We start from the raw sequence: 100,968 nt of genomic DNA, 5'->3' as shown, positions 1-100,968 counted from the left end.
GAGAACGTCGCCTACGGCTACCGCACCGCCGCCCAGGTCGTCAACGGCTGGATGAAGAGCCCGGGCCACCGCACCAACATCCTCAACTGCAAGTCGAAGACCGTCGGCGTCGGCGCCGTCTACTCCGCCAACGGCACCCCGTACTACACCCAGGACTTCGGCTACTGACGTTTATTGGCCCCCTGCAAGACCCGCGATGCCCCAGCCGATCCCCCTGCGGCTGGGGCATCGCTGCGTCCCCACCCCCAAGCCACGCCCTGCGCCCCGCGCCGACCTTGGCAAGCCCCACCCACATGGGGCAGCCACAACTTGCCAAGATCGCGGAAGGCCAATCACGCGGAACGCCAGCCACCCGCAAACGCGAGCCACCCGCAGCGGAGATCGGGCCGTGTACCGTCTGGCCGTGATCGATCTCGATCGGCCGGTTCGGCGGCAGGTCAAGCCGCCCCGCCGCCGCGCCCCTCTCGCCGTGGTCGCCGCCCTGGTGCTGGCCGGTCTCGCGGGTGAGCCCGCCCCCGTTCACACCCCGCCGACGACCGACGAGCTCTGCCGCCACCTCGAGGCGGCCGAGGTGAACGGCGGTATGGCTCTCATCGAACCCACCACCGGCGACACCCTCGTGATCATCAGCTGCCCGCCCCACTAACCACACATAACGGTCATGTACTGACCGCAATCCCGGGCACGCTGACGACCATGACTCTTGACCGTTCGGGTTCCCGGATCGACCACCTCAACGTCGCCGTGCCTGATCTCGCCGCCGCCGTGGCCTTCTACGAGCCCGTGCTGGCCAGCATCGGCATCACGAAGATGCTGGAGATCCCGCCGAACGCGACGCCGAACCAGCCGACGGCCATGACCGGGTTCGGGCTGGCGCAGGTCAAGCCGTACTTCTGGCTGATCGACGGCGGCACCGTCGGCACGAACATGCACGTGGCGTTCACCGTCGACACCCGCGAGGAGGTGGCCGCCTTCCACACTGCCGCGCTGAAGGCCGGCGCCACCGAACTGCTCGCGCCGGCCGTCCACCCCGAGTACCACGACGACTACTACGGTGGCTTCGTCCTGGACCCGCACGGGATCAACCTCGAAGCCGTCTGCCACCGAGATTAAATCGCTTTGCCCGGGTTCAGGATGCCCAGCGGATCGAAGACCGCCTTGATCTGGCGCTGTAGATCATGCTGGGCCTCACCCAACTCCTGCGCCAGCCATGTCCGTTTCAGCACACCCACCCCGTGCTCCCCGGTCACCGTGCCGCCCAGCGCGAGCGCCAACCCGAAGATCTCGTCAGCCGCACGATGCGCCGCCACCGGGATCGGCGAGCCATAGGAACCGGCCACGATGATCGGGTGCAGGTTGCCGTCGCCGGCGTGAGCGAGCGTGCAGATCGGCACGTCGTGGCGCCGCGCGATGTCCGCGATCGATCGCACCGCCTCGGCCAGCACCGACCGCGGAACCGCGATGTCCTCGATCAGCGGACGCCCCAGCCGTTCGATAGCGGGCAACGCCTGCCGCCGGGCGGCCAGCAACGACGCCGGGTCACCGTCGCTCCGTACCGACGTGGCACCGCGTTTCAGCACGTCAAGCGCCCGCGCGGCCTCGTCGGCCCCGCCGTCGAGCTGCACGATCAGCAACGCCCCGCCGGACTGCGGCATACCGAAATCAGCCAGCGCTGCGAGTGTCGCGGCGTCGAGCAGCTCGGCCAGAACCGGCTGGATGCGCGCCTCGGCCAGCGCCACGGACGCCGCAGCGGCAGCAGCCACGTCCGGATAAGCCGCCGCGATCGTCGCCGTTGCCGCAGGCAGGGTGCGCAGACGCAGGGTCGCCCCGACGACCACACCGAGCGTCCCCTCCGAGCCGACAAAGAGGCCCGTCAGGTCGTACCCGGCAACACCCTTCAACGTCGCGCGACCGGTATTGATCAGGGTTCCGTCGGCCAGCACGACGTCCAGGCCAAGGACCGAGTCGCGGGTCACGCCGTATTTGGCGCACCGCAGCCCGCCCGCGTTCGTGGCGATGTTGCCGCCGATCGTGGAGATCTCCAGGCTGGCCGGGTCGGGTGCGTAGCGCAGCCCGTGTTCGGCCGCTGCCCGATCCAGATCAGCGGTGATCACGCCCGGTTCGGCGACGGCTACGCCGTCGGCCGCCCGGATCTCCACGATCCGGTCCATCCGGGAGAGATCCAACACCACGGTGCCGGCTCCGGCGGCGCTCCCACCCGTGAGCGCGGTGCCGGCTCCGCGAGCGACCACTGGGGTACGCGTAACCGACGCGCCCCGCAACACTCCTTGCACCTGCTCGACCGTCCGGGGGAACACGACGGCGAGGGGCCGGCCGTCAGGTTCCCATCCGGAACGGTCGAGCCGCTTCTCCCCCAGAATCTGAGGATCCGCTGTCCACTCGGCACCGGTCTCAGCAAGCCATCCGAGCGGCGAAGCGTCCACCGGCGAAACCGGCACGGGCGAGACAGGCGCGGGCGAAACCGGCACCGGCGAGTCCACTCCGGGTGGAACCGTCACGGCTGTGCGCCGGTGGCGGCCGGGCGTTCCGGGTCGGACGACCAGGCCGACCACGAACCCGGATACAGCGCCGCCTCGACCCCGATACTCGCCAGCGCGGCGATCTGGTGTGCCGCGGTAACGCCGGATCCGCAGTAGACCCCGACCGGCCCGGTCACGCCCTCGAAGCGGTCGCGCAACTGGTCGGCGGCCTTGAAGTACGGCACACCCTCCTGCAGGTTCTCGCCGGTGGGCTTGCTGATCGCGCCGGGGATGTGGCCGGCACGCGGGTCGATCGGCTCGACCTCACCGCGGTACCGCTCGCCGGCCCGGGCATCGAGCAACGTGCCGGTCGACGGCAGCGCGGCGGCCTCGTCGGCGGTGAGGGTGGGCAGGTGACCGGGGGTCAGCACGACATCGCCGGCGCGGCGGGGTGACGCCGATCCGGTGGCTTCGGTGTACCCGGCGGCACGCCAGGCGCCGAGCCCGCCGTCGAGGATGCGGACGTCGGAGACGCCGGCCCAGCGCAGCAGCCACCAGGCGCGACCGGCGGCGAGGCCCCCGCTGTTGTCGTAGACGACGACGCTGCTGTCCGTGTTGATGCCCCAGCGGCGGGCGACGCTCTGCAGCGCGGCGATCGACGGCAGCGGGTGGCGGCCGGCGCCGGACTCGTGCGGCCCGGCCAGTTCGGTGTCCAGGTCGACGTAGACCGCGCCGGGCAGGTGGCCGGCCTTGTAGTGCTCGGCACCGTTCGGGTCGCCGAGCGCCCAGCGCACGTCGAGCAGAACCGGCGAGTTGGGCTCGGCGGCGGCACGCCGCACCTCGTCCACACCGACCAGCACCGACGCACGGGCCGCGGCAAGATCCTCAGAAGAAGAGTTCACCCGCGAATTGTCCACCGGAGACGAAGCAGAAGCCGAGGACGACGCGGCCGAAGACGCAGCGGCAGCGGAGACAGCAGCGGCCACCGCCGGCAACGTCGCCGCCAGGTCCTCCTCGCCGAGCGACCCCGCGGCAGTCCCGTCGATGACCGCCCGGTGCACCCGCTCCTGGATGGCCTCGTTCAGCGGCGCCGCCACCCCGTGCAACCGGGCCAGCAGGACGATCTCCCCGTCCAGATAGTCGGTCTCCGGCACCGCCGACCGCGCCAGGCTCTGCCGCGTCGAGTTGCCGACCCGCTCCCGCCCCGGAATCTCGGCGACGCCGAACCCGCTGGTCTCCGGCTTGGCCGGCACGATTCCCGCGGCCGCGTAGACAGCCCGGGCCTCGGCACGCAGAGCGTCGACCGCGGCATCACGCAGCGGACCCGGCTCATAGAGCGCGTCCAGACTGTTGAACAGGTTCCCGATCAGCTTCGCTGCCTTGTGCGCGGTGATGTCCTCGACCTCGTTGACCGCGAACCCACCCCGGCGCAGATCGGCCGCGATCGCCGCGGACACCGCGTCGACGCCGGACGGATAACGCCCCAGCCACAGGATCGCCGGCACCGGGTGAGCGTGATTCACAACCTCCCCGGGTACGACGAACGTGGCCGGAATCCACACCACGATGCCGTGCACACTGGCGAACGAGCGCAGTGCGATCCGCTCGGTCTCCAGTCCGTTCTGCAGAGTAACCAGCGGCAACGAGGTGGCGGCGACTCCGGCGGCGCCGTCGGCCCGCTTCACCGGACGCCACGCCCAGTCCTGGACCGCGGCGGCGCTGTCGGTGCTCTTGGTCGCGAGGATCAGGACGTCGTCCTCGGTCAGGTCGAGCTCGTCAGCGCCCGCGACCACGGGAATGGACAGCTGGTGGGCGCCGTCCGGGCGTACATAAGTGAGGCCTTTGGTGCGCAGGGCGGTGAGTTGCGCGCCGCGCGCGACCAGAACGGTGTCGATGCCGGCGCGGTGCAGTTCGGCGGCGACGGAGGCGCCGACCGCGCCCGCTCCGATGACGATGTAGCGGCTCATGCGGCCACCTCCGAGGCGATCACGGGGAGGTCGGCGCCGAGCTTGAGCCGCTCCAGGAACAGGATGATCGTAGCGGCGGCGGTCCGGTGCGTGACGTCGTTGAGGACGTCGTGGCGGCCGCCGGTGATGCTGACGAGCCGGCCAGGGTACGAATCCCGGGCCGTTTCCAGAGGGCTGACCGTGTCGGCGTCGCCGTGCAGGCCGAGGGTGGGAATAGTCACATCACCCGCATCGCCGATGAGTTCAGTAGGAATTTGGGCCGAAAAAAGAGCGCCCTGAGTCGCCGCGCCGGCCGAGAGCACACCGCGGTGGGTGGGGCAGCCGGTACGCGCCTCGAGCTCCTCGTCCCACCCAATGAGGTTGACACTGGTCGATGCCGAGACCGGGATTCCGGCGAGCACGACAGCGTCGAGACCGGGAGCCGAACGGCGGGCCAGCGACAGCGCGAACAGCGCGCCGGTGTCCGATCCGACGATCACCTTAGGACCCGGCAGACCGTCGTCGACCAGGAGTTTCTCGGCTTCGGCAAGGCTGGCGGCGACATCGGTGGTGATGTCCGGCAGCAGCCGTACCTTGTAGCCGTCGGCAGCGATGCGCTTGCCGAAACGCTGATAGGCGTCGATGGTCTCGCCGCGCCCGGCGGCGACCAGCACGGTCCCCCGGGGAGCGATCCCGGCAGGCTCGTCAAAGGCGTCAGTCATGATTCTTCCCTGCCATGAGCGTCAGAGGTGGTTGCCGGTCAGCATCACCTGATCGCCGGTCGCGTGTCCAACACCGATCCTCGATCAGAAACGAACACGAGTTCTTATCAATTGCTCGGTAGCGTCCGGGACATGGCACAGGTTCTGGACATCCTCGCGCTGCGCAGCCTCGTCGCGGTGGCCGACTGCGGCGGCTTCCACCGGGCCGCCGCCACGCTGCGGGTCAGCCAGTCGGCGGTGAGCCAGCACGTGCGGCGATTGGAAAAGGTGATCGGTCGCCCGATCGTCGAGCGGCAGGGCCGCGGGACCACGTTCACCCCGGACGGCCAGGCACTTCTCGGCGAGGCCCGGCGGATCCTCACGGCGCACGACGACGCGCTGCGCCGGCTGGTCGGCCCGGAGCGCCCGACCGTCACGATCGGCACGACCGAGCACGCCGCCGATCTGATCCTGCCGGCGGTGACCGCGGCGCTGCCGGACCATCAGGTGCGGTTCCGCATCGATCGCACCCGGCGATTGGACGCGGCCGTCGACCGGGGCACGATCGACCTGGCCGTGCACCTGACCGAGGCGTCGTCGGCGGAGGGCACGCCGGTCGGCTCACTGCCGCTGACCTGGTACTCCGCGAAGACCTGGCAGGCGCCGACCGGCCGGGACTGGCCGGTTGTGGCGATCGAGGAGCCGTGCGTACTGCGCCGCCGGGCCCTGACCGCCCTGGCCTCACGGGGGTTCGATCCCTATGTGGTCTGCGACAGCGGTTACGTGGCCGGGGTGCTCGATGCGGTCCGCACCGGACTGGGCGTTGCTCTGCTCGCCAGCGCGGTGACCACTCCGGACGGACTGACCGAGCGGGACGACCTGCCGAGCGTGCCCCCGGCCACGATGAGCCTGCGGGCCAGGTCAGGGGCCGATCCTCGCGTCGCCGAAGCGGTCACCGCGGGTCTGCGTACCGTCTTGGGCCCTGCTCCGAGCTGAGCCACGCACCCGGAGTGAGTAAAGGCAAGGAGCGCGACCGATAAGCGATCGTGATCACGTTGATCGCGGATCGTCGTTGGACACCCTTCCCAAAGACCTATTACGTTGGTAGGAGTTATAGGGATCCTGCGGTTACCGAACCGCTGCTTGAGGGGTGGTTCCGCGTGGCCGTCGAATTCATCAGTGCCGTCAACGTCAATCCGAGCAACGAGCTCAACCGGCTCGGCAGACCCGACGTCGACCTGCCGTTCTTCACCCGGTACGTCAACGCCCTCGAGGACGCGGGCTTCGATTACACGCTCTGCGCCTACGCCTCGGCCTTCCAGGACCAGTTCGCGATCGCCAACCAGATCGTGGCGCGCAGCGAGCGGGTCGCGCCGATCGTGGCGCTGCGGCCGAACACGATCTATCCGACCGTCGCGGCCAAGGCCCTCGCCACACTCGACCAGTTCGGCGGCGGGCGGGCGGTGGTCCACTTCATCTCCGGCGGCAACGACGCCGAGCAGGCCCGCGAGGGCGACTACCTGACCAAAGAGCAACGGTACGCACGAACGGCCGAATACATCGACATCGTCCGCAAGGTGTGGACGAGCACCGAGCCGTTCAGCCACGAGGGCGAGTTCTACAAGTTCGACGACTTCGTCAGCGTGGTCCGGCCGACCAACGGCACCATCCCGGTGTCGGTGGGCGGGTCGTCCGCTGAGGCGTACCGGGTCGGTGGTTCGCGCGGTGACATCTTCGGGCTCTGGGGTGAGCCGCTGAAGGACACCCGCGACCAAATCGACGCGGTGAACGCGCAGGCCGCAGCCGCTGGACGGACCGACAAGCCGCGGATCTGGGTGACGTTCCGGCCGATCATCGCGGCCACCGAGGAACTCGCCTGGGAGAAGGCGCACAAGATCCACGGTGTCCTCGCCGAGGGCAACAAGGCGAACTGGTTCCGGTCCAGCCTCGGTGGCAGCCAGCCGCAGAACGTCGGCTCCCAGCGCCTTCTGGAGATCGCCGGCCGGCAGGACGTGCACGACCGGGCTCTCTGGACACCGACCGCGAGCGCGACCGGCGCGGCCGGCGCCTCGACCGCCCTGGTCGGTACGCCGGAGACGGTCGCCGCCGCGATCCTCGACTACGTCGACCTCGGTGCCGAGCTGATCTCGATCCGCGGTTACGACAACCTCAACGACCTCATCGATTACGGACGCTTCATCCTCCCGCTGGTCCGCCAGGAGCTGGCCCACCGGGAAGCCACCGGGCAACACGGCACCCTGCAGGCCGACAACCCGGGAGCACTCGCAGAGAGGACCGCCGCATGAGCACCTTCGACCCCGCCATTCCGACGACCGCTTCGCCCGAGGTCGAGTTCATCAGCCTCTCGCACCTGAACCCGTCGACCGAGCTCAACCCGGTGCCGTCGCGGGGCATCGACCTCGCGTACTTCCGCAAGTACGTGCGCTCGCTGGAGGAGGGCGGCTACGACTACACGCTGCTCCCCTACGGCTCCGGCACCGCCGACTCGTTCGTGACCGCGAGCGCCGTGGGGCAGCTGACCGAGCGGATCAAGCCGATCGTGGCGCTGCGTCCGAACACGACACCGCCGACGGTGGCCGCGCAGAAACTCGCGACGCTGGACCAGCTGACCGAGGGCCGGGCCGTCGTCCACCTGATCTCCGGCGGCAGCGACGCCGAGCAGGCCCGCCAGGGTGACTATCTGCCGAAGAACCGCCGGTATGCGCGCACGTCGGAGTACATCGACATCCTGCGGGAGTCGTGGACCTCTCCTCAGGCGTTCAGCCGCGATGGTGAGTTCTACAAGTTCGACGAGTTCGGCCCGGGCTTCGCCCCGTACAACGGCTCGATCCCGATCTCGATCGGCGGCCAGTCCGACGAGGCGTTCGCGGTCGGCGGTGCCAAGGCGGACATCTTCAGCTTCTGGGGCGAGCCGCTGAGCGACCTGCGCAGCGAGATCGACCGGGTCAACGGGATCGCTCTTGAAGCGGGACGGCCGAAGCCGCGGATCTGGGTGACGTTCCGGCCGATCATCGCACAGACCGATGAATTGGCCTGGAAGAAGGCGCATTCATACGTCGCCAAGATCGCTGACACCTTCAGCAAGAGCGCGTACGCCCAGCAACGGCACCGCCAGGCATCCCCGCAGAACGTCGGTTCCCAGCGTGCTCTGGCGCAGGCCGCACAGTCCGAGCTCTACGACCGCGCCTTGTGGACCCGGACCGCTGCCGTGACCAACGCGGCCGGCGCCTCCACCGCACTGGTCGGCTCCCCGGAGACGGTCGCCGCGGCGATCCTCGACTACGTCGACCAGGGCGCCTCGCTCGTCTCGATCCGCGGGTACGACACCCTGGCCGACGCGGTCGACTACGGCCGGTACATCCTGCCGCTGGTCCGCCAGGAGATCGCCCACCGCACGGCGACCGGCCAGCGCGGCACCTTGCAGGCCGACCACCTGGGCAACCACGCGCCCGAGTACGGCCGGTTCGCGACGGCGGGTCAGCAATGAGCGGCCTGGACCTCTCTCCTGACGCCCTCGCGAAGGTCACCGCGGAGATCGCGGCGACCGCCGGCGAGTACGACCGCACCGGCGATCTGCCCTGGGCCGGCATCGAGGTCGCGCACCGGGCCGGGCTGCTCACCGCCACGGTCGGCACCCAGTACGGCGGCCCCGGCGCCGGTCCCCGCGACACCGCCCGGATCCTCACCGCGATCGGCGAGGGCGACGCGTCGGTCGGCCTCCTCGCGGCGAACTCGCTGAACACGCACGCCGCGCAGGCCGCGTTCGGCACCTGGCCCGCGCACTACTACGAGGATCTGCTGCGCCGCTCGCAGGACGGCCCGGCGCTGGTCAACGCGATCCGCGCCGAGCCGGAACTGGGTGCTCCGGCTCGCGGTGGCATCCCTAAGACGACCGCTGTACGCACTGACGACGGATGGGTGCTCAACGGCCGCAAGGCCTACGCGACCGGCGGCACCGGCCTCGCCTACCACGTGGTCTGGGCCGTCGAACCGGAGACGCAGCGCGTCGGGCACCTGATCGTTCCCGGTGACCTGCCCGGCATCACCTGGATCGAGACCTGGGACCACCTCGGTCTGCGGGCGTCGAACACCCACGACGTGGTCTATTCCGACGTGCGGCTGCCGGCCGACGCGTTCCGGGAGATCCCGCGTCAGCCCGACGGCTCCTACCGCGACCCCGCCGCCGCGGCCGGACCGGGCAGTTTCGGTCATCCGGCGCTCTACATCGGGGTGGCCCGGGCCGCGCGCACCGCGTTCGCCGCGTTCGCCCGGGAGCGGATTCCGGCCGCTCTCGGCAAGCCGATCGCGCAGACCGAGCGGATCCAGTCGGTCGCCGGCGAGATCGACCTGCAGATCGTGCAGGCCGAGACGCTGCTGCACGGGGCGTTGCTGCGCCTCGAAGCGGGCGACACCACGATCCTGCCCGAGCTCTCCGCGATCAAGGTGGCGATCGGACGCTCCGTGATCGCGGCGACCCAGACCGCGGTGGCCGCGCTCGGCAACCCCGGCCTGTCCCGGCACCACTCGCTCGAACGTCATTTGCGCGACGCCCTGTGCATCCGGGTGCATCCGCCGCAGGAGGACGCCGTTCTGATCGCCTCGGGCCGGCGGGTGCTCGGCGTTTAGGCGTACCCACGGACCTTGAACTTGATCTTTGCCTTCCCCCACCCTTAGAAGGACCGAAATAATGCCTATTTCTCGATATCTCAGACCTATTGCCGTCGCGCTCACCGCCTCGCTCGCCCTTGCCGCCTGCGGCGGCGGCGCGGAAGAAGCCAACACCGCCTCGGGTACGCCCAAATCGGGCGGGACGTTGAAGGTCAGTTTCTGGCCGGACAACCCGAACTTCTCCTGCATCGACCCGTTCCAGGTGTACTGGATCGAGCACCGGTCGATCATCCGGAACTTCGCGGACTCGCTGACCGACCAGGACCCGGAAACCGGCAAGATCGTCCCCTGGCTCGCCGAGAAGTGGGAGATCAGCACCGACGGCCTGGCCTACACGTTCACGCTGCGTGACGGCGTGACGTTCAGCAACGGCAAGAAGGTGGACGCGCAGGCGGTCGCCGACAACGTCACCGGCTGGATCGACACCGTCAAGACCACCAACGGAGCCGCTTACGGCGCCTCCTACATCCAGGGTCTGACCGGCGCGACCGTTGTCGACCCGCTGACCGTGAAGCTGACGCTGAGCAAGCCGAACTCGTCGTTCCTCCAGGCCACGTCCACGACGAACCTGGCGATCACCGACCCGTCGGAGTTCGCGCTCGCCCCGGCGGACCGCTGCACCGGCAAGGGAGTGATCGGTTCCGGTCTGTTCGTGCTGGACCACTACACGCCCAAGACCGAGACGGTGCTGACCAAGCGGGCCGGGTACACCTGGGGTTCCTCGTTGAGCGAGAACACCGGTGAGGCCCGCCTGGACAAGGTGATCTTCAACTACGTCGCCGAGGACAGCGTCCGCACCGGCAACCTGACCAGCGGCGCCATCGACGTCGCCTGGCCGCGGAACCCGTTCTCGCCGCAGGACCAGACGCTGATCGAGAAGACCGGCAAGAAGATCGAGGAGCGGTCGCTGCCGGGTGTCTCCTACACCCTGTTCGCCAACACGACCGCCGGTCGTCCGCTCGCCGACAAGCAGGTCCGGCTGGCCCTGTCCAAGGCGATCGACCGCCAGACCTACGCCACCACGATCTACGGCGCCGGATATCCGGTGGTCAAGGGCGCGTTCAACTCGACGACCCCGTACTTCAAGTCCGAGGAGAGCAAGCTCGCGTACGACCCGGACGGTGCCGGCAAGCTGCTCGACGCGGCCGGCTGGACGCTCGGCGCGGACGGGATCCGGGTCAAGGACGGCGAGCAGCTGACCATCGATTACCCGCTGACCTCGTTCGTCTCCAGCGCGGAGTTGCTGCAGGCGCAGGCCAAGAAGGTCGGCATCAACATCGCGCTGCGCCAGCTCACCCCGGCGCAGCAGGCCACCTACCTGGCCGAGGGCTCGTATGACCTGACCTCGACGTACTTCACCCGGGCCGACCCCGGCGCGCTGCAGTTCATCCTGAACCCGGACGTGGCGAACTCGAAGGCGCTGGCCCGTCAGGCGTCCACCCCGGACGCGGTCGCCAAGGTCCAGGAACTGTTCGCCAAGGCGCTGGAGACCACCGACGAGAAGCAGTCCGAGGCTGCGTACGGCGAGCTGCAGGACTACCTGATCGACGAGGGCATCACGCTTCCGCTCAACGAGCGGGTGCAGAAGGCCGGCCTCAGCGAGAAGGTGCACGGATTCGCGTTCACGTCGGAGAGCTTCATCAAGCTCAACGACGTCTGGAAGGACTGACGTCTCTCGGACCGGGCCGTGTTCACACGGCCCGGTCTTTTGAAAGGTTTCCCTATGACCCGGTATGTCATTGGTCGAGTCCTCCAGGCCGTCGTCGTCCTCTGGGCCGCTTACACCCTGACCTTCGCGATCCTCTACCTGCTGCCCAGCGACCCGATGGAGCTGCAACTCGCCGCCGCCGGGCTCCAGCTCGACTCGCTCACCCCTGAGCAGGTCGAGGCCGGCAAGGCCCAGTTCGGGCTCGACCAGTCGATCGGGGCGCAGTACTGGCATCATCTCTGGGCCGCCGTGCAGGGTGACTTCGGCATCTCGCTGACCCAGCAGGTGCCGGTCACCGATCTGATCGGGCAGCGGATCGGACAGACGTTGCTGCTCAGCGCCTCCGCCGCCGCGGTGGCGCTGGTCGCCGGTTCGACGCTCGCGTACGTCGCGACGTTCGCGCGCTGGAACCCGCTGCGCACGTTCCTGACCCGGCTGCCGGCGCTGGGCGCGTCGTTCCCGCAGTTCTTCATCGCGCTGTTCCTGATCCAGTTCTTCTCGTTCCAGCTCGGCTGGTTCCCGGCCACCGGCACCGAGGGCGCGTCGTCGCTGGTCATGCCGGTGCTGACGATTTCGGTACTCAACTCGTCGATCCTCGCCCAGGTGCTGATCAAGAGCTTTGACGAGACGTTGTCGCAGGCGTACATCACCACCGCCCGCGCGAAGGGGCTGTCCCGCTCGGCGGTGCATCTGCGGCACGCGTTCCGCAACGCCGTCCTGCCGGCCATGACGATCCTCGGCGTGATCGTCGGGCTGACCGTGACCAGCGCGATCGTCGTCGAGACCGTCTTCACCCGTGAAGGGGTCGGCAAGCTCGCCCAAGAGGCGGTGCTGTCCCAGGACGTGCCGGTCGTGCTCGCCGTGGTCACCATCGCGGCGGCGCTGTTCGTCGTGGTGAACCTGATCGTCGATCTGCTGTATCCGCTGCTCGACCCGCGCATTTCACACACCCGCGACAAGGTGACCCCTCCGGAGGTGGTGGCGGTATGACCACCGTGACTGTTCCTGACCTGGTTGACGCTCGTGCTTTTGAGCGCATCGGCGGGCGGCGGGCCGAGCTGCGATCGGCGCTGGTGCAGCTGGTCCGTAAACCGGCCTTCCTGATCGCCGTCTTCTACGTGCTCTTCGTGATCGTCTCGGCGTTCGCGCCGACGCTGTTCACCTCCTGGGGGCCGTACGACACGTACCCCGAGCAGGCCATGCGGGCGCCCGGCGCCGAGCACCTGTTCGGCACCGACGTCTACGGCCGTGACCTGTGGACCCGCGTCCTTTACGGCTCCCCGCTGACGATCAAGGCGACCCTGCTGGCGCTGACCATCGCGGCGGTGGCCGGCCTGTCGATTGGCATCGTCTCCGGCTTCTTCGGCGGCCGTCTCGACGCGATCCTGATGCGCATCGTCGACGTGCTGCTCGCCATCCCCGGCCTGCTGCTCGCCCTGTCGATCGTCACCGCCCTCGGGTACGGCACCCTGCCGGTGGCGATCGCCGTCGGCATCGGCATCGTCCCCGGTTTCGCCCGCACCACCCGCGCCGAAGTCCTGCGGGTCAAAACCCTGCCGTACGTGGAGGCCGCCCGCGCCGGCGGCGCCTCCTGGACCCGGGTGCTGCTGCGCCACATCCTGCCGAACTCGTGGGGCCCGGTCGCGGTCCTCACCGTCCTCGACGCGGGCGTGGCGATCCTGGCGATCGCTTCGCTGAGCTTCCTCGGTTTCGGCGCGGCCCCGCCGGCCGCCGAGTGGGGAACGCTGATCTCCGACGGCCGCAACTACCTGGTCACCTCGTGGTGGCTGAGCCTGCTGCCCGGCCTGTTCGTAGCGGTCCTGGTGCTGAGCCTCAACCACATCTCCAAGACGCTGCAGGAGCTGACGAGATGAGCCTCTTCCCGACCTTCGTGCTGGAGCGACTCCGATGAGCCTTGTCGAGATCAAAGGGCTCGATGTTGGATATGTCAGGCATCGTGCTGTCACCCCCGCTGTCATCGGGCTCGATCTGAGCGTCGGCGAGTCCGAGGTGGTCGCCATCGTCGGCGAGTCCGGCTCCGGCAAGACCAGCACCGCCAACGCGATCATCGGCCTGCTCCCGGCGAACGGCCGGATCACCGCCGGCTCCGCGATCGTCGACGGCATCGAGACCGCCGGCGCCCGCGAACGCACCTTGCGCAAACTCCGCGGCTCGGTCGTCGGCCTGATCCCGCAGGACCCGATGGTCGGCCTCAACCCCACCAAGCGGATCGGCGCCCAGGTCACCGAAGCGATCAAACTACGCGGCGGCACCGACTCGGCCCTCGACTTCCTGTCCCAGGCCGGCGTCCCGGACCCCGAGCTGCGGGCACATCAATACCCGCACGAGCTCTCCGGCGGCCTGCGCCAGCGCGCCCTGATCGCCATCGCCCTGGCCGGCCGTCCGAAACTGATCATCGCGGACGAACCGACCAGCGCCCTCGACGTCACCGTGCAGAAACGAATCCTCGACCACCTCAGCGGCCTCGTCCGCGAGCAGGGCATCTCCCTGCTGATCATCACGCATGACCTGGCCGTCGCCGCCGACCGCGCCGACCGGGTCATCGTGATGCAGGGCGGCCGCAAGATCGAAGAAGGCGATCCGGCGACGATCCTGCGCAACCCGCAGGATCAATACACCCGGCAGCTGATCGCTGCCGCGCCCCGGCTCGCTCACGCCGGGCGGGTGGTTCCGCGCTTTGACGTACGCGGGGAGGACGTCCCCGATTCCGTCCTGACCCTGACCGACGTCAGCAAGACGTTCTCGATCAGCGACCAGCGGCGTGGCCGGCGGGGTTTCAACGCCCTCGACAAGGTCAGCGTCCGGGTACCCCGCGGACGCACGCACGCCCTGGTCGGCGAGTCCGGCTGCGGCAAGACCACCACGCTGCGGATCGCCCTCGGCCTCGAATCGGCCACCAGCGGATCGGTGGTCCTGGACGGCACCGAGATCAGCAACCTGTCGTGGAACCAGGTCCGCCCGCTGCGCCGCAAGGCCCAGCTCGTGCACCAGGATCCGTTCGCCACCCTGGACCCGAAGTTCACCATCGGCCAGTCGATCACCGAACCCCTCGTCTCCTTCAAAATCGGCAACCGGAAGTCCCGGCAGGCCCGTGCGCTGGAGCTGCTGGACCAGGTGGCACTGCCGGCGTCGTACCTGGACCGGCTGCCCAGCGAACTCTCCGGCGGCCAGCGGCAGCGGGTCGCCATCGCCCGGGCGCTCGCGCTGGAGCCCGAGTTGCTGATGCTCGACGAGCCGGTGTCCGCGCTGGACGTACTGGTCCAGGAGCAGATCCTGCAGCTGCTCGCCGACCTGCAGAAGAACCTCGGCCTCTCGTACCTCTTCGTCTCGCACGACCTGGCCGTGGTCGCCGAGATCTCGCACACGGTGTCGGTGATGAGCGAGGGCAAGGTGGTCGAGGAAGGCCCGGTAGCCGAGGTCTTCACCAACCCGCAGAGCGAGTACACCCAGGAGCTGATCGACGCGATCCCGGGGCGCCGTGTCGACGCCTCCTGAATCCCGGGGGCGTTCGACGCTGCCGGACACCCGGCGGGGGTCGGCGCTTCTCGCGCAGCTGGCCGGGGCGCGGGCCAATCCGGGACCGGCGGCGGTCGCGACGGTCACCGGGCTGATCAACGGGGCGACCATGGTGGCCGGCGCCTCCGCGATCGGCTGGTCCACCGACCATCTGGTGGTGCCCGCGCTCGCCGGCGACGCCGTACCGGCGAGCATCTGGTGGACCAGCGCCGGCCTGGTGCTGGGCATCTCGGCGGCCCGATGGAGCACGATCTTCGTCCGGGGGCTGTCCACCGGCCGCGTGCAGTACCGGGCGCAGGCCGAGACCCGCCGGGCCGTGATCCGCCGGTACCTGTCTCTCGACCCGGCCTGGCACCGGCGGCACTCCCCCGGCCGGCTGCTCGCCCACGCGATCTCGGACGTGGACGCGCTCTGGTCGCCGATGCAGTTCGCGTACTTCGCGGTCGGCATGGTGTTCATGCTGCTCCTCGCCCTCACCGAGCTGTTCTTCCGTGCGCCCGTGCTCGGGCTCGTCGGCCTCGTGCTGGTCTTGCTGGTCCTGGCGCTCAACATCACCTATCAGCGGCTGCTCGCCCCGCGTGCCCGCGACACCCAGGCCGCCCGCGGCGTTGTCGGCGGTGTCGCCCTGGAGTCGATCGAAGGCGGCCCGGTCGTCCGCAGCCTCGGCCTCACCGACGCCGAGGACGCCCGGTTCGCCCCCGGTGTGCAGCGGCTGCGCGCCGCCGACCTGCGGATGGCCTCGATCAGCTCGATCTTCGACCCGCTGCTCGAACTGCTGCCCACCGCTGCTGTCCTCGTCGTGCTCGCCGTCGCCGCGCCCCGGGTGCAGCAGGGCAGCCTCAGCGTCGGCGACCTGGTCGGCGTGGTGTACCTGCTGATCACCGTGGCGATCCCGCTCAACGTGATCAGCCGTTTCCTGTCGATGCTCCCGATGTCCGGCGCCGGCCGCGAACGTGTCCAGGCCGTCCTCGACTCCGACGAGGTCCTCCGGCACGGCTCCCGCCACCTCGAACAGCCCAGCCCACTGCGCGTCGACCTGCGGTCCACCGGCGTCACTCGCCGGCACCGGCAGATCCTGCGCGACGCCGACCTCACCCTGGAACCCGGAACCGTCACCGTCGTCGTCGGCGCCGTCGGTTCCGGCAAGACCACGCTGCTCGACGTGGCCGGCGGGCAGATCCACCCGACCACCGGCACGGTCGCCTTCGACGGCGTCGACGTCCGCGAACTGACCGCCGGTGTCGTCCCGGACGCGGTGGCCGTGGTGTCGCAGAGCCCGTTCCTGTTCGCCGAATCCCTGCGCGACAACCTCGCCCTCGACCGTTCCCTGCCCGACGCGGACCTGTGGGAGGCGCTGCGGGCCGCCGCGGCCGACGACATCGTCCGTGAACTGCCCGACGGCCTCGACACCGTGGTCGGCGAACGCGGGGCCACCCTGTCCGGCGGCCAGCGCCAGCGGATCTGCCTGGCCCGGGCGCTGGTCCGCAAACCCCGGCTGCTGGTCCTGGACGACGCCACGTCGGCGCTGGACTCCCGTGTCGAACAGCAGGTCCTGGCGTCGCTGGCGGACCTGGTGGCCGACGGCGGCCCCACCGTCCTGATCAGCACGAACCGCCCCGGCGCGGTCGCGATCGCCGATCGGGTGGTCCTCGTCCGCGCAGGACGCATCGTCGCCACCGGCACACCGTCGTCCCTGCTCGACGTGGAGGAGTACCGCCGGATCGTGACCGCCTACCGGCCTGCTGACCGTGACGAGGAGGCTGCCGGCGATGCGCGTACCCATGTCTCTTGACCGGCCGGAAGCGGCTGCTCCTGGTTTGAGCTCGATCTCTGGTCGCTCGTTCCTCACGACTGCCCTCCGTTTCTCGCCGCAGCTGCGGCAGGGATTGCTCGTTACCGGGCTGCTCGCCCTGCTGGCCGGCGGCGGCCGGATCGTGGCGCCGCTGACCATCCAGCAGGCGATCGATTCCGGTCTCGCGCCGCACACCGTCGCCCCGGCCGTCACCGTCGGCGCGATCGCGGTGCTCGTCGCTGGAGCCTCGTCGTTGCTGCTCAACCGGCGTCTCCAGGAAAAGGTGGAGAGTGCCCTGGCCGGGCTACGCCGTGACGGTCTGCGCCGGGTTCACGACATGGCCGCGTCGACCGCCGACCGGGTACCGAGCGCCGATCTGGTCTCCCGGCTGACCAGCGACGTCGACCAGGTGACCACGTTCCTGCAGGGCGGTGGCATCCAGTTCGTCACCAACGCCGCCCAGTTGCTGATCGCCGGCGTGATCATGTCGGTGTTCAGCTGGCAGCTCGCGGTACCCGTGCTGCTGCTCTCCGCCCTGCTGATCAGCACGATGATGCTGATGCAGCGGGTGATCGCCCGCCGTTACGCCCAGGCCCGCCGTGACCTGTCCCGGCTGCAGAGCGTGGTCGCCGAGTCGGTGGCCGGCGCTCCGGTGATCCGCTCCACCGGAACGGCCGCCCGCACCGCCCGCAAGCTCGACGACGCCGTCGACCAGGCCCGCGACAGCCTGCTGCGCACACTCGTCCCCTTGCACGGCAACACCGCGCTCGGCGAGGTCACCATCGGCGTGATGACAGTGACCGTGCTGCTCGGCGGCGTCTGGTTCTCCCTCGCCGGCGATCCCGCACAGCCCCGGCTCAGCTCGGGCGAGGTCGTCGCCATGATCTTCCTGGTCACGTTCTTCGTCAGACCCCTCCAATTCCTCGTGCAGAGCCTCGGCGAGGCGCAGAACGCCCTGACCGGCTGGCGCCGATCCCTCGAACTGGTCGCCACCCCCAGCGAGGCGGTGACCGACGGCTCCGCGCTCCCACCAGGCCCGCTCGGCGTACGCGTAACCCAGGTGTCCGCGCGTTACGGCTCAGGCCCCCTGGTCCTGCACGCCCTGTCGGTCGAGATCGAGCCGGGCGAGCACGTGGCAGTGGTAGGCCGGACCGGCTCCGGCAAGTCCACGTTCGCGAAGCTGCTGACCCGCCGCGTCGTCCCGTCCGCCGGAACGATCTGCGTCGGCGGGGTGGCCCTCGACCGGATCGCATCCCTGGCCGGGCGGGTGGTGATCGTCCCCCAGGACCCCTTCCTCTTCGACGGCACCATCGCCGACAACATCAACCTCGGCACGCCGCACACCGCTGTGTCGCAGGGGAACGCAGCCGGCGCCTCCCCCAGTGGTTCCTCGCGCGACGGTGTCGAACGGATCGTGGACGAGCTCGGCCTCAGCGACTGGCTCGCCGGTCTGCCCGACGGCCTGGACACCCAGGTCGGGCTCCGCGGCGAACGTCTCTCCGTCGGCGAACGCCAGCTCGTGGCCCTCGCCCGCACCGCCCTCGCCGACCCTGACCTGGTCATCTTCGACGAGGCCACGTCCGGGGTGGACCCGGCCACCGACGTAGCCGTCCAGAAAGCCCTGGCCGTGCTCACCCGCGGCCGCACCACGATCGCCATCGCCCACCGCATGATCACCGCTGAGACCGCCGACCGGGTGCTCGTCTTCGACGGCGGCCGCATCGTGCAGTCCGGCCACCACTCGGCCCTCGCCGCCCGCCCCGGCCGATATGCCGCCCTCATCGACGCCTGGAGAAACCAGTGACTTGGAGAAAACAGTGACCCGACTCGGTTTCAACACCCGGGTGTCGTTCCCCACCGGGGAGGCGGCCCGCGGCCTGCGCGACGGCATCTCCCTGTTCCAGGCCGCCGAGGCCCTCGGATATCAGTCCGGATGGGCGTACCAGCGGCACTTCGACAACTACCTGTCATCGCCGATGCCCTTCTTCGCCGCGGCCGGTCAGCACACCAGCCGCATCCTGCTGGGCAGCGCGGTGATCCCGGCCCGTTTCCAGGAGCCGATCCTGCTGGCCGAGTCCGCCGGTACCGCGGATCTGCTCATCGACGGCCGCCTGCAGATCGCGTTCTCCAGCGGCACCGACCAGTGGGACGCGATCTTCGGATCCGTGCCCCACTCCCCGCGTGAGGAGGGCCAGCGCCGCCTGGCCCGTTTCCTGTCCGCCGTCGCCGGCGAGACCATCCACACCGTCACCGAGAAGAAGGGTGTGGGCGGGCCCCCGATCGGCACCGAACTGAAGGTGACCCCACACAGCCCCGGTCTGCGCGACCGCATCTGGTACGGCTCCGGCAGCACCGCCTCGGCCGTCACCGCCGCCCGGCAGGGCCTGCGGCTGATCACCGGGACGATCCTGCACGACGTCTCCGCCGGTGTCTCCTTCCCGCAGCATCAGGCTGACCTGATCGCCGCATACCGCTCGGAGTGGACGTCGGCCCACGGCACCGAGGCCCCGCCGGTGGCGGTGGCCGCCTCGATTTTGCCCGGCACCACTGGTGAGCTGCGTGATCGTTACGCCGCATACGACCTGGAGCGGCGCACCAGCGGCCCGCACGCGTCCCGCCCCCAGGGCGCGCTGACGCCCACGCTCACCGCCGCACTCCCGACCGGAATGCTGATGAGCCCGGTCTATCACGGCACCCCCGAAGAGGTGACCGAGTCGGTCCTGGCCGACCCGGGCCTGACGGCGGCCGACGAGATCGTGCTGTTCCTGCCGCCGGCATTCGAACTGCCCGACAACGTCAGGCTCCTCACCGACCTGGCCGAGACGGTGGCCCCCGCCCTCGGCTGGAAACCATCCTGACCCCCGGCGGCGGCCGAGCCGACCACCGTCACTTCTCCTCGCATTGATCACGCGCCACCCCCGTAGCTCGAACCGGCCCCTCGGAAACCACGCTAGGCCGGCCGGCCTAACACCGGCATAACGCAAGATCAAAGGGATTCCGTCACCGACCGCCGTGCAGCATGATGACTCGATGATCATGCGTACGGCGGCGGCGTTCGCCCTCCCCGCAGCCTTCCTCACCGCCTGCGCCACCACCGACGCCGCGCCGGAGCCGAACCCGACGACGACATCGGCCGCCACCCTCACGCCCGTCGCTCCCGGCTGCGAGCCCACCGCCGGAATCCGCTGGTCGAAGCCATCCACCGACGCCGAACTGATCAAGGTGACCCTGTTCGGCGAACAGATCACCGAATCCGACAGCACGGTGGTCCTCGACAAACCCTTCACCACGTCGATCACCCAGGTAGCAGCCCCACAGGCATGGACGGCCGCGCTGGCCGCCTCGCTCGGCAAGGAGATCGGCCGCACCGTCAAGACCGGCACCGCGGCTACCGGCACCAGCCGCCACCTGCTGCTCTCCGAAGGCCAGGACGACCCGGCCATCCCGGAGCTGCTGCTCTACGAGACCGCGGAGACGATCACCGCCACGTTCACGGTCGGCTGCGCCACCCCGGTGACCGGAACCCTCACGGCCTGGACGTCGGCCACCGCCGGCAGCGTCACCTGCGGCTCCCGCCGGGAACCCGCCGAAGCTCTCGGCCGCCTCGCCCGCGCGCACTGCCCCCGAACCGCCGCACCCGACGGTTCGGCCCGCCCGGACATCCGGTTGCCGGACGACATGGTCGGGGCCTCCGCGCGTACGATTGAAGGGTCTTGAATTGGCCCTCAGGCCACCGGGCCCCACTCCATCTTGACGGTAAAGTTGGCCTCGCTGGTCGCTCGGGCGACCACCACTCCGGCCTCGGCCGTGACCTTCACTCCGAACTCGACACTGACCCGGTCCGGCGGCTCAGCCAGCGAGCGCACGCTGTCGCGGATCGCCTCGGCGGCCGGGCGGATCTGGGCCAGTGCCTGCTCCAGCGTCTCCGAGGCCTTACCGATGATCTCGGTGGTCCGTCCGACGTTCTCCAGGCTGCCAGGTGCTGCGCTGACCTCGACGAACACGGTTCCGCCACCGTCCAAGGGCATCGCTACGACGTCAGTCATGTGATCACTCTATCGACCCCTGTCATCCGCACGGCGGGTCGGCCGGTGCGTTGTCGCGGCGGATGATCGTGGCCTCCTCATCGGTGAACGGCCGGGCGCTGAGCGCGCACAACCGCTCGAACCAGGCCTGCGGATCGAGGCGCACGACACGGCCTGCGTCCCGAGCCGGGCTGGCCAGGACGTCGCCGGTCAGCGTCCACGGACTCTTCGTGTCGGGTGCGACCACCACGCCGACGCTCTGCCCGAGACCGACGTCCCAGATCTGCACGGTGTTGACCGAGCCGAGGAGCTGCACCACGAGCAGCCCATCGCCGATGAAACCGAGCGGGATGCTCAGCTCGCCGGTCGGCACAGGCCGCCGTTCGCCGGTGGTGAGGTTCGCGACGACGATCCCGTCGGAAGTGTGCACGGCCAGCTGACTGCCGCTCGCGTCGTAGGCCGTGCCGCGGTCGTTCATCGAAGCGCCGATGTCGAGCGGCGGGCCGACGGCATGCCGCTCGCTCAGGCTCCAGATCTCGACGGTTCCGTCCTGCCGGGTCACCGCGACCTGGTCGGGATGACCCGGCCTGTCGCCGGAGATCATCGATTCCCCGTACAGCGCCTGCGAGTACGTCTCGCCGGGGCTGATCGGCAGCGGCGTGCCCACCGCCGTCCCGGTGGCGATCTCCCACCAGGTGAGGATGCCCTGATGCAGCACGATGATCCGGTCCGCCCCGCTGGGCCGCAGGGTGATCCTGGCGGCGCTGTCGCCCCCGAGGTCCCACTCGCGCCGGGGCAACGTCATGCGGTGCATGAGGGTCAGACCGGGCAACGCGTACGTCGCGAGCGACCCCGGCTCGGCGACCACCAGGTACCGGCTGTCCGCGCTGATCAATGTGGTCACGCCGGAGTTGTGGGCCCGGCCCTTCACCTGGGTGACGACCCGGCCGTCGGTAGTGTCAGAGAGCAGGATCGTCCCGTCGTTTCTGGCCGTCACCGCGTGCCGGCCGTCCGGCGTGACCACCCAGGTGCCGTCCTGTGGTTCGGGCGCCGCAGCCGGAACGAGGCGGATCCGGTACAGCGTGTTCTGCCGCACCCCGAGCAGCACGAGTCCGCCGCTGCCGTCGGCCACGGCCATCTTCGTGGACGGGGCGCCGATCGCGGCCCCGGCATCGAACGGGAGCAGCCCCCGGTAGACCGTGGCGGTCCCGGTGTGCACCATCGTGACACCACGGTGGAGCTCGGATCCACCGGTGTCGTAGACCGTGCGCATCGCCGCGTCGGCGTCCAGCGAGCCGCACCACCCGGCGTCGACGCTGTGCCGTAGCCGCCCGGTCGCGGTCTCCTGGATTCGCATGATCGGGGCGTCTTTCCCGCAGGAGACCAGCACTGCCCCGTTCTCGGCGACCGTGTACGACGTTCCGGAGAACCGCCGCAGGACCCGGCCGGTGGCCAGATCGCGCAGGGTGGCCGAGTCGATGCCGTAGTCGAGCATGGTGCCCGGATCCGCGCCGAAGTAGACGCGCGACGTGTTCTGGAAACTGGGCCGGACCGCGGTACGCACACCCGCACCGCTACCGGTGTCCCACACCCGCAGGTCGGTGTCGGAGGTGTCCAGCGCGAACCGATGCACCAGCAGCCGCTCACCGCCCGCGGAGAACGCCATGAATCCGGGGCCGTACACGTCCGCTTCACCGGCCGGGGCGATGGTCCGGGGTGCGTCCGGCCGGGCCAGGTCCCACAGGATCACCCGGCCGTTCGCACTGGCCGCGGCGACCATCCGCCCGGTCGGGTCGAGGGTGAACTCGTCCTGGCGATCCGCACCGGTCAGCGCAGTCCGCGTGACGTCGTCGCCGGTCAGGCCGGTGAGCACGACCGGCTCATCGGTCCCGGTGACGATCGCGGTGCTGCCGTCGCCGCTGGCGTGGATCTGAGTCGCCTCACCGGACCACAGCCGCTCGTAGACCCGGTCGACCGGGTCGAGCAGGCCGTACTGGCTGAGCAGGGCCCCGTACGCCTCGGAGGTCTCCGCCGTGCGCCACGCCGCCTGGGCGAACTGCAGCGACGCCGCCGGATCGGTGGCGCGGAACCGTTGTGCGTGCGCGGCGAGCTGCCGGGAGGCGGTGGCCCGCAGCTGGGCGGAGACCTGGGAGCTGCGCTGCACGGCGACCACGGCGAAGGTGCCGGCGATCAGGGCGAGCACCGAGACGACCGCGGCGAAACCGCGCAGCAGACGCAGCCGGCGGCGCTCGCTGTGCCCGCTGGCGGTGACGAACTCCGCTTCGGCGTCGCTGAGCCGCTCCGGCCGGGTGTACGCCCAGTGCCGGGCGGTGTTCAGGGCATTGCCGCGCAGCAGGACGCCCTGGTCGCGGCCCTCGCCGATCCAGCGTCGCCGGTCGGCGTCCAGCTGGAGATGCCAGGCCAGGAACTCCCGGTCCTCGGCGAGCCAGCCGGCCAGCTCCGGCCAGCTCTCCAGCAGGGCCTGGTGTGCGGGTTCGGCATATTCCGGCCGGCCCTCGGCGCCGGCGATGACGACGAGACGGCGGGCCGCGAGGTACTCGACGACCGCCCTCTGTGCCGCGTCCATCCCGGTCAGATCCAGCCTGCGCCGGCGGAACCCGGTGCCGTCCTCCGACGGGCTGGCCATGCTGGTCAGCACCTGCCGGGCGCGTTCACGCCCGGCCGGGTCCATCCGCTGGAGAACCTGTCCCGCGTGCCGGCCGAGGGCGCCGGAGACCCGGCCCAGTTCCTGGTACGCCGCCAGGGTGAGCGTGTTGCGGTCGCGCCGCAGCCAGAGCTGTTCCAGCGCGAACTCCACCAGCGGGAGCCGGCCGGGCTCGTCGGCCGCGTCGGCGACGATCCGCTCCGGCAGGCCCGATTCGAACGCCACATCGCCGGCGGTGACGGCGGCGCGTAGTTCGTCGTCGCTCATCGGCGGGACGAGTTCGATGGCGGCGTCGCGCACCACGTCGGCGACCTCGGCGTTCGTCACCTGCTCGAGGGTCGCGGCGCGCAGCGTGACGGCGGCCATCACCCGGGCGGTGCCGTCGGCGCGGCGGCGGGCGGCCCGGACCAGCCCGCCGAGTTTCACGAGGGTCTCCTGGACGGCGGCCGGGTCGGCCTCCTCCAGCTGATCCACGATGAGCAGGATGCGGCCGTCGCCGGCCGCGTCATCGAGCCCGGCGCGGCCCCCGTCACTCGGCAGGAACGGCGCGACCAGGCGGTCCAGCAGGTCGTCGACCGGCTCGCCGGGCTCCAGCCGGGCCGTCGCGGCGCGGGTCCCCTCGGCGCGCAGTGCCGGCACCACACCGGCGCGCAGCACTGATGACTTGCCGCTTCCGGACGGGCCCAGCAGCAGGAGCAGGCCACGGTCGCGGATCTGGGTGGTCAGCCGCGCGGTCAGCGCCTCACGGCCGCGGAAATGCGCGGCGTGGTCCTCGCCGAACGGCTCCAGACCGCGGTACGGCGACACCTCGGCCGGGTCCGGTACGCCCAGCCGAGGAAAGTCCCGGAACAGGTTGTCGACCGGCACCGCGTTGACCGTCCGGGTACCGGTGATGACCGAGACCACCATGCCGACCACAGCGCCGGAGGCCTTGCTCCAGACCGGCGAGCCACTGAACCCGGCCTCGACCGGTGGGTCGCCGTCGTCCACCCGCAACTGCAGCCAGCCCGAGCCGCGGGTGTTGACGACCACGCCGGCCACGCTGTCGCCGAGGGCTTCGGGGCGGCGTAGCGCGTACCCGAAAATGCGCATCGGCTCGTCCCAGACCGCGGCCGCGGGTCGCAGGCGCGCAGCCGTCAGCGACGCCGGCGGCGCGGCGGTGAGCTGCAGTAACGCGGTGTCGCCGCGGCCGGGCGTGCCCGGCGCGGTCCAGGCGAGAACCCGGGCCCGCAGACGCTCGTCGCCGCCGGGTACCGGGAAGTCCAGGTCGATCAGGTCGTCGGGCGGCTCGTCGGTGAAGGTGGTCCGCATCGCCGCGAGCAGGACGTGTGTGCAGGTCAGCACCAGGTCCGGCGCGACCAGGAAGCCGCTGCCGGCCAGCCGTCCGGCGGCGTCGCGGATGCGTGCCACCGCCATCGGTTCGGTGCTGCCGGTCACGGCCACCCCCGTCGTCCGCCGAACTGACGATCACCAATGTAGAGGGTGACGGGTCCTACAGCGGCGGCAAGGGTCGCTGCGCGACCCGCCGGGCGTCGCCCTCAACCAGGCCGAACATCCGCAGCACCGCGACCGCGGCACCCTCCGCCGAGCCCGGCGAGGAAAGTGGATCAGAATCGGACTTCAGACCGAGACGGATCACCCCGAGAACAGCTCCGCCGGCACATGCCAGCGCCACCTCGGCGTCGTCAAAACAGAGCCGCCCCACCGCGTGCCCGTGCCGCAGGAATTCCAGCGCACCCGGTGCCACGAAGCTCAGATAGCCCAGACCGGCGCGATCGATGACTTTCGCCAGGCCGGGATGCGTCGACGGGAACCGGGCGGTGAGCCGGATCGCCACCGCCAGCGCCTCGGCAGGATCGGTCAGCCCTTTCACCGCCGCCCGCACCAACTCCTGATGTTCAGCGGCGACCTCAGCGATTGCCTGGTCAAAAAGGGTCTGCTTCGACGCGAAGTGGTTATAGAAGCTTCCGAACCCGACATCCGCGGCGTCGGTGATCTCCTGGATGGACACCTCGGCGGGCGCCCGGAAGACCAGCAGCTCACGGGCCGCTCCGAGCAACGCGGCGCGGGTGCGGGCGCGACGCCGGTCGAGGCGGTTCTCGGTCACACTCACATCGTAACTGTTGAGGATTTCATCAGAACTGATAGCGTCGCCCAGCATGAAGAAGATCCTGCAGGCCGCTCTCGGCGCAACTCTCGCCTTCGCCGGCACCACGCACCTGACCGTCGCCCGCGAGGAGTTCCAGGCGCAGGTGCCGTCCTGGTTCCCGATCGACAGTGACTTCGTGGTGCTCGCCTCCGGGGCGGCCGAAATCGGTCTCGGCGTGGCCCTGCTGTCCGTGTGGAAACAGCCGTACCGCGGCATCGTCGGCGCGGCCGCCGGCGCATTCTTTGTGGTGATCTTCCCGGGCAACGTGGCACAGTGGCTGGAGCACAAGGACGGCTTCGGTTTGGACACCGACACCAAACGCTTCGTGCGCCTGTTCTTCCAGCCCCTCCTGGTCGCATGGGCCCTCGGCGCCACCGACGCCGTCAAGACGATCCGCGAGCTGCGTGGACGCCGCTGACTACGCTGCCGCCCATGATCAAAGGGTGTCGCACATCTTCCCGCAGGACCGCACCCCGCCGGCCACCTGGGGCACCGGCCTCGCTGCCGCGGCTCACGCCGCGTTGCTGCCCACATTCCAAGCCCATGGGGTACGCACACCGCGCCTGCACGTCTTCGCCGCCAACCACCGAGCCCGCCGCTTCTACGAAAAGCTGGGCTGGCAGCCGACCGGCCGATCCCGCCAGACGTCCTTCCCACCCAACCCGGTCCTGCTGGAATACCGTCTGGCCCTCTGACCGTCCGGCCCCGTCAGCGCTTGCGCGGAACTTTGCGCAGCGCCCGGTCGATGCGGTCGTTGAAGCCGAACACCCCGTACTTCACGATCCCGGCGAAGAACATCCGCAGGCCGGAGCTGGAGTGGTACTCCCGGGTCGGCTCGACGAGTTCGGTAGCCAGCTGTGACCAGCGAAGATAGTCCCAGGCCTGGAACTCGTAGTCCTGGCGCGGACGGCCCCCGATGATCGAGTCGAGTTCCTCCCGGTCGACCGCCAGGTGCACCAGCGTGGCGAGACCGGTGTTGAGCCGGTGCCCTTCGAGGAAGACCGCGAGCGCCCGCGCCTGGCTCTGCCGGGCCTCGTCCGCCGACAGTCCGAGCTCCTCGACCAGCGCGCGCTGGACCCAGCGGTCCAGCACATCGGTGTCGGCAGCATCCAGGTCGGACTTGCTCAGCTGTTCTTCGAGAGAGCACGACCAGGTACCCGGCTCGTAGGCCACCTTGTGGCTGCGGTGGGTGACCAGCACCCAGTCGTCCGCGGTCACCACCGTGGCCTGAAGCACGAAGATGTGCGGGTAGCTGATCCGTCCGTTCAGCGTCTCGCCGATCAGGCGGGTTCGTTCGCCGCCGTCGTGCGACAGGTGCCGATTCACATAGACGGCCTCGGCGTACGTGGTCTCCTGCACCCGCAGCCGCAGACCTGGATCGTCCACGAACGAATCCGGATTCTCCATGATCCGGTACTTCGCGCCGCGGGCGATCCGCTCGTCGTCGGTGCCTGCCATCCACTGCTCGAACGCCGCGGCTTCGTCCGCCCGCCGGAAACGGAAGACCGTCGGATCCAGCGTGATCCGTACCTCGTCGGACCGCCAGCCTTCGGTGATCTTCGGGCAGCTCTGCAGGACGATGTGTTCTCCCCAGGCGATCCGGCCCGGGCTGAACTGCCGCAGCCCCGGGTCGACATAGGCCGGCAGCCGCCTCGACAACCGCACCGCCTGGGAGGTGTTGCCGGTGACGGCCCGCAGGCTCACGTAGAGCACCGGCACCAGGACCAGCAGCGCGGTCGTGACGATGTTGACCCAGACGACAGGGCCACGGTCAAGGCCGTACAGACCCTGGAACACCTCGGTGAAGCTTCGCGAGTCCGAGACCTCGTTGACGAAGAGACCCAGCAGGAACGCCGTGGCGAGCGGCACGGCCGTGATCAGGCGGCCGGTGGCCCTGGTGAGGCTTTCGAAGACACGGAAGATGATCGGGCGTTCATAGACGCGGGACCACCCCATCCGTCCCCCTTCATCTCAGTCGGTCGATCTCAGCACAGTGTCGCCCACCCGTGCCACCCGTCCCGCGCTCAGAAGTGCTCCTTGAGCCAGCTCCGCCACCGCGCCACCGGATCCCGGCCGCCGGTGCCCGGCAGCGCGTGCAGGATCTCCTCGTCCGTCGGGTGCCGGGCCGCCAGCACCGCCGTCCGCAGCACCGCCCGGTCCACCGCGTCACCACCGGTGAGCTGCAGGTTCGTTTCGCCGCGCGGCATCAGGTATCCGGACTGCTCCTCCACCGCCCCGGACCCGGTGCCGTGGCGATAGACCAGGCCATCCGGCTCGTTCTCACAGCGCATCCCCGCGCAGAACGCCTCGGCCGACATCGCGTCCTGCATCATGATCAGCACGGACTCCGGGCCGCCGCGGCCGGCCAGTGGCTTGAGCTGCACCCCGTCCGCCAGAACCGGATCGAGGCGGAAACCGGGCAGGTCGGCGACGAAGAGGCCCTTCTCCCCGGTCCGGTGCAGAGCCTCCAGATCGGCCGCGACAGCCGGTCGGACCGTGCGAGCACCCTGGCGCAGCACATCCCGGTCCACGGCCGGCGGTGCTGAGACGATCACGGTGAGGTCGTGGCTGCGTACCTCGTAGCCGTGGGTGTCGGCGCCGTGCCGGTAGACCAGTCCCCCGGGCTCGTTCTCACACGGCAGGTAGTCCAGGCGCGTCCCGCTCGTCACGTCCCGGCAGAGGGGCCGATCAAAAGCGGCCACGTTCGCGTGCAGCAGTGGTGGAATCGTCGCGTGGTCCTCGGGCATGAACGCGCGGGAGCCGAGCCGGTTCGCGTACTCATCTCCGGCAGGCAGATAACCCGGAACCGAGACCACGAAGAGTGACCCGCGCTCCTCGCCCGCCGCCGTCAGGCGGAGGTCGACCTCGTCGGGGCCGGTGGCCCGCAGCGCGATCGACGCTCCGGCGAAGGCGACCGGCAGCACCAGCCAGGCGGCGACCCGCGTCCAGCCGCGCTGCAGCATGCCGGCCACGACGGCGTAGGGCGCGCCGGCCAGCAACAGGTGTCCATGATCGGGCGTGACCAGCGCGGCAAGCACCACCCAGCCCGGCGCAAGCAGGACCGTGCCGGCGCCCATGACCGAAAAGGCCCACACCGAGCCACTGAGCGACACGGCGGAGCCGGTGGCGGCGGCGATCGCGCGGAAGGCCAGCCAACCGGCGATCAGCACGACGATCAGGACGGGCACCGCCACGCCGCCGGCGAAGAGGGTCAGGAGCAGACCGTAGTAGGTCGCGGCCACCAGCCCGGAGCCGGCGATCCCGGCGAGGATCAGCTGCCCGATCCCGGGATACCGCGGCGGATCATCCATGTCCGAGCAGTCTGCCCAACGCGGGCAACACTGCCGGGCGCGCCAACTGATCCCGCAGCCACAGATATTGACTCTCATCCGGCCTGAGGCTCGAAACTTGAGCGGTGAACGGTGATGATCTGATCAATATCGGCGCGGTCGCCGCGGCGACCGGCCTGACCGTCCCCGCCTTGCGCTACTACGACGAGATCGGTCTGCTCAAGCCCGCTCAGGTCGATCCCGGCAGCGGTTACCGGCGTTACCGCCAGGACCAGATCGCCGATGCCCGCCTGGTCTGCGGCCTGCGCGCCGTGGGCGTGCCGATCGACGACGTTCGTGCGCTGGTGGGCCGGCCGGCCGATCAGGTGCGGACAGCACTGGGCGCGCACCGCGAACGGTTGGTCGCTCAACTCCGCGAGATGTCGCAGCGGATCGTCGCCGTCGACGAATTCATCGAGAAGGGAACCCCCATGCCCGCATTGCGAACCGCTCGTCCGGTGCAGATCCGCGTCACGGTCGCCGACGTCCCGAAGGCGGCTGCGTTCTACACGGCCGCGTTCGACGTCGTGTTCAACGAAGCCATCTCGTCGGTGCAGTTCGGCACGTACCGCAGCGACCAGTTCTTCCTGATCACGCTGGAGGAGCATGACCGAGAGGGATCACGGCAGGACGGCACCCGGTTCGGACTGCTCGTCGATGACGTCGATGACGCTCATCGTCGTGCGCTCGAGGCCGGCGGCACCGAGGTTCATCCTCCTGCCGACTTCGCCTGGAAGCCGCGCACGTCGTGCGTGCGTGACCTGGACGGGAACGTCATCGACCTCAGTGCGGGATGAGCGAACTCCGGGACCTGGTGGTGGCCGACCACCTGGCCAGCAGCATCACCGTGATCACCTCGGCAAGGCCGAGCAGCCGCTCCACACCGCCGAGCGGAATCGCACGCCACCAGCGCACCCCGGTCCACGGTTCGGCCAGCACCGCCGCGAGGATCGGCGTGAAGCAGAGCAGCGCGATCACCGCAGCCGCCACCACCAGCCGCGCGCCGCGCTCGGCACGCCGGGGAAGCGCCGCGAGCAGCGCACCCACCGGCAGGCTCAGGAACGCCACGACGCTGGCCACCCGGTGAATGTCACCGTTGATCGACGGCCCGACCGCCCAGTTGTGTTTCTCGAACCAGACCACCCCGACCAGCCCGGCGATCCACAGCAGGATGCCGGTCACCGCGCCACGCCCCGCCAGCCCGGCGCGCAGCAGCGCGACAAGAATCGCACCCGACCCGGCCGCCAGCAACAGAACCGCGGTGTCAAATGCCCAGCCGTTCTCCATCAGCGCGTACTGACTGATCGTCCGCCGGCTCCAGTCCAGGTCGGCGGTGGGCGGCACCACGTGCAGCCCACCGAAGAGCACCAGCGCCGCGAGCACGCAGACGCCTCCGGCCGCGGCGAAGATCCGATCACTCATCACCCCAAGACTGCCACGCACGCTTCAACCCTCTTTGGGTACGCACGAAGCAGGCTCCTAAGCAGCCGCCCGGCGCTTGTCGTGCTTGTGCTCGTACATACGGTGGTCCGCCACCCGCAGAAGGTCGGCAAGAGTGGCGTCGTCGCCCGGCGGGCGGGAGGCGACACCGACGCTCACGCCGACGCGGGCGATGCCGCCGCCGACGTCCACCGGTTCCGCGACCGCCCGTACCCAGGTCTCGACCGCCGGCGTGGCATCCTCGGCCGCCACGCCGGGCAGGACGACGGCGAACTCGTCGCCGCCCAGCCGGACCAGCAGATCATCGGCACGCATCCGGGCGCGCAGACGCTCGGCGACAGTCGTGAGCAGCAGGTCACCGGCATGATGGCCGTACACGTCGTTGACCTGTTTGAAGCCGTCCAGGTCGAGCAGCACCACGGTCAGCCGGCCGGGTTCTGCCGCTGCTTCGTACTCCTGCAACGCCGCCCGGTTCGCCAGCCCGGTCAGCGGATCGGTGCGGGCCTGACGGGTCATGGCGAGCCGGGCGGCGTGCAGTTCGGTCACGTACCGGTCCAGGCTGTTCGCCTGCACACCGGCCGTCGCCGCGGTGACCAGGAGAACGACGACGGCCAGCACCACTCCCGCCCCGTGCGGCGAGTTCGGGCCCCCGTCGCCGAGGACGATCCCGGCGACGAGGGCGGCCGACACCACAACCCAGGAGATCAGGACACCGGTCAACGTGTGCCGGGTCGCCGCGGAGAGCAGGGCGAGCACCGCGGTGGGCCAGACCGGCACTCCGGCGACGCTCTCGATCACCAGCATCGGGCTGGCCACGGCGAGGACGTCCAGCACGGTCTGCGCCGTCGCGACCCACCGATATCGGCCGCTGTCGGCGTGGCGCAGCCGGAAGACCGCCAGGGCCATGGCCACCGTCAGCTGCAGGGCGATCACGGTCGACACCTGCCACAGCGCCGGCTGCCAGGTGGTGGTCCAGCGGACGTCGCCGGGTGCTCCCAGGACGACGGCTCCGACCATCACCATGACGCAGACCCGGGTCCACAGGGCGACCCGTTCCAGGGCGTGACGGTGCGTCAGGTCGTGGTGGGCCGCTGTCCCGCCGCTCATCAAACGCCCTCCGCAGTGCCGACGTCGCTCTCTGATCGGCCGGCTCGGGCAGAAGTTGATGTATTGCGGAGAAGTAGCTCAGAGCGCGGTGCCTCCTGAAGCGTCGATGACCTGGCCGGTCACCCAGCGCCCCTCGTGGGAGGCGAGGAAGGCGATGATGCTGACCACGTCGTCCGCCTCGCCGAGCCGGCCGAGGGCGACCCGCGCCACCTGCTGCGCCGCGAGCTCCGCGTTGTCCCGCAGGTATTGGCTGTTCCTGGTCATGACGATGCCGGGTGACACGGCGTTGACGGTGATCCCTCGCGGGCCGAGGTCCAGCGCCAGGTCAAGGGTGAACGTATTCAGCGCCGCTTTGCTGACGCCGTACGCGATCAGGTCCGGACTTCCCACGGTGGCCGCGAGGCTGGAGATGTTGATGATCCGGCCGCCGTCGCGCAGTCGCGGCAACGCGAGCTTCGTGATGAAGAACGGCGCCTTCACATTCACCGCGATCACCTGGTCGAACTCCTCCTCGGAGAGGTCGGCCAGCCGGGCGAAGCTCCCCTTGGCGGCGTTGTGGACGAGGATGTCGAGCTTGCCGTCGGGCACGTACTCCTGGCCCGCTTCGTCGAAGGCGTCCCAGAAGCGGACCGCGTCCCCGGACGTGCCCAGCTCCGTGTGCACGGCGAAGGCCCGCCCGCCGTCCTTGCGGATGCGCTCCACCGTGTCGCGGGCCGCCGCCTCGTCGTGGCCGTACCCGACGCCGACGACCGCCCCCTCGCGGGCGAATCGTTCGACGGTCGCCCGGCCGATGCCGTGGCTGCCGCCGGTGACGAGGGCAACTTTGTCCCGCAGTGCTCCTGACATGACCGCTCCTTTGTTGAATGATCGCTCAAGAGGAACCGTAGCCCTTTCTTGAGTGATCGTCCAACAAATTGGCGGTCAGCTTTTGAGTGATCGCTCTAGAATGAGGACATGGGCACACCGGAAGCACGCCGAGGCCGGCCACCGACCTTCGACCGGGCGGCGGCGCTGGCCGCGGCGACCCGCCTGTTCTGGGAGAACGGATACGAGGGGACGTCGATCAACGACCTGACCCGGGAGATGAACATCCGGCCGGGCAGCCTCTACGCGGCGTTCGGGGACAAGAGGTCGCTGTTCAACGAAGTCGTCGAGGCGTACGGCCGCTCCCCTGCCGGAGAGTTCATCTGGGCCGCCATGTCCAGGGAACCCACGGCCTTCGCCGCTTTTCACCGCATCCTGCTCGACGCCGCGGCGATGTACACCGACCCCGAGACACCGGCCGGAAACCTGCTCTGCAGCGCCGCCGCGGCCGACACCGACGTGGCCACCTACATGCGTGACCTGCGCAACGCCAATGTCGGCACCTTCGAGACGCGCCTGACGACCGCCCGGCACCAGGGCGAGATTCCGGCGACAGCCGACCCCCGGAAACTGGCCGCGTATTTCACGGCCGTCATCCACGGCATGTCCCAGCGCGCACGAGACGGCGCCACAGCGGCGGAACTCTCCGACACCGCGGAACTGGCCATGGCCGCCTGGCCGGCGCCTTCCCCAGCAGTGCCCGACTGACCGGGGTGCGGTAATGCCCGAGTCGGCCCGCTCACCACCCCTTTGGCATCCTAGGACTCTAGGACACGACCCCCGGCTTCAGGACGACCTTGATGCAGCCGTCCTGCTTCTTCTTGAAAATCTCGTAGGCATGCGGCGCCTGCTCCAGCGGCAACCGGTGCGTGACCAGGTCATCCACGCCGAGCGGGTCGTCATCCCCGGTAAGCAGCGGCAGGATCTCGTCCACCCAGCGCTTCACGTGCGCCTGCCCCATCCGCAGCGTCACACCCTTGTCGAACAGATCCATCATCGGGATCGGGTCGGCATTGCCCCCGTAAACCCCGATGATCGAGACCGTTCCGGCCCGCCGGACCGCGGCGAAGGCCGTGTTCAACGCGGCCATCCGGTCGATGCCGACCGTCTCCACGGCCTTGCGGGCCAGCACATCAGGCAGCAGCCCGGTCGCCTTGACCGCCGCGGACTGGATCGGCGACCCGTGCGCCTCCATCCCGACCGATTCGATCACGCTGTCCGCACCCCGGCCCGACGTCAGATCGAGCACCGCCGCCGGCACGTCGACATCGCCGGTGTTCAGCGTCTCGATGCCGTGCCGCTGAGCCATCGCCAGCCGCTCCGGGACGTTGTCGGAAGCGATCACCCGACCCGCGCCGAGGTGCCGGGCGATCCGGGCACTCATCTGCCCGATCGGCCCGAGACCGGTCACGAACACCGTGTCACCAGGCTGGATGTCGGCGTACTTGGCGGCCTGCCACGAGGTGGTCAGCACGTCGGAGAGGAAGAGGAACCGCTCGTCCGGGTGGTGTGACGGCACCTTGATCGGGCCGAACTGCGCCTGCGGCACCCGCAGGTACTCGGCCTGGCCGCCGGGCACCTGCCCGTACAGCTTGGTGTACCCGAACAGCGAGGCGCCCTTGCCCTCGCTGGTCACCTGGGTGGTCTCGCACTGGGCGAAGTTGCCGCGCGTACACATCCAGCAGTGCCCGCAGGAGATGTTGAACGGGATCACCACCCGGTCGCCCGGTTTGATGTGGGTGACCTCCGGCCCGACCTCCTCGACGATGCCCATCGGCTCGTGCCCGAGGACGTCGCCCTTGTCGAGGTACATGCCGAGCACGTCGTACAGATGCAGGTCGGATCCGCAGATCGCGGTCGAGGTGATCCGCACGATCGCGTCGGTCGGTTCCTGAATCTTGGGGTCGGGCACGGTCTCCACCGACACCTTGGACGTTCCCTGCCATGTCAAAGCTCGCATGCCACCGTGGTTGCCCTTGAAATGACCGCTGAACCAAAAGAGGAGTACGTCTCAACCCGGTCCACTCCGATGTGAGTCCCGCTTACGCTGCAGGACGCGGAAAGAGCACCAAAGGGGGACGCCATGACGGACGGGCACGACGTGCTGCGAGTGATCGCCGACCGGGTCGCCACCGGCAGCCGTCCAGGTCAGCGCGATGACGGCCACCGGGTCGCCCTGGCGATCGAGGGCGGCGGCATGCGCGGCACGGTCTCCGCCGGCATGGCCCTGGCGCTGCACGAGGCCGGTGTGACCCAGTCCTTCGACGCCGTCTACGGCGCCTCGGCCGGGGCGATCACCGGCGCCTGGCTGCTCACCAGCACCCCGGAGAAGCTGACCGGCTGGGCCGACCCCACCTATGCCAACGCGATGATCCGGCTGTCGAACATCTGGCGCGGCAAGCCGATGGTCGACGTGCACCACCTGGTCGAGCACTACTACGCCGTGGTCGACCAGATGGACTTCCCCGCCATCCTCGGCAACAGCATCGAGTACCACCCCCTCGCGACCGACTGCGCGACCGGTGAGTCGACCGACCTGCGTCCGCTTCTGACCGATCCGGCCGACATCCGGCTGGCGCTGCGGGCGAGCGCCGCCCTCCCGTTGCTGGCGGGTCCGCCGGTCGCGCTGGGCGGGCGGCTCTTCTACGACGCGGGGCTGGCCGAGTCCGTCCCGTACCGCACCGCTCTCGCCCAGAACGCCACCCACGTGCTGGTTCTGCGCTCACGGCCGCTGCCGGCGAAGATGTCCGTGAGGACGGATCCGTCCTGGTCGGCCCGGCTGATCGCCCGGGCCGCTCTGCGCGGCCACACGCCCGATCTGCACCGCAGCTATCTCGCGCGGGCCGTGCGGCTCTCCGAGGACGAGGCCACGCTGGCCGAATACGATCGCTCCGGAGCAGCGGTGCTGTCGATCCGCCCGCCGGCGACCGGTCCGATGGTGGGCCGGTTGACCAAGGACGGCAAAGTCCTGCTCGCCGCCCTCGAAGCGGGTCGTGCCGCGGCCGCCGCGGTCTTCCGCCCAATCCCGGCCTGAAATCCGCGAACCTTTCCGGCGCCGGCAACGACTGTCAGGGTGTGAGAACCCCCAGACATCGGGAGCCGGAGTGGATCGAGTCGCACGTGATGCCCGCCTGGTGGTGCGGGCGCAGCTCGGTGACCGCCGCGCCCTCGCCGAGCTCGTCAGCCACTGGCACGAACCATTGTGGCGCTACGTCCGCCGCATGACCGGCAACCCCGACGACGTCACCCAGCAGGCCTGGGCGGCCGCGCTCGGCTCTCTGCCTCGCCTGCGCGAGCCCGAGCGCTTCGCGCCCTGGCTCTTCACCATCGCGCGCCGCGCTCTCACAGATCAACTGCGTCTTGGGTACGCGTTACCGGAGCCGCTGGAGTCCGACATCCCCGACGACCGTGACGCGGTCGACGACGTGCTCGACCGTGCCCAGGTCACCGAGGGTCTCGGCGGCCTGCCCCCGCCGGACCGTGAGGTGATCGAGCTGTTCCACCTTCAGGACCTGAGCCTGCACGAGTGCGCGGAGGTCCTCGCCGTCCCGGTCGGCACCGTCAAGTCCCGCCTGCACCGCGCCCGCCGCCTGCTGCGGGACCACCTCATCGCGAAGGGATACGAGTCGTGACCGATCGACCGGGTTTCACCCCGGAGACCGTGCTGCGCGGCATGTCGCTGCGCCGGCGCATCTCTCTCGTTCTCGTCGGGCTGGCCGGCGGCTGCGGCGCCGGCCTGCTGCTCCTGCTCTGGCTGACCGAGCCCGACCCACTCCCCCTGCGGACCCGGCTGGCGTTCGGCGCGCTGGTCGTCGTGGGCGCGAGCTGGTCGGCCTACGCGATCGTCACCCTGGCCCGGCTGCCGATGTTCGCTGCCGACCGGGTGATCGCCGGCTGGCTGGCGCTGACCTTCACCACCGCGACCACGGCCGTGTCGGTGGCCGTCACCGTCGCCCGGCCCGGGCCTCTGCCCCTCGCTGCCACCCTGTCAGCCCTGTCCACCGTCGTCGTCGCCGCCCTGCTCCTGCGCCGCGCCCGCGCACACCGAAAACGCCTGCAGGCGCGAGCGGATTTCCTGTCCGAGCCATCCCAGTGGCCACACCGTCAGGGTGACGACGCGGGCGGCCTCGAAGACCACCCGCGTCCGGAAGAGGTCAGACCGACTTCTGGTAAGAGCGGAACGTCCCCACCGACAACACCAGCATGAGGACCGCCGCCCCGAGCAGCCACGACCCGCGAACCAGGACCATCCCCCAGTCCGGTGTCTCGTTCATCGCGGCGCGGGCCGCGTCCAGAGCCCAGTTCACCGGATTGAACGACGCGATCGTGCTCATCCACGACGGCATCAACGACTCCGCCATGAACGCCGACGACAGGAACGTCAGAGGAAGGAGCAGCATCGTGTTGATCCCGATGATCGTCTCGCGCTGGCGGACGAGCATCCCGACCGTGTTGGAGAACGCACTGAAGATCGTCCCGAGCAGCACCGCCGCGACGGTCATCACGGCCAGTCCGAGGAGCCCGCCCGGATAATCCGCTCCGGCGATCTGACCGAGAAGGATGATCGCCAGCACCTGCACGGTGGTGCTGAGCGCCTGCTCCAGCACGGCCGCGTTCATGATCGCGCCCCGGGCGACCGGGGTCGTGAGCAGACGGTTCATGGTGCCGCGCTCGATCTCTTCGAGCATGCCCATGCCGGCCCACATGTTCGACGAGACGGCCGTCATCACGACGACGCCGGGGATCAGATAGTCGAGATAGGAGGTCGTCCCGAAACCGGGCAGCTCCACCACCCGGCGAAACAGATTGCCGAACAGGAACAGCCAGATCGCCGGCTGAATCAGCAGGATCACCACGAAAGCCGGCTGCTTCACCAGCACTTTCAGCCGACGGTTCGTCATCCACCAGGTGTGCGAGACCAGTGTCGTCATGCCGCGAACCGCCTTCCCGCGTGGCGCAGATACACGTCGTCGAGCGACGGCCGCGCCACGGTCACGGTTGCCACGCCCACGCCGGCGGTCTCCAGCGCAGCGAGCGCGGCCGGGACCGCTGCCGCCCCGTCGTCCGCCCGAGCACTCAGGAGCCGCCCGTCGAACGAAACCTCCCGCAAGCGAGCCACCGTCCCGATCGCCTGCCGCGCCTGCGGCTCGTCAGCGGGTCGCTCCAGCTCCAGATGTACGGCATCACCCTGCAACTCGCCCTTGAGCTGCGCCGGAGTGCCCTCGGCGACGATCCGCCCGCCGTCGACGATGGCGAGCCGGGCCGCCAGCCGATCCGCCTCGTCCAGATAGTGCGTGGTCAACAGGATGGCCATCGACTCATCGGCGGCGAGCCGCGCGATCTCGGACCACATCGCCGTGCGCACCTCCGGGTCGAGTCCGGTGGTGGGTTCGTCGAGGAAGAGCACCTCGGGGCGGTGCACCAGAGCCAGGGCGACGTCGAGGCGGCGCTGCATGCCACCGGACCAGCCGCGGACATTGCGGCCGGCGGCGCCGGCCAGGTCGAAACGGTCGAGCAGTTCGTCGACTCTGCTGGTGAGCGCGTGTCCGCGTACCCCGAAAAGCCTGCCCTGCAGGGTGAGGTTGTCCCTGCCGGAGGCCATCGGATCCAGGCCGGAGCGCTGGGCGACGACGCCGATGGCGCGGCGTACCCGGGCCGGGTGACGCAGCACGTCGTGGCCGGCGACCGTGGCGGAGCCGGAGTCCGGCCGTGCGAGGGTCGTGAGGATCTTGACGGTGGTGGACTTGCCGGCGCCGTTCGGGCCGAGCAGGCCGAACACCTCGCCGGCGCGGACCGTGAGGGTGAGCCCGTCGAGAGCGGTGACGTGTCCTGGATAGGACTTGGTGAGTTCGTGTGCCGTGACGGCAGACGTCATGGTGATCTCCATGCGGTCGCCGCGGTCCCGGCCGGTCTATCCTCGAAGTCGCTACAACGCCTCGGACGTGCCGGACCGTTCCCGCGGAATGGTGAACGAGGTGACGTCCCTGGCCCGGGTGTTCCCGCACCCCGGCCGGGGACGTCGTTTCTCACGGCGGCGCCGTGAAATCGGTGAAGTCCGGCGTCTCGCCGGTCTCGTGGTAATGACGCCAGAGCTCGATACCGCCCAGCGAACCGTCCTGGATCTCCTTGATCAGCGCGGCGACGAACGCGACCTCGGACTCCCGCTGCGCCAGCTGGAACTCCGACTCGATAAGGAAAATCCGCGGCACCTCATGGGCGGCACCCCGCAGGCTGGCCCGCTGCGCCTCGTTCTCGACCTCGAGGATGGCGCGGCGCTGTTCCAGCAGGTCGACAGCCTCGTCGGGCGGCAGCACGCCGATGACCGAGAGGGCGGTCTGCAGGCGCGGAAACTCGGGTTGCGGGTGGCCGACCAGCTCCCGCATCCAGTCGGTCATCTCGGCCCGGCCGGCGTCGGTGATCCGGTACACCGTGCGCTCGGGACGACGGCCTTCCCGGACCGTCTCCGCCGCTTCGATGAAGCCGTGTTTCTCCAGGTTCTGCACCACGGTGTAGAGCGAACCCCACTGAATCTTGAGGTCCTGCTCCTTGCCACGGGCGCGCATCTGGGCGGCTATCTCGTACGGATGCAAGGGCATGATCGAGAGCGTGGCCATGACGTGCAGGCCGAGGAGGTTGTTGACCTTCCTCCGCTGAGCCATCGTCGTCCTCGCTTGTCCGGGTACGTATATCCGGCTACGAGTATTACGCACACGAGCAACCAAACGGAAGCCTCAGCCCCGGCCGGTCGCAGCCGATGATGATTGCTGAGCGGACGCCCAGGCCGGCGGAAGACATGGCTCCCTGAAGGTCACAGCCACCCGCCGGCTCCTCCCGCCGAGGCACTCACCGCACTCACCGCATTGCCACACAAACCGACTCGCCCGCACTCCCGGCACTCCGGCACCGCACCTCCGGCACTGCGGCATGGCGGCACTGCGGCATGGGGATCGTGGCAACGGGCGCTCCGGGGAGCGGCCGCAACCTGTCTAGATCTCCGGGGAGCCGCTCGGCGGGCGGACGTGAGCGACTACGTGCCGCTCCCGCGTGCCGAAGAGGAATCGGGTCGCTCGGAAGCGGCGTACCAGCAGCTCGTAGACCGTGAACATGACGGCGAAGGAAATCGCCACTATCACCGCGTATTTCGCGATCATCGGCCATTGCCATCGCACGACGACGTAGGCGACTGCCACCACGATCGGCTGGTGGAGGATGTAGAGCGGCAAGGCCGCTTCGCCCAGATAAGCGCGGCGGACCGACGGCAGCGACGGATCGCGGGAACGGGGGCGGTCGAGCAGGCCCAGGATCGCGACGATCCAGAGCCAGCCGGTCAGGCCGAAAACGGTCCGGGTCACCAGGGCGTGCGGTGTCATGTCGGTGAAGAAGTCACCCTCGTAGGTGGCGATCAAGACACCGACCACACCGAACAAGACAACGCCGATGACAGCTGACACCCGTGCGTCCCGGCGCATCGCCGCGCGCACCCGGTCATCGGCCGCCAGCAGCAGGCCGTAGGCGAAGAACAGCAGGTAGGCCCACCGGCTCCATCCGGCGAATGCCTCCTCCATCCCCACCAGCGCCGTCACCACGACGATCGGCACCGCCGGCAGCACCAGCACCATCCCGCGCCGCGCAAACAAAGCACCGAACTCAGCGCCTGACGCAGCACCGGACAACCCGCCGGCCGACGGGACACGGGCTGCCAGCGGCACCAGCAAGGAGAACGTCAGCAGCAGGACGACGAACCACAGGTGTCCCGTTTCGAATTCGTCTCCGCGTACGATGAAAGGAAAATTAGTCACGTCCAGATGGACGGTTAAATAGCGCGCGAGAAATCGCGGATAGGACTCGTCGCTGCCGAGCGCACGCAGCCGCAGATAGGGTGGTAAAGGGAGCAGGGTGACGATGGCGAACAGCAACGGTACGCCCAATCGCAGCCCCCGCTCGACGAGAAATCCCCGCGTTCCGCGCCGCCGCAGCGAATGCCACGAGCCGAATCCCGCGATGAGAAACAGCGCCGGCATGGCCCACACCACACCGAGGCCCGCGAGATAGGTGGTCACCTCGGTGGTCTGCGAATTCTTGATGTAGAAGTCGTCGCGCGCATCGAACACCAGTGACGTGTGAAAGAAGACGAGCCCGAGCACCACGGTGAGCCGGATCGCGTCGAGTTCGGGGCGCCGCGCAACCGTCATGCTCACCAACGTGCCGAACCACACCGCCGTAGTCCAGCCTAGGGTGGAAAGCATGTCGCAGCCTGAGGTGCGCACGATCGATTACCACACCGGTGGTGAACCGTTCCGGATCGTGACGCGTCCGCCCGTACCGATCGAGGGTTTGACTGTCGCCGAGCGCAGGATGTTCGCGATCGGCGATCCGGCCGTGGACGGGCTGCGCCGGATGCTGTGTTTCGAGCCGCGCGGGCACGCCGACATGTACGGCGGTTTTCTGACGCCGCCGGACGACGACGGTGCCGCGTTCGGGGTGCTGTTCTGGCACAAGGACGGCTTTTCCACGGCGTGCGGGCACGGCACCATCGCGCTGGGTACCTGGGCGATCGAATCCGGACTCATCCCGGCCGATCCATCGGGCGTGACCGATGTGGTCATCGATGTGCCGTCCGGGCGGGTGACGGCGCGGGTGCACACGCTCGGTGAGCGGGTCACGCACGTGGACTTCGTCAGCGTGCCGAGTCACGTGATCGCCCAGCAGGTTCCGGTGTCCACATCGCGCGGGGATGTTTCCGTCGACATCGCTTATGGCGGGGCAATCTACGCGCAGGTCGCCGTGTCGGACCTCGGCCTCACGATCAAGCCCGAGCACGTTGATCAGCTGATCGCTGTCGGTCGTGAGATCAAGTGGGCGCTCAACGACAGCGACCACGCGCGGCACCCTGACGACGACCGCCTCAGCGGGATCTACGGGACGATCCTCTTCGAGGATCTCGGGCCGGACGAGTACGGAAATCCGCACCACCGCAACGTCACGATCTTCGCCGACGGCGAGGTGGACCGGTCACCGTGTGGTTCCGGCACCGCGTCCCGGATCGCGACGCTGAGCGCGGCCGGCCTGATCAAAGACGGCCAGCACCTGGTGCACGACTCGATCGTCGGCTCCCGCTTCCACGCCCGGGTCGAGCGAGGCCCCGGCAACACGGTGATCCCGGTCGTGACCGGAACCGCCCACAAGACCGGCGAGCACCTGTTCGTCACCGACCCCGCCGACCAACTCTTCCCGGGATTCGTGCTGCGATGATCTACATAGACGGTGCCCGCATCCGTGACCTGCTCAGCCCCCGCGACGCCGTCGACGCGATCACCGCCGCGCTGCACGCCGGCCTGGACCCCGCGTCCGACCCGGCCAGAACAGCCGTGACCAGCGACAATGGGCAGATGCTGCTGATGCCGTCGACCGGCGGCGGCCGGCTGGGCGTCAAGGTCGTCACCGTGGCCGACCACGGCTCACCCCGGGTCCAGGGCGTCTATCTGCTCTTCGACGCGACCACGCTCGCCCCGGCCGCGCTGCTCGACGGCATCGCGCTGACCACGCTGCGCACCCCCGCCGTCTCGGTCGCTGCGGTGCTGCCGTACCTGCCGGAGAAACCCCGCGTGGCCGTTTTCGGCACCGGCCCCCAGGGCCGCGGCCACGTCGAGACTCTGGCCGCCGTCCGCGAACTCGACCGGATCACCTACCTGACCCGCCGCCCGGTCGAGATCCCCGGAGCCGAAACGGCGACCGCCGCCGAGGCGCCCGAGGTCCTGGCCGACGCGGACGTCGTCGTCTGCGCGACCACCGCGAGGCAACCCCTGTTCGACTCCTCGCAGCTCAGCGACCGTGCCATCGTCATCGCGGTCGGCAGCCACGAACCCGGCGCCCGCGAGGTCGACGGCGCGCTGCTCGCCCGGGCCCACGTCATCGTCGAGGACCGCACGACGGCGATGCGCGAGGCCGGCGACGTGATCCACGCGGTCACCGAGGGTCACCTAACCCCGGCCGACCTGATCCCGATCGGACAGCCGGTGCACCACGACCGGCCCATCCTGTTCAAGTCCACCGGCATGGCCTGGGAGGACCTGGTGATCGCCACCGAGGTCCACCGGCGCGCGAGCGCCTAGCATGGCGGGGATGACCGACCTCATCGATACCTGCCAGGCATATCTGGCGCTCGCCGACCGGCATGCCCCCGGCCTCGTCCAGGGCCTGTACCTGCAAGGATCGGTCGCCCTCGACGACTACCACCCCGGCGTCAGCGACATCGACTTCGTGGCGGTCACCGACGAGTCCCCACCACCGCGGATCCTGCGCACCATCCACGACGAGCTGCGCAGCACCCACGGCGACACGTACTTCGACGGCCTGTACGTCACACCCGGTGACCTCCAGCGCGACCCGGAGACCATCCCGCCGGGCCCTGCCGTCCACGAGTGGCATGTTCAGGAACGGTCCCGCTTCGAACGCAACCTGGTCACCTGGCACATCCTCGCCCAGAGCGGCGTCACCGTACGCGGCCCCGAACCCACAGTGCACACCGACTGGCCGGCGCTGCGTGAACGTACCCTGCAGAACCTGTCGGAATACTGGGCCCAGTGGCGCATCCGGGCATCGTTCACCCCCAGCGCCTGGACCACTTCCTGGAGCGTCCTCGGCACCGCCCGCCTGCGCCACACCCTCGCCGCCCAGCGCGTCACGTCGAAAACCGAGGCCGCCGCGTTCGCCCTCGGCACCTACGACGAACGCTGGCACCGCATCATCCGCGAGGCCCTGCGCATCCGCGTCGGCGGCCGCCCCGAATACCGCAGCCTCGTCCACCGCCACCTCGACACCCTCAGCTTCCTCTCGATGATCCTCACCGCCGGCGACGACGAGCACTGACACCTCAGCCGCCGGTCGCGCCGCCGATGACGACGCATGATCAGAGCCAGGCGTCGGGTCACCGCCACCGCGACCCTCGCGGCCTGCGCCGCGTCACTCCCCGCCCAGGGGTACGCCTCAGCGCGCCCGCAGCCCCGAGTCCTACTCCGGCTGACAGCGGCCGATCGCCGGGAAGAGGCGTACGGTCGGGGGGTCGCCCGGGACCCCGGTGGCATGCCCCCGCCGCCGTCGATGTCTCCCGTCATCCGTGAATGCGCTGGACGCGCTGCGGAACGTGCGTCATGAGCCCGAAGGAATGTGAGCGATGGTCGACATCGCCCCGGTCCATGTTGGATCTCCGGAGCACAGCCCACGGCACCGCGCCGACGCCCCGGACAGCTCGCTGCGGGTCACCGGGCGAACCGCCGTCGCCGCCCGGTTCCTGCTGGCCGGCCTGCGGATCGCGCTGGGCGGGACCTTCCTGTGGACGGCTCTCGACCGGCTCGCCGGTTTCGGGCGTGGCGCCGAGACCGCGGACTCGTGGCTCACCGCTCCCCTCGCCGCCGGTATCGGGATCGCGCTGGTGCTCGGCATCGGTATGCGGATCGCCGCCACCTGCGGGGCGGTGCTGGCGGTTCTGATGGGGACGTCCGTGCTGCCGGCGGCGACCAATCCGTTCGTGGGCGACCATCTTCTGCTCGCCGCGGTTCTGATTCTGCTGGCCCTGCTCAACGCCGGCGCCACGCTGGGTTTCGGCCGCCGCTGGGCGGCGACCCGGCTCGTCCGCCGCAACCGCTGGCTCATCTAGAAACGAACCTAGACACGAACCTGGACACGAATCTCGGCACGAATCTCGGCACGAATCTCGGCACGAATCTCGGCACGAGCGAGGCCGCTCGGAAACGGTGGCCCACGTGCTGGATCAGGAGGATCATCCGGTGCCGGTCACCACCCGCGTCGTTGAGGGGCCGGCGGTCATCATCCCGGAATAAAATCGCCGGGATGGAATCGCCGGAATTCCCCCGCACGAGTGTCAGGGGTTCCCGGACCGCAGCGTCCGGCACGAAACGGCGTTGTGCATGAGGCTCCTCCGGCGAATTGAATTCACCTTTTACGTACAGTGACAAAATCGCGAGAAAAGGCGGCCAGGGCCTCATTTATCGGCCCCCGGGACCGGGCGGTCCGGCATTACCCCGCTATGGTCCGCCAATGCGTAAGACCCTTTTTCTCCCCGTACTGTTGCTGATCTTTTCGGGTTGTTCCGCGGAGCCGGCGGCCGCGCCGGTTGCCGCGCCCACCGTCTCGGCCGCGGATGTGAATCGCGTGGCCTGCACGGAGGTGAGTGAGGTCAACGAAGAGAAGGCGCACCTCGATCCGGCCCGGACCGGTGAGGCGGCGCAGGTCGCGGCGCAGGCCACCCAGGATTCGATCCGCACCGCGGCGACCAATGTGCAGAAAGCCAGCGGCGCGGTCGCGGCGGCGGCGCCCGAGCCGGGCGAGAAGCTGAACCTGGCGATGGCGCAGGCCTGGCTGGATCTGTCCAGCGCGTGCGGAGCCCTCTACAAATAGCAGACGGCTCACGCCGCGATCGGCTCGAACAGCAGGCCAGGAATCCTCTCCGGGTCGGCCGGGCGGCACAGGTGATAGCCCTGGCCCAGGTCGCAGCCGAGCCGGCGCATCGCCCGGCGCTGCTCCTCGGTCTCGACGCCCTCGATGACCGTGCGCAGTTTCAGGGTGCGGCCCAGCTCCACGACGGCCCGGACCACCGCGAGGTCCTCGCGGCTCGGCACGGCCTCGCCGATGAACGCCCGGTCGATCTTCAACTCGTCGACCGGGAGGCGGCGCAGGTACGACAGTGACGAGTACCCGGTGCCGAAGTCGTCGATGGAAACGCCGACACCGAGGGACCGCAGCTCGCCGAGGCAGGCGATCGCGACGGCCGGGTCGTTCATCAGGACCGACTCGGTGAGTTCGCAGGTCACCGCCTCGGCGGGCAGTCCGGTGCGGGCCAGCATCCGCTCCACGTCGGCGACGAACAGCGGGTCGGTGAGCTGGCGGCCGGAGACGTTCACGTTGAGCCGCAGGTCGGGCATGGCGGTTCGCCACCGGGCCGCCTGGTCGCCGGCGGTGTTCAGCACCCACCGGCCGATGTCGATGATCAGCCCGGTCTCCTCGGCCATCGGCACGAAGTCAGCGGGAGACACGAAATCCACCGGCGCCGCGACGTCCACCGGCACCGCACCATGCGGTGCCACGGAACCGGGCGTCAAGGCGTACCCATGCCTGGGTTTGTGCCATCTGATCAGTGCCTCGACGCCGTAGGTCGTGCCGCTGCCGAGCCTGATCAGCGGCTGGTACTGCAACCGGAACTGGCCGAGTTCCAGCGCGCGCTGCAGGTCGCCGTCGAGGTTGAGGCGGGCGAGGGCCTGGGCGTGCATGTGGGGTTCGAAGACGACGACCTTGCCGGGTCCGTCCTTCTTGGCGCGGTACATGGCGACGTCGGCGTTGCCGAGCAGGTCGTCGGCGCTGCTTCCGGCGCCGGTGGCGATGCCGATCGAGGCGCCGATGAAGACGTCACGGCCGGCGACCCGGAACGGCCGGCGGACGGCGTCGATGAGCCGCCGGGCGACAGCGACCGCTTCGTCGCCGCGAGACGTGCGGAGCAGGACCGCGAATTCGTCGCCGCCGATCCGTGCGGGTACATCACCGTCGTCGATGCATGACCGGATGCGTGCGGCGACGAGGCCGAGCAGGTCGTCGCCGGCGCGGTGACCGAGGCTGTCGTTGACGGCTTTGAATCGGTCGAGGTCGATGAAGAGCACGCTGGCCGTGCCGGCTTCGCGCAGCTTCTCCAGGAACAGCACCCGGGTGGGCAGGCCGGTCAGTGAGTCGTGCCGGGCCTCGCGCAGCGAGTCGAGCAGGGCGAGGCGTTCGGCGGCCTGGCGGCGTTCGGCGGTGAGCAGGGTGAGGTTGTCCAGGGCCAGGCCGAGCACCTGGGCCATGGCCTGCAGGAGCTGGCGTTCCTCGGGGCCGAGCGCTTCGTCGGCGCGGCCGACGAGCAGGGTGCCGCCGCCGAACCGGGCGGAGGCGACGTGCAGTTCGCCGATGCCGGGCAGGTCGAGCACCGGGTTCTCCGATAGGCCCGATAGTTTGTCGGCGCTGATGCCCCACGCGACGTCGACCCGGCCGTCGCGCAGGACCGCGCCGACCTCGGCCTCCAGCACCTCGGTGGCGCGTTCCACAGCGACCGAGGTGGCGGCTGCCTCGTCCGGGCGGGCGCAGACGGCCGCGAAGAACTCGGTCAGCTGATGCGTGGACCAGTGGTTCATGACGACAATGCCAGCGTGACCATGGTGAAGTGGTGCATGCCGAGTGCGCCGCGCACCCGGGCGATCTCACCGTTGGTGTAGAAGCCGCCGTACGGGACGTCGCCGAGGACCTTGCCGATCACCGCGATCTCCCGGTCGAGGGCGTCACCGAGGGTGATCCTGCGGGCCGCGCAGTCGAAGACCAGCATCCCCAGTGGCTCGCGGCCGCCGAGCGCGTCGAGGGCCTGCGCGCAGGACTCCCCCGCGCCTTCGACGAGCGCGTCGGTGTCGCTCTCCATCAGCCAGGCGAGGGCGCCCTGTGGCACGTCGGCGAGGCAGAGCAGCGACCGATCGTTGCGGTCGGCGGCGTGGATGACCCGGATGTCCTCGCCGCTGCGCCGGGACAGCCCGAGCGGGTGCAGGAACGCGGCGTCGCGGAACGCCTCCTCGTCGTCGCAGAGTGCCTCGTCCAGGCCGAGGCGGCGTAACAGCACGTCGAGGGCGGGTTCGCCGTCGAGTTCGTAGACCCGGCCGTCCTGACTGCGGGTGACAATCATGGCGGCGCCCTCTTTGCGCCAGCCGTGCGCGATGCCGACGCCGAGCGGGGTGTCGGAGCCGAGCGCGATGCCGATGGCGGTGTCGGAGAGCACCTCGTCGTCGAGGAACTGGTACGTCCGCACGTAGGTGAGGTGGTCGCCGGCGCAGCCGCCGACCAGTGGGATGGTGGCGCCGGCCACCGAGTACGCGCCCCGCACGAGCTCGTGCTGATCGCCGGTGAGCCCGTCCCCGATGATCAGCAAGGCTCGGTGCTCCTGCTCGATCCCGGCGAGGCAGGCGGCGGCCTCGGCCCCGGCGTCCCGCAGACGTCCGGTCACGTTGCGTGACATGCTCGTGCGTACGCTCAGTCCCGGACCGCCCAGCGCGGTGACCGCGACGCCGTCGCCGCTCTGGAATCCGGCGCCGATCTGCCCCGACGTGCTGCAGCCGACGACGACCGCGTCCGGGCCGGCGTGCGAGCGGACCGCCGCGAGCATCTCGGGCACGTGATAACCGACCGAGCAGAAGACGAAGACGACCACGGGCGGACGCCCTTCGATCGCCGCGGCGGCGGCCTCATGGGCGGCCGTGGCGGGGTCGGTCAGAGTGCTGTGCCCGGTGCCGAACCAACGTTCCATGTCCGTGTGTATCGGCCCGGGCGGGCCAGAGCTGAGCCGGATTGATCAGGCAAGACATCGAACTTCTTGACAGCGCAAACTGTGAGCGTTAACACTTCGGCAACGCCACCGTTACGGGAGAACCGATGCGTCGTGTGTTAGCGCTCGTCATGTTCCTGTCCGTCAGCACGCTCGGCTCGCCCGCACAGGCGGCGCCGGAGGACGGCCTTCTGCTCCATTACCGCCTTGACGAAACCTCCGGCACGGTCGCCACCGACTCGTCCGGCAACAACCGCAATGGCACCGTCCTGGGCGCCGCCGCGTGGGAGGGCGCGCAGGGTCTGAGGTTCAACGGCGCCGACACTTACGTGAAGCTGCCGGACAACCTGCTGCGCGACCGGTCCGCGGTCAGCGTCGCCTTCGACGTGAAGATCGACCCCGCGCAGGCCTCGCCGTACTTCCTCTACGGCTTCGGCAACACCGACGCTGCCACCGGTTACGGAAACGGGTACCTCTTCGCAACCGGCAACACGCTGCGTAACTCGATCTCGCTGAGCAACTGGACCGGTGAGCAGAACACCCGCCCGGCCGACGGCCGCAATCTCGGCCGGGGCACGTGGAAGCACGTCGCGTACACGCAGACCGGCACCACCGGCACGCTCTACGAGGACGGCGTCGCGGTCGCCACGAACACCGGCATCAGCGTCCTGCCGAGCGCGATCGGCGGCGGTTCGACCACGGCGAACTACATCGGCCGCTCGCTCTACACCGGCGACCGCTACTTCAACGGCCGCATCCGCGACTTCCGCGTCTACGACCGCGCCCTTGCCGCCGACGAGGCTCTCGCTCTCGCCGCTCCGTCGAACTCCGAGGCGGTCACGGCCGACACCGCGGCCCTCGATCTGGGCGACACCAGCGCGGTCATCGCCGACCTCACGCTGCCCGCGACCGCCGCCAACGGCTCGGCGATCACCTGGTCCACCAGCGACCCCGCGCTGGTCACGGCCACCGGCAAGGTCACCCGTCCGGCCGCGGGCGCGCCCGATGGGCACGCCACGCTCACCGCAACCCTGCGGCGCGGTGCGGCTTCCGGGACCAAGACCTTCACCATTTCGGTACGCGCGGAGTACGGCGATCAAGAGACCGCTGAGGCCGCGGCTGTTTTATTAGCGGTCAACAACCTGGATGACGTGCGCGGCAACCTGACGCTGCCAGTCGCCGGGTCCTTCGGCACGACGGTGACGTGGTCGTCGAGTGACCCGTCGGTGATCTCACCGACCGGGGTGGTTCGCCGGCCCTCTTCGTCGTCATCGATCACCTTGACGGCTCATGTGACAGCCGGCAGCGCGACAGCGGACCGGGACTTCACCGCTGTCGTCCCCGCCCGGCCGGCCGCCGCCCCGTACGAGGGTTACCTGTTCAGCTACTTCACCGGCGAGGGCTCCTCGAACGGCGAGCAGGTCTACAACGCTCTGTCCGACGGCAACGACCCGCTGCGCTGGCGTGAGATCAACAACGGTCAGCCGGTGCTCACCTCGACGCTCGGCACCCAGGGCCTGCGGGACCCGTTCATCATCCGCTCGCCGGAGGGCGACAAGTTCTACCAGATCGCCACCGACCTCAAGATCTACGGCAACGGTGACTGGGACGCCTCGCAGCGCACCGGCAGCAAGTCGATCATGGTGTGGGAGTCGACCGACCTGGTGAACTGGACCGACCAGCGCCTGGTCAAGGTGTCACCGGACACGGCCGGCAACACCTGGGCGCCGGAGGCGTTCTACGACACGTCGCTGGGCGCGTACGTGGTCTTCTGGGCCTCGAAGCTCTACGACGCCGCTGACACGTCGCACTCGGGCAGCACCTACAACCGGATGATGTACGCGACGACCCGCGACTTCTACACGTTCAGCGAGCCGAAGGTCTGGAAGGACCCCGGGTACTCGGTGATCGACTCCACGGTGATCGAGCACGAGGGTGTCTACCACCGGATCACCAAGGACGAGCGGAACAACTCGTCCACGTCGCCGTGCAGCAAGTTCCTCATCCAGGAGAAGTCGACGGACCTGCTCGACCTGAGTTACGACCTGGTCAAGGAGTGCATCGGGTCCGGGGCGCTCAGCCAGGGCGAGGGCCCGCTGATCTTCAAGTCGAACACCGCTGACAAGTGGTACCTCTTCATCGACGAGTACGGCGGCCGCGGTTACGTGCCGTTCTCCACGACCGACCTGGACTCCGGCGTCTGGACCGCGGAGCCGAGCTACAGCCTGCCGTCCCGGCCCCGACACGGCACGATCCTGCCGGTCACCAAGGCTGAATACGACCGGATCTCGGCTCGGTTTGAGGAGCCGGCGCCGGCACAGGGCCTCCGCGTGCACTACAAGTTCGACGAGACCAGCGGAACCGTCGCGAAGGACAGCTCCGGCAACGGCTTCGACGGTGTCTACAACCGCACTCCGGCCTGGGGCACCGGCGTCTCCGGCAGTTCGTTCGCGATGGCCGGCGGCACCAACTCGCCCTACGTGACGATCCCGAACGGTGTGCTGCGCCAGGCGTCGAAGGCGACCGTCGCGACCTGGGTGAAGTGGAACGCGTCCACCACGGTCAACCAGTGGATCTACGGTCTGGGGCCGGACAGCACGAAATACCTGTTCAGCAGTCCGCGAAACGGCGGCAACGCGCTCTACTCGGCGATCACCACGGGATCGTGGTCGGCCGAGTCGAAGCTGCCGTCCACCGCACCTCTGCCCGGCGGCAGCTGGCAGCATCTCGCCGTCACGGTCGACGGCAGCACCGCGACCATGTACCTCAACGGCGTCAAGGTCGCTTCCGCGACCGGGGTCACGGTCAAACCCTCCGATCTGTACGACCCGGCGAAGGCGTACAGCGGTTATGTGGGTCGGTCGCTGTACTCGTCCGACCCGTACTTCGCCGGTGAGGTGGACGACTTCCGGGTCTACAACACGGCGCTGTCCGCGCCGGAGATCCTCACCCTGGCCGGTAGGACGACGTCGATTGCCGCGGTGACGTTGCCGCAGCTCAAGGTGGACGCGATCGTCGACGACACGAATGCCGTGGTCAAACTGCCGGTGGCCGAGGGCACGTCGCTGACCGCGCTGGCGCCGTCGTTCATTCTGGCCTCCGGCGCGACGATCTCGCCGGCGTCGGGCACCGCACGTGACTTCAGCAAGCCGGTCACATACACGATCACCGGCCCGGACGGCGCCCAGCGCGAGTGGACCGCCCAGGCCCTGGTCATGAAGAGCCCGGTCCTGCCAGGCCTGTACGCCGACCCGAACATCAGCGTCGTCGGCGACACGTTCTGGATCCACCCGACAACCGACGGCTTCGACGGCTGGTCGGGCACGCAGATCCACGCGTTCTCGTCGAAGGACCTGGTCCACTGGAAAGACCACGGCGTGGCGCTGGACCTCGGCCCGGACGTGACGTGGGCCGACAACAGCGCGTGGGCGCCGGCGTTCGCCCAGCGCGACGGGAAGTACTACCTGTACTTCAGCGGCGGCCTGGCGACCGGCAATACCGCCAAGCATCTCGGTGTCGCCGTCGCTGACTCACCGGCCGGACCGTTTGTCGATGCGCTCGGCAAGCCACTCGTGGCAGCCGGAACGTACAGCGGACAGATGATCGATGCAGCTGTGTTCACCGACGATGACGGGTCGTCGTATCTGTACTGGGGCAACGGCAACTCCTATCAAGTCAAGTTGAACGACGACTTGACTTCATTCGAGTCAAGTCACGTCAAGACGTACAAGCCGGCCAACTACAACGAGGGCAGTTTCGTCATCAAGCGGAACGGCACCTACTACTTCATGTGGTCGGAGAACGACACCCGTAGTGCCGACTACCGGGTGGCGTACGCAACCGGTGACTCGCCGCTCGGGCCGTGGAGCGACCGGGCCGGCGTGATCCTCGCGAAGGACCCGTCACTCGGCATCCTCGGCACCGGTCACCACTCGGTCGTACGGGTGCCGGGCAGCGACGACTGGTACATCGCCTACCACCGGTTCGCGATACCCGGCGGCGACGGAACCCATCGCGAGACCACCATCGACCGTCTGCGCTTCGCGGCCGACGGATCCATCCAGCCGGTCGTACCGACGCTGGAGAGCGTGTCACCGGTGACCGTGGCGAACGCCGGCCCGGACGTCTCCGGGGTGGAGGGCTCACCGATCACGCTGTCCGGCCGAGTGTCGAACACGGCCAACCAGGCCACCTGGTCCGGCCCGTGCACGTTCGCCGACATCCACGACCCGGCTACCACAGTGACCTGCCCCGACAACGGAACCTTCAACCTGACCCTGACCACCGACCCCACCAACGCCACTACCTCCACCGGCACTGGCTCCACCGCAGGCGCGAGCGGAACCGCCAGCAGTGACGTCACTACCGTCACGGTCAGCAACGCTGCTCCGGTCGCTGTGGCACCGGGTGGCAGGCCCGCACCCACCGCGCCGGTCTCCACCGGATCCGTCGTGACCCGGCAGGTATCGGTAAGCGACCCGGGCAGCGCCGACGCCCTGACCTGCACGGCCACCTGGGGCGACGGCGTCTCGTCGGCCGGGACCGTTGCGGCCGGCGTCTGCACCGTGAAGCACGCCTTCACCGCAGTTGGCGCCTACCGCCCGCAGGTGACCGTAAGTGACGACGATGGCGGTTCGGCGTCGGTGACGCTGCCGTACACGGTCACCTATGTCACCGGCGCCGGCCAGGTCGCCGGCAGCGGCTGGCTGAAGAACGGCCCCGACGTGGCATTCGTGGCGAAGGGCGGCGCGTACGGCGGCGCCACGTGGCTACGGCTGCCCGACGGCCGTGTCTTCGCGGCGACCAGCCAGGGCCCGGCGGTGGTGCTGGGTAAGTCGGCGCTCTACACCGGCGTCGGTACGCTCGACGGCAAGGGCAAACACGCCTTCGCCGTAGCCGTCTCCGGCAACATCCTGACTGTCACGGTCGCCGGCAAGCTCTGGTCCGGCCCGCTGGCCGGCGGCGGCCTGGTCGTATCCCCCAGGGCGAAGAACATTCGCTGACCGCTCCCATCCCACCCGCCGCCGCCCACCCCGTTCGCGACCTTGGCAAGCTCCCCGCCGAAATGGGCGCAGCCTGCCAAGATCGCGGCGTGGCGGCGCGGGGCGAGTGGCGGTGCGGCGCGGCGGGTGGCGGTGCGGCGCGGGCAGGGCTCGGTGCGGCGCGGCGAGTGGCGGTGCGGCGCGGGCGGGGCTCGGTGCGGTGCGGCTGGATGGGCCGCGTTCATGGCTGCTGCGGGGGCACCTCGGGGCGCTGCCGGTCGTACGCGTCCCGCGCCTTGTCGATCTCCCCCACGTGGTCGAGGGCCCAGTTCATCAGCGGCCACGCCGAGTCGAGCAGCGTCAGCCCCAGCGCCGTGAGCGCATAGTCGACCCGCGGCGGCACCGTCGCGTACACGGTCCTGGTCACCAGGCCGTCGCGCTCGAGAGCGCGCAGCGTCACGGTGAGCATGCGCTGGCTGATACCGGGAATGGCGCGCTTGACCTCACTGAACCGGCGGGTTTCCCGGCCGAGGACTCCGATGACACTCACCGACCACTTGTCACCGACCTTGTCCAGCACCTCGCGAACCCGGCAGTCCTCGGTCTCCACAGGCACCTCCAGGTAACCCAGGCACGGCGAAGTGCCGTCTTCCGCGTCGCTTCATCGTCTCCGACGATGGTCCTAGTTACCAGATGGGAGAACCAGATATGGACGCAACCTTTGCCGTCGCCGCCGAGGCCGACCGGGTCGATCGGGCTGCCAAGGCGCTGCAGGACAACGGCTTTCTCACCCACGTGACCGACACCGCCGACGACGCCCGCCGCCTCGTCGCCGGCCTGGTCCCCCGTGACAAGACCGTTTTCACCGCACTCAGCGAGACGCTTCGCGTCTCGGGCATCACGTCCGACCTCGACGACTCAGGAGACTTCCTTTCGGTACGCGCGAACGCCGCGCCCGCCTCGGACGACGTCTATGACGTGATCCGTCTCGGGGCCCAGCCCGACGTCGTGGTCGGCAGTGTCCACGCCGTGACCGAAGAGGGTCATCTGGTGATCGGTTCGGCGAGCGGCAGCCAGTTCGCCCCGTACGCTTCAGGCGCCCGGCAGGTGATCTGGGTGGCCGGCGCACAGAAGGTGGTGCCCGACCTCGAGACGGCGTTGCGGCGGCTGCGCACCTACAGCCTGCCGCGCGAGCAGCAGCGTCTGCAGGAGCGGTACGGCCAGTCCTCATTCCTCGCGAAGATCCTGATCCTGGAGCGTGAGGCCTTCCCCGGACGAGGCACAGTGGTCCTGGTCCGTGAGGCGATCGGCTTCTGACCACGCCTTGGAGCGACCAACACCGGTGAACGCGAGCATTGGTGTCGTCCTGCTGTACAGTGGCGGCGTGATCGATCTTCGGGTCGTCGAGGAGTTTCTCAACACTCTCGACGAACGTACGTTCAGCCGTCATGGCGTACCCCACAAGGGCGCCGACACCCTCTCCGCCTGGGTCTCCACCCACCAGGTGGCGGACCGCGAAGCGGCCGCCAAGCTGCGCGCCTCCCTGCGCGCGGCGCTTGCCGGCGAGGGATCCGCCGCCGAAGCGATCGCCGCCTTCCCGTTGCGCCTCGAAGCCTTCGCGGACGGCCGGCTCCGGATCGGCTCGCCGGTCGCCGACCCCGCGCTGGGCGTGATCGCGGTCGCCGTCGCGCACGCGGTCGCCGACGGCAGCTGGCAGCGACTGCGGCTGTGCGCGGCGCCCGACTGCCGCTGGGCGTTCTACGACGCGTCCCGTGGCGGGGCCGGTCGCTGGTGCTCGATGGAGGTCTGCGGAAACCGGCACAAGACTCGAAGCTATCGCAGTCGACGCTTGGCTGACTCGTTCGTGGAAGCCTAGGCCGACAATAGCCCAAAGCGGCACAATCAACGCGTGATCCTGCTCATCGCCAGCGCGCTCGCCGCCGTTGTTCCCGCTCAGGCTGTTCCGGCTCAGGCCGTTCCGGCTCAGGCCGTCACCACGCCGGTGCCGCGGCTTGACGTCGCCCAGTACGACTCCCCCGGCAAGGACACGCGTACCAACGAGAGCGTGAATGCCGAGTGGGTCGCCCTGGTCAACGAGAGCGCCAAGCCCGTCGCGATCAAGGGCTGGTCGATCCGCGAGCAGGGCGGGCGGGTCTACACGTTCGGCGCGGTGACGATCGCGGCCAAGGCGAAACTCCGGCTGCACACCGGCCGAGGCACCGACACGGCGACCGACAGGTATTGGAACAGCGGCAACTACCTCTGGAACAACACCGGCGACACCGCCACCCTGCGCGACCCCACCGGCAGCGCGGTGGACACCTGCACCTGGACCCAGAAAGCGAACCGCACCCAGGTCCCCTGCTGACCCCCGGCTTACGGGCCGGGGGTGGGTGAGGCTGAGCGGATCGGCGCGCCCGGGGGTTCGGCGGGGAGGAGGACCTGGTGGGACAGGTTTCGGCCCGCGGACAGGGCGCCTTCGGCTCGGCGGCGGCGTTCGGCCAGGACGGCGGACAGGTAGGCGTCCGGTGGGGTGCCCGGTGGCGGGGACGGGTGGGTCTTCGCCGACACCTCGGAGGCCAGCTCGTGGCGCAGCCGGGAGCGGTGCGGGTCGCGGAGCAGGTGGGCTCGGGACAGGTACTGCCTGACCGAAAGTGCCAGGTCGTCGCTCACCGCGGACAGGTCGGCGACCGCGGCCCAGCCGGCCAGCGGCGGGGGCATCGGTGGGACGTGCAGCCAGGGGTACGGCCTGCGCACGTGCACGACGATCGTGCCCGCTGCCAGGTCGCCGAGACGGCGGCCTTGGGCGGAGCCGAGCATCGTGCCGAGACTGACCACCCAGGTGACCAGGGGAAACAGCAGGCCGGGCCATTCGATGGCGAAGCCGACCAGGGACCGGGTGAACGCGTGCCGGACCCGGATCGGGCCGCCGTCCTCGCGGATCACCCGCAGACCCACCACCATTTTGCCCGGGCTGCGGCCGTTGGTCATCGTCTCGATCACCGTCGGGTAGCCGAGCACCACGATCACGACCGCGATCCGCCAGGTCGCGTCGAACAACGCGTCGTCGACCCAGCTCGGCGGCAGGGCACGCAGCGTCACCGAGGTCAGTAACAGCAGGAGAAGCGCGAGCACCGCCTGCACGCAGATGTCAAAGCCCAGTGCCAGCGCCCGGGATCCGAGCCTGGCCGGGCGCACGTCGAGCGCCACCGCCTCCGCGTTGACAACCCGCTCGCCACCCAGCACAGTCACCCGGACAGTAAACACGAAAGGCGCACGGGTGGATCTCGACGCGTATGTCCTGGAACGTGCCGGCGAGTGGGATCGGATGGGGCAGCTCGCGCGGCGGCGCCGGCTCAGCGCCGGTGAGGCCGACGAGCTGGTGACGCTCTATCAGCGGTCCGCGACCCATCTCTCCGTGCTGCGCCGCCGCTCCCCCGATCCGGTCGTCCTCGCCGATCTGTCGCAGCAGCTGATGGCCGGGCGAGCCGCGATCAATCGCGGACAGGGTTTCGCGTGGCGGTCGGTGCCGCGGTTCTTCGTCCGGACGTTCCCGGCGCAGCTGTACCAGGCCCGCCGCTGGTGGCTCGGCCTCGGCACCCTGCTGATGGTCGCCGGCGCCACGCTGACCTGGTACATCGCGGCGTACCCGGAGGTGGCCGAGCATTTCCTGTCGCCGGGTCAGATCACCGATCTGGTGGAGAGTGACTTCGTCGGCTATTACAGCCAGTACCAGCCGCAGAACTTCGCGAGCCAGGTCTGGACCAACAATGCCGTGCTCACCGCCCAGTGCATCGCCGCCGGCGTGCTCATTCTGCCGGTGATATTCCTACTCGGCGTGAACCTGCTCAACATCAGCCTCACCGGCGGTGTCCTGGTCGGCGCGGGCGCCGGCGACACGTTCGTCATCTATCTCGCCCCGCACGGCCTCCTCGAACTGACCTGCGTCTTCATCGGCGCGGCGGTCGGCCTGCGGATCGGCTGGGCCTGGATCGCGCCGGGCGCCACGCGTACCCGCCGGCAGGCTCTGGTCGACCGGGCGCGCTCCGGCATGCTGATCGCTATCGGACTGGTGCCGGTTCTGGCGGTGGCCGGGGCGCTGGAGGCGTACCTCACCCCCTCAGCGCTGCCCGCGGCAGTGCGCGTCACGCTGGGCGCGGCGGTCTGGCTCGCATTCCTCGCTTACGCACTGCTGCTGGGCCGGGCGGCCCAGTCACGCAGCGTCCCGATCGACAGCGCGGCCTACGAGCTTCCTTCCGCCTGAGCCCGGGTACGCGTGACCGCACCGGCGATCAGGGTGCTCAGGTCCTGCCGGGTGACCTCCTGCTGGAGGAAGACGACGCGGTAGACGAGGTAGCCCATCCAGGCGTGCGCTGTCACGGCGATCGGGAAGCCGGTGGGTAGCTGTCCGGTTCGGATCGCTCGGTTGAGGATCTCCACGAGGCCGTCGAACCACGGGTGCAGGATGTCGCGCAGGTCGGCCAGCCCGGCTTCGCCACGGGAGCTCATCGCACCGGCGACCACGCTGGCGTCGCCGAACTTCGTCAGGGTGCCGAGCATCGCCTCGAGCTGCGCCAGGGCGTCGTCGGTCACCGTACCCAGGTCTGGGGTGGAAAGCGGCGCGAGCCGCGACCGGACCGCATCGGTGATCACCGCTGCCTTGTTGGGCCACCAGCGGTAGAGGGTCATCTTCGCGACGCCGGAGCGTTCGGCGATCCGTTCCATCGTGACCTTGTGGTAGCCGATCTCGGTGAGCAGCTCCTCGGCAGCGGTCAGGACCGCTTGCTGCGCCTGGGGATCGCGCTTGCGGCCGGCTCCGGGTCTGGCTCCTCCAACAGGCATGGCACCCATTGTCGGGCACGGGCTCTCTGCTGCGGCCTTCGGCGGGGCGACCTAGATCACAGGGTTCAGAAACCTATACGAGACGTATCGTTTACTAATCAGGAACCTGCGAACATCGGGTGAAGGAGCAGAACGATGGCTCGATTCCATGGCAAGACCGCGCTCGTGACCGGCGGCGCGAGCGGTATCGGCAGGCAGACGGCGCTGCGGTTCGCGGCCGAGGGCGCCACGGTCGTGGTCGCCGACGTGCAGGACGGTCCGGGCGCCGAGGTGGTCACCGAGATCGCGAAGAACGGCGGAACGGCGGTGTTCCTGCACCTGGACGTCACGTCCGAAGAGGCGTGGGCGGCGGCGGTGTCGGCGGTCACCGAGCAGTTCGGCGGACTCGACATCCTGGTGAACAACGCCGGGCTCGGGCACGCGGAAACCCTTGAGGAGACGACGCTCGCGCTCTACGAGAAGGTCGTCGCGGTCACCCAGACCAGCGTCTTCTTGGGTACGAAGGCATTCGCGCCGCTGCTGAAGGCGTCATCGTCGGCGTCCGTGGTGAACATCAGCTCGATCTTCGGGGCGTCCGGTGGGTTCGGGACGTCGCCGGCGTACCACGCGGCCAAGGGCGCGGTACGCACGCTGACCAAGAACATCGCGGTGGAGTGGGCACCGATCGGGATCCGGGTGAACAGCATCCACCCCGGGTTCATCGAGACGCCGATGATGGGTGACACCGCGCAGGAGCCCTATGTCGCGACGACGCCGCTCGGCCGGGTCGGCAAGCCGGAGGAGGTCGCGGCCGCGATCGTCTTCCTGGCGAGCGACGACGCGTCGTTCATCACCGGGGCGGAGCTGTTCGTCGACGGCGGTTACATCGCGCGCTGAGGTCTCATTTCACCGGCAGGTCGACGCGGCGGCCGACGCCCATCTCGTCCGCTTCGTCGTCGGTGACCAGCGCGAATGCTCCCGGGGGCACGCCATCCAGGGTTGCCACCCGGGAGGCGGCGGCGAGGAGGGCTTTCTCGGTCCCGCCGGTGATGAAGAAGACGTAGTTGTCGCCGAACTCCTCGCCCTCGTCGTAGGACTCGGCGGCACCCTCGTCTTCGAGCTCGACCAGGAAGTCCTCGACCGTCTCGATCCAGGGGAACTGGGGGCCGCCGGGTGTGGGGGTCAGCGGAACGTGAATCTCAACGATGATCTCAGCCATCCGCTCATGATCCACTACGGCCGCAGGAACGCATGGCTGGTCACCACTGGACGCGCAGGGTCAGGTGGGTGGAGGGAATGATCGGGTTGTCGGCGTCGACGACGGCCCGCAGAGTCAGGGCGCCGGGTGTCTCGGTGGCGATGGCCAGGCCTTCGACCTTCCACGGGCCGTCCGGGCCGGGCGGGATCTCGGCGATGGAGAGCACGCTGTCGCTGTCGTTTTTGTTGTCGAGCAGGGCAAGGGCGGAGGCGACCACTGGGCCGTCATCGACGGCGTTCGGGGTGTCCTCGGCGGCGGCGGAGACCAGGATGCGGCCGCCGGTCAGGGGTACCGCGTCGGTAATGGCGAGGGACACCCCGCCGACCGTGCCGAGGTCGTAGCGGCGGGTGCCGGTGACCTCGACCTGTGCGGCCGCGGCCGTGCCGGTGGCGGCGGCCAGCAGGGACGGCAGGTCGACGTCGGCGCGGGCGGACGGGACACCGGCGGCGGCGTTGCCTCGTTGGAACCAGTGCAGGACGTCGCCGGTGCGGCCGGCGCCCTCCAGATTGAGCTGGGATCGCGGGATGTCCAGGGTCGCGGCGACCTTCTGGTAGACCGGGGTCAGGTCGGCGGTCGTGAAGCCGGTCGCTGTCACCAGCGACGACCGCATCCGGGCGGTGGTGGAGCCGGAGCCGAGCAGCAGGACGGCCGGCTCGCCGTTCACCGTGACCGGGCACGCCGACTCGAAGTCGGGCTTGAGGTGTTTGGTGCCGGCGGCCTCGGAGAACGCGTCGAGGCCGTCGACCGGGTCGATCACCCGGACCGCGGTGACCGAGCCGGGGCGCCACCAGGCGGCGTGGGTGGCGTCGTCCTGCACGACGAGCCAGCCGTCACCGAAGGGCGCGATCGCGGACGCGGCGCGTACCGGTGAGCCGTCGTCGAACCGCAGCGGTGCGGCGTCGTCCACGAAAACCCGCATCTGCCAGCCTCTCCGTTGTGGTCGGTGTCACGTTCGCCGGGTCACGGGTGATTGCGATGATGGTCGACGTGACGCGCCACCAGCCTATTGTTCTCGTCTCGCCTGCCATGGGCATCGGGTCTCGGTACTACCAGTCTCTTGTCGCGGCGTTCGAGGCTCGGGGGTGGGCCGCGACGGCGCTCACCCGGCGCGGATTTGAACTCGGTGCTCCGCAGGCTTCGCGGGGGCAGGACTGGTCGTACGAGGACGAGATCGACGACATGGCCGTCGCCGTCGCTGCCGCACGTAGTGAGGTTCCGGGGCGGCCGGTGATTCTGCTGGGGCACAGTCTGGGTGCGCAGATCGCGGCCGGGCATCAGCTGAACCGGGTGCCGGCGGACGGGGTGGTCACCGTCGGTGGGGCGCTGCCCTATCACCGGGACTATCCGTGGGGTGGGCTGCCGATTCTGCTGATGGGTTCAGTGATCGTGCCGGTGCTCACCGGGGTGTTCGGTTACCTGCCGGCGCCGGCGTTCGGCGGACCCGGCGCGCGCACTCTCATGCGGGAGTGGGGGCGGATGGCGGTCACCGGGCGTACGCCGTTCCCCGCGGAAGGGTCCATAACGAGTCCTTCGCTGCTGATCTCGCTGGAAGGGGATCGACTGGCGCCGGAGAGTGCCGTTCACGCGTTCGGTGAGCGGTTGTTCGCGCCGGAGAGCGTGACGAATTGGCTGTACCGGCACGCGGACGTGCCGGAGGGTGCGAGCAACCATCACATCTACTGGGCTCGCAGCTCCGCGCCGGTCGTGGACCGGATCGTCGGCTGGTGGGCGGCGAAGGCCGCGGTGACGCCGGCGGGCGAAGCCGCTCAGTGATACGCCACCGGTGAAGCCCGCGCGGGTCAGGTGACCTGGTCGCCGAGGCCGAAGCGGGTGGCGCACTCCGGGCAGGTGACGTGGCCGAACATCTGGGTGAGGGCGGCTGCCAGCGCGGGACGGCCGGCCTGCACGGCCTCGGTGTGCAACTGGGTTGCCAGGGGTGAGCTCAGGCCCGGTTCGATGGTGTCGTCGGTCAGGGCGTACAGCAGGGGTTCGTCGCATTCGGGGCAGGGGACGTCGATCTCGCCGGCGTTCAGGGCGTCCAGCCAGGTGCCCCAGATCTCGTCGCCGTCGAGGGCGAGCATGGCCTGGCGCAGGATCACGTAGTCCTCGTCGTCGGTCATGGTCGGCAGCAGTTCGGCGGCGAAGGACTTCAGCTGGGCGATCTCACTGCTGTGGGTGGCGCGTTCCTCGTCGGTGGCCTCCACGGCCAGGATGCCGGCCAGCACCACCACCCCGTCGCGGGCGCGGGGGTCGAAGCCGGCCGCGGTCCGGGCCAGCCACGGCAGCAGTGAAGCATCGGCCTGTGCTCTTCTGATCGCCGTCCAGGCCGGGGAATCAGGGTCGGTCGCTGCCGCGTTCAGGAGCTCCTGTGTCACCACGGACGAAGTCTGGCAGATCTACGCAGATGTGCTCTTTGGGCGTACCCAAGAATGGGAATGGAGCGCAGGCGCGTCGCCTGCGGTGACCAGAAGCATGCTGGCGCTCAAGCCGGTCGGTGATCCATGCTGGGTCTCGGCGGCGCGGCTGTGGGAGGACATCGTGGAGCTGAGGCAGAACGACAGTGCGCTGCTCGCGCGGGCGGTCCGTAACCTCGCGCTGCGTCACGACATCCCGTTGATCTTCGGGGGCGTGGGTACGACGGACGTGCCGGTCACGGTGAGTGTCGGTGCGCACACGTCGGCGTTGACGTCGCTGGTGATCCGGCCGCATCAGGGGCTCGGCGGTCAGGCGCTGGTGCAGAAACGGCTGCTGGCGCTGCCGCGGTACGACCGTGCGCCGGGGATCACCCACGACTACGACGAGTCGGTGCTCGGTGAGGGCATCGTCGGGCTCGCGGTCGTGCCGCTGATGAGCGGGAGCCGGGTGCGCGGGCTGCTCTACGCCGGGACCCGTGACGACGCGGCGCTCACCCCGGAGATCGTGTCCGCGCTGGCCGCCGAGGGGCAGGCGGCCTCGCTGGAGATCTCGGTGCGCGACGAGGTGGAGCGGCGCATCGGTACGCCCGACCTCACCGGACGGCTGCGGGAGATCGCCCACGCGACGTCGGATCAGCGGACCCGGCAGGCGTTGTTGCAGCTCGTGGATCAGCCTCGGCCGGTCGCCGCGCCGCTGACGCCCCGGCAGCGGGAGGTCCTGGAGCTCGCCGAGATCGGCCTGCGCAACGCCGAGATCGGGGAGCGGCTCGGGTTGAGCGAGCAGACGATCAAGACGTACATGCGGGCGTTGATGGTGCGCCTCGGCGCGCGGTCGCGAGCCGAGGCGGTGCACCGGTACCGCGGACTACGGAGCTGACTTCGCCTTTTCCAGGCTCAGGGCGGCGTCGATGCGCCGGGCGATGGCGTCGAGATCGCCGATGCCGTCGATGTCGTGCAGGACCTCACGCTGCCGATATGCGGCCAGCACCGGCTCGCTCTCCCGCGCGTAGACCGACAGCCGGTGGCGGACCACGTCGGCCAGATCGTCGCTGCGGCCACGGCGCTCCAGGCGGTGCTGCAGCTCGGCCGGGGCGACGACCAGGTTGACCACGACCAGGCCGGTCAGCAGGGTGTCGAGGAATTCGACCTGCGCCAGCGTCCGCGGGTAACCGTCCAGGATGATCCGGCCGTCCGCGGCGTTGCGTTCGATGTGGTCGCGGACCATCGCGTTGGTCAGCTCGTCGGGGACGTAGTGGCCCGCGTCGAGGTGCTGCTGCGCGGTACGCCCCAGCTCGGTGCCCCGGGTGATGTGGTGGCGGAACAGGTCCCCGGTGGACAGGTGCGGCAGCCCGTGCCGTTCGGCGAGGGTCGAGGCCTGAGTGCCTTTGCCGGATCCGGGCGCGCCGGTGAGAATGACAGCGATGTCCAACGGAAGACTCCAACGTATTCCGGCAACGGGATACAGAGTCTAGAAACGTTGCAGAAACGTGAATAGCCACGAAAGTGGGTAGTCGGGAGTCAGTACCGGAAGCTGGTCACCAGGCCGCTGAGTTCGGTGGACATCCGCGCCATCTGCTGGGTGGCGTCCTGCGACTGTGCCACGCCCTCCCCCGTGACCCGGGCCGCCTCGGCGACCGCGGTGATGGTCCGGGCGATGTCGGTGGTGCCGGCGGCGGCTTCGCTGACGCTGCGGTTCATCTCCGAGGTGGTGGCGGTCTGTTCCTCGACGGCCGAGGCGATGGTGGTCTGGAAATCGCTGATCCGGGCGATCACCCGGCTGATCTCCTCGATCGCGGTGACCGCTCCGGCGGTGTCGACCTGGATGGCCTGGACCCGGCCGGAGATGTCCTCGGTGGCCCGGGCGGTCTCCTGGGCGAGATCCTTGACCTCGGAGGCGACCACGGCGAACCCCTTGCCGAGCTCACCGGCGCGGGCGGCTTCGATCGTCGCGTTCAGGGCGAGCAGGTTGGTCTGCTCGGCGATCGTGGTGATGACTTTGATGACGCTGCCGATCTCCGCCGACGACGCGCCGAGCTTGCTCATGGTCACCGTCGTCGACGAGGCCAGTTGCACGGCCTCGCTGGCGACCTGGGCGGCCTCGGTGGCGTTCTGGGAGATCTCCCGGATCGACGCGCCCATCTCCTCGCTGCCGGCCGAGACGGTGTCGACGCTGCGGGAGACCTGTTCGGCCGCGGCCGCCACGGTCCGGGCCTGGCCGGTGGTCCGCTCCGCGGAGGCGGCGATCTGCGTGGTGACGCCGGTCATCTGCTCGGTCGCACTGGCCAGCGAGGACGCCGACCCGTCGATGGTGGAGATCGTCTGCCGGAGCCGGCCCATCGCGGTGTCCAGCGCCCGGCCCATCTGGCCCGGTTCGTCGTGCGAGGTCAGGCCACTGGTGTGGGTGAGATCGCCGTCCGCGAGCGCGTCGCAGACGGCTTTGACCCGGCCCAGCGACCGTACGATCGCTCCGGCCACGAGGATGCCCAGACCGAGTGCGAGCAGCAGGCCGAGGACGAGCAGCGTGATGGACAGGGTGCGGCTGTACGCCGAACTGGACTGGGCCGCCGCCGCCGAGGCGGACGCGTCCTCGGCCTCGGACTTCGTCAGCGCCGCGACCTGGGCGGTGAGTTCGTCGGCGATGGGCACGATCGTGTCCTCGTTGACCGCGATCCAGGTGGCGTAGTCGTTGTCCTGTGCCGCGGCGGCCTGCTTGTCCTGGGTGGCCTCTTCGAAGGACGCCCAGGTCGACGTCAGGTCGTCGAGCACGTCGGGATCGCCGGCGAACGTCCCGTCGCGGTAACTGGCGATCGCCGCGTCGACCGCGAGCAGGTCGGCGGCGTACGCCTCGTTGTACTTGTCGCTGGTGGCGTCGTCCGGAGCGATCGCGGAGGTGGCCAGGTCGAGGCGGGTCTTGGTGATCGCCACTTCGATCTGGCCCACCTGGGCCACGTTCGCAACGTTGTTGTCGTAGATGCTCTGCGCGGAGTCCGCGGCACGGTTCAGTGCCGCGAGGGAGACCAGGCCGACGACCAGGGCCACGGCGGCGGCGACCGCGATCGCCGCCAGGATCTTGGTCCGGACGCCTAGGTCAGAAAACACGGTCACCAGCTCACCGTACGATTCCGCCCCGCCAAAAGTCCGCCGTTTGCTCAGCCCCCGGTGATGGACCAGTGCCACGGCTCGGACGGCAGGTTCACGAAGCCGTAGTTGCCGGCGTGCGCGGCCATCCACTTGAAGCCGGCGCTCTTGCGGGTGTTCATCGACTTGCCGTCGGCGGTCATGTCGATCGCGAGACCCACCTCGTGCAAGGAACGGCCGGGGATCGCGGTCGGGACGCGGCACGACGACGCCGGGGCGGTCCAGACGTCCGGGCAGCCGTTCGCGGTACGCAGGGCGATCTGCTGCTGCTTGGTACGGAACCCGCCACCGGACAGCTTCACGCCGGCCTTAGCCGCGTCGTCGATCATGTGCTGGAACTGGTACGCGACGACCCGGTTGACGGTGACGCCGTAGACGTTCACGGTGGAGAAGGCGGTCCGGGACTGGGTGACGACCTGCTGGCTGAGCGACGCGGCCTGCGCTGCCAGTGCCGCCCGCTCGGCGGGCCACGCCTTGATCGCCAGCTGCGCGTTGCTGACCTTCTTGGCGGCGCTCTGGTACGTGGCGGTGGCGGCGTTCAGGGTGCCAACCGCCGTGGTGTTGGTCTTACGGGCGGCGGACAGCGCCGACGCGGTGGTCGTGACGGTGGCGGCGCGGGTCCGCACGGCGTTCTCGGCCGTGGTCTTCGCCTTGGTGGCCTTGGCGACCCGGGTGCTGCTGTACGGGCGCTGCTTCTTCGCGGCCGTCAGCGTCTTCTTGGCGAGGGTGACGGCACGCTTCGCCGAGGCGAGTTTCGCTCGTGCCGCTGTGTCGGCGGTGCTCGCGCGAGTGACGGACGCTGCGGTGGCCGTCTGCGCCTTGCGGGCACTGTCGGCTTCGGTGGCGCGGGCCGCAGCGAGTTGACGCAGGGTGGGCAGCTGCGCGGCGACGCGCTCGAGGTGGGCCTGGCGGCCGAGCTTGTTCAGCATCGCCGTGGCGTAACTGGTGCCGGCGGACTTGGCGACACTGACATCCGGCGTGATCGCGCCGGACAGCGCGTTCTCCGCGGCGGCCTCGGCCGGGATGCCGGCGGCCTGTGCCGGGACTGCGGCGGCCATGATGAGCATCAATGCTGGTCCGGCTGTCAGTGCGGTGGTGCGGATCCGACGCTTAACTGCCGTGCTCACATTGAAAACCACCACGCTGGTTCCTCCCCAGTTAGCCGACGCGGACCGGCCCTATCGGTGTCGCGGGGCAGCGACTTGAGGAGTTCTCGCTATCGTGCCGGGATGGACAACTCAGCCATTGCCGGCGCTTTCTTCGCAGACGGGCCGGCCTCGGGCGTCGATCTGGGCCTGTTCGGGCGGTTCGCCGGAACGTGGGACCTGGACTGCACCGAATACGAACCGGACGGCACCACGAGCGTGCGCCGCGGCGAGTGGCATTTCGGGTACGCGCTGGGTGGCCGGGCCACGACCGACGTGTGGATCCTGCCGGGGGTGGAGCACGGCGTCAGCGTCCGCTTCCCGGATCCCGCCGCCGGGCCGGGAGTGTGGCGGTCCACGTGGGTAGGGCCGGTCCGCGGCCGTACCCACACCTTCCGCGCGTCCGCGGCGGGCGAGGAGATCGTGCTCGACGGCGGTGATCTGCGGTGGACGTTCTCCGACATCACGCCGTCGGCGTTCCGGTGGCGCAACGAGGCCCGGCAGCCGGACGGGACGTGGCGGGTGCAGCAGACGTTCGAGGTCTGGCGCCGCGGATCACGGTGAGGCGTTTGCGCGGCTAGAGGCCTAGGTGGATCGGCTGAGCCGGTGGGCCGGTGGTGAGGAGCGCTGTCAACGGGGTGGCGAGGTCGCGGGGCGAGAACAGGTCGGGGCCGGGGTGGCCGGTGATCTCCGCGAGATGCCACCAGCGGAACCCGGTGATGTGCTCGGCGGCGAGCTGGTCGTCGGAGAGGTCGCCGCGGGGCGGGAAGTGGCCAACGCGGACGAGGAAGTAGTCGTTGACGATGCCGTCGAAGCCCGGCGCGATGCCGGCGTCGAGGACTTCCTGGTGCCAGACGTGGGGTGGGTCGGCGGTGATCGTCAGGCCGGTCTCCTCGCGCAGTTCGCGGCGCAGGGCCGTCGCCATGTCCTCGCCGGGTTCGATGCCGCCGCCCGGTGCCGCCCAGACGGCTGTCGCCTCGCCGGGCACCGCCGGGTGAGGGAACGCGAACCGGCACAGCAGGATGCGGTCGTCCTCGTCGAGCAGGATCGCGCGGACGGAGCGGCGCGGATGCGGTGTCATCAGATCACCGGCAGAGTGGACACGAACCGTTCCAGGCGGGCCAGGCCCTCGCGCAGGTCGGCCATCGACGCCGTGTAGGACAGGCGGACGTGGGTCTCCGCGCTGTGCGTACCGAAGTCTCGTCCTGGGGTGAGGGCGACGTTGGCCTCCTGGAGTGCGCGCTCGCAGAACTCCCCCGCGCTGAGGCCGGTCCCGCTGACGTCGATGTAGCAGTAGAAGTGGCCGTCGGGTGGGACCGGGACCGGTAGGCCGATCCGGGCCAGGCCGTCGAGGACCAGGGTGCGCCGGGCTGCGAACTCGTCGCGGCGCTGCTCGCAGACGGCCAGCGCCTCGGGCGTGAAGCAGGCGAGGGCAGCCAGCTGGGCGGGGGTCGAGGCGCAGATGTAGAAGTTCTGGGCGAGCCGTTCCACCGCCGGGACCAAGGGTGCCGGCAGCACGCACCAGCCGAGACGCCAGCCGGTGAGCCCGAAGTACTTCGAGAAGCTGCCGATCACCACGGCGTCCGGGTCGAACGTCAGGGCGGTCGCTCCGCCGGCCAGGTCCAGGTAGATCTCGTCGATGATGCGCCAGGCGTCGTGGGAACGGGCCAGCTCGCAGATCGCCGCGAGCTCGGACGGCGGAATCGAGGTGCCGGTCGGGTTGGACGGCGTGGCGATCATGACGCCGGCGGTGGTGGCCGACCAGTTCGCGCGTACCGAAGAGGAATTTAGCTGGAACCGGGTGGCCGGGGTCGTGGGCACCAGCCGGACGTGGCCGCCGAAGCTTTCGATGATCTGGCGGTTGCAGGGGTACGACGGGTCGCCGATGATCACCTCGTCGGCCGGGTCGACGAGCGCTGCCGCGGCCAGGACCAGCGCGGCTGACGCGCCCGCGGTCACCGCGATCCGGGCCGGGTCGATCTCGACGCCGTGCCGGTCGCGGTAGAAACCGGCGATGGCCTGGCGCAGCGCGGGCAGCCCGAGCGCGGCGGTGTACGGCAGCGGCCGGCCGTCCATGACATTAATCATCGCCTCGCGCACGATCGGGGGCGCACCGAAATCCGGCTCACCGATGTTGAGGCGGATGACGTCGTGGCCATCCAGCTCGATCATCGCGGCGTGCTTGGCGACTTCCATCGCATAGAAAGGGGCGACGGCCTGCGCTCGAAGCGAGATCTTCATCTGGACATACCTCGAATTCCGCCCCGTCGTCGGGCCCTGTTGAACGGACATGGAATCATGCGTGCTCGATGCCAGAGCAGCCGGTGGGGGAAACGTTGGCTAAGTCCGTCTTGAACCGCGCGCCGTTGTGGACGCGGATCTGTGCCATCGCCGGCTGCGTGCTGATGTTCGCCAGCGGTGGCACGCTGGTCGCCGGCCAGAGCCTGCTGTCCAAGTACACCGGTGACATCACCAACGACGCGCTGCTGGACACCGGTGCGGCGAAGGCCGGCAAGAAGGACATCAAGGGTCCGCTGACCATCCTGCTCGTCGGCATCGACCCGCGGAAGGCGACGACCCCGCCGCTGTCCGACTCGATCCTGATCGCCCACATTCCCAAGGACATGAGTACGGCGTACCTGTTCTCGATCCCGCGTGACCTGTATGTGGAGATCGCGGCGGACGAGAAATCCGGTCTCCGCGCCCACAGCAACAAGATCAACTCTGCGATGGCGCTGGGCAGCCAGGTGGACGGCAAGATCGACGTGGTGAACGGGTTCCAGGTGCTGGCCAAGACGGTCACCAACTACACCGGGATCAAGGACTTCGACGCGGCCGCGATCATCAACTTCGGCGGCTTCAAGAAGATCGTCGAAGCGCTCGGCGGCGTCTCCATGACCATCGACATGGACGTGAAGTCGGAGCACCTGACGCCGGAGGGCACCCAGCGGCCCCGGCTGCGGAGCTGTCCGATCAGCGGCAACTGCGCTCACCCGTACACCGGGCCGCAGGCTTACTACAAGAAGAGCACCAAGCCGGTACGCCTGCAGCCCTGGCAGGCGCTGGACTACGTCCGGCAGCGCTACGAGTTCAAGGGCGGTCCCCCGATGACCGACTACGACCGGCAGCGCCACCAGCAGCAGTTCATCAAGGCGATGGCCAAAGAGGCGCTGAGCAAGGACGTCATGACCGACGTCGGCAAGATGACGAAGATCCTGGACGCGGCCGGTGAGTCGCTGACGTTCGCCGGTGGCGGCAACGGCCCGATCGAGTGGGCCGTGGCGCTCAAGGGCGTCAACGTCGACGACATGGTGACGGTGAAGCTGCCCGGCGGCGGCAAGTTCGTGCCGGGCAGCAACAAGTACCTCGGCGAGGAGTTCGTCCCGGCCGACCTGGCCCAGGAGTTCTTCGACGCGGTCAAGGCCGACCGGGTCGCGGCGTTCCTGCTCGATCACCCCACGCTGGTGAACAAGGACAGCTGACGGATCCGCTCGAAACGGGCCGCGTCCTCAGTGCCGGGCGCGGCCGTGTAGGCCAGGATCCGCAGGTCGGTGCCGACGACCGTGAAGATGTCGCAGTCGAGGGTCACCGACCCGACGACCGGGTGCTCGAAGGTCTTGAGCTTGCTGCGGTCCTCGACCAGCACCCCGTCGGCCCACATCCGGGCGAACGGCTCGCTGGCGTTCTCCAGCTCGGTGATCAGCGCGAGCACGGCGGGGTCCTCGGGGTACCGGATGTGGGTGGCCCGCAGGTCGGACACGAGGGCTCGCTGGAGATATTCGCGTTCGGCCGGGGTCCGCACCGCGCAGAGCCGGCTGCCGGCGAACTCCTCCCGGATCAGGTTGCGGTCCGGACCGGCCTCGCCCAGCAGCGCTTCCCAGGCCGGGTTGGCGGTCAGCAGCCGCCAGTACGAGGTGTAGACACCGACGGCCGCGTCGGACATCCGCGCCACCATCCGGGAGACGCTGTCCGGGATGTGCGTCGGCACGGTCCGCGGCAGCGGCGCGGGCAGGCCGGCCGCGACGAACAGCTGATCGCGTTCCCGATCCGACAGCTGGAGCACCCGCGCCAGGGCGGCGACGACCTGCTCGGACGGGTGATCGGCGCGGCCCTGCTCCAGCTGGACCAGGTAGTCGACCGACAGCCCGGCCAGCATCGCCACCTCTTCGCGGCGCAGGCCCCGGGTGCGGCGCTGCCCGACCGGGATGCCGGCGTCGCCGGGCTGGAGACGGTCACGCCACGCGCGCAGCAGCGATGCGAAGTTCATCCGGCCAACGGTAGCCCGGCTTTCCCGGCGCTGGGTGGTACCAGCGTCGCCACCCAGCGGCCCCGAGACCGTGTCACGGTCGGTGCATGACCACAACATTGATCACTGGCGGCAACAAGGGCCTCGGCTACGAGACGGCCCGGCGGCTCGCCGAACTCGGCCACCGCGTCGTCATCGGCGGACGGGACGCCGACCGGGTCCGGCAGGCCGCCGAGACCCTCGGCGTCGACGGGGTCACCCTCGACGTCACCTCCGACGCGTCGGTGGCCGCTGCCGCGGCAGATCTGAGGGTACGGTTCGGCGGCCTGGACGTGCTGATCAACAACGCCGGGATCGCGGGCATGATCGGCGACCTGGAGAAGTTCGACGGCCCCGAGGTGCTGTCGGTGCTGAACACGAACACCGTCGGCGTGGTCCGCACGATGCACGCGTTCCTGCCGCTGCTGCGCGAGTCGGATGCCCCGGTCATCGTCAACGTCAGCAGCGGGCTCGGCTCGTTCGGGGTCCGTGCGGACGAGTCCCGGGTGGAGCACTCGGTCCCGTCGCTCGGGTACTCGGCCAGCAAGGTCGCGCTGAACATGCTGACGGCGATGTACGCGCAGTTCCTGCCCGAGGTGCGGATCAACGCGGTGGATCCGGGCTGGACGGCCACCGACCTCAACGGTCATTCCGGGCCGCAGACGGTGACCGAGGGCAGCGACGTCATCGTGGCGCTCGCGACGGCCGGAGCGACCGGCACCTTCTCCGACCGGAGTGGCCCGCTCCCCTGGTGAGGGGTGGCTGGTCGCCCGCCTTACGGCAGCAGCTCGACGTACCCGCCGGCGCCGTGCACCCGGATCCGCTGACCGTCCTGGATCAGCCGGGTGGCGTGCTCCACGCCGACGACGGCGGGTAGTCCGTACTCGCGGGCGATCACCGCGCCGTGTGTCATCAGGCCGCCGACCTCGGTGACCAGGCCCGCGACGGCGACGAGTACCGGGGTCCAGCTCGGGTCGGTGTAGGTCGTGACCAGGATGTCGCCCGCTTCGAGCTCGGCCTTCGCCATGTCGAGGACGACCCGGGCCCGGCCCTCGACGGTTCCGGCGGAGACCGGCAGGCCGACCAGGGCACCGTCCGGCACGTCGTCACGCCGGTAGGAGCCCATCACGGCCTCGCCGTCGGAGGTGAGCACCCGGGGCGTGGTCAGCGTCTCGAATGTCCGGAACTGATCCCTGCGTTCGAGAATGAGATCTCTCCCCCGGACGACGTCGTGGAACTCGTCGAACGTCAGGAAGAACGCGTCCTCCGGGTCCGCGAAGACCCGGGCCGCTTCGGCCAGCAGCGCTTGCTTGTAGACGAAATACCGGCACACGATCCAGTATTTCGGATATTCCCGATAACCGATGAAAGTCCGCAACCGCTCGATCATCGCCGACGTCTCGGCGGCCTTGCTCTCCCCGTCCGGCAGCGCCCGCAGCCGTTCGAGGACCTCGTGCGCCTTCGACGATGCCCGCTGCCGGCCCTGCTCGAACCGCCGCCCGGCCGCGCCCGGTTCCCCGTTCTTGACGCTGTCCAGAATGACCGGGATCAGCGTGGCCGGGCGCTCACTCCACCGCGGCCGGGTGATGTCGATCTCGCCGACGCACCGCATCCCGTACCGATCAAGATAGCCTTCGATGGCCTCACGCGCCTCGGCCCCGCCCGCGACCGCCGGCAGCCTCTCCAGGAAGTCGTCGCCGGCCGACCCCAGAAACTCCACCACCTGCGGAAACTCGCGGATCACGTCGGCGAGATCGAGCAGCGCCAGGCCCATCTCCGAGGTGATGTTGCCGGGCGCGGACAGCGTCAGCGTGTCCGCTGCGTTCGTCTCCCCCAGCCATCCGGCCAGCTTGTCGTTGAGCCACCACGTGGCCCCCATCCCCGCCATGATCGCCTGAATGCTCAGCGGATCCGACAGAAACCGCTTGTGCTCCTCGAACGCCTCCAGCAGGAACGCGAACAGCGCCGTCCCGGACTTCCCCGCGATCGCCTCCCGCAGCGCGACGATGTCCGCCTCGCTGCGCGCGATCAACTCCTCGACGATCGCCGGATCGGTGGAGATCTGCGGACTTCCGCCGCCGGGCGGCGGCCCTTCAAGAGCCACTTCCGGGTACGCGGGAACGAACCCCGCATCGACGACAGTGCGCAGTGCGTCGGCCACGGCCGGATCGCCCTTGCCCATGATCTCCAGGAGCCCGTCCCGTTTCGACGGTGTACCCAGGGCGCGGGTCACGTCGACGAACAGCCGCCCGCCGGCCTCGTGCATCGGGGCCATCGCCGTGCGCTGCCACATCGACCACCCGAGCGGCTTCATCGCGTCGGTCATCATCTGCTGGTGCCCCACGGAGACGTACACATGAGGCTCTTGATCTGGGGTTTCGGGGGTGGGGAAAAGGGTGGTGATCGGGCGGCTCTGCACAATCTGGAAGCCGCCGCCGGCCAGGCACCACTCGATGTCCTGCGGGCGGCCGAAGTGAGCTTCGATGCGCCGGCCGAGGTGGGTGAGCGCTCGGACCTGGTCGTCGGTGAGCGCGGGTTTGTCGCCGGCTTGCGTCCTGGTGATGATCGTGTCGTCACGGACCGTGAACAGATCCGGGGTGACCCGGCCGGCGACCAGGTCCTCGCCGAGCCCGGGGACGGCCTCCACCGAGCTGGTCCGCCGGTTGCCGGTGAGCGGGTCGGCGGTGAAGAGCACCCCGGAGGCCTCCGGGACGACCATCTTCTGGACCACGACGGCCATCGCGACCGTACCGTGGTCGATGGTGTTGTGGTCGCGGTAGGCGACCGCGCGGCCGGTGAACAGCGACGCCCAGCAACGGGTGATGTGTTTCAGGATCTCGGCCGGACCGGTGATGTTGAGGTAGCTGTCGTGCTGGCCGGCGAACGAGGCCGTCGGGAGATCCTCGGCGGTGGCGCTGGAGCGGACGGCGTAGGCGGCACCCGGCTCGATCCTGCTGGTGATCGCGGCGGCGAGATCGTCCGGGATGGTCAGGTCCGGTGGCACCACCCGCCGGAAGGCGTGTGTCGTCACGCAGAAGCCGGCCGGCACGTCGACGCCGTCGAGCCGGGTCAGCGCGCCCAGGTTCGCGCCCTTGCCGCCGACCAGCGCTACCTGCGTCTCGTCGACCTGATCCAGGTCGACCACATACTGCTCTGTCATCGCGAATCCCCCCGAAACCACCGTGCCAGTCCGAGCGATGATTCTTCGGCAAAGCAGGGGTCTTGCCGCAAGCCCCCTGGTGCGATATACGTTAGATACGGCAGGGAGATCGCTCTCCTTGCCTTTTTGTTTTTCTGGGTTTCAGCGCAGGGCGCCGTGCAGGAACAGGTCGATGATCTGTTCGGCGGGGACCGTCGGGTGCTGTTCCTCGTTGATCGGCTGGGCGCCGACCCGGGAGATGCCGAGGAAGATCTCCGCGAGGATTTCGGCCGGGATGCGCAATCGCTCCCCTTCCGGCTCCAGCAGTCGCGCGACCGCCTGCCGCACCTCGGGTAGCTGGATCGCGGGTTTGGCGTCCTGGGGGCGGGCTGTCCGGGTGACGGGCGTGCCGGCCGGGATGCCGATCTGCTCGATGGTTCTGACGCCGGCGGCGACCCGCAGCTGGTAGGCGTCCAGGATCTCGATCACCGCGACCAGACGCGCTTCCAGCGGCTGATCGACCGGGATCGCCTCCAGTTCGCGCACCTCAACGGCGGGGTCGATCACCGTGCTCAGCCGGGTCATCACCGTGGCCATCGCGGCTTCGAGGACCGACTCCGGGTCCGGGAAGACGGTCAGCAGGTCGGCTTCGGTGATCCCGGCGGCCTCGGCGATCCGCGCGAGCGTCAGGCGCGGGTATTCGCCGAGCAGCGGCCAGGCCGCCCGCACGACGGCCTGCTGGAGCTCGTCGTGGTTCATCGAGGCCGGGTTCATCGCGCGGCTGGGTTCATCGCGGCCTCGGCGGGCGTGGGCGGGCGGCTATCCAGGCTTCCACTTCGGACGCGAGCCACAGCTTGCCCTGCGCCAGTGCCGCCACCGGAGCGGGGAAGTCGTCACCGCTGGTCAGCTGATAGACGCGCTGCCGGCTGATCCCGTGCAGCCGTTCACCGATCTCGTGGGCGCCCATGAGGTCAAAGGCCATGCCATCGACCATAAAGCAGGCTGTCACGACGGCGTCGCACAGAAGCGCTGTCTAGAAGGTGACGCTGCCACCGACCGGGATCCGGGAGTATTCGGTTCCGCCTTTGGACCCCAGCCAGGCGTCGAAGTTGCCGTAGCCGACATCGGTCGACAAAGCCCGGTCGTGGATCGGGAACGCCCGATCCGGCGCGATCGCCCGGGTCATCTCGATGGCCTCACGGTGCCGGCCCCACGGCGCCGCCGCCGGCACCAGCAGCGTCGTCACCCGCTGATCAGGGACGAAGTACGAGTCGCCGGGGTGATAGATCCCCTCGACCACGTAACCGAGGTTGGCGCAGCCGGGCAGCCCGTCGTAGATCTCCGCGTGCTTGCCGCCGACAGCGGTCACCGGGAAACCACCGGCGCTGAACTCGTCACCGGCCGCGACAACGGTGACTGTTTCGGCCAGTCCGTGCTCGGCGGCGAGTTCCCGTACCGAATCCGGGGCGAAAAGACGCAGGGACCCATCGATGCGCGCCAGGTCGAGGTGGTCCTCGTGCTCGTGGGTGACCAGGATGTCGGTGACCCCGTCGAAGGCTTCCGGCTCGGTCCAGACGCCGGGGTCGATCAGCAGCCGACGATCGCCGTCTTCGAGGCGTACGCAGGCATGGGTGAATTTGATCAGTCGCATGCGTCAGATGATATGGATCATCGAGCCCCGGCGATGCCCGGCGGCGCGTCGATGGTCGCGTTCTTCGACGGGGCGGCCTGATTCACTGATCGCCACCCGAATTCGGGGTCTCTTGAGGCGTCGAGGACTTGGTACTGTGGCCCGCCCTGGAGAGGTGAGCGTGGTCAACGTCGTGGTGCGGCGTCCTGCACATCGGACCGCGATGATCGTAGCAACGGCTGCAGTGCTCGGCCCGCTGGCGTTCGTGGCTGACGCCGTCGACGGTGCGACCGGGCAGGTCATGGTCGCGCTGGTCAGCAGTGGCCTCGCCTGGGGATTGCCGGCGTTGCTTGCCGGACGGTCCGCCCCGGATCGCCGTCGTGCGGTGACGGATGCGACAGTGCTGCTGTCCACGGCCACACTCGCCTACTACCTGCTGATCCTTGTGGTCAGCCGCCGCTGGAGCGGCGGCTACCTGGTGGACGGGTCGTCGGCGAACTGGTACGGATTGCGTTCGGTGGCGGTCATGACCGCGGCCTGGTTGCTGGCGTCGGTGGTCGCGGGGCCGGTGCTGGGCCTGCTGGGTCAGTTGACGCGCACCGCGCGGCTGCCGCACGCGGCGCGGCTGCCGCACGCGGCGCGGCTGCCGCACGCGGCGCGGCTGCCGCACGCGGCGCTGGCCGCGGGCGCCGCCTGCGGTCTGCTGTCCGGCCAGGGCTGGGAGCGGGTGGCCGCGGCACCACCGTGGCGGCTGTGGGCGGTCGGCGGGGCGGACGCCGCCTTTACCCGCGCAGTCCTTGCCGTGGAGCTGATCTCGGTGGTGGTTCCGCTGGGCGTGGTCGTCTGGATGGCTGCAGCGCGGCGTCTTTGGCGCGCGTGGCCGCTTGCTCGTCGGGATGGCGGTGACCGCGACGATGAGCGCGTTGATGTGGCAGCTACTCCCCGCGATCGTGAACCAGCTCCACTGAACACTCACCAGCCGGCTGCACACGTCCGGGGCAGCACCGCCAACGTCCGGTCGCGCCGAATTGAGTGCGTCCCGGAACGGTGACATCCATGTACAGCTGTGGCAATTCGGGTATGGCCGGAGGCAATAAAGGACGTCGAGCGACCGCCGGATGAAAGATCGCCGGACCGGCGGACGCGAAGCCAAAAAAAAGTATTCATAGGCCCGAACCCGCGTGATGAAATTGGAACGCGGCTCAGATTCTGCTGTTGACAGAGGTCGACAAGATCGGATGATCTGATGCCCCGGGACGGAGGACCGTGAAACTCGTCGACTGGCTTCAAATCTTATCCATCGCCTTCGTGGCCGTAGCTCTCATCCTGAACGTCCTCCAGATGCGCTATGTATCGCGACAAACGAATGAGGCAGCGCGGCAAGCCTTCGCTGCAAACGCCGCACTTCGGCAGGCAACCTACCAGAATGTATTGGCACAAGAATTTCACTTTGTCCACTTCAGTAATCCTTCGTTGATCAAATTGCATCTCACGTCGAGGGGTTACGAAACGGGATCGGATGAGGAAAACCAGCGGACCCTTTACGCCTTAACGCGAATCAATTCTCACGAGTCGACATTTCTCGCGTATGCAGCCGGCCTGCTCGACGATGACGCTTGGCATGGATGGCGAAATGTTATCCGTACAGACTTTGAATCGCCTAAATTGAATGCGATTTGGCCTTATGCCAGACAGTTCTACGCGAAGTCATATGTTGCTTTCATCGAAACTGATATTCTTACACAAAAGGAAACCAGGGCCGTCTAGTGTCGCGTGTCTGAAATGAGTAGACGGATCAGTGTTGTCGTACCGAGCTGCCATGATGCGGACGTGGACGACGCTTTGACGGTGCTGAGGCAAGAGTTCGACGCCACGGAGGGAAGCTTTCTGCTCCGGGTGCGATGCGATCTCGTGTGGGATCGGGCGGCGTTCAGCCGTCTGGAGCGGGCGATGCGAGTGTCTTGTGAGCAGTACGAAAGTCGTGATGATCTACCGCGCTGGCTGGTTGAGGGATTCTGGGATGTCTCGCAGTCGGTGGCGGACTGGACGGCGCATCCGAACTTCCCTCGACCTCACCCTGCGCAGTATTACGAGGATTGCCTTGCGCGGTTGCAGGATCTCGCGGACTGGTTCTTCCGCGGGTGGCATCCGTACCAGCAGCCGCACGTGTGGCGTGATCTTTAACGTCACGCCGGCGCGTCGCGCTGGGCTTTGTTGAGGATGTGGTCGGCGGTCTTGGTCCAGCGGAACGGTTCGCAGCGCTGGTTGTAGGCCTCGATGAAGGCGCGGATCGCGCCGATGAGGTCCGGCACGCTGGTGAAGGTGGCGCGGCGGATGGCCTGGCGGGTGATGATGCCGAAGAAGATCCCGACCATGTTCATCCAGGACGCGCTGGTCGGGGTGAAATGCAGGGTGATCCGCGGGTTCTTGGCCAGCCAGGCCTTGACGTTCGGATGGTTGTGGGTGGCGTAGTTATCGGCCACGATGTGCAGTTTCACGCGCGGATGGGCTTTGGCGACCAGCCTCAGAAACGCGAGGAACTCGCCGTTGCGGTGCCGCTGGTAGCAGGCGTCCGCGGTGATCTTTCCGGTGGCGACCTCGAGTGCGGCGAAAAGGGTGGTGGTCCCGTGGCGCCGGTAGTCGTGTGTGCGGCGTTCTGCCTGGTCGAAGCGTATCGGGAGTAGTGGTGCGGTGCGGTCGAGGGCTTGGATCTGCGATTTCTCATCGACGCACACCACGACCGCGTTCGCCGGTGGGTCGAGGTACAGGCCGACGACGTCGCGGATCTTGGCTTCCAGTTGGGGTCGGTGGAGAACTTGAACGTCTCGACCCGGTGTGGCTGCAGGCCCCAGTCGCGCCAGATCCGGGCGACCTCGGCGAAGCTGACCGGCATTCCGCCTTGGTCAAATGCTGAGCCAGTAGCCGCGCCGACCAGTGCGTCACCGCTAGATCCGCTGGTGGCGGGTTCAGAGTTGAGGTGATCACCGTCGGTTTGTCGATCACCGGAGGCCGGCCGGAGCGTGGCAGATCCGCGAGGGCCTGGATCCCGCCGGTCTCGCACCGGGCCCGCCACGCGATCACCGTCTGTCGGGTCATCCCGACCCGGCGGCCGATCTCGGTGTTCGACAAGCCGTTGGCCGCCAGCAACACCATCCGCGCCCGCTGCACATGCCCGGCCGCAGCCGTCGAGGATCGCGTCAGCTCCCGCAGCCGGGCTCCATCACCGGGACGCAGAACCAGCGGCGCAGCAACAGACATGCCTCATTGCCCCGCACCCACACCGTAAAATCACTTCAGACACGCGACACTAGGCTGCGACCGACGACTTGATCATCTCGGGAGTCAGGGCAGGCTGGGAAGACAGTCCCATCGCTGGCCCGGGATAACCGGGGTTGAGTGAAGGGAGTCGGTATGCAGCAAAATGTGATCACGCTGGCTCTTCCGTGCTCGCGGAAGAACGGACGTCGGGTGTAGCTTCACGCGATGCGAAGTGCCACGGAGCCCGACCTCAGTTCGATGAGCGTCCGAGAGTTGCTCAGGCTGTACTCGCGAGTCCTCACCGAGCTGATCGAGCGGGGAGTGCTCAGGTCGCGTAACGCTCCGGCCGGCGACTTGGCGGAGGCCATCGTCGCCAGGGCCTATCGAGGCGAACTCGCCCTGCCGTCCGAGAAGAGTTGGGACGTTCGTACCGCTGGCGGAGTCCTGCTACAGGTCAAATGTCGCGTCGTTGAGCCCGGTAGTCGGCGCACACACGTGTTCTCGCCCTTTCGGAGCTGGGACTTCCACGCCTGTGTCTTCATCACGCTCAACAGCGTCACCTACGAAATCGACCAGGCCGTCGAAGTCGCGGTCGATCAGGTCCAGAAAATCGCACGAGAAAGCTCTTGGGTAGCGGGCCACCGCATTACGGTGGGTCAGATTCGCGCTGGCATCGCCGGCGCGGTCGACGTGACCGATCGTCTGCAGGAGGCGTATGAGGCTATGGATTGGCCGGAAAGAAAATAGGGCGGCTTGCCGTGCCTCCGCTCACTCTCATAGCCGCCGACAGCGCGTTGCCGCGGGGTGCGAGCCAACTACGCAGGGTTCCCGTCTTGCACGTGGATGTGGTGGCCTGATGGAGAAAATCCGGCCACGTGCACCGGCGTGCCGTGATGCGGCTTGGATGGGCGGAAGAGATCTTCCGCAACGGCGAGGTCGTAGCAGCCGACGCCGAGTGGATACTCGGTGACGATGCCAGTAAGTCGGTGCAGCTCGACCCATTGCAGGGCGGTGCCACGGTCCTTGAAAACGCCGGACGCAAACCGTGCCTTCTCGCCGTGGAAGACCCAGACAGTTGGTGGCCCGACCTCTGCTTCGGCATCGTCTTCACGCACGGGAAGAACGTATATCGCCCAGCCGCCGGAGCCCGCTCCGGCATGCTCATCTGCCGCCGATCACGCAGTACCAGCGCCGCGTCACGCTGACTATGCCTCGCGAAGGCGGTTGCTGAAGGGCTGACGCCGGCTCCTACGATCTTGAGATGCTTGGGGTTCACTACGCCGTGACGGCGAACCAGGACCGTGCGCTGTTCGCCGCGGCCGGGGATGGCGGGGTCGGCGAGTACGTCGAGGATCTCGAGGAATCGTGGTCGGACGACAAGCTGCGTGTTGACTCCGACAAGGCATGGGATGCCATCCATCGGTGCCTCGGCGACGGCACACTCGATCCAGACAGCGGCGACTACCCGCTATCCCACGCAGTGCTCGGTGGACGGCACCTGCACGAGGAGTACTACGTCGTTTACGCGAGCGCGACCGAGACTGAGGATGTCGCAGCTGCCCTACTCGGCGTCGATCGAGGCTCGCTGCGTCGCCGCTTCGACGCGATCAACGACCCCGACTATGCGGGTGCCCACGACGACACTGACTTCGAGTACATGTGGACCAACTTTCTCGACGTTCGAGCCTTCTTTCAGCGGGCAGCCGCCGCAGGACGGGCAGTGATCTTCACAGCCATGTAGGTCATGGTCGGGTGCGCGGATCTGCCGCAGAGCGCGCATGTCCGTCGTATCGCCGGCGTGGGAGCAGGCGACACCGATGTACGGTCCGTAGGTGGACGGCACCAGACTGCGCGTTGACCGGGTCGACGTCCGGCAGGACGACGACGAGCGCACGCTGATCCTCGGCGCTGACGGCGTCCACGTCAGGCTGATCCGCCTGCGCTACGACGGCTGGGTGGACGAGGTGATCAACAGCGCAGGATCGGCCGCACCGGGTCCCGGTGCCTGGACCCTGATCGACCGCGAGCTGACCCTCGAATTCGGCGAACGGGCCGCCGCGACCCTCGGCTTTCCGCGCGACTGCCGACTGCACCTCGACGTGGACGAGGAGGCGATCCGGCGAGTCCGGGCCGCACTCCTGGAGATACTGGACTGCGCCTGCTTTGTGGTCGATACCGCCGAGGGCCGTATAACGAGCTGAAGCGCAGCACTCAGTTGCTCGATCGAACGGTAGTTCGCTCTCTGTATCCGACGATGCATGATTAGTTCGCTGGCAGGCCTCGAGACGCCCTGTCTGCGAAGAAAACTGGCCTTGCAGTTCAACGGACAGCCGCGCACTGATCTGCCGCGATCTGCGCCAGCCACGAGCGCGATGTGGTCGGCAGCGGGCCCGTAGAGGTCGCCATCGCCTACTCGTCAGCACGGCACCTTCGCGTCACCGGATCCGGCAGGTGAGAACCCGACCGTCGCTGGTTCCAATCAGTAGCCGATCGGCCGCGACCGCTGTCAAAGCCGTGGGGAAGACTCCTTGAAGGCGCTGCCGCCAGCGTACGGAGCCGTCCTGCAGATCGAGCGCGATGATGTCGCCGTCCTGGTAGCCGACGTAGACGGTGTCGGTGTCGGCGTCCAGGTCAGTGGCGGCACAGTCTGCACGGAAGACCCAGTGTGGATCTCCGGTGGTGACGTCTCGCCGTACGACGAAGGCGCCGCCTGGTTGTAACCCATGGCCGTGATACACGGTCCCGGCGTAGACCAGGCTTCCGTCTGCGATCTCCACTCCCGGTCCGGCGAAATGCGACTCGTCCGGCACCCACGAGTAGCGGAACAGCCGCCGCGGGTCGCCGGCCGGGCATGGACGGCCGTCGGGTCCAGCAGCCATCGGATCCGCAGCCGACAGCCATTCGACCGTCGGATCGAGCCACCTCGTGGCCGTACGCTCAACCTCCTGGAAGTAGATGCGGCGGCCCCGGCGCACCCGCAGCCGGGTCATCCGGTCCATGTCGGCGGGGGCGATGGCCGGCAGCCCATCGTGGCACTGGACCAGGGTGTACGGGTGCTGCGGACTGAACCCGTCGATCCTGGCACCGTCCGCCACCGAGTATCGGACCAGCGGTCGCGCCGATTGCTGCGCGTACGGCCGCATCAGCCCCGCCCATACCGATCGTTCGTCCGGCGCCACCGCGAGTTCCTGACCTCCGCCGTCGGAGTCGTCATCGTCGGGAATCCGCCACGAGACCTCACCCGACGGCAGCCAGCACTCCACCGCGATACCGGCGAGCGCCGCCAGGATTCGGCCGTCGGAGAGCTCCTCGATCGCTCGCACGCTGCGCCGCGGTTCGCGATTACCGCTCAAGCGGCTCAGCGCCGCCTCTGCTTCGGCACGGCCGTCGGAGCGTGGCGCAGAGAAGCGAGGCCCGGCCAACTCGGTCAAGTCGATCGTGCCAGGGCCGACAGCGTCCCAGTCAGCTCGTCGTACCACCGCCACGTGTCCCTCAACCCAGGCGGCCTTGTCCTGCCAGTCGTCCGGGGGTGCCAGCAGCAGGCGCAAGGCGTGGTCGTCGAGCCACTCCAAGCCAAGAACTTCGCGGCCTATGCCGTCCTCGAATGACGACACGGTCAAGTGGGTCTCCCAATTGAGCAGGAGTAACGCACCCTCGAAGAAGTAGCCGCCGTCGTATTTGCCGGTACCGACTGCCAACAGCGGCAATGTCGGATGGAACGCCAGCGCATGCACAGGGAAGCGGGAGCGGAGAACCGCCCGGCAGCTCAAGTCGTGGCTGTCGTAGACCGCCACCGGCGCCTGGCCGGACTCATGGACGTACTCACCGGCGACAGCCAGACTGCCTTCGGCCATGACGGCCAGAACGGGTTCGCCGATCTCAGCGAAGGGACGGTCGCCGAGGACCCCGTCGACCCGCAGCGGATTGATCACGTTGAGAATCATCGCAGGCCCCAAATCCACCTCGACCACGCAACACGGCGTATAGGCCCTGGCCAGGTTACGCATTTGCCGCCGTCCGTGCGCAACTCGGACCTACTCGGGTGCCGGTGTATCGGGGCCGGCGGTCAGCTTTTCGGGACGATCGGGTCGATGGGCTGGTGAGGGCTGTTTTCGGCTTCGAGCCAGTCGGCGAGGTTGAAGGTGCTACCGCAGAGGCAGCATGTTGCCTTGCCGAACAGGTAGGTGAGCCCCTCGGCGAGGAGCATGTCGCCACCCGCGGCGGCGGCGTCGTGCATCCATCGACTCGTCCCTGTCAGCTCGTCCGGCGCGGTCGGGTTTAGCGGGATCCGGTCAATGTCGCCGTCTTGGTAATGACGGAACGCCGAGTAGTGGCCGTACTCGCCGATGACGATTGCTAGGCGAGTTGAGCAGTGCGGGCAACTGACGTGATAGTGCTCGTCGGTGAAGTCCAGGCTGATCGAAGACCAGAACGTGTATCCGGCGAAGGCCAGCGTGTCCTGCAGGAGCCTGGTCAACGGGAGGTCGCTGCTGGTGGTCAGGCGAGTTCGGGCAAAGCCGCACAAGGTCGTCACAGCCTCTGAGTTCGCCCGTACCACGTCGTCATACAGATGATTCTGGTGCAAGGTCCGGACGATGACTGCGGCCAGGTCCAGCGCTCGAAGTCGGTCCGTCTCGGCGCCCGACTGTACGATTCGGGCGAGAGCCGGCAGAGCGGCGAAGCCTTCCAAGTACCAACACTCGGCTTCGACAGCCAGCTTCCTTTCGAGCTCATTCCAGAGCTCGGTGGTTGGCTGGTGTTCGAGCCGGCCCAACAGGCGTCCGACGGCGATGCTGTCATCGTCGGGCAGTTGAGGTTCCGTCCACCAAGCGCTCACCGGGTGATCAAACACTATGAGCTCAACACGTACTGATCTGTCGCGACCCGCACGTCTCCGGATATCCAGCTGAGTTGCCGGTTCGCTCACAGGTATGTGTGATGGCACCCGGAATTTGCTAGCGGCCGAGTGTGACCAGTAGTCACGGTCAATAGCTGCAGCCTGCGAGCGGTGGGTGATCATTAGGATGAGTTCGTATACTGGGATCCCAGGCCGACGGTCGCGGCTTCCGCCACCATGACGGTTGCGAACTATCTCAAAGGAGAGATACCTCTCGGGCCGCCCGAGGGATATCTCCGTGGCCAGTGGGAGGATCGCGACTGGCGCAACGTGCCGGGGCCGTTCGACGCAGCTCGGACCGATTCGTGCTGGGTGGGCCGTATGATCGCGCCCCGCCATGTCCTCTATGAGGACGATTTCGGCAGCGAGGTCGTGTACCGGCAGCCAAAGGACCCTAGCGAGGTTCATCTTGTGCTGACTGCAGCCTGGAACGATCCGTTCGGGGCCTACGCCGTCGACGGTGACGAGCATTGGACGATCGAGCTTGTCAAAGATTGGTGGGCCGACCGGGGCCGGCTGGCCGCCTGGATTGACGGCCTGCAGCGCCAGTGGTCTTCCAGTGACCGGGCCGACGAGCGGGAGAACTCCGAAGGGCTGCGAGAGTTCGCGCAATATCTAGAAAACGGCCTCGAAGGAGACCTTCGCGCTTACGCGTTCTGGCTCGCCAATCGACGGCTACCCCTGGCTCACGAAGCGCTTCCTCGCTTGTGCCGAGGGTAGAACCCACATGTGCCCCATCCGCACATGCCGCGGACAGCGTGTTTGCGATGGTTGCGCTCAGTACTGTCGCGAGCGACTTTTCCAATGCTGAGGAAAGCCTGTGCCGGATTCGCAATAAAGCGCGCTTTACGGACCATTTCCTCGCGATCCAGTATGCTCTGTTGTCGACGAGAGAGCCACTGCGTTTGCGATACGAACCAGGAAAAGTTTTCAGCCAGCGATGCCTGCGGGGCGTTCGGTAGCCGGTTCAGAAGATTCCGGAAAATGGCGTCCGAAATGCTCGTGGGCCAGGCTCTCAATGAATTTATAACCCCAGGTCGCAAGATTCGGGTCGGCGATGCCGGGAACGATCGGTGGTGATGCATGACCAAGGAGCATGCCGCCAGTTTCCTGCACAGTTTTTACATGTGCGTGCCCATAGCGGAGTACAGCAGCGCCCGTAATCGTCACAGCACTGGGCGGACGGGGTTCACACCAGTTCAAGAGGCCGACGATTACAGACCGTGACCTCGTCAAATCGGAGATACCGAGTACCTGTCCACAGCAATACCAACCGCCACGGCGAGTCGGGATTGCCCAGAAGTCCCCCGGCCTAACGTGGGAACTGGACTTCGGGTCCAAGGGATAGCCCGGATGGCGGCTCATCAGAAAATTTTAGCGACATCTAGCCATTGTGATCCGGCCTGAGTCAGGATGCGATCACAGCAGCAGCCACTAAATCCGCAGCAGGCGCACTGTCATGCCGCAGCCCGCGCCGAGACTGCTCGGTGCGTCAGTCACGGTCCGTACCGGCCAGTCCATGATCCCGTGCACGCTCGTGCCAAGTTTGAAGACGTCCTCCAACAGGTCGAGTCGAAAGGTCCGTCTGAGTCGGCAGGGATACTGGCGTCGTGAGTACATCGCCTGCGGCCGCAGGCCGGGTCCAGCCGTCCCCGATCTGGGTCGAGTCGATGGGCGGCCCGCTGATAGCGGTGCCGGTCTCTGCCGTGACCCGGTGGCTCGGTTGCACCGAGTCAGGAAACGCTGCTGGCAGCGGCGACGTTGTGGACGACTACGACCGCGCCTGCGAGGTCGACGGTCTAGCAGGTGTGATCGCCGTCGGCGCAGACGGCGACCAGGGACTCGTTCTGGCCGATGAACCCGCCCGCAGCCGCTACCTGCCCGAACATCAAGCGTTTGTTCGTTGGCTGGGCGCCGACAGCGAAGTCGATCTGATCGCGGCGGCACAGGCGGTGCTCGCCGACCCTGCGACCGGGTGGGAGGACTGCGGGGTCTGGACGACGGACGGACCGGCGGTGCTCATGGACTCCGTGACGGCCGGGTCCGAGCTCACATCTGAGTACCCGCACGGCGGAGGTTTGCCGGATCAGGCCCCCGTTTCTGTCCCGGCCGGCAGTTGGAGCATCCGTGCCGTCCATGCCTCACCGACCGAGAACACCTCCGTGGGCGTGATCCAGCTTCTGCCTCGGTCATCAAACTGAGTCAGACGTGCCTCCACGACTTCCTCGAGCGCCTACCCGCTGCGGTGACTGACGACCTTCACCGGCGACGGGCAGTGTCACCGATGGTGCATCCGCATTCTCATGGCACCGCCGAGCGCGCGTGCCCGGAGCCGCGCTACCTTCCGTACGATCCTGCCGTGAAGCTTGCCGCGGGTGTGCCATCACAGTGGCTGGTGACGCTGCGGTCCGGGGCTGCCCTCACGATCCTTGCCGACGGATATCACGAGGAACAGGGCGAGGCGCATTTTGTCGTACTCATGACCGCCTCGCTGGAGGACTTTGCCGGGCTTCCCGTTGACGGCGAAGTTCCTGATCGGCAGGGTGTCGCTGTGCCGGTGATCGTGGCACGAGTTCCCACGAGTGAAGTGGCGGACGTACGCACCCTCTGAGCTCAGATCACCGAAAGCCAGTCTGCCCTCGCTCAACACCGGTTCCTGAGCGCGCAAGCGCTCCCCTGTCGCTGTCCGCGCTCAGGCTGACCGGTGCGAACAGCCGCGTCTCGTCTCACGCGGCCCGGCGACGCAGGCCATCGATAGCGATCGTGACGGCGCCGTCCATGTCGGCTCGGGAGCCAGGCTGGCCGCACGCCGTGCAGATGCCTTGCAGGATCATCATGACGGCGCCGGCGCTCACGTCGTCGCGGATCGTGCCTTCCACGATGCCCCCGGTGAGCAGGTCGGCGATGACACTCTCCAGCTCTCGGCCGCCGTCGGCGAGCGTGTCCGTGCGCGCGGCCATCAGCGTCGCCAGCGTCTGAGCGAGACCCTCGTGCGTATCCAGGTGATTCACGAAACCACGCAGGAACGCCGCTAACGCCTCCAGCGCCGGCAGCGTGGCTTGCAGCTCCCGACCGCGGGCGCACATCGCCGTGAGCTCTTCGCGGTAGACCGCCTCGGCCAGCGCCGCCCGCGTCGGAAAGTGCCGGTAGAGCGTGCCCGTTCCCACACCGGCCAGCCGGGCGAAGTCGTCGAAGCGCAGGTCGAAGCAGCCGCTGGCAAAGAGCTCGCGCGCCTTCGCGAGCAGGGCGTCGCGGTTGCGCCGGGCGTCCGCACGCAACGGCTTCTCGGTGGTCACCCGGGTGCCTCCTTTGACAAACGGAAACTGTCTCCATATTTTGTAAGTGGAGATGCTCTCCGATTATAGAGCCCGAGAGGTGCACATGAAGATCCTGATGTTCGGCCGGGGCGTCATCGCCGCGGCGTACGGGTGGGCGCTGGAGCGGGCCGGACACGAGATCGAGTTCTACGTTCGTCCCGGCCGGGCGGCGACGTACGGAAACACGATCGACCTCGACCTGCTCGACGCGCGGCGCCGGCCGCAAGGGCGACGCGTCACCGAGACATGGCCGGTGCGCTACCGCGAATCACTGGAGCCGGACCACGACTTCGACCTGATCGTGGTCAGCGTGCAGCACTACCACTTCGCCGAGGTCATGTCCTTCCTGGCACCGCGCGTCGGCAAGGCAACCGTGCTGGTCTTCAACAACCTCTGGGTCGAGCCGTCGGCCGCGGTCGACGCCCTGCCCGCCGGGCAGGTGACCTGGGGTTTCCCCGGCGCCGGCGGCGGCTTCGGTGCCGACGGTGTGCTGCGGGCCGCCCTGCTGCCCATCGTCTTCTTCGGCACCCTCGGCGAGCCGCCGACCGAGCGCGCGCAAGCCGTCCGCACAGTGTTTCGCCAGGCCGGGTTCAAAATCCAGGAAAGCACCGACTTCCGGGGCTGGCTGTCGATCCACTTCATCCAGAACGCGGGCCTGCACACGCAGAGCTTGAAACTGGGCTCACTCGCCGCGCTGGCCGGCAAGCCCCGCAACGTCCGCGAGGCGATCCTGGCCACCCGCGAACTGCTGCCCCTCGCCGAGGCGCGCGGCATCGACCTGCGCCGGCACCGCCGCGAACTGCTGCCGTTCACGGCACCGATCTGGCTGACAGCACCGGCGCTCGCCTGGCTGTTCGGCCACTTTCCCCCGACGCGCATGGTCATGGAGGCGCACGCCAACCCCGAGGAACTCCGCGCGGTCTGCCGCGACACCCTGGCGGAAGCCCGCCGCCTGGGCGTGTCGGTGCCGCGCCTGGAGGCTGCCGAGCAATATTTCGCCGCTGAGAAACCTGTTTAGAGGAATGACACCAAGCGTTCGGACAGGCGCGCCTTCGCTGCCGGCCACTCCGCTCGCGGCATCCGATAGACGAGCATGCTCGACACAGCGGCGCCGACCGGAGTGGCCCCGATCCGGGTCAGCGCCTCTCGTGAGCGCACGTTCTCCGGCCTGACGCGCCAGACCACCTCGGCATAACCGAGCGTCTCGAACACATAGGTCATCGTCAAAATCTTCGTCTCGGTGTTCGCCGCGGTCCGCCACCATTTCCTGCCGAACCACGTGCCGCCGATTTCGATGCGACCTTCAGCGCGATGCCAGCTGTGCAGATTCGTGGTGCCGATCGCCATTCGCTCGTCATGGCTCAGCACCGCGAACGCAACGCGCTTCCCGTCGGCGATGTCCACCAGCCGCCGGGACACGATCCCCAGCAGTTCCGCCTCGGTCCGCGGAGTGGGTGCGCTCAGCCACCGCCACACCTGGTCGTCCTGGCCGCCTGCAACGAACAGGTCAGGCACATGAGACTCGGCCAGCGGCTCCAGCCGAACAAAGCGGCCTTCGAGAACGATCGAACGGGGAACCGGCGGCATAGCGGCGACACTAGCCGTGACCGGCCATGAAGTCGTAGACCGCCCAATCCGCGATCGGAACGAATCCGATCCGCCGATAGAGAGCGTTGCTGGTCCGGTTGGCGGCATTGGTGAACAGCACGACGTCAGTCGCCCCGGCGGCCAGCGCCGCCCGGCTCACCTCGGCGGTCACCGCAGCCGCGTAACCGAAGCCGCGCAGATGGGCCGGCGTATAAACCGGGTCCACCCGCACCTGCCCACCGACCATCGGATTCACACCCGCCATCGACACCGGCACACCTTCCGGCGTCTCCCAGAACGTGTAGCGCTTCTCGGCGAACCGCGTTCCGGCCCAGGTATCAGCGTCGACAACGACAGCCTCCCCGACGTCAGCGGCGAAATCCCGGCACCAGCCCATCACCAGCGAGTGATCCCGCTCCCCCGCAACCCGCCCCCGGCCAACCGGGAACGGTGAAGGCGGCGTCAGAACCCCGAGCCGATGCAGGTGGAGTCGCACACGAAGCACCGGCGTCGCACCGGTGTGCCGCTGCCACGCCTCAGCGAACGCCACCGCGGTGGCCCGGTCTCCGCCGGCCGATGGCAGCGACCACCCGGCAGAAACCAGAAAGGCCGCAAGAGAGTCAGCTTGCGCGGGCGTCAGCGGCGTGACGCTCAGACCACCGCCCGGGAAGCGATGAAAGACCGCGCGAACCTCACCCGCGGACTCCCACGCACCGAAAACCGGGACCGGGGTTCCCTCGGCCGCCGTCAGCGCCATCGTATGCATCGCAGGTCGGGAACGAAGGAAATCCCTGACGTCATCGGTGAAGTGCCAACGCATACCTGCACTGTGACACGCACGACTTGAACACCGTTCAGGCTTGAACACTGTTCAAGTCGGGGGCAAGCTGAACCCATGCAGCTCAACAGAGCCGACGTCGTCACCGGCGCGCTCACCCTGCTCGACGCCGAAGGCCTCGACGGCCTCACCATGCGCAAACTCGGCGCCCACCTCGGCGTTCAGGCCGGCGCCGTCTACTGGCACTTCACCAACAAGCAGGCGCTCCTCGAAGCCATGGCCGACCGCATCGTCGAATCCGTCGGCGACGAGCCGTTCCCGCCCGCGCCCTGGGATGCCCAGCTGTCCGATATGGCCCAGCGTCTGCGCCGGGCTCTGCTCAGCCGCCGCGACGGCGCCCGCGTGGTCGCCGGCACTTACGTCATCGAGCCGAACACCGTGCGCAGCGGCCAGCAAGCCCTGCGCATCCTCACCGGCGCCGGCATCCCCGCCGATCGAGCGCCGTGGATCCTTTTCCCGCTTTTCCATTACGTCCTCGGCCACACCATCGAAGAACAGGCCCAGCGCGCCGAAGGCGATTGGGAAAACCGCAATGCCGGCCTGCCTGACGACGAACTCAACCACGCGATGACCGCCATGATCAGCGCCGACCCGGCGGACCGTTTCACCTACGGCCTCGAACTATTCCTCGACGGCCTGCGCCACCGCCACCAGGAAGGCCCCGCATGATCCCCAAGATCCGGCGCCCGGCGCAGCGCCGCATGATCCCCCTCGAGGTCCGCGCCAACGAGCGACTCACCCCGCATTTCGCGCGCCTCACCCTGACCGGCGAGTCACTCTCCGGCTTCGCCGGTTCACAAGACGACCAGACGGTACGCCTTTTCTTCCCCCGCAACGGCCAGAAAGGACTGTGGCTACCGAGCCGCAACAGCGACGTCTGGATGGCCGAAACCCTTCTCCAACCCAAAACCCACAGGCCTTGGGTACGCAATTACACGGTCCGTGAGTTCCGCCCCGAAGCGGGTGAACTCGACATCGAATTCGCCCTGCACGGCGACGCCGGCCCCGCCTCGGCGTGGGCGGCACGTGCTCGCCCCGGCGACCCGGCCGGCATCTTCGACGAGGGCAACAGTTACCTGCCCCCGGAGAACGCCTATCGTCAACTGCTGGTCGGCGACGAAAGTGCCGTGCCGGCGATCCTGTCCATTCTGGCCGGGGCGCCGGAAACCCTGACGGGCGACGTTTTCCTCGAAGTGCCGACGAGCGCGGACATCCGTACCGACGTGGTGCGTCCTCCGGGCGTACACATGAATTGGGTCTCGCGTGACGCGGCAGAAAGCGTTCCCGGCGCGCGGGTCCTCGCCGAGGTCCGCGGAGCGGACCTGAAACCGGCCGACTACACCTGGGTGGCCGGCGAATCCAAACTGGCAACCGGCCTGCGCCGCCACCTGGTCAACGACCGGGGAGTCGCCAAGTCAGCGATCGCCTTCATCGGCTATTGGCGCCACGGCCGCTCCAGCCCCGGCTGATGGTGAATCAACAGTGGAAATGGCCTGAACATGCGTGCGGGAGGTGGGATTCGAACCCACTCAGCGATGCGCCTGCTTTACAGGCAGGCCCGACTCTCCAGCGTCGGCGCTCCCGCGGGGCGATCGAGCGGAGTTGAACCGCCACCTCCGGGGCAACATCCCGGCGCTCTGCCATTGAGCTACGACCGCAGTACCCGGCGACGGTTTCGAACCGCCGGCCTCCTCGGTGTGAACGAGGCGCTCTACCGCTGAGCTAGCCGGGTGTGTCTTTCCTGGAGCTCCCTCGCCCGGACTCGAACCGGGATGTCCCGGTTAACAGCCGGGCGCTGCTGCCGATTGAGCTACGAGGGAAAGGTAGAGCCGACGGGATTCGAACCCGCACCTTCCGACTTGAAAGGACGGTGACCTGACCGTTTAGTCGACGGCTCCACGCGTGTCCGGCGCTGGATTCGAACCAGCGGCCCCCGCCGTGTCGAGGCGGTGCTCTGACCAGCTGAGCTAGCCGGACGGGAGCGGATACCCGATTCGAACGGGTGACCTCCGGGTTATGAGCCCGGCGCGCTTCCTGACTGCGCCAATCCGCAAGTACGCCGCCGGGGACTCGAACCCCGAACTCGCTGATTAAGAGTCAGCTGCTCTACCCATTGAGCTAGCGGCGCTTGGCGGATGGGGCGAGGGTCGAACTCGCACGGGCGTGAGCCCCAACGGTTTTCGAGACCGCGGCCGTCGCCATCTGTCGGCTGGCCCATCCAATCCTTGTTTCGTCGGGATGGGGAGACTCGAACTCCCGGCCTCCGGTTCCCAAAACCGGCGCGCTTCCATCTGCGCCACATCCCGAATTCGCATCCGCACCACCGACCTCCAACCCCTGATGTGGTGCGCGCGAGTGCCCCCGGCAGGATTCGAACCTGCGACTTCCTGATCCGTAATCAGGTGCGCTATCCGCTGCGCCACGGGGGCATGGTGTTACGTGCCGTCGAACGGAATCGAACCGCTGACCTCAGAGTTATCAGCTCTGTGCTCTGACCGGCTGAGCTACGACGGCGCGGAGCCGGGAGGATTCGAACCTCCGGTGGTGGTGACCACTCCGTGTTAGCAACACGGCGCATTAGGCCTCTCTGCCACGGCTCCAAACGTGCTGCTGCGCGCCACCGGCGGGACTCGAACCCGCGCCCTCCGATCGACAGTCGGATACTCTTCCCCTGAGCTACGGCGGCATTTTCGTGCGTACGCTCGGAGGGATTCGAACCCTCACCGTCACGGTCCTGAACCGTGTGCCTCTGCCAGTTGGGCCACGAGCGCGTGAGCCGACGGTCGGAGTCGAACCGACCGGGTCCCGATTACAAGTCGGGCGCTCCCCCACGGGAGCTTCGCCGGCATCGCTGATGTGCGCTCCCTCGCCAGGATTCGAACCCAGCACTCTTGATCCAGAATCAAGCGTCTTACCGACTAGACCACGAGGGACCGTCCGACCGGATCTGATCAGCGGTGGGCGAGGGTTGCCCAGGCTGGGGTTGCCGGTTGGACCAGGAGCCGCATCCGGGCTTCATCCGGGGTGCGGTCCGCTTTGCGTTGGTTGCAGGGCGAGCAGGCGGCGACGGTGTTGGCCCACGTGTTCCGGCCGGCGCGGGAGACCGGCAGGATGTGGTCGACGGTGTCGGCGCGGCCGGCGCAGTACGCGCACCGGCGGTTGTCGCGCTTGAGGACGCCCTGCTTGGACCAGGCCGGGCCGGTCCGGGCGTGCCGCCAGCGGGTGACGACGTATCGGACGAGCCGGACGGCGGTCGGCATCGGGTAGACGCCGATGAGCTTGTCGGGTTGTGCCTCGGCGACTTCGGCGACCTGCCGGACGAGCATCCGGATCGCGTGGCGCAGGCTCACCCGTTGAAGGGGCATTTCGTCGGCGTTGAGCACCAGGACGTCCGTCATCAGGGCTCACCTCCCATCGTGATCAAGAGCCGGGCCGGACGGATGACGAGATTGCGTAGACCCGACCGGATTCGAACCGGCGTCTCCAACGTGAGGGGCTGGCGAGCGTTCCGCTGCTCCACGGGTCCTTGTCGTGCGTGCCGGCCAGGCCGGGCACATCAGCCCGGCCCGGCCTGGCCGATCCCCCGCCGGCGGTCTGCCGGCGGGGTTTCTCATGCCATTTCCACTGTTGAGTTCTCAAGTGACGAGTCCATGCCCTTTTGGTAAAGGGGGACGAAAAGCAGGGGCGACAGGATTCGAACCTGCAACCTTCGGATTTGGAGGCCGCTGCGCTACCGAATTGCGCCACGCCCCTATGGGGAATTGCCGGTGAAATGGAAGAAGCCGCCTTCCCTGTCGGGGAGGCGGCTTCGGCGCTGTGCGCTTCTGCGGGCGCTAGGCGCCTCTCCCCGGACTGGGCTTATTGATGCTGACCTGCTCTTCAGGACTGCCGACGGCATAGGACAGCGAGCCCAGCAGCACATGCTGCGGGTCCGTGTCGGTGTGCCAGCGGCGCATCAGAAGCTCCTTCGTCGGTAAGTCTTGTAGTGCAGATAGTAGATGTCGGTGCGGGATGCTGCAATCACTTTTTCCGGTGATCGAGTGGTTCCTCTCGATCACTTGGCTAATTATGGGGAGAGGCCGGCGGCGCGTCAAAGCTATTTAATTGGTCGCCGATGACGGCGAGCAGTTGCAGCTTCTCGTGGCTCTCGCTGCCCGGAGTCGCGGTGTAGACCAGCAGAGCCTGCGAGGTCGCCGGGTCGTGCAGGGCCTGGCAGGTCAGGTCGATCGGGCCCAGCTCCGGGTGGAGGAACCGTTTGAACTCGTTGAAGCCGACTCCCACCTCGTGGTCGTCCCAGACGGCACGGAATTCCTGGCTTTGGGCGTACAGAAGGCTTTGGAGGTTTGCGGCCCAAGAGTTTGGGCCGCGGCGGGTGACCGTCTCGCGCAGGCCGGCGGCGAAGACGCGCGAGTGCAGCGGGTGGTCGTCGGGGTGGTAGAGGGCGCGGGTGGCCGGGTCGGTGAACCAGCGGTAGCCGATGCTGCGGTCGGGGCCGGTGTATCGGGTGTTGTCGCCGGTGAGGGCGACGCCGAGTGGGGTCTGGCGCAGGGTTTCGCCGAGTTCGGTGACGATTTCGGCGGGGGTGTCGGTGAGGCGGTCGAAGATGCGCAGCATGCCGGGGCTGATGTGGTCGCCGGCGGCGCCGCGCAGGGGTGGCTGGTGGCCGGCGAGGCGGAACAGGTGGTCGCGTTCGGCCAGGGAGAGGTGCAGGCCCTGGGCGATGGAGGCGATCATCTGGTCGGAGGGGTGCGGGCCGCGTTCGCGTTCGAGGCGGCTGTAGTAGTCGGCGGAGATGTGGCAGAGCATGGCGACTTCCTCGCGGCGCAGGCCGGAGGTTCGGCGGCGTTGTCCGCGCGGGAGGCCGACGTCCTCGGGTTGCAGGGACTCCCGGCGCCGGCGCAGGAACTCGGCGAGTCCGGCTCGATCGATCACGGCTGTTCCTCCCCTGGTGGTGCGGCTGACTTGAGTTCTATCACCGGCACCGAACCCTTAGCCTCGGCCTGTTGATCCCCCTATGACGACCGCAGCCTGGGATCGGCAGGCCGTGGCTGGCCGGGCGGATCGGGCTCACGCTGGAGGCACATCAGCCAGCACGAACCGAGGAGCAGAAAATGGATCTCACCGGCAAACTCGCCGTCGTCACCGGGGCCAGCGACGGCGTCGGGCTGGGTCTGGCGGCCCGGCTCGCCGAGGCCGGCGCCGAGGTCGTGATGCCAGTCCGGAACCGCGGCAAGGGTGCGGCCGCGATCGAGAGGATCCTGCGGCAGGTCCCGGGAGCCACCGTGTCGCTGCGGGACATGGACCTGTCGTCGCTGAGCTCGGTCGCCGCTCTCGGCGAGACGCTGCGGGCGGAGGGCCGGCCGATTCATCTCCTGATCAACAACGCCGGGGTGATGACGCCGCCGCAGCGGCAGGTCACCGCGGACGGGTTCGAGCTGCAGTTCGGCAGCAACCATCTGGGGCACTTCGCGCTGGTCGCGCACCTGCTGCCGTTGCTGCGGGCGGGACACGCACGGGTCACCTCGCAGATCAGCGTCGCGGCGAACGAGAACGCGATCAACTGGGACGATCTGAACTGGGAACGGTCGTATCACGGGCGTCGTGCGTACAGTCAGTCGAAGATCTCGTTTGGTCTGTTCGGTCTTGAACTGGATCGGCGGAGCCGATCCGGAGGCTGGGGCATCAGCAGCAACATCTCGCACCCGGGGGTGGTGCCGACGAGTCTGCTGGCCGCGCGGCCGGAGGTGGGCCGGGCGAAGGATACCGTCGCGGTCCGGGTCATCCGGGCGCTCTCGCGCCGCGGAATTCTTGTCGGTACGGTCGACACCGCCCTGCTCCCGGCCCTGCTCGCCGCCACGTCCGACGAGGCGAGCGGTGGGCGTCTGTACGGTCCGAGCGGTCTGGGGAATCTGTCCGGCGCGCCCGCTGAGCAGGCGATGTATTCGCGGCTGCGCAGCGAGGAGGAGGCCGCGCGGATGTGGGCGATCTCGGAGGACCTGACCGGCGCTCGTTTCCCGGCGGCCGCAGCCGCGAGCGCGACATAACCGACAATGCTACATTAAGTCGTGCTTAAAGTGGCATGATCCGAAGCATGGGCGAGGAGGTCCTGTATCGCAGCGACCGCACCGAGGTCGTCCGCCGAACCGGGACGGATGACCTCGCCGGCGTGATCCGCAAGCGAGCCACCGGTGCGGGGACGGTACGGCGCATCGAGCACGAACGTGACGTGTTGCGCCACCTCGCCGGCGTTCGCGGGGTGCCCCGGCTCGTGGACCGTCAGCCCCGGCGCATGCTGGTCCTGGAGGATGACGGCGCGCGACCGATCGGTTTTCCGGTGGACCACCTCCTCGCGGTGTTTCGAGCGGTCACCGACACCGTCGCCGCGATCCACCGGGCCGGTGTGCTGCACCGCGACATCACGCCCGCCAATCTGGTGCTGACCGCCGACGGCCGGCCGATCCTGATCGATTACGACCTCGCGGTGATCGGATCGGCGCGGGGTGACGCCTCCGACGGGCCGGTCGGCACGCTCGGATATCTCGCGCCGGAGCAGACCGGCCGGATCCGGCTCGCCGTCGACCAGCGCTCCGATCTGTACGGGCTGGGCGCCACCTTCTACACGCTGGCCACCGGGAATCCGCCGTTCCCGGGTGACGATCCGCTAGAGCTGATCCGGGCGACCCTGGTCGAGACGCCGGTGCCGCCGGTGCTGCCGGGCCGGCTGGGCGAGATCCTGATGCGGCTGCTGGAGAAGGATCCGGACCGGCGGTACCAGAGCGCCGACGGGCTGGCCCACGACCTGGCCCGGCAGGGCGACGGGTGGCGCCTGGGCGAGCGGGACTTCTCCGCGTACCTCGCTCCCCCGGCCCGGCTGGTCGGCCGCCACCCGGAGATCCGCCTGCTGACCGCCGCCCTGGACCAGGCGCGGTCCGGCGGCGGACCGGCGCTGCTGATCGCCGGGGCGCCGGGGATCGGCAAGAGCACGCTGACCCAGATGCTGCGGCCGATGATCACCGCGCGGGGTGGCTGGTTCTCGGCCGGTAAATACGACCAGTTCCGCACCGGCACCGGCTCGGGCGGCATCACCCGCGCGGTCCGCGGCCTGGTCCGGCTCCTGCTCGCCGAACCGGAGCCGGGCGCCACCGCCGACCGCCGGCGCCTGCTGGCAGCCCTCGGCCCCAACGCCACGATGATGGCCGGCGTGATCCCGGAGATGGCGGCGTTCCTCGGACCGGACGCGCTCGGCGGGCCCACCGACCCTCGCGCGAGCCAGGCGCGGCTCAGCGGATCGGCGGTGGCCATGCTCCGGGCGGTCGCCGCGCACCACCCGACGGTGCTCGTCGTCGACGACCTGCAGTGGGCCAGCAGCGCCGCGCTGCGCATCATGGACGCGTTCGTCACCGCCGGCCCTACTCCCGGGCTGCTGCTGGTCGGCATCTACCGCGACGAGGAGGTCGATGCCACCCATCCGCTCTCGGCACTCGCCGCACGCTGGGAGAAAGACGGAAAAGCCACCCCTTGCGTACGCCTGGACGGCCTGAACCGGGCCGGTCAGGCCGAGCTGATCGGGGCGGTCCTGCGGATGCCGGCGGAGTCGGTGACCGAACTCGCGGACCTGATCGCGGTGAGCAGCGGCGGTAACCCGTACGCCACGGTGGAGGTCCTCAACGCGCTGCGCGGCGAAGGGCTGCTGGTGCTCGCCGAGGACGGGTGGCGCTGGGATCGTGCTGAAGCCCAGGCCTTTGCCGCCCGGCATCGTGTCCCGCAGCTGCTGGCCGCGCGACTCGACCAGCAGCCGGAGCAGAGCCGGCTGTTGCTGGCCGCGCTGGCCTGTCTCGGTGGTGACGTGCGCCCGGCGTTGCTGGCCACCGCGACCGGGCTGCCGGAGGAGGAGATCGGTTACCGGCTGGCCCCGGCGGTGACCGAGGGCATGGTCGTCGCCGGCGCCATCCGCTTCCGGCACGATCTGATTCATCGGGGCGCGTACCACCTCATGGATGACGCCTCACGTGCTCAGCTTCAGCTGTCGATGGCGCGGCGGCTCGCCGGCAGCGACGAGTTTCAGCAGGAGGCGGCCGAGCAGTTCCTCGCGGTCACCGAGCTGATCACGACACCGGCGGAACGGCAGGTCGCGGCGGGGCTGTTGCATGCCGCCGGTCGGCGTACCAGCCAGCTGACGAACTACACGGTGGCGGAGGAGTTGCTCGCGGCCGCTTCGCTGCTGTCCGACGGTTCTTCCCTGGACGCCGTCGCTCTGGATCGGCATTTCGCGCTGTACTGCACCGGACGGCTCGATGAGGCCGACCGGGTCTATCAGGATCTGGTCGGCCGCTCACCCGACCCGGTCACCCTGGCCACCGCCACGGCCACCCAGCTCAACAGCCTCACCCAGCGAGGACTCGCCCGCGCCGCCATCGACCTGGGTCTCGAGGTGCTGCACCGCTTCGGCATCGACCTGCCGCAGGACCTGGACGCGGAGATCGCGTCGGCGACCGCTTCACTGTATGCGCGGGCCGAGCCGCTGCCGGACACGGAGACGACGGACCCGGGCATCGCGGCGGCCGGGCGGCTCATCCACCGGATGCTGCCGCCGGCGTTCCTGCTGGACCCGCCGCTGCATTCCTGGGCGGTGCTGCAGGCACATCGGCTGTGGGTACGCCACGGCGTGTGCCCGCCGCTGGTCGGTTCGGTGGGCGCGGCCATCTGCGTGACCATCGACCAGCACGACGACTATCGCACCGGGTACCAGCTCGGCCGGCACGTCCTGGCCGTCGGCCGGGAACGGGGCTTCGCCGCCGATACGGCCGTCGCCCAGTACATGCATCTGTGCCTGGCCGCGCACTGGTTCGAACCCCTGGAGGAGATCGCTGAGACGTTCCAGCAGGCTCACGACGACCTGATCGCGGCCGGGGACGTGCAGGTGGCGAGTTTCCTGTCGACCCGGCTGCTGACCATCCTGCTGGAGAGCGCCGACTCCCTGGAGGTGTGCGCCGACGAGATCCCGCCGGCGCTGGCGTTCGCCGAGCGGACCGGCAGCCGGTACGCCGCGACCACGATGATCGAGTATCGGCAGTTGCTGCGGGCACTGCGCGGGCAGGCCGCGGGGCCGGACTTCGACGCGGCCGCCCATCTCGCGGCGATTTCGGGGTACGAGCCGGGGCTCGCGACGTACCACACCAACCGAGGGCTGGCCGCGCTGATCTTCGAGGACGCCGAGGGGTTGGAGGTGCACTCGGCGGGGGCGATGGCGCATGTCCGGGCGGCTCGGGGGCTGTATGTGTCGGCGCAGGCCCGGGTGCTGCGATGTCTGAGTCTGAGCGGGCGGCTCCGGGCCGGCTGTGATGATTCGCCGGAGTTCACCGGGGCTCGGGATTGGCTTGCCCGCCGGGCCGCTGACGCGCCGCGTAACTTCGGGCCACTGCTGCACCTGGTCGACGCCGACCGGGCCTGGGCGCTCGGTGATGCGGCCACCGCGACCAGGGAGTTCGACGCCGGCCTGCACGAGGTGACCGGGCGGCCGTGGCACCGGGCCCTGCTCGCCGAACGTGCCGGGAACTTCCACCTGAGCCAGGGCCTGACGCACACCGCGCACAGCCTGCTGACCGAGGCCCGCGACGCGTACCTGCGGTGGGGCGCCACCGGCAAGGTGGAGCAGATGCAGGACCGGCACCCGTTCCTGCACGCCGTCACCACGGCCGGCTCCGACAGCCACGTCCACCAGGTCGACCTGCTGGCGATCCTGCGCGCCTCCCAGGCATTGAGCTCGCAGACCACCGTGACCGGGTTGCAGGCCGCCGTCGGTGAGGCGCTCAGCGCGATGACCGGGGCCACCGACGTGCGGCTGGCGTTCCGGCACCGGGAGGACGAGCACTGGTACGTCTCCGCGATCGCCGGCGGCGACGCCGGGATCACCGAGCCGGTCGTCACCGAGGGCCGGCTGCCGATGTCCGCGGTCCGGTACGCGCTACGGACCCGGGAGCCACTGCTGGTCGCCGACGCGATCCACGACGACCGGTTCGGCCGGGATCCGTACCTCGCCGGGCTGGAAGCCTGCTCGCTGCTGGTCGTGCCGATTCCCAGCCGCAGCGCCGCCGACTCGATCCTGGTGCTGGAGAACCACCGCCAGCCCGGCGTCTTCTCCACCGACCGCCTGGAGACCGTGAAGCTGGTCGCCGGGCAGCTCGCCGTCTCCCTGGACAACGCGCTGCTCTACGACTCCCTGGAGAACACGGTCCGGGCTCGCACTGCCGACCTGGCCGCCACGAACCGTGAGCTGGAGGCCGCGAACCGGCTCAAGGCCGACCTCATCGGCATGCTCGGCCACGAGATCAACAACCCGCTCGCGATGATCCTGGGGTACGTCGACCTGGCGCTGACCGACGACATGCCCGCGCCGATCCGGGACCTGTTCAGCAAGATCCACCGCAACGCGCAGCGGCTCAACACGATCGTCCACGAGGTTCTCGCGCTGGTCAGCATCGACGCCGGCCGGCTCACCGCGTCGCCACGCCCGGTCAGCGTGTCCGACCACATCCAGGCGGCCCTCGCGGTCACCGCGACCGCGGCGGTGGCGGTGACCTGCCCGCCGGACCTGATCGCGATGGTCCAGCCGGGACACCTCGACCACATCCTGACCAACCTGCTGACCAACGCGACCAAGTACGGCGGCGGCGCCACCGCGGTTATCGCCGGTGCCGCCTCCGCTGTCGTGGCCATCGAGGTCCATGACGAGGGCAGTGGGGTTCCGGCCGAGTTCCGCGACCAGCTCTTCGACCGTTTCGCCCGTGCCGAGCCGACCGCCGGCACGGTCGCCGGGACCGGGCTGGGCCTGTACATCGTGCGGGAACTGGCCCGGGCCAACGGTGGCGACGTCCACTATCGCCCGGCGCCGCGGCGCGGCTCTATTTTCGTACTGACGCTGCCGGCACCCGGCACCGCTCCTTCGATGACGCACCGGGAGCCGGCATCCGCGCAGCGGTGATCCGGGTTATCGTCAGGCGCATGTCCGGTCCCGGAGACGTGCCACCACAGATCCTGGAGCGACTGCGACCGATCTGCCGCGGATTGCCCGACATCTACGAGGAACCGGCGTGGATCGGCGTGCGCTGGCGGATCCGCAGCCGGACCGTCGCGCACGTCTATGTGCCGGACCCGGATCGTTTCCCGGCCTACGCCGAGCACGTGACCGACGGCGAGATGCCGGCCGTGATGACGTTCCGGGTGCCGATCGAGGACATGCTGGGCGTGGCCGTCGCCAGGTTCCCGTTCTTCCAGGCGCCGTGGGGCACCAACGTCGCCGCGGTCATCCTCGGCGACCACACCGACTGGACCGAGATCGCCGAACTGATCACCGACAGCTATTGCGAGATGGCCCCGAAGTTCCTGGCCGCCCGGGTCACTGGCACGGCTTCCAGTCCGCCGGTGGGCAGATGACGACCGCGAGGTCGAACGTGCGCTGGTAGGTGATGCCGAGGCTGCGGTACCGCACGGTCACCCCGTCGATCGTCGCGGCGGCCTCGGGTTTCGGCAGTTCGAACACCACCTCGACGCTGTCGTCGCCGTCCTGCGGGCGAATCGTGTAGCCCTGCGCCGGATGCAGCTCGGCGACGTTCCAGCTGTGCGGAATCGGCAGCTGCCAGCTGATCTCGGCGGCCCGGATCACGTCGGCCCGGCTCTCGTCCCAGACGTACGGCTCGACGACGGGCACGAGCTGCTGCGGGTTGCTCGCGAAACTCACGTCGCGCAGGTGGATGTCGTGCTCGGTGGGGTTGCGCAGGACAAGCCGGCCCCACAGCGCGCCGGTGTCGCGGGCCAGCAGCGGCAGCCGCAGCGCTGTGCGACTGGGCCCTTCCAGAGGGCCGGTCCGCATCAGCGAGGCCGGGACCACGCCGAACGCCCATAGCGCCGCCGCGCCGAGAACGCCCACCACGGCGACACGGCTGATGACGCGCAGAGTCCGGCCCATGAACCCATCGTCGCGAGTCCCCCGCCCTCGCGGACGCAGGATCACGAAAGTTCAACGGCGCATTTCAGTACGAGAACGGGTCGTAGCCGTCGTTGTCGCAGGTTCGGCGCTGGGCGATGCAGTTGCGCACCCGCTGGTTCATCGCGGCGGTCTTCCACATCAGGAATGCGTCGCCGTGCATCGAGGAGGCGCTCTTGCCGGTCGGGTCGGACGACAGGTAATAGCCGGCTTTCGAACCGGTGGCGCCGTACGCGATGTCGAAAGTGACCGCTGGGATTCGCACGGGATGGGCGGCCGGGCAGCGCTCGTTCGTACCGAAGGCGACGTGGTCTTTGTGGTTGGGGCTGTCCAGATGCTTGCCGTCCCAGCAGTCCGGGAATTGCAGCATGAAATGCAGGCTCGCCGGTTTTGCGCAGATCGGCCAGTTGCCGTTGTCGCTGCGTGCGTAACCGTCGACGTCGCCGGGGCCGTAGAAAGCGCAGTAGAACTGGCCCTGTGCGCCGCGCGGGGTCG

The 100,968-nt window shown here is 68.8% G+C and carries 99 protein-coding genes, 19 tRNA genes and 2 pseudogenes (1 of these 120 cut by a window edge); 53 read left to right on the top strand and 67 right to left on the bottom strand.

The features are described 5' to 3' along the window. The 3 genes from B0I29_RS42265 to B0I29_RS42255 all read left to right on the top strand — a co-directional run. Window positions 1–168: CAP domain-containing protein (locus B0I29_RS42265; RefSeq protein WP_146617075.1), on the top strand; the 168-nt coding region annotated here is incomplete at its 5' end. Window positions 169–403: 235 nt separating this feature from the next. Further along, complete coding sequence (locus B0I29_RS42260; protein WP_146617074.1) at window positions 404–646, top strand: hypothetical protein; 243 nt, start codon at window positions 404–406, stop codon at window positions 644–646. Between the two features lie 50 nt (window positions 647–696). After that, window positions 697–1,113, top strand: coding sequence for a VOC family protein (locus B0I29_RS42255; RefSeq protein ID WP_111654795.1), 417 nt, complete (start codon window positions 697–699; stop codon window positions 1,111–1,113). Here the strand turns inward: B0I29_RS42255 and B0I29_RS42250 are convergent. From B0I29_RS42250 to B0I29_RS42240, 4 genes and pseudogenes are all read right to left on the bottom strand, one after another. Continuing rightward, window positions 1,110–2,444, bottom strand: coding sequence for an FAD-binding oxidoreductase (locus tag B0I29_RS42250; RefSeq protein WP_220091573.1), 1,335 nt, complete (start codon window positions 2,442–2,444; stop codon window positions 1,110–1,112). The two genes, B0I29_RS42255 and B0I29_RS42250, sit on opposite strands and share 4 nt — an antisense overlap. A gap of 71 nt (window positions 2,445–2,515) precedes the next feature. Continuing rightward, on the bottom strand, window positions 2,516–3,382 hold the full coding sequence (locus B0I29_RS47905) for a sulfurtransferase (protein ID WP_220091578.1): 867 nt from the start codon (window positions 3,380–3,382) through the stop codon (window positions 2,516–2,518). 165 nt (window positions 3,383–3,547) lie between these two features. Next, a pseudogene (locus B0I29_RS47900) lies at window positions 3,548–4,447 on the bottom strand (ketopantoate reductase family protein); the annotation flags it as partial. Beyond that, window positions 4,444–5,148 (bottom strand): alpha/beta hydrolase, encoded by a 705-nt coding sequence (locus tag B0I29_RS42240; RefSeq protein WP_111654793.1) that lies wholly within the window; start codon window positions 5,146–5,148, stop codon window positions 4,444–4,446. The gene B0I29_RS42240 and the pseudogene B0I29_RS47900, both read right to left, overlap by 4 nt. Window positions 5,149–5,280: 132 nt before the next feature. On the opposite strand from B0I29_RS42240, the gene B0I29_RS42235 reads away from it, so the two are divergent. The 12 genes from B0I29_RS42235 to B0I29_RS42180 all read left to right on the top strand — a co-directional run bounded on the left by B0I29_RS42235 (window position 5,281) and on the right by B0I29_RS42180 (window position 20,570). Beyond that, window positions 5,281–6,123: a LysR family transcriptional regulator gene (locus B0I29_RS42235; RefSeq protein ID WP_111654817.1), complete on the top strand. Its 843-nt coding sequence runs from the start codon at window positions 5,281–5,283 to the stop codon at window positions 6,121–6,123. A 164-nt stretch (window positions 6,124–6,287) separates the two neighbouring features. Then, the gene (locus B0I29_RS42230) at window positions 6,288–7,433 is read left to right on the top strand and encodes an LLM class flavin-dependent oxidoreductase (protein ID WP_111654792.1); all 1,146 of its coding nucleotides are present in this window, start codon (window positions 6,288–6,290) and stop codon (window positions 7,431–7,433) included. After that, entirely contained in the window at window positions 7,430–8,635 is a 1,206-nt protein-coding gene (locus B0I29_RS42225; protein WP_111654791.1) for an LLM class flavin-dependent oxidoreductase, read from the top strand. Before B0I29_RS42230 ends, B0I29_RS42225 begins: the two co-directional genes overlap by 4 nt. Continuing rightward, window positions 8,632–9,774 (top strand): acyl-CoA dehydrogenase family protein, encoded by a 1,143-nt coding sequence (locus tag B0I29_RS42220; protein WP_111654790.1) that lies wholly within the window; start codon window positions 8,632–8,634, stop codon window positions 9,772–9,774. Before B0I29_RS42225 ends, B0I29_RS42220 begins: the two co-directional genes overlap by 4 nt. A 61-nt stretch (window positions 9,775–9,835) precedes the next feature. After that, complete coding sequence (locus B0I29_RS42215; RefSeq protein ID WP_111654789.1) at window positions 9,836–11,485, top strand: ABC transporter substrate-binding protein; 1,650 nt, start codon at window positions 9,836–9,838, stop codon at window positions 11,483–11,485. 54 nt (window positions 11,486–11,539) lie between these two features. After that, entirely contained in the window at window positions 11,540–12,514 is a 975-nt protein-coding gene (locus B0I29_RS42210) for an ABC transporter permease (protein ID WP_111654788.1), read from the top strand. Next, entirely contained in the window at window positions 12,511–13,398 is an 888-nt protein-coding gene (locus B0I29_RS42205) for an ABC transporter permease (RefSeq protein WP_111654787.1), read from the top strand. Before B0I29_RS42210 ends, B0I29_RS42205 begins: the two co-directional genes overlap by 4 nt. Before the next feature lie 34 nt (window positions 13,399–13,432). After that, window positions 13,433–15,040 carry a dipeptide ABC transporter ATP-binding protein gene (locus B0I29_RS42200; RefSeq protein ID WP_111654786.1) on the top strand — a complete coding sequence of 536 codons (1,608 nt, stop codon included), beginning with the start codon at window positions 13,433–13,435 and terminating at the stop codon, window positions 15,038–15,040. After that, window positions 15,024–16,853, top strand: coding sequence for an ABC transporter ATP-binding protein (locus B0I29_RS42195; protein WP_111654785.1), 1,830 nt, complete (start codon window positions 15,024–15,026; stop codon window positions 16,851–16,853). The genes B0I29_RS42200 and B0I29_RS42195 overlap by 17 nt, the downstream gene beginning before the upstream one ends. Further along, window positions 16,831–18,657, top strand: coding sequence for an ABC transporter ATP-binding protein (locus B0I29_RS42190; protein ID WP_111654784.1), 1,827 nt, complete (start codon window positions 16,831–16,833; stop codon window positions 18,655–18,657). The genes B0I29_RS42195 and B0I29_RS42190 overlap by 23 nt, the downstream gene beginning before the upstream one ends. 13 nt (window positions 18,658–18,670) lie before the next feature. Continuing rightward, window positions 18,671–19,711: an LLM class flavin-dependent oxidoreductase gene (locus B0I29_RS42185; protein ID WP_220091572.1), complete on the top strand. Its 1,041-nt coding sequence runs from the start codon at window positions 18,671–18,673 to the stop codon at window positions 19,709–19,711. A gap of 172 nt (window positions 19,712–19,883) precedes the next feature. Continuing rightward, entirely contained in the window at window positions 19,884–20,570 is a 687-nt protein-coding gene (locus B0I29_RS42180; protein WP_111654782.1) for a hypothetical protein, read from the top strand. A gap of 8 nt (window positions 20,571–20,578) precedes the next feature. Here B0I29_RS42180 and B0I29_RS42175 read toward each other — a convergent pair whose 3' ends face one another. Genes B0I29_RS42175 through B0I29_RS42165 form a run of 3 tightly spaced genes read right to left on the bottom strand, consistent with a single transcriptional unit; the run spans window position 20,579 to window position 25,650 of the window. Continuing rightward, window positions 20,579–20,899 (bottom strand): CU044_2847 family protein, encoded by a 321-nt coding sequence (locus B0I29_RS42175; RefSeq protein ID WP_111654781.1) that lies wholly within the window; start codon window positions 20,897–20,899, stop codon window positions 20,579–20,581. A gap of 22 nt (window positions 20,900–20,921) precedes the next feature. Beyond that, window positions 20,922–24,980 (bottom strand): nSTAND1 domain-containing NTPase, encoded by a 4,059-nt coding sequence (locus B0I29_RS42170; RefSeq protein WP_146617073.1) that lies wholly within the window; start codon window positions 24,978–24,980, stop codon window positions 20,922–20,924. 55 nt (window positions 24,981–25,035) lie between these two features. Next, the gene (locus B0I29_RS42165) at window positions 25,036–25,650 is read right to left on the bottom strand and encodes a TetR/AcrR family transcriptional regulator (RefSeq protein ID WP_220091571.1); all 615 of its coding nucleotides are present in this window, start codon (window positions 25,648–25,650) and stop codon (window positions 25,036–25,038) included. A gap of 52 nt (window positions 25,651–25,702) precedes the next feature. Here B0I29_RS42165 and B0I29_RS42160 point away from each other — a divergent pair, with 52 nt between their 5' ends. Further along, window positions 25,703–26,110, top strand: a complete 408-nt coding sequence (locus tag B0I29_RS42160) for a DoxX family protein (protein ID WP_111654778.1) — start codon at window positions 25,703–25,705, stop codon at window positions 26,108–26,110. Window positions 26,111–26,135: 25 nt separating this feature from the next. Further along, window positions 26,136–26,387: a GNAT family N-acetyltransferase gene (locus B0I29_RS42155; protein WP_181558257.1), complete on the top strand. Its 252-nt coding sequence runs from the start codon at window positions 26,136–26,138 to the stop codon at window positions 26,385–26,387. Between the two features lie 13 nt (window positions 26,388–26,400). Here B0I29_RS42155 and B0I29_RS42150 read toward each other — a convergent pair whose 3' ends face one another. Both B0I29_RS42150 and B0I29_RS42145 read right to left on the bottom strand, forming a co-directional pair. Further along, a complete protein-coding gene (locus B0I29_RS42150) occupies window positions 26,401–27,648 on the bottom strand; it encodes a hypothetical protein (protein ID WP_111654776.1) in 1,248 nt (415 codons plus the stop codon). A gap of 68 nt (window positions 27,649–27,716) precedes the next feature. Beyond that, entirely contained in the window at window positions 27,717–29,003 is a 1,287-nt protein-coding gene (locus tag B0I29_RS42145; protein WP_111654775.1) for a hypothetical protein, read from the bottom strand. 104 nt (window positions 29,004–29,107) lie between these two features. On the opposite strand from B0I29_RS42145, the gene B0I29_RS42140 reads away from it, so the two are divergent. Continuing rightward, window positions 29,108–29,818 carry a MerR family transcriptional regulator gene (locus B0I29_RS42140; protein ID WP_111654774.1) on the top strand — a complete coding sequence of 237 codons (711 nt, stop codon included), beginning with the start codon at window positions 29,108–29,110 and terminating at the stop codon, window positions 29,816–29,818. Here the strand turns inward: B0I29_RS42140 and B0I29_RS42135 are convergent. The 3 genes from B0I29_RS42135 to B0I29_RS42125 all read right to left on the bottom strand — a co-directional run bounded on the left by B0I29_RS42135 (window position 29,805) and on the right by B0I29_RS42125 (window position 32,414). After that, entirely contained in the window at window positions 29,805–30,443 is a 639-nt protein-coding gene (locus B0I29_RS42135; protein WP_111654773.1) for a DUF998 domain-containing protein, read from the bottom strand. The genes B0I29_RS42140 and B0I29_RS42135 overlap by 14 nt on opposite strands. 57 nt (window positions 30,444–30,500) lie before the next feature. Next, complete coding sequence (locus tag B0I29_RS42130) at window positions 30,501–31,568, bottom strand: GGDEF domain-containing protein (protein WP_111654772.1); 1,068 nt, start codon at window positions 31,566–31,568, stop codon at window positions 30,501–30,503. 78 nt (window positions 31,569–31,646) lie between these two features. After that, window positions 31,647–32,414, bottom strand: a complete 768-nt coding sequence (locus B0I29_RS42125; protein ID WP_111654771.1) for an SDR family NAD(P)-dependent oxidoreductase — start codon at window positions 32,412–32,414, stop codon at window positions 31,647–31,649. 108 nt (window positions 32,415–32,522) lie between these two features. On the opposite strand from B0I29_RS42125, the gene B0I29_RS42120 reads away from it, so the two are divergent. Further along, complete coding sequence (locus tag B0I29_RS42120) at window positions 32,523–33,140, top strand: TetR/AcrR family transcriptional regulator (RefSeq protein ID WP_111654770.1); 618 nt, start codon at window positions 32,523–32,525, stop codon at window positions 33,138–33,140. A 58-nt stretch (window positions 33,141–33,198) separates the two neighbouring features. On the opposite strand, the gene B0I29_RS42115 is transcribed toward B0I29_RS42120, so the two are convergent. Then, window positions 33,199–34,392, bottom strand: a complete 1,194-nt coding sequence (locus tag B0I29_RS42115; protein WP_111654769.1) for a zinc-dependent alcohol dehydrogenase — start codon at window positions 34,390–34,392, stop codon at window positions 33,199–33,201. Between the two features lie 123 nt (window positions 34,393–34,515). Here B0I29_RS42115 and B0I29_RS42110 point away from each other — a divergent pair, with 123 nt between their 5' ends. The 3 genes from B0I29_RS42110 to B0I29_RS42100 all read left to right on the top strand — a co-directional run bounded on the left by B0I29_RS42110 (window position 34,516) and on the right by B0I29_RS42100 (window position 36,639). Further along, the gene (locus B0I29_RS42110; RefSeq protein WP_111654768.1) at window positions 34,516–35,466 is read left to right on the top strand and encodes a patatin-like phospholipase family protein; all 951 of its coding nucleotides are present in this window, start codon (window positions 34,516–34,518) and stop codon (window positions 35,464–35,466) included. Between the two features lie 70 nt (window positions 35,467–35,536). Continuing rightward, window positions 35,537–36,064: an RNA polymerase sigma factor gene (locus B0I29_RS42105; protein WP_111654767.1), complete on the top strand. Its 528-nt coding sequence runs from the start codon at window positions 35,537–35,539 to the stop codon at window positions 36,062–36,064. Then, window positions 36,061–36,639: a transmembrane transport protein gene (locus B0I29_RS42100; protein WP_111654766.1), complete on the top strand. Its 579-nt coding sequence runs from the start codon at window positions 36,061–36,063 to the stop codon at window positions 36,637–36,639. The genes B0I29_RS42105 and B0I29_RS42100 overlap by 4 nt, the downstream gene beginning before the upstream one ends. Here B0I29_RS42100 and B0I29_RS42095 read toward each other — a convergent pair. From B0I29_RS42095 to B0I29_RS42080, 4 genes are all read right to left on the bottom strand, one after another. Beyond that, window positions 36,587–37,363: an ABC transporter permease gene (locus B0I29_RS42095; protein WP_111654765.1), complete on the bottom strand. Its 777-nt coding sequence runs from the start codon at window positions 37,361–37,363 to the stop codon at window positions 36,587–36,589. The two genes, B0I29_RS42100 and B0I29_RS42095, sit on opposite strands and share 53 nt — an antisense overlap. After that, window positions 37,360–38,307: an ABC transporter ATP-binding protein gene (locus B0I29_RS42090; RefSeq protein ID WP_111654816.1), complete on the bottom strand. Its 948-nt coding sequence runs from the start codon at window positions 38,305–38,307 to the stop codon at window positions 37,360–37,362. Before B0I29_RS42090 ends, B0I29_RS42095 begins: the two co-directional genes overlap by 4 nt. 151 nt (window positions 38,308–38,458) lie before the next feature. After that, window positions 38,459–39,091 (bottom strand): PadR family transcriptional regulator, encoded by a 633-nt coding sequence (locus B0I29_RS42085; protein WP_111654764.1) that lies wholly within the window; start codon window positions 39,089–39,091, stop codon window positions 38,459–38,461. 327 nt (window positions 39,092–39,418) lie between these two features. Next, on the bottom strand, window positions 39,419–40,648 hold the full coding sequence (locus tag B0I29_RS42080) for an acyltransferase family protein (protein ID WP_220091570.1): 1,230 nt from the start codon (window positions 40,646–40,648) through the stop codon (window positions 39,419–39,421). A 28-nt stretch (window positions 40,649–40,676) separates the two neighbouring features. On the opposite strand from B0I29_RS42080, the gene B0I29_RS42075 reads away from it, so the two are divergent. The 5 genes from B0I29_RS42075 to B0I29_RS42055 all read left to right on the top strand — a co-directional run bounded on the left by B0I29_RS42075 (window position 40,677) and on the right by B0I29_RS42055 (window position 44,849). Continuing rightward, window positions 40,677–41,684 carry a proline racemase family protein gene (locus B0I29_RS42075; RefSeq protein WP_111654763.1) on the top strand — a complete coding sequence of 336 codons (1,008 nt, stop codon included), beginning with the start codon at window positions 40,677–40,679 and terminating at the stop codon, window positions 41,682–41,684. Further along, window positions 41,681–42,544, top strand: coding sequence for an ornithine cyclodeaminase family protein (locus B0I29_RS42070; protein ID WP_111654762.1), 864 nt, complete (start codon window positions 41,681–41,683; stop codon window positions 42,542–42,544). The genes B0I29_RS42075 and B0I29_RS42070 overlap by 4 nt, the downstream gene beginning before the upstream one ends. Before the next feature lie 10 nt (window positions 42,545–42,554). Then, window positions 42,555–43,301, top strand: a complete 747-nt coding sequence (locus tag B0I29_RS42065) for an aminoglycoside adenylyltransferase domain-containing protein (RefSeq protein WP_181558256.1) — start codon at window positions 42,555–42,557, stop codon at window positions 43,299–43,301. A 304-nt stretch (window positions 43,302–43,605) separates the two neighbouring features. Next, the gene (locus B0I29_RS42060) at window positions 43,606–44,088 is read left to right on the top strand and encodes a hypothetical protein (RefSeq protein ID WP_245973178.1); all 483 of its coding nucleotides are present in this window, start codon (window positions 43,606–43,608) and stop codon (window positions 44,086–44,088) included. Between the two features lie 401 nt (window positions 44,089–44,489). Further along, a complete protein-coding gene (locus tag B0I29_RS42055) occupies window positions 44,490–44,849 on the top strand; it encodes a hypothetical protein (protein ID WP_111654760.1) in 360 nt (119 codons plus the stop codon). An 8-nt stretch (window positions 44,850–44,857) separates the two neighbouring features. On the opposite strand, the gene B0I29_RS42050 is transcribed toward B0I29_RS42055, so the two are convergent. Further along, window positions 44,858–46,609 (bottom strand): putative bifunctional diguanylate cyclase/phosphodiesterase, encoded by a 1,752-nt coding sequence (locus B0I29_RS42050; RefSeq protein WP_111654759.1) that lies wholly within the window; start codon window positions 46,607–46,609, stop codon window positions 44,858–44,860. Next, a complete protein-coding gene (locus tag B0I29_RS42045) occupies window positions 46,606–47,763 on the bottom strand; it encodes an FIST signal transduction protein (RefSeq protein ID WP_111654758.1) in 1,158 nt (385 codons plus the stop codon). The genes B0I29_RS42050 and B0I29_RS42045 overlap by 4 nt, the downstream gene beginning before the upstream one ends. 125 nt (window positions 47,764–47,888) lie before the next feature. Here B0I29_RS42045 and B0I29_RS42040 point away from each other — a divergent pair, with 125 nt between their 5' ends. Beyond that, window positions 47,889–52,784 (top strand): family 43 glycosylhydrolase, encoded by a 4,896-nt coding sequence (locus B0I29_RS42040; protein ID WP_220091569.1) that lies wholly within the window; start codon window positions 47,889–47,891, stop codon window positions 52,782–52,784. Between the two features lie 220 nt (window positions 52,785–53,004). On the opposite strand, the gene B0I29_RS42030 is transcribed toward B0I29_RS42040, so the two are convergent. Beyond that, complete coding sequence (locus tag B0I29_RS42030) at window positions 53,005–53,373, bottom strand: winged helix-turn-helix transcriptional regulator (RefSeq protein ID WP_245973177.1); 369 nt, start codon at window positions 53,371–53,373, stop codon at window positions 53,005–53,007. A 98-nt stretch (window positions 53,374–53,471) separates the two neighbouring features. Between B0I29_RS42030 and B0I29_RS42025 the strand changes: the two genes are divergently transcribed. The 3 genes from B0I29_RS42025 (at window position 53,472) to B0I29_RS42015 (ending at window position 55,131) form a co-directional block, all read left to right on the top strand. Further along, a complete protein-coding gene (locus B0I29_RS42025) occupies window positions 53,472–54,080 on the top strand; it encodes an LUD domain-containing protein (RefSeq protein WP_220091568.1) in 609 nt (202 codons plus the stop codon). Between the two features lie 67 nt (window positions 54,081–54,147). Next, complete coding sequence (locus B0I29_RS42020; RefSeq protein ID WP_111654813.1) at window positions 54,148–54,639, top strand: CGNR zinc finger domain-containing protein; 492 nt, start codon at window positions 54,148–54,150, stop codon at window positions 54,637–54,639. Between the two features lie 33 nt (window positions 54,640–54,672). Next, entirely contained in the window at window positions 54,673–55,131 is a 459-nt protein-coding gene (locus tag B0I29_RS42015; RefSeq protein WP_245973176.1) for a lamin tail domain-containing protein, read from the top strand. 8 nt (window positions 55,132–55,139) lie between these two features. Here B0I29_RS42015 and B0I29_RS42010 read toward each other — a convergent pair whose 3' ends face one another. After that, the gene (locus tag B0I29_RS42010) at window positions 55,140–56,015 is read right to left on the bottom strand and encodes an RDD family protein (RefSeq protein ID WP_245973175.1); all 876 of its coding nucleotides are present in this window, start codon (window positions 56,013–56,015) and stop codon (window positions 55,140–55,142) included. A 28-nt stretch (window positions 56,016–56,043) separates the two neighbouring features. Here B0I29_RS42010 and B0I29_RS42005 point away from each other — a divergent pair, with 28 nt between their 5' ends. After that, a complete protein-coding gene (locus B0I29_RS42005; protein WP_111654754.1) occupies window positions 56,044–57,027 on the top strand; it encodes a stage II sporulation protein M in 984 nt (327 codons plus the stop codon). Here the strand turns inward: B0I29_RS42005 and B0I29_RS42000 are convergent. Beyond that, on the bottom strand, window positions 57,006–57,605 hold the full coding sequence (locus tag B0I29_RS42000; protein WP_245973174.1) for a TetR/AcrR family transcriptional regulator: 600 nt from the start codon (window positions 57,603–57,605) through the stop codon (window positions 57,006–57,008). The two genes, B0I29_RS42005 and B0I29_RS42000, sit on opposite strands and share 22 nt — an antisense overlap. A 135-nt stretch (window positions 57,606–57,740) precedes the next feature. Here B0I29_RS42000 and B0I29_RS41995 point away from each other — a divergent pair, with 135 nt between their 5' ends. Continuing rightward, window positions 57,741–58,481, top strand: coding sequence for an SDR family NAD(P)-dependent oxidoreductase (locus B0I29_RS41995; RefSeq protein WP_111654752.1), 741 nt, complete (start codon window positions 57,741–57,743; stop codon window positions 58,479–58,481). Between the two features lie 4 nt (window positions 58,482–58,485). Here B0I29_RS41995 and B0I29_RS41990 read toward each other — a convergent pair whose 3' ends face one another. Continuing rightward, the gene (locus B0I29_RS41990; protein WP_111654751.1) at window positions 58,486–58,803 is read right to left on the bottom strand and encodes a hypothetical protein; all 318 of its coding nucleotides are present in this window, start codon (window positions 58,801–58,803) and stop codon (window positions 58,486–58,488) included. Window positions 58,804–58,843: 40 nt separating this feature from the next. Beyond that, window positions 58,844–59,761, bottom strand: coding sequence for a DUF6910 family protein (locus B0I29_RS41985; protein WP_111654750.1), 918 nt, complete (start codon window positions 59,759–59,761; stop codon window positions 58,844–58,846). A 68-nt stretch (window positions 59,762–59,829) separates the two neighbouring features. On the opposite strand from B0I29_RS41985, the gene B0I29_RS41980 reads away from it, so the two are divergent. Next, the gene (locus tag B0I29_RS41980) at window positions 59,830–60,615 is read left to right on the top strand and encodes an alpha/beta fold hydrolase (RefSeq protein WP_111654810.1); all 786 of its coding nucleotides are present in this window, start codon (window positions 59,830–59,832) and stop codon (window positions 60,613–60,615) included. A gap of 26 nt (window positions 60,616–60,641) precedes the next feature. Here B0I29_RS41980 and B0I29_RS46190 read toward each other — a convergent pair whose 3' ends face one another. Continuing rightward, complete coding sequence (locus B0I29_RS46190; RefSeq protein ID WP_181558255.1) at window positions 60,642–61,220, bottom strand: hypothetical protein; 579 nt, start codon at window positions 61,218–61,220, stop codon at window positions 60,642–60,644. An 82-nt stretch (window positions 61,221–61,302) separates the two neighbouring features. Here B0I29_RS46190 and B0I29_RS41970 point away from each other — a divergent pair, with 82 nt between their 5' ends. Further along, window positions 61,303–62,133 carry a helix-turn-helix transcriptional regulator gene (locus B0I29_RS41970; protein WP_181558254.1) on the top strand — a complete coding sequence of 277 codons (831 nt, stop codon included), beginning with the start codon at window positions 61,303–61,305 and terminating at the stop codon, window positions 62,131–62,133. Here B0I29_RS41970 and B0I29_RS41965 read toward each other — a convergent pair. The 3 genes from B0I29_RS41965 to B0I29_RS41955 form a co-directional block, all read right to left on the bottom strand. Continuing rightward, the gene (locus B0I29_RS41965; protein WP_220091567.1) at window positions 62,122–62,685 is read right to left on the bottom strand and encodes an adenylate kinase; all 564 of its coding nucleotides are present in this window, start codon (window positions 62,683–62,685) and stop codon (window positions 62,122–62,124) included. The two genes, B0I29_RS41970 and B0I29_RS41965, sit on opposite strands and share 12 nt — an antisense overlap. Before the next feature lie 89 nt (window positions 62,686–62,774). Then, complete coding sequence (locus B0I29_RS41960) at window positions 62,775–64,361, bottom strand: methyl-accepting chemotaxis protein (RefSeq protein ID WP_245973173.1); 1,587 nt, start codon at window positions 64,359–64,361, stop codon at window positions 62,775–62,777. Between the two features lie 44 nt (window positions 64,362–64,405). Further along, entirely contained in the window at window positions 64,406–65,521 is a 1,116-nt protein-coding gene (locus B0I29_RS41955; RefSeq protein WP_146617072.1) for a M15 family metallopeptidase, read from the bottom strand. A 102-nt stretch (window positions 65,522–65,623) separates the two neighbouring features. Between B0I29_RS41955 and B0I29_RS41950 the strand changes: the two genes are divergently transcribed. Continuing rightward, window positions 65,624–66,103 carry a hypothetical protein gene (locus tag B0I29_RS41950; RefSeq protein ID WP_111654746.1) on the top strand — a complete coding sequence of 160 codons (480 nt, stop codon included), beginning with the start codon at window positions 65,624–65,626 and terminating at the stop codon, window positions 66,101–66,103. Window positions 66,104–66,116: 13 nt separating this feature from the next. On the opposite strand, the gene B0I29_RS41945 is transcribed toward B0I29_RS41950, so the two are convergent. Both B0I29_RS41945 and B0I29_RS41940 read right to left on the bottom strand, forming a co-directional pair. Beyond that, the gene (locus tag B0I29_RS41945) at window positions 66,117–66,620 is read right to left on the bottom strand and encodes an NUDIX hydrolase (RefSeq protein ID WP_111654745.1); all 504 of its coding nucleotides are present in this window, start codon (window positions 66,618–66,620) and stop codon (window positions 66,117–66,119) included. Beyond that, entirely contained in the window at window positions 66,620–67,780 is a 1,161-nt protein-coding gene (locus B0I29_RS41940) for an aminotransferase class I/II-fold pyridoxal phosphate-dependent enzyme (protein WP_111654744.1), read from the bottom strand. Before B0I29_RS41940 ends, B0I29_RS41945 begins: the two co-directional genes overlap by 1 nt. Window positions 67,781–67,875: 95 nt before the next feature. Here B0I29_RS41940 and B0I29_RS41935 point away from each other — a divergent pair, with 95 nt between their 5' ends. Next, on the top strand, window positions 67,876–69,021 hold the full coding sequence (locus B0I29_RS41935; protein WP_483887905.1) for an LCP family protein: 1,146 nt from the start codon (window positions 67,876–67,878) through the stop codon (window positions 69,019–69,021). Here the strand turns inward: B0I29_RS41935 and B0I29_RS41930 are convergent. Then, window positions 68,991–69,806: a helix-turn-helix transcriptional regulator gene (locus tag B0I29_RS41930; protein ID WP_111654743.1), complete on the bottom strand. Its 816-nt coding sequence runs from the start codon at window positions 69,804–69,806 to the stop codon at window positions 68,991–68,993. The two genes, B0I29_RS41935 and B0I29_RS41930, sit on opposite strands and share 31 nt — an antisense overlap. Before the next feature lie 86 nt (window positions 69,807–69,892). Between B0I29_RS41930 and B0I29_RS41925 the strand changes: the two genes are divergently transcribed. Continuing rightward, window positions 69,893–70,579 (top strand): SDR family NAD(P)-dependent oxidoreductase, encoded by a 687-nt coding sequence (locus tag B0I29_RS41925; protein ID WP_111654742.1) that lies wholly within the window; start codon window positions 69,893–69,895, stop codon window positions 70,577–70,579. 20 nt (window positions 70,580–70,599) lie between these two features. Here the strand turns inward: B0I29_RS41925 and rph are convergent, their stop codons facing one another. The 4 genes from rph to B0I29_RS41905 form a co-directional block, all read right to left on the bottom strand. Beyond that, complete coding sequence (gene rph, locus B0I29_RS41920; RefSeq protein WP_111654806.1) at window positions 70,600–72,984, bottom strand: rifamycin-inactivating phosphotransferase; 2,385 nt, start codon at window positions 72,982–72,984, stop codon at window positions 70,600–70,602. A gap of 141 nt (window positions 72,985–73,125) precedes the next feature. Beyond that, on the bottom strand, window positions 73,126–73,722 hold the full coding sequence (locus B0I29_RS41915; protein ID WP_146617071.1) for a TetR/AcrR family transcriptional regulator: 597 nt from the start codon (window positions 73,720–73,722) through the stop codon (window positions 73,126–73,128). Between the two features lie 28 nt (window positions 73,723–73,750). After that, window positions 73,751–73,945: a helix-turn-helix transcriptional regulator gene (locus tag B0I29_RS41910; protein WP_245973172.1), complete on the bottom strand. Its 195-nt coding sequence runs from the start codon at window positions 73,943–73,945 to the stop codon at window positions 73,751–73,753. A 51-nt stretch (window positions 73,946–73,996) separates the two neighbouring features. Beyond that, the gene (locus B0I29_RS41905; protein WP_111654740.1) at window positions 73,997–74,614 is read right to left on the bottom strand and encodes an MBL fold metallo-hydrolase; all 618 of its coding nucleotides are present in this window, start codon (window positions 74,612–74,614) and stop codon (window positions 73,997–73,999) included. 154 nt (window positions 74,615–74,768) lie between these two features. Between B0I29_RS41905 and B0I29_RS45465 the strand changes: the two genes are divergently transcribed. From B0I29_RS45465 to B0I29_RS41895, 3 genes are all read left to right on the top strand, one after another. Then, window positions 74,769–75,644, top strand: coding sequence for a hypothetical protein (locus tag B0I29_RS45465; protein ID WP_181558253.1), 876 nt, complete (start codon window positions 74,769–74,771; stop codon window positions 75,642–75,644). 215 nt (window positions 75,645–75,859) lie between these two features. Next, on the top strand, window positions 75,860–76,360 hold the full coding sequence (locus B0I29_RS45460; protein ID WP_146617069.1) for a hypothetical protein: 501 nt from the start codon (window positions 75,860–75,862) through the stop codon (window positions 76,358–76,360). 63 nt (window positions 76,361–76,423) lie between these two features. Beyond that, entirely contained in the window at window positions 76,424–76,777 is a 354-nt protein-coding gene (locus B0I29_RS41895) for a hypothetical protein (protein ID WP_111654739.1), read from the top strand. 2 nt (window positions 76,778–76,779) lie between these two features. Here the strand turns inward: B0I29_RS41895 and B0I29_RS41890 are convergent. Then, window positions 76,780–77,851, bottom strand: a pseudogene (locus B0I29_RS41890) (IS630 family transposase). A 225-nt stretch (window positions 77,852–78,076) separates the two neighbouring features. On the opposite strand from B0I29_RS41890, the gene B0I29_RS41885 reads away from it, so the two are divergent. Continuing rightward, window positions 78,077–78,598 carry a hypothetical protein gene (locus B0I29_RS41885; RefSeq protein ID WP_245973171.1) on the top strand — a complete coding sequence of 174 codons (522 nt, stop codon included), beginning with the start codon at window positions 78,077–78,079 and terminating at the stop codon, window positions 78,596–78,598. A gap of 68 nt (window positions 78,599–78,666) precedes the next feature. Here B0I29_RS41885 and B0I29_RS45455 read toward each other — a convergent pair whose 3' ends face one another. Continuing rightward, window positions 78,667–78,966 (bottom strand): DUF7710 domain-containing protein, encoded by a 300-nt coding sequence (locus B0I29_RS45455; protein ID WP_146617068.1) that lies wholly within the window; start codon window positions 78,964–78,966, stop codon window positions 78,667–78,669. Between the two features lie 146 nt (window positions 78,967–79,112). Between B0I29_RS45455 and B0I29_RS41875 the strand changes: the two genes are divergently transcribed. Both B0I29_RS41875 and B0I29_RS41870 read left to right on the top strand, forming a co-directional pair. Continuing rightward, window positions 79,113–79,592: a DUF1877 family protein gene (locus B0I29_RS41875; RefSeq protein WP_111654737.1), complete on the top strand. Its 480-nt coding sequence runs from the start codon at window positions 79,113–79,115 to the stop codon at window positions 79,590–79,592. A gap of 91 nt (window positions 79,593–79,683) precedes the next feature. Next, window positions 79,684–80,052 carry a hypothetical protein gene (locus tag B0I29_RS41870; RefSeq protein WP_111654736.1) on the top strand — a complete coding sequence of 123 codons (369 nt, stop codon included), beginning with the start codon at window positions 79,684–79,686 and terminating at the stop codon, window positions 80,050–80,052. Window positions 80,053–80,286: 234 nt separating this feature from the next. Here B0I29_RS41870 and B0I29_RS41865 read toward each other — a convergent pair whose 3' ends face one another. Together B0I29_RS41865 and B0I29_RS41860 are read right to left on the bottom strand one after the other, a co-directional pair. After that, entirely contained in the window at window positions 80,287–81,822 is a 1,536-nt protein-coding gene (locus B0I29_RS41865; RefSeq protein ID WP_181558252.1) for an outer membrane protein assembly factor BamB family protein, read from the bottom strand. A 95-nt stretch (window positions 81,823–81,917) separates the two neighbouring features. Continuing rightward, window positions 81,918–82,688 (bottom strand): hypothetical protein, encoded by a 771-nt coding sequence (locus B0I29_RS41860; protein WP_111654734.1) that lies wholly within the window; start codon window positions 82,686–82,688, stop codon window positions 81,918–81,920. Between the two features lie 237 nt (window positions 82,689–82,925). Between B0I29_RS41860 and B0I29_RS41855 the strand changes: the two genes are divergently transcribed. Continuing rightward, window positions 82,926–83,468 carry a ferredoxin gene (locus B0I29_RS41855; protein WP_220091566.1) on the top strand — a complete coding sequence of 181 codons (543 nt, stop codon included), beginning with the start codon at window positions 82,926–82,928 and terminating at the stop codon, window positions 83,466–83,468. 210 nt (window positions 83,469–83,678) lie between these two features. Here the strand turns inward: B0I29_RS41855 and B0I29_RS46185 are convergent, their stop codons facing one another. Further along, window positions 83,679–83,846: a hypothetical protein gene (locus B0I29_RS46185; RefSeq protein ID WP_181558251.1), complete on the bottom strand. Its 168-nt coding sequence runs from the start codon at window positions 83,844–83,846 to the stop codon at window positions 83,679–83,681. A 572-nt stretch (window positions 83,847–84,418) separates the two neighbouring features. Here B0I29_RS46185 and B0I29_RS41850 point away from each other — a divergent pair. Both B0I29_RS41850 and B0I29_RS41845 read left to right on the top strand, forming a co-directional pair. Next, a complete protein-coding gene (locus B0I29_RS41850; RefSeq protein WP_111654733.1) occupies window positions 84,419–84,949 on the top strand; it encodes an Imm21 family immunity protein in 531 nt (176 codons plus the stop codon). A gap of 158 nt (window positions 84,950–85,107) precedes the next feature. Beyond that, window positions 85,108–85,359, top strand: a complete 252-nt coding sequence (locus tag B0I29_RS41845) for a hypothetical protein (protein ID WP_111654802.1) — start codon at window positions 85,108–85,110, stop codon at window positions 85,357–85,359. Between the two features lie 115 nt (window positions 85,360–85,474). Here the strand turns inward: B0I29_RS41845 and B0I29_RS41840 are convergent, their stop codons facing one another. Further along, complete coding sequence (locus B0I29_RS41840; RefSeq protein WP_111654732.1) at window positions 85,475–86,044, bottom strand: TetR/AcrR family transcriptional regulator; 570 nt, start codon at window positions 86,042–86,044, stop codon at window positions 85,475–85,477. An 85-nt stretch (window positions 86,045–86,129) separates the two neighbouring features. Between B0I29_RS41840 and B0I29_RS41835 the strand changes: the two genes are divergently transcribed. After that, window positions 86,130–87,083, top strand: coding sequence for a ketopantoate reductase family protein (locus tag B0I29_RS41835; protein ID WP_111654731.1), 954 nt, complete (start codon window positions 86,130–86,132; stop codon window positions 87,081–87,083). Here B0I29_RS41835 and B0I29_RS41830 read toward each other — a convergent pair. Next, complete coding sequence (locus tag B0I29_RS41830) at window positions 87,080–87,652, bottom strand: GNAT family N-acetyltransferase (RefSeq protein ID WP_181558250.1); 573 nt, start codon at window positions 87,650–87,652, stop codon at window positions 87,080–87,082. The genes B0I29_RS41835 and B0I29_RS41830 overlap by 4 nt on opposite strands. Window positions 87,653–87,662: 10 nt before the next feature. Beyond that, the gene (locus tag B0I29_RS41825) at window positions 87,663–88,409 is read right to left on the bottom strand and encodes a GNAT family N-acetyltransferase (RefSeq protein WP_245973170.1); all 747 of its coding nucleotides are present in this window, start codon (window positions 88,407–88,409) and stop codon (window positions 87,663–87,665) included. A 138-nt stretch (window positions 88,410–88,547) separates the two neighbouring features. Between B0I29_RS41825 and B0I29_RS41820 the strand changes: the two genes are divergently transcribed. Then, window positions 88,548–89,159 carry a TetR/AcrR family transcriptional regulator C-terminal domain-containing protein gene (locus B0I29_RS41820; protein ID WP_111654728.1) on the top strand — a complete coding sequence of 204 codons (612 nt, stop codon included), beginning with the start codon at window positions 88,548–88,550 and terminating at the stop codon, window positions 89,157–89,159. Next, entirely contained in the window at window positions 89,156–89,959 is an 804-nt protein-coding gene (locus tag B0I29_RS41815; RefSeq protein ID WP_111654727.1) for a siderophore-interacting protein, read from the top strand. Before B0I29_RS41820 ends, B0I29_RS41815 begins: the two co-directional genes overlap by 4 nt. Window positions 89,960–89,994: 35 nt before the next feature. Here B0I29_RS41815 and B0I29_RS41810 read toward each other — a convergent pair. The 22 genes from B0I29_RS41810 to B0I29_RS41715 form a co-directional block, all read right to left on the bottom strand. Then, window positions 89,995–90,075 (bottom strand) — tRNA-Tyr (locus tag B0I29_RS41810). Window positions 90,076–90,077: 2 nt separating this feature from the next. After that, window positions 90,078–90,148, bottom strand: a tRNA-Asn gene (locus B0I29_RS41805). A gap of 2 nt (window positions 90,149–90,150) precedes the next feature. Then, a tRNA-Val gene (locus B0I29_RS41800) sits at window positions 90,151–90,222 on the bottom strand. A gap of 15 nt (window positions 90,223–90,237) precedes the next feature. Continuing rightward, a tRNA-Asn gene (locus tag B0I29_RS41795) sits at window positions 90,238–90,310 on the bottom strand. A 4-nt stretch (window positions 90,311–90,314) separates the two neighbouring features. Continuing rightward, a tRNA-Glu gene (locus B0I29_RS41790) sits at window positions 90,315–90,388 on the bottom strand. A gap of 5 nt (window positions 90,389–90,393) precedes the next feature. Next, window positions 90,394–90,467: transfer RNA gene (locus tag B0I29_RS41785), tRNA-Val, on the bottom strand. 2 nt (window positions 90,468–90,469) lie between these two features. Continuing rightward, window positions 90,470–90,543: transfer RNA gene (locus B0I29_RS41780), tRNA-Met, on the bottom strand. Between the two features lie 2 nt (window positions 90,544–90,545). After that, a tRNA-Lys gene (locus B0I29_RS41775) sits at window positions 90,546–90,618 on the bottom strand. A gap of 1 nt (window position 90,619) precedes the next feature. Beyond that, window positions 90,620–90,710, bottom strand: a tRNA-Ser gene (locus B0I29_RS46180). A gap of 13 nt (window positions 90,711–90,723) precedes the next feature. Continuing rightward, window positions 90,724–90,796: transfer RNA gene (locus B0I29_RS41770), tRNA-Pro, on the bottom strand. Window positions 90,797–90,846: 50 nt separating this feature from the next. Further along, window positions 90,847–90,919, bottom strand: a tRNA-Arg gene (locus B0I29_RS41765). An 11-nt stretch (window positions 90,920–90,930) separates the two neighbouring features. Continuing rightward, window positions 90,931–91,004 (bottom strand) — tRNA-Ile (locus B0I29_RS41760). Window position 91,005: 1 nt separating this feature from the next. Then, window positions 91,006–91,090, bottom strand: a tRNA-Ser gene (locus tag B0I29_RS41755). Between the two features lie 15 nt (window positions 91,091–91,105). After that, a tRNA-Asp gene (locus tag B0I29_RS41750) sits at window positions 91,106–91,176 on the bottom strand. A gap of 11 nt (window positions 91,177–91,187) precedes the next feature. After that, window positions 91,188–91,261 (bottom strand) — tRNA-Leu (locus tag B0I29_RS41745). Window positions 91,262–91,264: 3 nt separating this feature from the next. Then, window positions 91,265–91,337: transfer RNA gene (locus tag B0I29_RS41740), tRNA-Thr, on the bottom strand. A 14-nt stretch (window positions 91,338–91,351) separates the two neighbouring features. Then, window positions 91,352–91,423, bottom strand: a tRNA-Gln gene (locus B0I29_RS41735). Between the two features lie 18 nt (window positions 91,424–91,441). Further along, window positions 91,442–91,888 carry an HNH endonuclease gene (locus B0I29_RS41730; RefSeq protein WP_111654726.1) on the bottom strand — a complete coding sequence of 149 codons (447 nt, stop codon included), beginning with the start codon at window positions 91,886–91,888 and terminating at the stop codon, window positions 91,442–91,444. 56 nt (window positions 91,889–91,944) lie between these two features. Further along, window positions 91,945–92,016 (bottom strand) — tRNA-Glu (locus B0I29_RS41725). A gap of 153 nt (window positions 92,017–92,169) precedes the next feature. Next, window positions 92,170–92,243, bottom strand: a tRNA-Trp gene (locus B0I29_RS41720). A gap of 80 nt (window positions 92,244–92,323) precedes the next feature. After that, window positions 92,324–92,548, bottom strand: coding sequence for a hypothetical protein (locus tag B0I29_RS45450; RefSeq protein ID WP_146617067.1), 225 nt, complete (start codon window positions 92,546–92,548; stop codon window positions 92,324–92,326). Between the two features lie 4 nt (window positions 92,549–92,552). After that, window positions 92,553–93,422, bottom strand: a complete 870-nt coding sequence (locus B0I29_RS41715) for a helix-turn-helix transcriptional regulator (RefSeq protein WP_111654725.1) — start codon at window positions 93,420–93,422, stop codon at window positions 92,553–92,555. 179 nt (window positions 93,423–93,601) lie between these two features. On the opposite strand from B0I29_RS41715, the gene B0I29_RS41710 reads away from it, so the two are divergent. The 3 genes from B0I29_RS41710 to B0I29_RS41700 are packed head-to-tail and all read left to right on the top strand — an operon-like array spanning window position 93,602 to window position 99,923. Continuing rightward, entirely contained in the window at window positions 93,602–94,534 is a 933-nt protein-coding gene (locus B0I29_RS41710; RefSeq protein WP_111654724.1) for an SDR family oxidoreductase, read from the top strand. 47 nt (window positions 94,535–94,581) lie between these two features. Then, entirely contained in the window at window positions 94,582–99,471 is a 4,890-nt protein-coding gene (locus B0I29_RS41705; protein ID WP_111654723.1) for a sensor histidine kinase, read from the top strand. Between the two features lie 20 nt (window positions 99,472–99,491). Then, window positions 99,492–99,923 carry an MmcQ/YjbR family DNA-binding protein gene (locus B0I29_RS41700; protein WP_111654722.1) on the top strand — a complete coding sequence of 144 codons (432 nt, stop codon included), beginning with the start codon at window positions 99,492–99,494 and terminating at the stop codon, window positions 99,921–99,923. Here B0I29_RS41700 and B0I29_RS41695 read toward each other — a convergent pair. Together B0I29_RS41695 and B0I29_RS41690 are read right to left on the bottom strand one after the other, a co-directional pair. After that, a complete protein-coding gene (locus B0I29_RS41695) occupies window positions 99,886–100,455 on the bottom strand; it encodes a hypothetical protein (RefSeq protein ID WP_111654721.1) in 570 nt (189 codons plus the stop codon). The genes B0I29_RS41700 and B0I29_RS41695 overlap by 38 nt on opposite strands. Window positions 100,456–100,519: 64 nt before the next feature. Continuing rightward, window positions 100,520–100,968 carry the 3' portion of a DUF1996 domain-containing protein gene (locus B0I29_RS41690; protein WP_111654720.1) on the bottom strand. 685 nt of this gene lie beyond the right edge of the window, so 449 of the gene's 1,134 nt are visible here — the last part of the coding sequence; its start codon lies off the right edge, out of view — the gene reads right to left on this strand; its stop codon occupies window positions 100,520–100,522.

It is taken from the genome of Actinoplanes lutulentus (assembly GCF_003259845.1).
In the GTDB taxonomy this organism is placed as follows: Bacteria; Actinomycetota; Actinomycetes; order Mycobacteriales; family Micromonosporaceae; genus Actinoplanes; species Actinoplanes lutulentus.
This window is presented reverse-complemented; position numbering and strand designations above follow the sequence as displayed.

Excerpts from the sequence above, each read along its gene's own strand:
- B0I29_RS41915 (WP_146617071.1), bottom strand. The coding sequence starts at position 73,722 with ATGAACCACGACGAGCTCCAGCAGGCCGTCGTGCGGGCGGCCTGGCCG.
- B0I29_RS41945 (WP_111654745.1), bottom strand. The coding sequence starts at position 66,620 with ATGACACCGCATCCGCGCCGCTCCGTCCGCGCGATCCTGCTCGACGAG.
- B0I29_RS42120 (WP_111654770.1), top strand. The coding sequence starts at position 32,523 with ATGGGCACACCGGAAGCACGCCGAGGCCGGCCACCGACCTTCGACCGG.
- rph (WP_111654806.1), bottom strand. The coding sequence starts at position 72,984 with ATGACAGAGCAGTATGTGGTCGACCTGGATCAGGTCGACGAGACGCAG.
- B0I29_RS42135 (WP_111654773.1), bottom strand. The coding sequence starts at position 30,443 with ATGAGTGATCGGATCTTCGCCGCGGCCGGAGGCGTCTGCGTGCTCGCG.
- B0I29_RS42225 (WP_111654791.1), top strand. The coding sequence starts at position 7,430 with ATGAGCACCTTCGACCCCGCCATTCCGACGACCGCTTCGCCCGAGGTC.
- B0I29_RS41930 (WP_111654743.1), bottom strand. The coding sequence starts at position 69,806 with ATGAACTTCGCATCGCTGCTGCGCGCGTGGCGTGACCGTCTCCAGCCC.
- B0I29_RS42115 (WP_111654769.1), bottom strand. The coding sequence starts at position 34,392 with ATGCGAGCTTTGACATGGCAGGGAACGTCCAAGGTGTCGGTGGAGACC.
- B0I29_RS42220 (WP_111654790.1), top strand. The coding sequence starts at position 8,632 with ATGAGCGGCCTGGACCTCTCTCCTGACGCCCTCGCGAAGGTCACCGCG.
- B0I29_RS41940 (WP_111654744.1), bottom strand. The coding sequence starts at position 67,780 with ATGAAGATCTCGCTTCGAGCGCAGGCCGTCGCCCCTTTCTATGCGATG.
- B0I29_RS42045 (WP_111654758.1), bottom strand. The coding sequence starts at position 47,763 with ATGGAACGTTGGTTCGGCACCGGGCACAGCACTCTGACCGACCCCGCC.
- B0I29_RS41835 (WP_111654731.1), top strand. The coding sequence starts at position 86,130 with ATGAAGATCCTGATGTTCGGCCGGGGCGTCATCGCCGCGGCGTACGGG.
- B0I29_RS42065 (WP_181558256.1), top strand. The coding sequence starts at position 42,555 with ATGACCGACCTCATCGATACCTGCCAGGCATATCTGGCGCTCGCCGAC.
- B0I29_RS42025 (WP_220091568.1), top strand. The coding sequence starts at position 53,472 with ATGGACGCAACCTTTGCCGTCGCCGCCGAGGCCGACCGGGTCGATCGG.
- B0I29_RS41820 (WP_111654728.1), top strand. The coding sequence starts at position 88,548 with ATGCAGCTCAACAGAGCCGACGTCGTCACCGGCGCGCTCACCCTGCTC.
- B0I29_RS41910 (WP_245973172.1), bottom strand. The coding sequence starts at position 73,945 with ATGGCCTTTGACCTCATGGGCGCCCACGAGATCGGTGAACGGCTGCAC.
- B0I29_RS41705 (WP_111654723.1), top strand. The coding sequence starts at position 94,582 with ATGGGCGAGGAGGTCCTGTATCGCAGCGACCGCACCGAGGTCGTCCGC.
- B0I29_RS42070 (WP_111654762.1), top strand. The coding sequence starts at position 41,681 with ATGATCTACATAGACGGTGCCCGCATCCGTGACCTGCTCAGCCCCCGC.
- B0I29_RS41710 (WP_111654724.1), top strand. The coding sequence starts at position 93,602 with ATGGATCTCACCGGCAAACTCGCCGTCGTCACCGGGGCCAGCGACGGC.
- B0I29_RS41825 (WP_245973170.1), bottom strand. The coding sequence starts at position 88,409 with ATGGCGCTGACGGCGGCCGAGGGAACCCCGGTCCCGGTTTTCGGTGCG.
- B0I29_RS42125 (WP_111654771.1), bottom strand. The coding sequence starts at position 32,414 with ATGTCAGGAGCACTGCGGGACAAAGTTGCCCTCGTCACCGGCGGCAGC.
- B0I29_RS42000 (WP_245973174.1), bottom strand. The coding sequence starts at position 57,605 with ATGCCTGTTGGAGGAGCCAGACCCGGAGCCGGCCGCAAGCGCGATCCC.
- B0I29_RS42240 (WP_111654793.1), bottom strand. The coding sequence starts at position 5,148 with ATGACTGACGCCTTTGACGAGCCTGCCGGGATCGCTCCCCGGGGGACC.
- B0I29_RS41985 (WP_111654750.1), bottom strand. The coding sequence starts at position 59,761 with ATGCGGGTTTTCGTGGACGACGCCGCACCGCTGCGGTTCGACGACGGC.
- B0I29_RS42040 (WP_220091569.1), top strand. The coding sequence starts at position 47,889 with ATGCGTCGTGTGTTAGCGCTCGTCATGTTCCTGTCCGTCAGCACGCTC.
- B0I29_RS42235 (WP_111654817.1), top strand. The coding sequence starts at position 5,281 with ATGGCACAGGTTCTGGACATCCTCGCGCTGCGCAGCCTCGTCGCGGTG.
- B0I29_RS46185 (WP_181558251.1), bottom strand. The coding sequence starts at position 83,846 with ATGCTCCTTGGTCATGCATCACCACCGATCGTTCCCGGCATCGCCGAC.
- B0I29_RS42205 (WP_111654787.1), top strand. The coding sequence starts at position 12,511 with ATGACCACCGTGACTGTTCCTGACCTGGTTGACGCTCGTGCTTTTGAG.
- B0I29_RS42160 (WP_111654778.1), top strand. The coding sequence starts at position 25,703 with ATGAAGAAGATCCTGCAGGCCGCTCTCGGCGCAACTCTCGCCTTCGCC.
- B0I29_RS42095 (WP_111654765.1), bottom strand. The coding sequence starts at position 37,363 with ATGACGACACTGGTCTCGCACACCTGGTGGATGACGAACCGTCGGCTG.
- B0I29_RS41850 (WP_111654733.1), top strand. The coding sequence starts at position 84,419 with ATGGGCGGCCCGCTGATAGCGGTGCCGGTCTCTGCCGTGACCCGGTGG.
- B0I29_RS42110 (WP_111654768.1), top strand. The coding sequence starts at position 34,516 with ATGACGGACGGGCACGACGTGCTGCGAGTGATCGCCGACCGGGTCGCC.
- B0I29_RS42075 (WP_111654763.1), top strand. The coding sequence starts at position 40,677 with ATGTCGCAGCCTGAGGTGCGCACGATCGATTACCACACCGGTGGTGAA.
- B0I29_RS41855 (WP_220091566.1), top strand. The coding sequence starts at position 82,926 with ATGACGGTTGCGAACTATCTCAAAGGAGAGATACCTCTCGGGCCGCCC.
- B0I29_RS41950 (WP_111654746.1), top strand. The coding sequence starts at position 65,624 with ATGGACAACTCAGCCATTGCCGGCGCTTTCTTCGCAGACGGGCCGGCC.
- B0I29_RS42210 (WP_111654788.1), top strand. The coding sequence starts at position 11,540 with ATGACCCGGTATGTCATTGGTCGAGTCCTCCAGGCCGTCGTCGTCCTC.
- B0I29_RS42055 (WP_111654760.1), top strand. The coding sequence starts at position 44,490 with ATGCGTAAGACCCTTTTTCTCCCCGTACTGTTGCTGATCTTTTCGGGT.
- B0I29_RS41700 (WP_111654722.1), top strand. The coding sequence starts at position 99,492 with ATGTCCGGTCCCGGAGACGTGCCACCACAGATCCTGGAGCGACTGCGA.
- B0I29_RS41925 (WP_111654742.1), top strand. The coding sequence starts at position 69,893 with ATGACCACAACATTGATCACTGGCGGCAACAAGGGCCTCGGCTACGAG.
- B0I29_RS42050 (WP_111654759.1), bottom strand. The coding sequence starts at position 46,609 with ATGAACCACTGGTCCACGCATCAGCTGACCGAGTTCTTCGCGGCCGTC.
- B0I29_RS42190 (WP_111654784.1), top strand. The coding sequence starts at position 16,831 with ATGCGCGTACCCATGTCTCTTGACCGGCCGGAAGCGGCTGCTCCTGGT.
- B0I29_RS42215 (WP_111654789.1), top strand. The coding sequence starts at position 9,836 with ATGCCTATTTCTCGATATCTCAGACCTATTGCCGTCGCGCTCACCGCC.
- B0I29_RS42150 (WP_111654776.1), bottom strand. The coding sequence starts at position 27,648 with ATGGGGTGGTCCCGCGTCTATGAACGCCCGATCATCTTCCGTGTCTTC.
- B0I29_RS41990 (WP_111654751.1), bottom strand. The coding sequence starts at position 58,803 with ATGGCTGAGATCATCGTTGAGATTCACGTTCCGCTGACCCCCACACCC.
- B0I29_RS42060 (WP_245973178.1), top strand. The coding sequence starts at position 43,606 with ATGGTCGACATCGCCCCGGTCCATGTTGGATCTCCGGAGCACAGCCCA.
- B0I29_RS41905 (WP_111654740.1), bottom strand. The coding sequence starts at position 74,614 with ATGCGACTGATCAAATTCACCCATGCCTGCGTACGCCTCGAAGACGGC.
- B0I29_RS41995 (WP_111654752.1), top strand. The coding sequence starts at position 57,741 with ATGGCTCGATTCCATGGCAAGACCGCGCTCGTGACCGGCGGCGCGAGC.
- B0I29_RS41885 (WP_245973171.1), top strand. The coding sequence starts at position 78,077 with ATGCGAAGTGCCACGGAGCCCGACCTCAGTTCGATGAGCGTCCGAGAG.
- B0I29_RS41815 (WP_111654727.1), top strand. The coding sequence starts at position 89,156 with ATGATCCCCAAGATCCGGCGCCCGGCGCAGCGCCGCATGATCCCCCTC.
- B0I29_RS41730 (WP_111654726.1), bottom strand. The coding sequence starts at position 91,888 with ATGACGGACGTCCTGGTGCTCAACGCCGACGAAATGCCCCTTCAACGG.
- B0I29_RS42175 (WP_111654781.1), bottom strand. The coding sequence starts at position 20,899 with ATGACTGACGTCGTAGCGATGCCCTTGGACGGTGGCGGAACCGTGTTC.
- B0I29_RS42200 (WP_111654786.1), top strand. The coding sequence starts at position 13,433 with ATGAGCCTTGTCGAGATCAAAGGGCTCGATGTTGGATATGTCAGGCAT.
- B0I29_RS42180 (WP_111654782.1), top strand. The coding sequence starts at position 19,884 with ATGATCATGCGTACGGCGGCGGCGTTCGCCCTCCCCGCAGCCTTCCTC.
- B0I29_RS42130 (WP_111654772.1), bottom strand. The coding sequence starts at position 31,568 with ATGAGCGGCGGGACAGCGGCCCACCACGACCTGACGCACCGTCACGCC.
- B0I29_RS42085 (WP_111654764.1), bottom strand. The coding sequence starts at position 39,091 with ATGGCTCAGCGGAGGAAGGTCAACAACCTCCTCGGCCTGCACGTCATG.
- B0I29_RS42255 (WP_111654795.1), top strand. The coding sequence starts at position 697 with ATGACTCTTGACCGTTCGGGTTCCCGGATCGACCACCTCAACGTCGCC.
- B0I29_RS42090 (WP_111654816.1), bottom strand. The coding sequence starts at position 38,307 with ATGACGTCTGCCGTCACGGCACACGAACTCACCAAGTCCTATCCAGGA.
- B0I29_RS41695 (WP_111654721.1), bottom strand. The coding sequence starts at position 100,455 with ATGGGCCGGACTCTGCGCGTCATCAGCCGTGTCGCCGTGGTGGGCGTT.
- B0I29_RS41875 (WP_111654737.1), top strand. The coding sequence starts at position 79,113 with ATGCTTGGGGTTCACTACGCCGTGACGGCGAACCAGGACCGTGCGCTG.
- B0I29_RS41830 (WP_181558250.1), bottom strand. The coding sequence starts at position 87,652 with ATGCCGCCGGTTCCCCGTTCGATCGTTCTCGAAGGCCGCTTTGTTCGG.
- B0I29_RS42145 (WP_111654775.1), bottom strand. The coding sequence starts at position 29,003 with ATGGATGATCCGCCGCGGTATCCCGGGATCGGGCAGCTGATCCTCGCC.